99 protein-coding genes and 6 pseudogenes (1 of these 105 running past the window's edge) are annotated in these 115,343 nt (G+C 53.5%); 36 read left to right on the top strand and 69 right to left on the bottom strand.

All coding sequences use genetic code 11. The features are described from left to right. Nucleotides 1–216 precede the first annotated feature (216 nt). From NAZ64_RS15640 to xapA, 4 genes are read right to left on the bottom strand one after another with little or no spacing between them, the layout of a single operon-like run. Nucleotides 217–1,101, bottom strand: coding sequence for a LysR family transcriptional regulator (locus NAZ64_RS15640; protein ID WP_000438884.1), 885 nt, complete (start codon nucleotides 1,099–1,101; stop codon nucleotides 217–219). A 51-nt stretch (nucleotides 1,102–1,152) separates the two neighbouring features. Next, nucleotides 1,153–1,311, bottom strand: a complete 159-nt coding sequence (locus NAZ64_RS15645) for a XapX domain-containing protein (protein ID WP_000658727.1) — start codon at nucleotides 1,309–1,311, stop codon at nucleotides 1,153–1,155. A 58-nt stretch (nucleotides 1,312–1,369) separates the two neighbouring features. Next, nucleotides 1,370–2,626 carry a nucleoside permease gene (locus tag NAZ64_RS15650; RefSeq protein ID WP_220569742.1) on the bottom strand — a complete coding sequence of 419 codons (1,257 nt, stop codon included), beginning with the start codon at nucleotides 2,624–2,626 and terminating at the stop codon, nucleotides 1,370–1,372. A gap of 54 nt (nucleotides 2,627–2,680) precedes the next feature. Next, nucleotides 2,681–3,514, bottom strand: coding sequence for a xanthosine phosphorylase (gene xapA / locus NAZ64_RS15655; protein ID WP_001119755.1), 834 nt, complete (start codon nucleotides 3,512–3,514; stop codon nucleotides 2,681–2,683). A gap of 255 nt (nucleotides 3,515–3,769) precedes the next feature. On the opposite strand from xapA, the gene NAZ64_RS15660 reads away from it, so the two are divergent. Next, nucleotides 3,770–4,531 carry an outer membrane protein gene (locus NAZ64_RS15660; RefSeq protein ID WP_000722926.1) on the top strand — a complete coding sequence of 254 codons (762 nt, stop codon included), beginning with the start codon at nucleotides 3,770–3,772 and terminating at the stop codon, nucleotides 4,529–4,531. 61 nt (nucleotides 4,532–4,592) lie between these two features. Here the strand turns inward: NAZ64_RS15660 and NAZ64_RS15665 are convergent, their stop codons facing one another. Next, nucleotides 4,593–5,519 (bottom strand): LysR family transcriptional regulator, encoded by a 927-nt coding sequence (locus NAZ64_RS15665; protein ID WP_001109835.1) that lies wholly within the window; start codon nucleotides 5,517–5,519, stop codon nucleotides 4,593–4,595. Between the two features lie 89 nt (nucleotides 5,520–5,608). Here NAZ64_RS15665 and NAZ64_RS15670 point away from each other — a divergent pair, with 89 nt between their 5' ends. Next, nucleotides 5,609–6,607, top strand: coding sequence for a bile acid:sodium symporter family protein (locus NAZ64_RS15670; protein ID WP_220569741.1), 999 nt, complete (start codon nucleotides 5,609–5,611; stop codon nucleotides 6,605–6,607). Here NAZ64_RS15670 and NAZ64_RS15675 read toward each other — a convergent pair. From NAZ64_RS15675 to zipA, 3 genes are all read right to left on the bottom strand, one after another. Further along, entirely contained in the window at nucleotides 6,604–6,822 is a 219-nt protein-coding gene (locus tag NAZ64_RS15675) for a DUF3820 family protein (protein ID WP_001519708.1), read from the bottom strand. The two genes, NAZ64_RS15670 and NAZ64_RS15675, sit on opposite strands and share 4 nt — an antisense overlap. A 1-nt stretch (nucleotide 6,823) precedes the next feature. Then, nucleotides 6,824–8,839 carry an NAD-dependent DNA ligase LigA gene (gene ligA / locus NAZ64_RS15680; protein WP_023197978.1) on the bottom strand — a complete coding sequence of 672 codons (2,016 nt, stop codon included), beginning with the start codon at nucleotides 8,837–8,839 and terminating at the stop codon, nucleotides 6,824–6,826. Between the two features lie 71 nt (nucleotides 8,840–8,910). Beyond that, nucleotides 8,911–9,897 carry a cell division protein ZipA gene (gene zipA, locus NAZ64_RS15685; protein WP_000983114.1) on the bottom strand — a complete coding sequence of 329 codons (987 nt, stop codon included), beginning with the start codon at nucleotides 9,895–9,897 and terminating at the stop codon, nucleotides 8,911–8,913. Between the two features lie 231 nt (nucleotides 9,898–10,128). On the opposite strand from zipA, the gene cysZ reads away from it, so the two are divergent. The 5 genes from cysZ to crr all read left to right on the top strand — a co-directional run bounded on the left by cysZ (nucleotide 10,129) and on the right by crr (nucleotide 15,201). Next, nucleotides 10,129–10,890 (top strand): sulfate transporter CysZ, encoded by a 762-nt coding sequence (gene cysZ / locus NAZ64_RS15690; protein WP_000255004.1) that lies wholly within the window; start codon nucleotides 10,129–10,131, stop codon nucleotides 10,888–10,890. Between the two features lie 372 nt (nucleotides 10,891–11,262). Beyond that, nucleotides 11,263–12,234 carry a cysteine synthase A gene (gene cysK, locus NAZ64_RS15695; RefSeq protein WP_220569740.1) on the top strand — a complete coding sequence of 324 codons (972 nt, stop codon included), beginning with the start codon at nucleotides 11,263–11,265 and terminating at the stop codon, nucleotides 12,232–12,234. Between the two features lie 383 nt (nucleotides 12,235–12,617). Then, the gene (ptsH, locus tag NAZ64_RS15700; RefSeq protein WP_000487600.1) at nucleotides 12,618–12,875 is read left to right on the top strand and encodes a phosphocarrier protein Hpr; all 258 of its coding nucleotides are present in this window, start codon (nucleotides 12,618–12,620) and stop codon (nucleotides 12,873–12,875) included. A gap of 48 nt (nucleotides 12,876–12,923) precedes the next feature. Beyond that, nucleotides 12,924–14,651 carry a phosphoenolpyruvate-protein phosphotransferase PtsI gene (gene ptsI / locus NAZ64_RS15705; protein WP_000623114.1) on the top strand — a complete coding sequence of 576 codons (1,728 nt, stop codon included), beginning with the start codon at nucleotides 12,924–12,926 and terminating at the stop codon, nucleotides 14,649–14,651. A gap of 40 nt (nucleotides 14,652–14,691) precedes the next feature. Then, nucleotides 14,692–15,201, top strand: coding sequence for a PTS glucose transporter subunit IIA (gene crr, locus NAZ64_RS15710; protein WP_000522253.1), 510 nt, complete (start codon nucleotides 14,692–14,694; stop codon nucleotides 15,199–15,201). A gap of 149 nt (nucleotides 15,202–15,350) precedes the next feature. On the opposite strand, the gene NAZ64_RS15715 is transcribed toward crr, so the two are convergent. After that, nucleotides 15,351–15,590, bottom strand: coding sequence for a hypothetical protein (locus NAZ64_RS15715; RefSeq protein ID WP_000844543.1), 240 nt, complete (start codon nucleotides 15,588–15,590; stop codon nucleotides 15,351–15,353). After that, nucleotides 15,587–16,453 carry a pyridoxine/pyridoxal/pyridoxamine kinase gene (gene pdxK / locus NAZ64_RS15720; protein ID WP_000529613.1) on the bottom strand — a complete coding sequence of 289 codons (867 nt, stop codon included), beginning with the start codon at nucleotides 16,451–16,453 and terminating at the stop codon, nucleotides 15,587–15,589. Before pdxK ends, NAZ64_RS15715 begins: the two co-directional genes overlap by 4 nt. Before the next feature lie 82 nt (nucleotides 16,454–16,535). On the opposite strand from pdxK, the gene ptsJ reads away from it, so the two are divergent. Genes ptsJ through NAZ64_RS15735 form a run of 3 tightly spaced genes read left to right on the top strand, consistent with a single transcriptional unit; the run spans nucleotide 16,536 to nucleotide 18,998 of the window. Then, the gene (gene ptsJ, locus NAZ64_RS15725) at nucleotides 16,536–17,828 is read left to right on the top strand and encodes a MocR-like B6 salvage transcription factor PtsJ (protein WP_080203410.1); all 1,293 of its coding nucleotides are present in this window, start codon (nucleotides 16,536–16,538) and stop codon (nucleotides 17,826–17,828) included. Nucleotides 17,829–17,842: 14 nt separating this feature from the next. Beyond that, the gene (locus tag NAZ64_RS15730) at nucleotides 17,843–18,562 is read left to right on the top strand and encodes a type 1 glutamine amidotransferase (protein ID WP_220569738.1); all 720 of its coding nucleotides are present in this window, start codon (nucleotides 17,843–17,845) and stop codon (nucleotides 18,560–18,562) included. Nucleotides 18,563–18,620: 58 nt separating this feature from the next. Continuing rightward, nucleotides 18,621–18,998, top strand: coding sequence for a YfeK family protein (locus NAZ64_RS15735; protein ID WP_220569737.1), 378 nt, complete (start codon nucleotides 18,621–18,623; stop codon nucleotides 18,996–18,998). 32 nt (nucleotides 18,999–19,030) lie between these two features. Here NAZ64_RS15735 and cysM read toward each other — a convergent pair whose 3' ends face one another. From cysM to NAZ64_RS15785, 10 genes are all read right to left on the bottom strand, one after another. Next, nucleotides 19,031–19,942 (bottom strand): cysteine synthase CysM, encoded by a 912-nt coding sequence (gene cysM / locus NAZ64_RS15740; RefSeq protein ID WP_001093874.1) that lies wholly within the window; start codon nucleotides 19,940–19,942, stop codon nucleotides 19,031–19,033. Nucleotides 19,943–20,062: 120 nt separating this feature from the next. After that, nucleotides 20,063–21,160, bottom strand: coding sequence for a sulfate/thiosulfate ABC transporter ATP-binding protein CysA (gene cysA / locus NAZ64_RS15745; protein ID WP_000021076.1), 1,098 nt, complete (start codon nucleotides 21,158–21,160; stop codon nucleotides 20,063–20,065). After that, on the bottom strand, nucleotides 21,150–22,025 hold the full coding sequence (gene cysW, locus NAZ64_RS15750) for a sulfate/thiosulfate ABC transporter permease CysW (protein ID WP_000852705.1): 876 nt from the start codon (nucleotides 22,023–22,025) through the stop codon (nucleotides 21,150–21,152). The genes cysA and cysW overlap by 11 nt, the downstream gene beginning before the upstream one ends. Continuing rightward, the gene (cysT, locus tag NAZ64_RS15755) at nucleotides 22,025–22,858 is read right to left on the bottom strand and encodes a sulfate/thiosulfate ABC transporter permease CysT (protein WP_000881746.1); all 834 of its coding nucleotides are present in this window, start codon (nucleotides 22,856–22,858) and stop codon (nucleotides 22,025–22,027) included. Before cysT ends, cysW begins: the two co-directional genes overlap by 1 nt. Then, nucleotides 22,858–23,874, bottom strand: coding sequence for a thiosulfate/sulfate ABC transporter substrate-binding protein CysP (cysP, locus tag NAZ64_RS15760; RefSeq protein ID WP_483640984.1), 1,017 nt, complete (start codon nucleotides 23,872–23,874; stop codon nucleotides 22,858–22,860). Before cysP ends, cysT begins: the two co-directional genes overlap by 1 nt. 157 nt (nucleotides 23,875–24,031) lie before the next feature. Then, a complete protein-coding gene (ucpA, locus tag NAZ64_RS15765; protein WP_000517461.1) occupies nucleotides 24,032–24,829 on the bottom strand; it encodes an SDR family oxidoreductase UcpA in 798 nt (265 codons plus the stop codon). Nucleotides 24,830–25,066: 237 nt separating this feature from the next. Then, a complete protein-coding gene (gene yfeX / locus NAZ64_RS15770) occupies nucleotides 25,067–25,966 on the bottom strand; it encodes a porphyrinogen peroxidase (protein WP_000084583.1) in 900 nt (299 codons plus the stop codon). Between the two features lie 94 nt (nucleotides 25,967–26,060). Next, complete coding sequence (locus NAZ64_RS15775) at nucleotides 26,061–26,636, bottom strand: RpoE-regulated lipoprotein (protein ID WP_220569736.1); 576 nt, start codon at nucleotides 26,634–26,636, stop codon at nucleotides 26,061–26,063. A 61-nt stretch (nucleotides 26,637–26,697) separates the two neighbouring features. Next, nucleotides 26,698–27,147 (bottom strand): DUF2919 domain-containing protein, encoded by a 450-nt coding sequence (locus NAZ64_RS15780; RefSeq protein ID WP_483640985.1) that lies wholly within the window; start codon nucleotides 27,145–27,147, stop codon nucleotides 26,698–26,700. Beyond that, a complete protein-coding gene (locus NAZ64_RS15785) occupies nucleotides 27,134–27,559 on the bottom strand; it encodes a GNAT family acetyltransferase (RefSeq protein ID WP_220569734.1) in 426 nt (141 codons plus the stop codon). Before NAZ64_RS15785 ends, NAZ64_RS15780 begins: the two co-directional genes overlap by 14 nt. Before the next feature lie 212 nt (nucleotides 27,560–27,771). On the opposite strand from NAZ64_RS15785, the gene amiA reads away from it, so the two are divergent. Beyond that, on the top strand, nucleotides 27,772–28,641 hold the full coding sequence (amiA, locus tag NAZ64_RS15790; RefSeq protein ID WP_000102880.1) for an N-acetylmuramoyl-L-alanine amidase AmiA: 870 nt from the start codon (nucleotides 27,772–27,774) through the stop codon (nucleotides 28,639–28,641). A 2-nt stretch (nucleotides 28,642–28,643) separates the two neighbouring features. After that, nucleotides 28,644–29,543, top strand: a complete 900-nt coding sequence (gene hemF / locus NAZ64_RS15795; protein WP_000801340.1) for an oxygen-dependent coproporphyrinogen oxidase — start codon at nucleotides 28,644–28,646, stop codon at nucleotides 29,541–29,543. A gap of 99 nt (nucleotides 29,544–29,642) precedes the next feature. On the opposite strand, the gene eutR is transcribed toward hemF, so the two are convergent. The 18 genes from eutR to maeB all read right to left on the bottom strand — a co-directional run bounded on the left by eutR (nucleotide 29,643) and on the right by maeB (nucleotide 47,129). After that, complete coding sequence (gene eutR, locus NAZ64_RS15800) at nucleotides 29,643–30,695, bottom strand: HTH-type transcriptional regulator EutR (protein WP_000753665.1); 1,053 nt, start codon at nucleotides 30,693–30,695, stop codon at nucleotides 29,643–29,645. Nucleotides 30,696–30,742: 47 nt separating this feature from the next. After that, on the bottom strand, nucleotides 30,743–31,237 hold the full coding sequence (eutK, locus tag NAZ64_RS15805; RefSeq protein WP_000606266.1) for an ethanolamine utilization microcompartment protein EutK: 495 nt from the start codon (nucleotides 31,235–31,237) through the stop codon (nucleotides 30,743–30,745). Nucleotides 31,238–31,249: 12 nt separating this feature from the next. Further along, nucleotides 31,250–31,909: an ethanolamine utilization microcompartment protein EutL gene (gene eutL / locus NAZ64_RS15810; RefSeq protein ID WP_220569733.1), complete on the bottom strand. Its 660-nt coding sequence runs from the start codon at nucleotides 31,907–31,909 to the stop codon at nucleotides 31,250–31,252. A 9-nt stretch (nucleotides 31,910–31,918) separates the two neighbouring features. Then, on the bottom strand, nucleotides 31,919–32,815 hold the full coding sequence (gene eutC / locus NAZ64_RS15815; RefSeq protein ID WP_000372354.1) for an ethanolamine ammonia-lyase subunit EutC: 897 nt from the start codon (nucleotides 32,813–32,815) through the stop codon (nucleotides 31,919–31,921). Between the two features lie 18 nt (nucleotides 32,816–32,833). Then, on the bottom strand, nucleotides 32,834–34,195 hold the full coding sequence (eutB, locus tag NAZ64_RS15820) for an ethanolamine ammonia-lyase subunit alpha (protein ID WP_000769990.1): 1,362 nt from the start codon (nucleotides 34,193–34,195) through the stop codon (nucleotides 32,834–32,836). Nucleotides 34,196–34,206: 11 nt separating this feature from the next. Next, complete coding sequence (gene eutA, locus NAZ64_RS15825) at nucleotides 34,207–35,610, bottom strand: ethanolamine ammonia-lyase reactivating factor EutA (protein ID WP_023223672.1); 1,404 nt, start codon at nucleotides 35,608–35,610, stop codon at nucleotides 34,207–34,209. Further along, nucleotides 35,607–36,833, bottom strand: a complete 1,227-nt coding sequence (eutH, locus tag NAZ64_RS15830; RefSeq protein ID WP_000512356.1) for an ethanolamine utilization protein EutH — start codon at nucleotides 36,831–36,833, stop codon at nucleotides 35,607–35,609. The genes eutA and eutH overlap by 4 nt, the downstream gene beginning before the upstream one ends. A 119-nt stretch (nucleotides 36,834–36,952) precedes the next feature. Further along, a complete protein-coding gene (eutG, locus tag NAZ64_RS15835; protein ID WP_001147505.1) occupies nucleotides 36,953–38,140 on the bottom strand; it encodes an ethanolamine utilization ethanol dehydrogenase EutG in 1,188 nt (395 codons plus the stop codon). Continuing rightward, nucleotides 38,130–38,969 carry an ethanolamine utilization protein EutJ gene (gene eutJ / locus NAZ64_RS15840; protein ID WP_131046782.1) on the bottom strand — a complete coding sequence of 280 codons (840 nt, stop codon included), beginning with the start codon at nucleotides 38,967–38,969 and terminating at the stop codon, nucleotides 38,130–38,132. Before eutJ ends, eutG begins: the two co-directional genes overlap by 11 nt. 10 nt (nucleotides 38,970–38,979) lie before the next feature. Further along, on the bottom strand, nucleotides 38,980–40,383 hold the full coding sequence (locus NAZ64_RS15845; RefSeq protein WP_131046783.1) for an aldehyde dehydrogenase family protein: 1,404 nt from the start codon (nucleotides 40,381–40,383) through the stop codon (nucleotides 38,980–38,982). Between the two features lie 11 nt (nucleotides 40,384–40,394). Beyond that, nucleotides 40,395–40,682 carry an ethanolamine utilization microcompartment protein EutN gene (eutN, locus tag NAZ64_RS15850; RefSeq protein WP_001522340.1) on the bottom strand — a complete coding sequence of 96 codons (288 nt, stop codon included), beginning with the start codon at nucleotides 40,680–40,682 and terminating at the stop codon, nucleotides 40,395–40,397. Between the two features lie 112 nt (nucleotides 40,683–40,794). Then, nucleotides 40,795–41,085 carry an ethanolamine utilization microcompartment protein EutM gene (gene eutM / locus NAZ64_RS15855; protein ID WP_000387716.1) on the bottom strand — a complete coding sequence of 97 codons (291 nt, stop codon included), beginning with the start codon at nucleotides 41,083–41,085 and terminating at the stop codon, nucleotides 40,795–40,797. A gap of 40 nt (nucleotides 41,086–41,125) precedes the next feature. Beyond that, nucleotides 41,126–42,142, bottom strand: a complete 1,017-nt coding sequence (pta, locus tag NAZ64_RS15860) for a phosphate acetyltransferase (protein ID WP_000582915.1) — start codon at nucleotides 42,140–42,142, stop codon at nucleotides 41,126–41,128. Next, the gene (gene eutT / locus NAZ64_RS15865; protein WP_220569732.1) at nucleotides 42,139–42,942 is read right to left on the bottom strand and encodes an ethanolamine utilization cob(I)yrinic acid a,c-diamide adenosyltransferase EutT; all 804 of its coding nucleotides are present in this window, start codon (nucleotides 42,940–42,942) and stop codon (nucleotides 42,139–42,141) included. Before eutT ends, pta begins: the two co-directional genes overlap by 4 nt. Continuing rightward, nucleotides 42,939–43,628: an ethanolamine utilization acetate kinase EutQ gene (gene eutQ, locus NAZ64_RS15870; RefSeq protein WP_000733861.1), complete on the bottom strand. Its 690-nt coding sequence runs from the start codon at nucleotides 43,626–43,628 to the stop codon at nucleotides 42,939–42,941. The genes eutT and eutQ overlap by 4 nt, the downstream gene beginning before the upstream one ends. Further along, nucleotides 43,606–44,085: an ethanolamine utilization acetate kinase EutP gene (gene eutP, locus NAZ64_RS15875; protein ID WP_000820754.1), complete on the bottom strand. Its 480-nt coding sequence runs from the start codon at nucleotides 44,083–44,085 to the stop codon at nucleotides 43,606–43,608. Before eutP ends, eutQ begins: the two co-directional genes overlap by 23 nt. A gap of 12 nt (nucleotides 44,086–44,097) precedes the next feature. Next, nucleotides 44,098–44,433: an ethanolamine utilization microcompartment protein EutS gene (gene eutS / locus NAZ64_RS15880; RefSeq protein ID WP_001031445.1), complete on the bottom strand. Its 336-nt coding sequence runs from the start codon at nucleotides 44,431–44,433 to the stop codon at nucleotides 44,098–44,100. A 416-nt stretch (nucleotides 44,434–44,849) separates the two neighbouring features. Then, complete coding sequence (maeB, locus tag NAZ64_RS15885; RefSeq protein ID WP_000344299.1) at nucleotides 44,850–47,129, bottom strand: NADP-dependent oxaloacetate-decarboxylating malate dehydrogenase; 2,280 nt, start codon at nucleotides 47,127–47,129, stop codon at nucleotides 44,850–44,852. Nucleotides 47,130–47,400: 271 nt separating this feature from the next. Between maeB and tal the strand changes: the two genes are divergently transcribed. Together tal and tkt are read left to right on the top strand one after the other, a co-directional pair. Continuing rightward, nucleotides 47,401–48,351 (top strand): transaldolase, encoded by a 951-nt coding sequence (gene tal, locus NAZ64_RS15890; protein ID WP_076934968.1) that lies wholly within the window; start codon nucleotides 47,401–47,403, stop codon nucleotides 48,349–48,351. A gap of 19 nt (nucleotides 48,352–48,370) precedes the next feature. After that, nucleotides 48,371–50,371, top strand: coding sequence for a transketolase (tkt, locus tag NAZ64_RS15895; protein ID WP_000087325.1), 2,001 nt, complete (start codon nucleotides 48,371–48,373; stop codon nucleotides 50,369–50,371). Between the two features lie 62 nt (nucleotides 50,372–50,433). On the opposite strand, the gene NAZ64_RS15900 is transcribed toward tkt, so the two are convergent. From NAZ64_RS15900 to nudK, 3 genes are all read right to left on the bottom strand, one after another. Continuing rightward, a complete protein-coding gene (locus NAZ64_RS15900; protein WP_000700635.1) occupies nucleotides 50,434–50,664 on the bottom strand; it encodes a hypothetical protein in 231 nt (76 codons plus the stop codon). A gap of 127 nt (nucleotides 50,665–50,791) precedes the next feature. Next, nucleotides 50,792–51,835: a DUF1176 domain-containing protein gene (locus NAZ64_RS15905; protein ID WP_001270671.1), complete on the bottom strand. Its 1,044-nt coding sequence runs from the start codon at nucleotides 51,833–51,835 to the stop codon at nucleotides 50,792–50,794. Nucleotides 51,836–51,959: 124 nt separating this feature from the next. Continuing rightward, nucleotides 51,960–52,535: a GDP-mannose pyrophosphatase NudK gene (nudK, locus tag NAZ64_RS15910; RefSeq protein ID WP_000084033.1), complete on the bottom strand. Its 576-nt coding sequence runs from the start codon at nucleotides 52,533–52,535 to the stop codon at nucleotides 51,960–51,962. Between the two features lie 203 nt (nucleotides 52,536–52,738). Between nudK and pbp4b the strand changes: the two genes are divergently transcribed. After that, the gene (gene pbp4b, locus NAZ64_RS15915) at nucleotides 52,739–54,037 is read left to right on the top strand and encodes a penicillin binding protein PBP4B (protein ID WP_001630205.1); all 1,299 of its coding nucleotides are present in this window, start codon (nucleotides 52,739–52,741) and stop codon (nucleotides 54,035–54,037) included. 448 nt (nucleotides 54,038–54,485) lie between these two features. Here pbp4b and aegA read toward each other — a convergent pair whose 3' ends face one another. Then, complete coding sequence (gene aegA / locus NAZ64_RS15920; RefSeq protein ID WP_483640986.1) at nucleotides 54,486–56,447, bottom strand: formate-dependent uric acid utilization protein AegA; 1,962 nt, start codon at nucleotides 56,445–56,447, stop codon at nucleotides 54,486–54,488. Between the two features lie 185 nt (nucleotides 56,448–56,632). On the opposite strand from aegA, the gene narQ reads away from it, so the two are divergent. Further along, nucleotides 56,633–58,333 (top strand): nitrate/nitrite two-component system sensor histidine kinase NarQ, encoded by a 1,701-nt coding sequence (gene narQ, locus NAZ64_RS15925; RefSeq protein WP_000216814.1) that lies wholly within the window; start codon nucleotides 56,633–56,635, stop codon nucleotides 58,331–58,333. Nucleotides 58,334–58,517: 184 nt separating this feature from the next. Then, nucleotides 58,518–61,631 carry a multidrug efflux RND transporter permease AcrD gene (acrD, locus tag NAZ64_RS15930; RefSeq protein ID WP_220569730.1) on the top strand — a complete coding sequence of 1,038 codons (3,114 nt, stop codon included), beginning with the start codon at nucleotides 58,518–58,520 and terminating at the stop codon, nucleotides 61,629–61,631. A gap of 101 nt (nucleotides 61,632–61,732) precedes the next feature. Here acrD and ypfM read toward each other — a convergent pair whose 3' ends face one another. Next, a complete protein-coding gene (gene ypfM / locus NAZ64_RS15935) occupies nucleotides 61,733–61,792 on the bottom strand; it encodes a protein YpfM (RefSeq protein ID WP_001386977.1) in 60 nt (19 codons plus the stop codon). Between the two features lie 412 nt (nucleotides 61,793–62,204). On the opposite strand from ypfM, the gene NAZ64_RS15940 reads away from it, so the two are divergent. From NAZ64_RS15940 to NAZ64_RS15950, 3 genes are read left to right on the top strand one after another with little or no spacing between them, the layout of a single operon-like run. Next, nucleotides 62,205–62,561: an ArsC family reductase gene (locus NAZ64_RS15940; protein ID WP_000631923.1), complete on the top strand. Its 357-nt coding sequence runs from the start codon at nucleotides 62,205–62,207 to the stop codon at nucleotides 62,559–62,561. A gap of 3 nt (nucleotides 62,562–62,564) precedes the next feature. Next, entirely contained in the window at nucleotides 62,565–63,692 is a 1,128-nt protein-coding gene (gene dapE, locus NAZ64_RS15945; protein ID WP_001277822.1) for a succinyl-diaminopimelate desuccinylase, read from the top strand. Nucleotides 63,693–63,719: 27 nt separating this feature from the next. Further along, on the top strand, nucleotides 63,720–63,920 hold the full coding sequence (locus NAZ64_RS15950; protein WP_220569728.1) for a YpfN family protein: 201 nt from the start codon (nucleotides 63,720–63,722) through the stop codon (nucleotides 63,918–63,920). A 26-nt stretch (nucleotides 63,921–63,946) separates the two neighbouring features. On the opposite strand, the gene tmcA is transcribed toward NAZ64_RS15950, so the two are convergent. From tmcA to dapA, 5 genes are all read right to left on the bottom strand, one after another. Then, on the bottom strand, nucleotides 63,947–65,965 hold the full coding sequence (tmcA, locus tag NAZ64_RS15955; RefSeq protein ID WP_220569727.1) for a tRNA cytosine(34) acetyltransferase TmcA: 2,019 nt from the start codon (nucleotides 65,963–65,965) through the stop codon (nucleotides 63,947–63,949). A gap of 15 nt (nucleotides 65,966–65,980) precedes the next feature. Beyond that, nucleotides 65,981–66,844: a KPN_02809 family neutral zinc metallopeptidase gene (gene ypfJ, locus NAZ64_RS15960; RefSeq protein ID WP_001267523.1), complete on the bottom strand. Its 864-nt coding sequence runs from the start codon at nucleotides 66,842–66,844 to the stop codon at nucleotides 65,981–65,983. Between the two features lie 130 nt (nucleotides 66,845–66,974). Then, a complete protein-coding gene (gene purC, locus NAZ64_RS15965) occupies nucleotides 66,975–67,688 on the bottom strand; it encodes a phosphoribosylaminoimidazolesuccinocarboxamide synthase (protein ID WP_001171630.1) in 714 nt (237 codons plus the stop codon). A 174-nt stretch (nucleotides 67,689–67,862) separates the two neighbouring features. Next, complete coding sequence (bamC, locus tag NAZ64_RS15970) at nucleotides 67,863–68,897, bottom strand: outer membrane protein assembly factor BamC (RefSeq protein WP_000331877.1); 1,035 nt, start codon at nucleotides 68,895–68,897, stop codon at nucleotides 67,863–67,865. Nucleotides 68,898–68,913: 16 nt separating this feature from the next. Further along, the gene (gene dapA, locus NAZ64_RS15975; protein ID WP_000494020.1) at nucleotides 68,914–69,792 is read right to left on the bottom strand and encodes a 4-hydroxy-tetrahydrodipicolinate synthase; all 879 of its coding nucleotides are present in this window, start codon (nucleotides 69,790–69,792) and stop codon (nucleotides 68,914–68,916) included. A 145-nt stretch (nucleotides 69,793–69,937) separates the two neighbouring features. Here dapA and NAZ64_RS15980 point away from each other — a divergent pair, with 145 nt between their 5' ends. Together NAZ64_RS15980 and bcp are read left to right on the top strand one after the other, a co-directional pair. After that, a complete protein-coding gene (locus NAZ64_RS15980) occupies nucleotides 69,938–70,510 on the top strand; it encodes a glycine cleavage system transcriptional repressor (protein ID WP_000189061.1) in 573 nt (190 codons plus the stop codon). Beyond that, the gene (gene bcp / locus NAZ64_RS15985; RefSeq protein ID WP_001068686.1) at nucleotides 70,510–70,980 is read left to right on the top strand and encodes a thioredoxin-dependent thiol peroxidase; all 471 of its coding nucleotides are present in this window, start codon (nucleotides 70,510–70,512) and stop codon (nucleotides 70,978–70,980) included. The genes NAZ64_RS15980 and bcp overlap by 1 nt, the downstream gene beginning before the upstream one ends. A 46-nt stretch (nucleotides 70,981–71,026) precedes the next feature. On the opposite strand, the gene NAZ64_RS15990 is transcribed toward bcp, so the two are convergent. The 4 genes from NAZ64_RS15990 to NAZ64_RS16005 form a co-directional block, all read right to left on the bottom strand. Further along, nucleotides 71,027–72,166, bottom strand: coding sequence for a glycerate kinase (locus NAZ64_RS15990; RefSeq protein ID WP_023202076.1), 1,140 nt, complete (start codon nucleotides 72,164–72,166; stop codon nucleotides 71,027–71,029). Between the two features lie 5 nt (nucleotides 72,167–72,171). Beyond that, entirely contained in the window at nucleotides 72,172–73,440 is a 1,269-nt protein-coding gene (locus tag NAZ64_RS15995; RefSeq protein ID WP_000200859.1) for a GntP family permease, read from the bottom strand. Nucleotides 73,441–73,507: 67 nt separating this feature from the next. Further along, a complete protein-coding gene (locus NAZ64_RS16000) occupies nucleotides 73,508–74,695 on the bottom strand; it encodes a sugar diacid recognition domain-containing protein (protein ID WP_001533732.1) in 1,188 nt (395 codons plus the stop codon). A 276-nt stretch (nucleotides 74,696–74,971) separates the two neighbouring features. Continuing rightward, a complete protein-coding gene (locus NAZ64_RS16005; protein WP_000892056.1) occupies nucleotides 74,972–76,039 on the bottom strand; it encodes an AI-2E family transporter in 1,068 nt (355 codons plus the stop codon). Nucleotides 76,040–76,246: 207 nt separating this feature from the next. Here NAZ64_RS16005 and bepA point away from each other — a divergent pair, with 207 nt between their 5' ends. Next, nucleotides 76,247–77,710, top strand: a complete 1,464-nt coding sequence (bepA, locus tag NAZ64_RS16010) for a beta-barrel assembly-enhancing protease (RefSeq protein ID WP_000489631.1) — start codon at nucleotides 76,247–76,249, stop codon at nucleotides 77,708–77,710. Nucleotides 77,711–77,749: 39 nt separating this feature from the next. Next, nucleotides 77,750–78,109 carry an arsenate reductase (glutaredoxin) gene (arsC, locus tag NAZ64_RS16015; RefSeq protein WP_000132650.1) on the top strand — a complete coding sequence of 120 codons (360 nt, stop codon included), beginning with the start codon at nucleotides 77,750–77,752 and terminating at the stop codon, nucleotides 78,107–78,109. 26 nt (nucleotides 78,110–78,135) lie between these two features. Here the strand turns inward: arsC and NAZ64_RS16020 are convergent, their stop codons facing one another. The 3 genes from NAZ64_RS16020 to upp all read right to left on the bottom strand — a co-directional run bounded on the left by NAZ64_RS16020 (nucleotide 78,136) and on the right by upp (nucleotide 80,935). Beyond that, a complete protein-coding gene (locus NAZ64_RS16020) occupies nucleotides 78,136–78,837 on the bottom strand; it encodes a DnaA inactivator Hda (RefSeq protein ID WP_061835882.1) in 702 nt (233 codons plus the stop codon). Nucleotides 78,838–78,931: 94 nt separating this feature from the next. Beyond that, a complete protein-coding gene (gene uraA / locus NAZ64_RS16025) occupies nucleotides 78,932–80,221 on the bottom strand; it encodes a uracil permease (protein ID WP_000198344.1) in 1,290 nt (429 codons plus the stop codon). A gap of 87 nt (nucleotides 80,222–80,308) precedes the next feature. Next, nucleotides 80,309–80,935, bottom strand: a complete 627-nt coding sequence (gene upp / locus NAZ64_RS16030) for a uracil phosphoribosyltransferase (protein ID WP_000706208.1) — start codon at nucleotides 80,933–80,935, stop codon at nucleotides 80,309–80,311. Nucleotides 80,936–81,348: 413 nt separating this feature from the next. On the opposite strand from upp, the gene purM reads away from it, so the two are divergent. From purM to ppx, 4 genes are all read left to right on the top strand, one after another. Next, nucleotides 81,349–82,386 carry a phosphoribosylformylglycinamidine cyclo-ligase gene (gene purM / locus NAZ64_RS16035; RefSeq protein WP_000130477.1) on the top strand — a complete coding sequence of 346 codons (1,038 nt, stop codon included), beginning with the start codon at nucleotides 81,349–81,351 and terminating at the stop codon, nucleotides 82,384–82,386. Continuing rightward, nucleotides 82,386–83,024 (top strand): phosphoribosylglycinamide formyltransferase, encoded by a 639-nt coding sequence (gene purN, locus NAZ64_RS16040; RefSeq protein WP_001028589.1) that lies wholly within the window; start codon nucleotides 82,386–82,388, stop codon nucleotides 83,022–83,024. The genes purM and purN overlap by 1 nt, the downstream gene beginning before the upstream one ends. Before the next feature lie 188 nt (nucleotides 83,025–83,212). Beyond that, the gene (gene ppk1 / locus NAZ64_RS16045) at nucleotides 83,213–85,279 is read left to right on the top strand and encodes a polyphosphate kinase 1 (RefSeq protein ID WP_000529555.1); all 2,067 of its coding nucleotides are present in this window, start codon (nucleotides 83,213–83,215) and stop codon (nucleotides 85,277–85,279) included. Nucleotides 85,280–85,283: 4 nt separating this feature from the next. After that, nucleotides 85,284–86,825 (top strand): exopolyphosphatase, encoded by a 1,542-nt coding sequence (gene ppx, locus NAZ64_RS16050; protein WP_001123335.1) that lies wholly within the window; start codon nucleotides 85,284–85,286, stop codon nucleotides 86,823–86,825. Nucleotides 86,826–86,860: 35 nt separating this feature from the next. Here ppx and NAZ64_RS16055 read toward each other — a convergent pair whose 3' ends face one another. Both NAZ64_RS16055 and NAZ64_RS16060 read right to left on the bottom strand, forming a co-directional pair. Beyond that, entirely contained in the window at nucleotides 86,861–89,074 is a 2,214-nt protein-coding gene (locus NAZ64_RS16055) for a bifunctional diguanylate cyclase/phosphodiesterase (protein ID WP_079841118.1), read from the bottom strand. 96 nt (nucleotides 89,075–89,170) lie between these two features. Next, nucleotides 89,171–89,308 (bottom strand): hypothetical protein, encoded by a 138-nt coding sequence (locus NAZ64_RS16060; RefSeq protein ID WP_001581698.1) that lies wholly within the window; start codon nucleotides 89,306–89,308, stop codon nucleotides 89,171–89,173. A gap of 178 nt (nucleotides 89,309–89,486) precedes the next feature. Here NAZ64_RS16060 and NAZ64_RS16065 point away from each other — a divergent pair, with 178 nt between their 5' ends. The 3 genes from NAZ64_RS16065 to NAZ64_RS16075 all read left to right on the top strand — a co-directional run bounded on the left by NAZ64_RS16065 (nucleotide 89,487) and on the right by NAZ64_RS16075 (nucleotide 90,977). Next, nucleotides 89,487–89,678 carry a YfgG family protein gene (locus tag NAZ64_RS16065; protein ID WP_000075924.1) on the top strand — a complete coding sequence of 64 codons (192 nt, stop codon included), beginning with the start codon at nucleotides 89,487–89,489 and terminating at the stop codon, nucleotides 89,676–89,678. A 225-nt stretch (nucleotides 89,679–89,903) separates the two neighbouring features. Beyond that, entirely contained in the window at nucleotides 89,904–90,422 is a 519-nt protein-coding gene (locus NAZ64_RS16070) for a glycine zipper 2TM domain-containing protein (protein WP_023212327.1), read from the top strand. A 15-nt stretch (nucleotides 90,423–90,437) separates the two neighbouring features. Further along, nucleotides 90,438–90,977, top strand: a complete 540-nt coding sequence (locus NAZ64_RS16075) for a DUF5384 family protein (RefSeq protein ID WP_001645527.1) — start codon at nucleotides 90,438–90,440, stop codon at nucleotides 90,975–90,977. Between the two features lie 166 nt (nucleotides 90,978–91,143). Here NAZ64_RS16075 and NAZ64_RS16080 read toward each other — a convergent pair. Beyond that, nucleotides 91,144–91,287 (bottom strand): annotated as a pseudogene (locus NAZ64_RS16080) (hypothetical protein); the annotation flags it as partial. Nucleotides 91,288–91,554: 267 nt separating this feature from the next. Between NAZ64_RS16080 and NAZ64_RS16085 the strand changes: the two are divergent. Together NAZ64_RS16085 and NAZ64_RS16090 are read left to right on the top strand one after the other, a co-directional pair. Further along, a pseudogene (locus NAZ64_RS16085) lies at nucleotides 91,555–91,777 on the top strand (STM2901 family protein); the annotation flags it as partial. Then, nucleotides 91,762–92,091 carry a DUF1493 family protein gene (locus NAZ64_RS16090; RefSeq protein ID WP_220569725.1) on the top strand — a complete coding sequence of 110 codons (330 nt, stop codon included), beginning with the start codon at nucleotides 91,762–91,764 and terminating at the stop codon, nucleotides 92,089–92,091. The pseudogene NAZ64_RS16085 and the gene NAZ64_RS16090, both read left to right, overlap by 16 nt. An 80-nt stretch (nucleotides 92,092–92,171) precedes the next feature. Here NAZ64_RS16090 and NAZ64_RS16095 read toward each other — a convergent pair. The 3 genes and pseudogenes from NAZ64_RS16095 to NAZ64_RS16105 all read right to left on the bottom strand — a co-directional run. Further along, a pseudogene (locus NAZ64_RS16095) lies at nucleotides 92,172–92,498 on the bottom strand (DDE-type integrase/transposase/recombinase); the annotation flags it as partial. Nucleotides 92,499–92,824: 326 nt separating this feature from the next. After that, nucleotides 92,825–92,992 (bottom strand): annotated as a pseudogene (locus tag NAZ64_RS16100) (type II toxin-antitoxin system RelE/ParE family toxin); the annotation flags it as partial. Nucleotides 92,993–93,187: 195 nt separating this feature from the next. Next, nucleotides 93,188–93,421, bottom strand: coding sequence for a type II toxin-antitoxin system Phd/YefM family antitoxin (locus NAZ64_RS16105; RefSeq protein ID WP_000862030.1), 234 nt, complete (start codon nucleotides 93,419–93,421; stop codon nucleotides 93,188–93,190). 157 nt (nucleotides 93,422–93,578) lie between these two features. Here NAZ64_RS16105 and NAZ64_RS16110 point away from each other — a divergent pair. Beyond that, nucleotides 93,579–94,678 (top strand): IS3 family transposase gene (locus tag NAZ64_RS16110; protein WP_094882049.1). Its coding sequence is split into 2 segments (ribosomal slippage): nucleotides 93,579–93,834 and nucleotides 93,834–94,678, totalling 1,101 coding nucleotides; the frame shifts between segments, so codons are not numbered across the junction. A gap of 42 nt (nucleotides 94,679–94,720) precedes the next feature. Next, a pseudogene (locus NAZ64_RS16115) lies at nucleotides 94,721–94,966 on the top strand (integrase domain-containing protein); the annotation flags it as partial. Between the two features lie 80 nt (nucleotides 94,967–95,046). On the opposite strand, the gene NAZ64_RS16120 reads toward NAZ64_RS16115, so the two are convergent. From NAZ64_RS16120 to guaB, 5 genes are all read right to left on the bottom strand, one after another. Then, nucleotides 95,047–96,180, bottom strand: coding sequence for a beta family protein (locus NAZ64_RS16120; protein ID WP_080176969.1), 1,134 nt, complete (start codon nucleotides 96,178–96,180; stop codon nucleotides 95,047–95,049). Nucleotides 96,181–96,191: 11 nt separating this feature from the next. Beyond that, nucleotides 96,192–97,421: an ImmA/IrrE family metallo-endopeptidase gene (locus tag NAZ64_RS16125; RefSeq protein WP_483640987.1), complete on the bottom strand. Its 1,230-nt coding sequence runs from the start codon at nucleotides 97,419–97,421 to the stop codon at nucleotides 96,192–96,194. A 539-nt stretch (nucleotides 97,422–97,960) separates the two neighbouring features. After that, nucleotides 97,961–99,214, bottom strand: coding sequence for a tyrosine-type recombinase/integrase (locus tag NAZ64_RS16130; protein ID WP_220569723.1), 1,254 nt, complete (start codon nucleotides 99,212–99,214; stop codon nucleotides 97,961–97,963). A gap of 213 nt (nucleotides 99,215–99,427) precedes the next feature. After that, entirely contained in the window at nucleotides 99,428–101,005 is a 1,578-nt protein-coding gene (guaA, locus tag NAZ64_RS16135; protein WP_000138293.1) for a glutamine-hydrolyzing GMP synthase, read from the bottom strand. 69 nt (nucleotides 101,006–101,074) lie between these two features. Next, nucleotides 101,075–102,541 (bottom strand): IMP dehydrogenase, encoded by a 1,467-nt coding sequence (gene guaB, locus NAZ64_RS16140; protein WP_000944174.1) that lies wholly within the window; start codon nucleotides 102,539–102,541, stop codon nucleotides 101,075–101,077. A 160-nt stretch (nucleotides 102,542–102,701) separates the two neighbouring features. Here guaB and xseA point away from each other — a divergent pair, with 160 nt between their 5' ends. Then, nucleotides 102,702–104,051, top strand: a complete 1,350-nt coding sequence (gene xseA / locus NAZ64_RS16145; protein WP_000953169.1) for an exodeoxyribonuclease VII large subunit — start codon at nucleotides 102,702–102,704, stop codon at nucleotides 104,049–104,051. Between the two features lie 163 nt (nucleotides 104,052–104,214). Here xseA and shdA read toward each other — a convergent pair whose 3' ends face one another. From shdA to ratB, 3 genes and pseudogenes are all read right to left on the bottom strand, one after another. Further along, entirely contained in the window at nucleotides 104,215–109,581 is a 5,367-nt protein-coding gene (shdA, locus tag NAZ64_RS16150) for a fibronectin-binding autotransporter adhesin ShdA (protein WP_220569722.1), read from the bottom strand. A 533-nt stretch (nucleotides 109,582–110,114) separates the two neighbouring features. After that, nucleotides 110,115–110,215 (bottom strand): annotated as a pseudogene (locus tag NAZ64_RS16155) (IS1 family transposase); the annotation flags it as partial. Continuing rightward, on the bottom strand, nucleotides 110,216–115,343 hold the 3' portion of the coding sequence (ratB, locus tag NAZ64_RS16160) for a DUF823/DUF824 repeat adhesin RatB (RefSeq protein WP_483640988.1). The gene runs 2,189 nt beyond the window's last position; the window shows 5,128 of its 7,317 coding nt (coding positions 2,190–7,317); its start codon lies beyond the right edge, outside the window — the gene reads right to left on this strand; its stop codon occupies nucleotides 110,216–110,218. It abuts the pseudogene before it with no gap.

Consider the following 115,343-nt stretch of genomic DNA (forward strand, 5'->3'; position numbering starts at 1 on the left):
GGTCGTTAGCTCAGTTGGTAGAGCAGTTGACTTTTAATCAATTGGTCGCAGGTTCGAATCCTGCACGACCCACCAATGTAAAAAAGCGCCCTAAAGGCGCTTTTTTGCTATCTGCGATATGTTCGGGTCTTGCCTGATGCGCTGCGCTTATCAGGCCTACAGACGACACCGCACACGTAGGCCGGATAAGACGTTAGTCGCCATCCGGCACAGACATCATACCGTCAACGCCGCCACCAGTTTCTCCAGTGCTGGCGTTGCCTGCTGCTGGTCATACACAATATACAAATCCGCCGGAATACGTTCCTCTAACGGACGGAACACCACACCCGGCCAGCTCATTTGCGCATAGCCATCAGCCATCAACGTAATCCCGATCCCCATACTGATCATCGCCAACACCGTTTGCGGCTCAACCACTTCCCGAATAATCATTGGCGAGAAACCCGCCTGTTGGCATACACGTTGTAAAAATCCCCAATCAGAATGTACGGAAGGCAACGTAACAAAATATTCATTGCGCAACGCCGCCAACGGCACAGAATCTCTGGATGCCAGATCGTGATCTTCCGGAACTGCAACCATGAATGCAGATTCATGCAAACGTATGCTGGTAAAACCGACTGCTGGTTCGATAGCCATACGCCAGATCCCTGCATCAAGTTCCCGACGCTCTAACAACGCCATTTGCATACCGGGAGACTTTTCGCGAAAAAGTACTTCAACATTGGGATTTGCTTTCAAAAAGTGACGCATCGCAGGACGCATTCTTCCCCACAGCGCCGTACCAACCACACCCAGTTCAATGCGCCCCGCTTCACCGCGACCAATCTGCTCCACTCGCGCCAGCGCCTGATTTGCATTGGCTAACAAGCGACGTGACTCCTCCATTAAAACTTTCCCGGCATGGGTTAATGCAACGCTGCGGGAATGACGAATAAACAACAATGTACCCAGTTGCTGTTCAAGTTCTTTGATATGGATACTCAAGGGAGGTTGTGACATATTTAACCGGGCAGCAGCCCGGCCAAAATGCAATTCTTCTGCAACAGCGAGGAAATAACGTAATAGCTTTAGATCAATACGATGGGCTCGTTCCATCACTATCGCACTCCAGGAATAAGGGATAACGTCTGGAATTTACCATATTACCTAGTAAAAAATAGATTTAACGACAAGATACCCAATATACATAAATACAATAGATAACACCCCGGGTAAAACATTTGGTGCAGGAATAGGTATACGGCATAAAGTAAAAAATGCGCCAATACCAAATCCAATACCGGAGGAGAGAATAATTTCTTTCATGCTGTGTCCTTGTTCATAAAAATGGACTGGCGAACATCCTCTCGCCAGTCAAATAAAATTAATGTGCTAATGATTTGGTCGACAATTTTTCTGGATGGTGTTGATATTTAAAGAACAATGCAAAAATAACGGCCAATGTCAGAGCGTAGGCGGCAAAAACCAGCCAGATGGTTTGCCAATCTTTTACGCCATCAATAGAAAAATAATCCACGGCCATACCGCTTAAAAGAGACCCAATCCACGCCCCCACGCCGTTAACCATGGTCATAAACAGCCCCTGCGCGCTGGCGCGAATACTTGAGTCCACCTCCTGCTCTACAAATACTGACCCTGAGATGTTGAAGAAATCAAATGCGCAGCCATAAACAATCATCGACAGCAGCAGTAGCACAAAGCCAAACGGGGATGGATCGCCAAAGGCAAAAAAGCCGAAACGCAGCGTCCACGCCAGCATGCTCATCAGCATTACCGTTTTAATACCAAAGCGTTTAAGGAAGAACGGAATGGTGAGGATAAAGCCCACTTCCGCCATCTGCGAAACTGAAAGCAAGATAGAGGGATACTTCACCACAAAACTATCGGCAAACTCAGGATTACGGGCAAAATCATGCAGGAACGGATTACCGAAGACATTGGTAATTTGCAGCACCGCCCCCAACATCATCGCAAACAAAAAGAAGATTGCCATGCGTGGATTTTTAAACAGAACAAAAGCATCCAGTCCGAGCTTACTGGCAAGCGTGGTGTTCGCCTTCTTCTCGGCTACCGGAATTTTCGGTAACGTCAGTGCATACAGGGCCAGCAATAACGATGCGCCAGAAGCGATGTATAATTGCGCACTGCTCAGTTCCAGCCCCATCAGGCTCACCGTCCACATCGCAACAATAAAACCTATTGTGCCGAAAACGCGCACAGGCGGAAATGACGTTACCGGATCCTGACCTGCTTTCGCCAGACAGGAGTACGAAACGCTATTGGATAATGCAATCGTTGGCATATACGCCATCGCATTAACCAACATCACCCAGAACATCGTCTGGGGATCGGTAACGGTGGTGGCGTACAATAACGCCCCCGCGCAAACCAGATGGCAAAGCATATAGGCTCGCTCAGCGCGCAGCCATTTATCAGCAATGATCCCCATAATGCCCGGCATGATAATCGCTGCCAGCCCTTTTGAGCTGTAGACCATACCAACATTCGCGCCGGTAAAATCCAGTGTATTGATCATGTAAGAGCCCAGGGTAACCAGCCAGCTCCCCCAGATAAAATATTGCAAGAACGACATGACTTTTAAGCGGGACGTAATACCCATTTTTTATTCCTTGCCGTGAGATAAAGCCCCAATACGGGGCCGTAGTCATTGTGTTTAGGCCAGCTTACGTAAAAAGCCGCAAATCAGATTTATAAAGTTCTGCCGAGAAAGTTCAGCCGCAGCCAGCGTTTGCGCATGGGAGAGTTTTACATCGCCCAGCCCTTCCGCCAGATTGGTGATCGCTGAGACAGCAACAACTTTGAGACCACAATGACGTGCGCTAATCACCTCAGGGACAACGGACATTCCGACCACATCGCCGCCAATAATCTGCATCATGCGGATTTCTGCCGCCGTTTCGAAGTTCGGACCCGGATAAGAAACAAATACGCCTTCAGTGAGGGGGAATCCCTCCTCTGCCGCAACGGACTGAAGCATGGCGCGATAATCTGCGTCATAAGCATTAGCCAGCGAGAAGAAGCGATCGCCATAACGATCATCGTTTGGCCCCACCATCGGCGTACCGGGCATCGTATTAATGTGATCACTAAGCGCAACCAGGCTACCCGGCCCCACTTCCGGACGCAGAGATCCTGCCGCATTGGTGCAGAACAACACTTCACAGCCCAGTAATTTCAACGTGCGAATGGCATCGGTCATCACCGCCATTCCACGCCCTTCATAAAAATGCCCGCGGCCTTTCATACAGGCCACCGGAACCCCCGCCAGATGGCCGAGCACCAGTTCACCAGCATGGCCGTGTACGGTGCTGACGGGAAATCCCGGCAATTTCTCGTAAGAAATGGCTACCGCATCTTCGATTTGATCCGCCAGAGCACCCAACCCGGAGCCTAAAATAAACGCGACGCGCGGGGTAAATGCCGGTTTATGTGCATGAATAATATCAACACAATACTCAGGATTATGAGAAAAAAGAGCGTGAGGCATAAGTTTCCTTGTTCTATCGGATTTAATTTGACTCCTTTTTATAACGACCATCGCCCCTTGCTGACCAATACACTTTTCACGTGTCATCAATAGCCATTTAATATCGATAGATTTAGATCGCTTCTGTATTAATACAGAGGGAAAACAGTATTGGTTTTTGCTTGCACTTCATATTAACAATATGCCGCTTTCATATTTATAAATTGCCTCTTTTTAATTAACCCATTAATAATTATCGGCATAGGGAAATATGCTATGAAAAAAATTCTTACTCTGACGCTTTCTTCTTTACTCATTATTCCCGCACTCACCCATGCGGAATTTAAAGGCGGGTTCGCCGATATCGGCCTCCATTACCTCGACTGGACATCAGACACCACGGAAAAAACCAGTAAAAAATCCCATAAAGATGATTTTGGGTACCTGGAACTGGAAGGCGGAGCGAATTTTAGCTGGGGAGAAATGTACGGGTTCTTCGACTGGGAAAATTTTTACAATGGCCGCCACGCTAAACCAGGCAGCGAACAGCGTTACACCTTTAAAAATACCAACCGTATTTATCTGGGCGATACAGGATTAAACCTCTATCTCCATGCCTACGGGACGTACGGTTCACCTCATCGCGCTAATTTCCATGATGACATGTTTCTCTATGGTTTAGGCTATAACTTCACAGGTAACGGTTACTGGTTTAAACCCTTCTTTGCCAAACGTTATACCGATCAGACCTACTACACAGGCGATAATGGTTATGTGCTGGGTTGGGTTGCCGGCTATAGCTTCTCGTTGGGTAGTGAGAAATTCAGCGTAACGAACTGGAATGAGTACGAGTTTGACCGCGATGCGTCCTACGCTGCGGGCAATGGCGGGAAAGATGGCATTAATGGCGCAGTAGCGCTGTGGTGGAATGCGACTCCTCACCTGACCGCAGGAGTACAATATCGTTACGCTGATAATAAGTTAGGAGAATCCTTCCTGCAGGATGGCATTATTTATTCCATCAAATACCTGTTTTAACACACTGCCCTGTCAAAAATGGCAGGGCAAGACCGCACCTCACGCACGGACAGATAGATATTTATAGCTGATACAGCGGATCTTTCGCCCTCGCGGCGGTTAATTCGCTGGCCTGGGTACGCACCACGTCCCACAACGCCTGCGCCGCCGTGGAGAGCGATCGGTTTTTTCGCCGCGCCAGCATGAGCTGCCTTTCAACTACGGGCGTCAGCCGTTTAACCTGTAAGTGGCTGCCCTGCGGGAGCGGTAACGCCAGCGCGGGCAGCACGCTGATGCCGATTCCCGCTTCCACCATTGGAAAAAGCGTGGCCGGGTGACCAATCTCCTGAACAATATTGGCATCAATCGAAAAGTGGGCCAGCGCCGCATCAATCAGCGGTCGACTGCCGGAAGCATAATCCTGTAAGACCAGCGACGCCTGTTTAAGATCCTGCCAGCTTACCCATTCCTGATGCGCCAGCGGATGATCCTGGCGACACAACAGTAAAAAAGGCTCTGATAAGATGGCTTCACACTGTAAATCCACCGCTGCGCCAGGATCGATAACGATGCCAAAATCCACTTCTCCCTGGCGGATACTCTCCAGCACCCACTGCTGCGGACGATCGTGCAATACAAAATCAATAGCGGGATAAAGTGAATTACTTTGGGCAATGCATTGCGGAATAAGATGCGCAGAAATGGTTTGGCTCGCGGCAACGCGCACGGTGCCGGTTAATTGTGTCCCTACTCTGCCTGCATCGCGCAGTATGCTGTTCAGTTCATCAAGCACCCGCTCCAGACGCGTCGCCAGTTGTTGCCCCGCCTCGGTCAGCACCACCTCACGCGTAGTGCGATCCAGCAGTCTGACGCCGGTTTGCCGCTCCAGCTCTTTTACGCTATGACTGACCGCAGACTGGCTCAGTCCAATCCTGTCCCCTGCCCGACTGAAACTTTTGGCTTGGGCGACGGTAATAAAAATACGCAGCTGACGCAGTGAATAATTCATCGACTAGATTCATATATAGATGCAATAAATCAATTTTATTTCTCAAAGCGAAAAACGCAAAATAGCTGCACCGACTTTCAGGAGTTTTTATGAAACTTTTTCGTATCCTTGACCCTTTCACGCTGACACTTATCACCGTGGTACTACTGGCCTCTTTTTTCCCGGCGGAAGGCAGCTTTGTGCCTGTCGTTGAAGGCATTACGACAGCGGCCATCGCTCTGCTGTTTTTTATGCATGGCGCGAAGCTTTCGCGTGAAGCGATCATCGCTGGCGGCAGCCACTGGCGGTTGCATCTGTGGGTCATGTGCAGCACTTTTGTGCTCTTTCCTGTCCTCGGCGTACTGTTTGCCTGGTGGGCGCCTATCAATGTCGACCCTATGCTCTACAGCGGCTTTCTGTATCTGTGCATTTTGCCCGCCACCGTGCAGTCTGCGATTGCGTTTACTTCACTCGCGGGCGGTAACGTCGCGGCCGCGGTGTGCTCAGCATCTGCGTCCAGTCTGCTGGGCATTTTCCTGTCGCCGCTGCTGGTCGGTCTGGTAATGAATATTCATGGCGCGCAGGGCAGTCTGGAAGAGGTGGGCAAAATTATGCTGCAACTGCTGCTGCCTTTTGTGCTGGGACACCTGTCTCGCCCGTGGATCGGCAACTGGGTCGCGCGCAACAAAAAGTGGATCGCGAAAACGGATCAGACCTCTATTCTGCTGGTGGTCTACTCGGCGTTCAGCGAAGCGGTGGTCAACGGCATCTGGCACAAAGTCGGCTGGGGATCGCTGCTGTTTATCGTCGTGGTCAGTCTCATACTGTTGGCGATCGTCATCGCTATTAACGTCTTTGTCGCCCGTAAATGCGGCTTCAATAAAGCCGACGAAATCACTATTGTTTTCTGCGGTTCGAAAAAAAGCCTGGCCAACGGGATCCCGATGGCCAATATTCTGTTTCCGACGTCAGTGCTGGGTATGATGGTATTACCGCTGATGATCTTCCACCAGATCCAACTGATGGTCTGCGCAGGGCTGGCGCGGCGCTACAAACGCCAGACCGAGAAGTTACAGGCGCAGCAGGAAAGCCGCGCCGCGAAAGCTTAAAGCGGGCGTTTCAGGGGCTGCACCAGTTGCGTCAGCCCCTCGGTTTTAATCAGCAGCGTGATTTGCATCAATTCCCCCAGTTTACCCGCCGGAAATTGATCTTTACGGGCAAACCACAGCAAATACTCTTCCGGAAGGTCGATCAATCGACGTCCCTGATATTTGCCGAACGGCATCACGGTGTTGGCGATTTCAACCAACTGCTCTTTTTCCATCTCAGGCACCCAGTAAGCGGATCATTTCCGCTTCATCAATGACATTGATGCCCAGTTCCTGCGCTTTGGCCAGTTTCGAACCCGCCGCTTCACCGGCAATCACCAGATCGGTTTTCTTCGATACGCTGCCTGCTACTTTCGCGCCCAGCGCCACTAAACGCGCTTTAGCGTCATCGCGGGACATCTGGCTCAGGCTACCGGTTAGTACCACGGTTTTACCGGCAAACGGGCTATCGATCTCTTGCACATTAATGACTACCGGCGCGGGCCAGTGAACCCCTTCCGCCAGTAGCTGCCCAATCACGTCACGATTACTCTCTTCGGCAAAAAAGTTAAAGACGTGCGTAGCGACCACAATCCCCACGTCAGGTACTTTCTGCAACTCGTCAATCGTGGCGGCCTGCAGCGCCTCCAGCGTGCCGAAATAAGCTGCCAGCCCCGCCGCCGTCGCCTCACCCACTTCACGGATGCCCAGCGCATAGAGAAAACGCGCAAAGGTCGTCGCTTTGGCTTTTTCCAGCGCGTTAACAACATTTTGCGCGGACTTTGGCCCCATTCGGTCCAGGCCGGTCAGTTTACCCGCCGTCAGACGGAACAGATCCGCTGGCGTATGGACATACTCCCTTTCCACCAGTTGGTCGATGATCTTATCGCCCATCCCGTCTACATCCATCGCCCGGCGCGACACAAAATGTTTCAGCGACTCTTTACGCTGCGCGCCGCAAATCAGCCCGCCGGTACAACGGGTAACGGCTTCGCCTTCGACGCGCTCTACGTCCGATCCGCACACCGGACAGTGCGTTGGAAACACAATCGGACGCGTCTCTTCAGGGCGTTCGGACAGAACCACGTTGACCACCTGAGGGATCACATCGCCTGCCCGACGGATAACCACCTTATCGCCAATGCGCAAGCCAAGTCGCTCAATTTCATCGGCATTATGCAACGTGGCATTGCTGACCAGCACACCAGCCACCTGAACCGGTTCCAGACGCGCCACCGGCGTAATCGCCCCGGTGCGCCCGACCTGAAACTCAACATCGCGCACAAAAGTCATCTGCTCCTGAGCAGGAAATTTAAACGCCACCGCCCAGCGCGGCGCGCGGGCCACAAAGCCCAATTGTTCCTGCAAAGCCAGCGAGTTGACCTTAATCACCACGCCGTCGATATCAAAACCGAGCGTGGGGCGATCTTTTTCGACGTTGTGATAAAAATCCAGTACCGCCTGGGGAGAATCGCACAGCGTCACGCGATCGCTGACCGGTAACCCCCACGCTTTAAATTGCAGCAAACGTCCCAGATGCGTATCCGGCAACTCGCCGCCTTCCAGAATACCGACGCCGTAGCAGAAAAATGTTAGCGGTCGCTTCGCCGTAATACGCGGATCGAGCTGACGCAGCGAGCCCGCCGCCGCGTTACGCGGGTTAGCAAACACTTTGCCGCCAGTGCGGCGCGCGTCTTCATTGATCTTTTCAAACCCGGCCTGCGGTAAAAATACCTCTCCGCGAACTTCAAGACGCGCCGGAATATTATCGCCGTGCAGCTTTAACGGAATGGCGCGAATCGTGCGCACGTTTGAAGTGATATCTTCACCGGTGGTGCCGTCGCCACGCGTCGCAGCGCTCACCAGCACGCCGTTTTCATACAGAATGCTGACCGCCAGGCCATCCAGTTTTAGCTCGCAGCACCAGATGACATTTTCCGTGCTTTTTAGACGATCCTGCACTCGCTTGTTAAACGCCAGGAAGCTTTCTTCATCAAATACGTTATCGAGCGACAGCATCGGTACTTCATGGCGAATCTGGTTGAATGCCGTCAGCGGCGCCGCGCCAACGCGCTGCGTGGGCGAATCCGGCGTGATAAGGTCCGGACGTTGCGCCTCCAGCTCTCGCAGCTCCCGCATCAGGCGGTCATATTCGGCGTCGGGAATCTCTGGCGCATCCATCACATGATACAGATATTCATGATGGCGAAGCGTGGTTCGCAGTTCTGTCAGTTGTTGTTCTATTGGTTCCATATCACACCATCAATGATAAAAAACCCCCGACAGGCGGGGGTTACGTTAAAAATGTCACACCTGCGTTAACCTCAGGCGTTAGCGTCCATCACCTCGCGGATGCGGTCCTGATATTCGCGCAGTTTCTGCGGCGTCATCATCCGACGCTGGTCATCCAGCACGACGCCGCCGACCTCATCAGCGATATGCTGCGCGGATTGCAGCATCAGCTTGAAGTTCTGCAGCGCATCGCCGTAAGACGGTACCTGCATAAAGATAGTGACGCCAGGCGTAGTGAAGTCCGTCATTTCAGGATCGAACGTTCCCGGATTGACCATATTCGCGAGACTGAACAAGGCCGGGCCGCTGCCGTCCGGGCTCAAATGACGATGGAAAATATTCATATCGCCAAATTTAAAGCCTGACTGCTGAATACTGTTCAGTAACACTTCACCATTAAGCTCGCTGCCATGATGGGCCGCGACGTTCATAATGATGACCGCCTCTTTACGCTGCGGTTTTTCCACAACCGGCGCTTCTTCCACTACCGGTTCTGCCTCAACCACAGGTTCCGCAGGCTGGAAGGTTTGCGCTGATGGCGGCGGCGCGGGCTGCGCAACAGGCTGCGGCGCTTGCGACGGCGGTGCAGGCTGCTGTTGCGGCGGCTGTACCGGCGGCGCAGATGGCTGAACCTGCTGAGGCTGCGGCGCAGGTTGGACCGGTTGCTGAACCGGCTGTTGCATCGGCGCTTGCGGCTGCGGCGGCGCCGCTGGACGCGGTTGCGCAGACGCATAAGGCGGCTGGTACTGGTGTTGCGGCGACTGACGAGGGGCATCATGCTCCTGCGGCTGGCCGGGGGCATGATTCACGCGGTGAACACGAACTTCACCCACGCCTTCGTCTTCTTCGACATCGTCGTCATACGAGTCGTCGTCGCGTTTCGATTTCATGCGTTTCAGTGGACGATCGCGGAACATAGAAGATCGTTCTTTACGGCTGGTCCAGAAACCATGTACCAGTAAAGCGATTATGGCGATCGCGCCAACAATGATTAATATCAGACGCAAATCCTGCATCATTATATTCTCTGTTGTTCTAACACCTTGCCACCACGGCAAACATTTACTCACTAAGAGTATTTGCCGATTACGTCAAGTGCAAGTGTACTGTTGGCTTTCGCAGCATAAAGATGAAGGAAAATGTGCTTTTTGCTGTTTTTTCGAACATTTCCGAACTATCCACCATCTGATAACCGGGTAAGATATCCCACGTTTACCCAGGGCTTTAAGAAAAAGGAGTATGTCCTGCATATGGTTTCATCATCCACAACCGTACCACATAGCGGCGTCTATTATTTCTCGCAAGGATGGAAGTTAGTCACCCTACCGGGAATCCGCCGCTTTGTTATTTTACCTTTGCTGGTCAACATTGTGCTGATGGGCGGCGCATTTTGGTGGCTGTTTACGCAGCTTGACGCCTGGATACCTTCGTTGATGAGTCATGTGCCGGACTGGCTGCAATGGCTGAGCTATCTGCTGTGGCCGATTGCGGTTATTTCTGTTCTGCTGGTCTTTGGCTATTTTTTCTCTACCCTCGCCAACTGGATCGCCGCGCCGTTTAACGGCCTTTTAGCCGAACAGCTTGAGGCGCGGTTAACCGGCGCCACGCCGCCAGATACCGGCATACTCGGCATCATGAAAGATGTACCGCGCATTATGAAACGTGAATGGCAAAAGCTGGCGTGGTATCTGCCGCGTGCTATTGTGCTGCTGGTTCTCTATTTTATTCCTGGCATTGGCCAAACCATCGCGCCGGTGCTGTGGTTTTTGTTCAGCGCCTGGATGCTGGCGATCCAGTATTGCGACTACCCGTTTGATAACCACAAAGTGCCGTTTAAAACGATGCGCGCCGCGTTGCGCACGCAGAAGGTCGCGAATATGCAATTTGGCGCGCTCACCAGCCTCTTTACGATGATTCCGGTGCTTAACCTTTTCATTATGCCTGTTGCCGTCTGTGGCGCGACGGCAATGTGGGTTGATTGCTGGCGTGCTAAACACGCGTTATGGAAATAACGTAAAAATGTATAAATAAGAGATGGCTTAGAACCTATCCCACCAGGCGTTATTGGCGCAGCCAGTTTGGACACGGACAGCGCGCAAAAACCGGAGCGTACACGTAGTACGTGAGGTTTGACTCGCTACGCTCGCCCTTCGGGCCGCCGCAAGCGGCGTTCAAAACGCTAACGCGTTTTGGCGAGCACTGCCCAGGACCAAAATGGCAAGTAAAATAGCCCTAATGGGATAGGTTCTTATGCTGTCTCTTATTCCATACTGATAACCATTATTCCCCATCAGCATATAGATATGCGAAATCCTTACTTCCCCATATCTGGCTGAAAGGTATGCTGGGAAGGTATCCCAATTTCATACAGTTAAGGACAGGCCATGAGTAAGATTTATGAAGATAACTCGCTGACTATCGGTCATACGCCGCTGGTTCGACTGAACCGTATCGGTAATGGACGCATTCTGGCGAAGGTGGAGTCGCGCAACCCGAGCTTCAGCGTCAAGTGCCGTATCGGCGCCAATATGATTTGGGATGCCGAAAAGCGTGGCGTACTGAAACCTGGCGTGGAACTGGTGGAGCCGACCAGTGGCAACACCGGTATTGCGCTGGCGTATGTCGCCGCCGCGCGCGGTTACAAACTCACCCTGACCATGCCGGAGACCATGAGCATTGAACGCCGCAAGCTACTCAAAGCATTAGGCGCGAATCTGGTGCTGACCGAAGGGGCGAAAGGGATGAAAGGCGCTATTCAGAAAGCCGAAGAAATTGTCGCCAGCGATCCGCAAAAATATCTCCTGCTCCAGCAGTTCAGCAACCCTGCCAACCCGGAAATCCATGAAAAAACCACCGGCCCGGAAATCTGGGAAGACACCGATGGTCAGGTGGATGTGTTTATCTCCGGCGTCGGCACTGGCGGTACGTTAACTGGCGTCACGCGTTATATCAAAGGGACGAAGGGTAAAACCGATCTTATCACCGTTGCGGTAGAACCCACTGACTCCCCGGTTATCGCCCAGGCGCTGGCTGGTGAAGAGATCAAACCAGGCCCGCATAAAATTCAGGGCATCGGCGCAGGCTTCATCCCGGGCAACCTGGATCTGAAACTGATTGATAAAGTGGTTGGCATCACCAATAAAGAAGCCATTTCTACCGCGCGCCGTCTGATGGAAGAGGAAGGTATTCTGGCGGGAATTTCTTCCGGCGCCGCGGTTGCTGCAGCGCTTAAGCTGCAGGAAGATGAAAGCTTTACCAATAAGAATATTGTGGTTATCCTACCTTCATCAGGTGAGCGTTATCTGAGCACCGCGTTGTTCGCCGATCTCTTTACTGAGAAAGAACTGCAACAGTGATGCCAGCATGTTAAAAACGCGTAAAAAAGCACCTTTTTGGGTGCTTTTTTGTGGCCTGCTTCAAACTTTCACCTCACCTGGCATTGATTCACCCTGCCGGAACTGGTATTTAACCAGACTAATTATTTTGATGCGCGAAATTAATCGTTACAGGAAAAGCGTTAGCTGAATCGATTTTATGATTTGGTTCAAATCTTCCTTTCGCGGCATAATGTTTAATGACGAGCGAAACGTCAGCGGCCATAAGTTGCCAGCAACGGATTGCGTAGAACACCTTTTGTGTCGCGTCCCGTTTACGCCGGCGCTAACAATACAGGCTAAAGTTGAGCCGCCAGGCTAGACTTTAGTTCCACAACACTAAACCTATAAGTTGGGGAAATACAATGTTCCAGCAAGAAGTTACCATTACCGCTCCGAACGGTCTGCACACCCGCCCTGCTGCTCAGTTTGTTAAAGAAGCAAAAGGCTTCACTTCTGAGATTACTGTGACTTCCAACGGCAAAAGCGCCAGCGCGAAAAGCCTGTTTAAACTGCAGACTCTGGGCCTGACTCAAGGCACCGTCGTCACCATCTCCGCAGAAGGTGAAGATGAGCAGAAAGCGGTTGAACATCTGGTCAAACTGATGGCGGAACTCGAGTAAGTTTTTTTCCGGGTTCTTTTAAAAATCAGTCACAAGTAAGGTAGGGTTATGATTTCAGGCATTTTAGCATCCCCGGGTATCGCTTTCGGCAAAGCACTGCTGCTGAAAGAAGACGAAATCGTCATTGACCGGAAAAAAATTTCTGCCGACAAGGTTGATCAGGAAGTTGAACGTTTTCTGAGCGGTCGTGCCAAGGCATCTGCGCAACTGGAAGCGATCAAGACAAAAGCTGGTGAAACGTTCGGTGAAGAAAAAGAAGCCATCTTTGAAGGGCATATTATGCTGCTCGAAGATGAGGAGCTGGAGCAGGAAATCATAGCCCTGATTAAAGATAAGCACATGACGGCTGACGCAGCCGCACATGAAGTTATCGAAGGTCAGGCCACTGCCCTGGAAGAACTGGATGACGAATACCTGAAAGAGCGTGCGGCTGACGTACGTGATATTGGTAAGCGCCTGCTGCGCAACATCCTGGGTCTGGCCATTATCGATCTGAGCGCGATTCAGGAAGAAGTTATCCTGGTTGCCGCTGACCTGACGCCGTCAGAAACTGCACAGCTGAACCTGCAGAAAGTGCTGGGCTTCATCACCGACGCGGGCGGACGCACGTCTCATACCTCCATCATGGCGCGTTCTCTGGAACTGCCAGCGATCGTAGGTACCGGTAGCGTCACCGCTCAGGTGAAAAACGGCGACTATCTGATTCTGGATGCCGTAAACAACCAGGTTTACGTCAACCCGACCAACGATGTTATTGAGCAACTGCGCGCCGTCCAGGAGCAGGTTGCGACCGAGAAAGCGGAACTCGCAAAACTGAAAGATCTGCCGGCAATCACGCTGGATGGACATCAGGTTGAAGTTTGCGCCAACATCGGTACCGTTCGCGACGTTGAAGGCGCTGAGCGTAACGGCGCGGAAGGCGTTGGTCTGTATCGTACTGAATTCCTGTTCATGGATCGCGACGCGCTGCCGACGGAAGAAGAGCAGTTTGCCGCCTATAAAGCGGTCGCTGAAGCGTGCGGCTCGCAGGCGGTTATCGTCCGTACCATGGACATTGGCGGCGACAAAGAGCTGCCGTACATGAACTTCCCGAAAGAAGAGAACCCGTTCCTGGGCTGGCGCGCCGTGCGTATCGCCATGGATCGCAAAGAGATCCTGCGTGACCAGGTTCGCGCGATTCTGCGTGCCTCCGCTTTCGGTAAATTGCGCATTATGTTCCCGATGATCATCTCTGTTGAAGAAGTTCGCGCGCTGCGCAAAGAGATTGAAATCTACAAACAGGAACTGCGTGACGAAGGTAAAGCATTTGACGAAAGCATTGAGATTGGCGTGATGGTGGAAACACCGGCTGCGGCGACAATTGCGCGTCATTTAGCCAAAGAAGTTGATTTCTTTAGTATCGGCACCAATGATTTAACGCAGTACACCCTGGCAGTTGACCGTGGTAATGATATGATTTCACACCTTTACCAGCCAATGTCACCGTCCGTACTGAACTTGATCAAGCAAGTTATTGATGCTTCTCATGCAGAAGGTAAATGGACTGGCATGTGTGGTGAGCTTGCAGGCGACGAACGTGCTACACTTCTGTTGCTGGGGATGGGTCTGGACGAATTCTCTATGAGCGCCATTTCTATCCCGCGCATTAAGAAGATTATCCGTAACACGAACTTCGAAGATGCGAAGGTGTTAGCAGAGCAGGCTCTTGCTCAACCGACAACGGACGAGTTAATGACGCTGGTTAACAAGTTCATTGAAGAAAAAACAATCTGCTAATCCACGAGATGCGGCCCAATTTACTGCTTAGGAGAAGATCATGGGTTTGTTCGATAAACTAAAATCTCTGGTTTCTGATGATAAGAAAGACACCGGAACTATTGAGATTGTTGCCCCGCTCTCTGGCGAGATCGTCAACATCGAAGACGTGCCGGATGTAGTTTTTGCTGAAAAAATCGTTGGTGATGGCATCGCTATCAAACCAACCGGTAACAAAATGGTCGCCCCTGTTGACGGTACCATCGGCAAAATCTTTGAAACCAACCATGCGTTCTCTATCGAATCCGATAGCGGCATTGAGCTGTTCGTTCACTTCGGTATCGACACCGTTGAGCTGAAAGGCGAAGGCTTCAAGCGTATTGCTGAAGAAGGTCAGCGCGTGAAAGTTGGCGATCCGGTCATCGAGTTCGATCTGCCGTTGCTGGAAGAAAAAGCCAAGTCTACCCTGACTCCGGTTGTTATCTCCAACATGGATGAAATCAAAGAACTGATCAAACTGTCCGGTAGCGTGACCGTGGGTGAAACTCCGGTTATCCGCATTAAGAAGTAATTCTTGCCGCAGTGAAGAATGGCGCCTTTGGGCGCCATTTTTTTTGCCTGTACTTGCGCCGCCATCCGGCGATGGTGCGGCGCACTGCCTGATGGCGCTACGCTTATCAGGCCTACAAGGTTGCGAACATTTCAGCGCCAATCCACAGGTTACAACTGCGAGGTCACCGGGCGAAAGCACTTCTCGCGCATCAGGATCTTCATCCCATTCGGGCCACTCTCCAGCATCCTGCGTTCGGAATCGGACACTTGCAACTCGCACTGATAGCCGCCAGTGATGCCAAACATCGCCCGCGCTACGCAAATATCTTCCAGCGCGTCCAGCCCGCTCGTTTCAAAATGCCCCACGATACGTCCCTGCTGGCGAACCACCAGCCGATAACTCTTCATCGCGCCTCCCCTGCCGGCGGCAGAATTAACTCATCACAGCCACACTGCTGTGTCCAGGTCATCACCTCCAGCACGCGCTGCGCCGCATCTTTTGCCGCGGTCGTCAGTTTTTTTCCCTGCACAATACCGCTGACCAGCTCGGCGCAGAAGAGATCTCCCGTCCCTTTTAACTCCGTCGCCACCCGCGGATGAGCAAAGACCTCCACGACCTGCGCGGTAACGACGGCAACCGTTATGGTCTCCAGAGATTCGCCCGGCGCGCTGGTGATAACCACCCATTTCAGCGTATCGGAAAGCAGCGATTGCGCCGCCGCCACCGCCTCTTCCAGCGTGCGACACGGTTTACCACTCAGCATCTCCAGCTCAAATACGTTCGGCGTTAGCCCCTGCGCCTGCGGCAACAAATGTGTGCGATAAGCCTGCGGAATTTCCGCCTGCACATACATTCCACTGTCGGTATCGCCAATGACCGGATCAACAAGAATACACACCTCCGGATGCGAAGCCCGGATCGCCATTAGCCACTTCGAAAGCAAGACAATTTGGTCTGCGCTGCCCATGTAACCGGTGGTAATCGCTTTTAATTCACGTAGCGCATCGCGCTCATTCAACGCCGTAAGGTAGCCTGCAAACCACTCGGCGGGAATAATGCCGCCATAAAAGGTTTTATAGTGCGGCGTATTGCTGAACAGCACCGTCGGGACCGCCGTCACGCGTAATCCCTGCGCTTTAATGGCCGGAACAGCGATACTGTTGCCTACGCTGCCGTACACGACCTGTGACTGGACGGCGACGATATCGGTCTGTAACGCCCGATGGTTGTCGTCGAAGAGCACTGACTGAATATCACTCTCTTGTCCCATAAAATTTTCCTCTCGCTGGACAGCAGGCTACCGCCTCATTATCATTGTCATATGCTAAAATTCATTTTGTCATAGGTCAATAATGATCGACGGAAAAACCGCTAACGAAATTTTTGACAGTATCCGTCAACACATTATCGCCGGCACGTTACGGGCGGAGGATTCGCTCCCGCCGGTACGGGAGCTGGCAAGCGAATTAAAGGTGAACCGCAATACCGTCGCAGCGGCGTATAAACGGCTGATAACGGCGGGACTGGCGCAAAGTTTAGGCCGCAATGGGACGGTGATTAAAGGCAGTCCGTCTCCCGTAGCGCTGGAAGGCGGCGATCCGCATACGCCTCTGCACGACCTTTCCGGCGGCAATCCCGATCCGCAGCGTCTGCCTGACCTTAGCCGTTATTTTGCCCGTCTCAGCCGCACGCCGCATCTCTACGGCGATGCGCCCATTTCCCCTGAACTACACGCCTGGGCGGCGCGCTGGCTACGGGATGCCACCCCCGTCGCAGGCGAAATTGATATCACCAGCGGAGCTATCGACGCTATCGAAAGACTGCTTTGCGCGCATCTGCTGCCGGGCGACAGCGTCGCGGTGGAAGATCCCTGTTTTTTAAGCAGTATCAATATGCTGCGCTATGCCGGTTTTAGCGCCAGCCCGGTCAGTGTGGATAGCGAAGGAATGCAGCCTGAAAAGCTGGAACAGGCGCTAAACCAGGGCGCGCGGGCAGTGATCTTAACGCCGCGCGCACACAACCCTACCGGCTGTAGCCTGAGCGCTCGCCGTGCCGCTGCGCTGCAAAATATACTGGCGCGTTACCCTCAGGTAGTGGTCATTATCGACGATCACTTCGCCCTGCTTTCTTCGTCGCCCTGGCAGCCGGTTATTGCGCAGACAACGCAACACTGGGCGGTGATACGCTCCGTTTCCAAAGCCCTCGGCCCCGATTTACGTCTTGCTATTGTCGCCAGCGACAGCGCGACCTCGGCAAAACTTCGGCTGCGGCTAAATGCCGGTAGTCAGTGGGTCAGCCATCTGTTACAGGATCTGGTCTACGCCTGCCTGACCGACCCTGAGTATCAGCACAGGCTGGCGCAAACGCGGCTGTTTTACGCCGCCCGGCAACAAAAACTGGCCCGCGCCCTACAGCAATATGGCATCGCCATTTCTCCCGGCGACGGCGTGAATGCCTGGCTCCCGCTGGACACCCATAGCCAGGCTACCGCGTTTACGCTGGCAAAATCCGGCTGGCTGGTACGTGAAGGAGAAGCCTTTGGCGTAAGCGCGCCGTCTCACGGTCTACGTATCACGCTGTCGACATTAAATGACAGCGAGATCAACACGCTGGCGGCTGATATCCATCAGGCGCTAAATCGCTAACAGGAGAAAATAACGTGCGAGTTCATTTTGTTGTCCATGAGTCGTTTGAATCCGCTGGCGCTTATCTGAAATGGGCTGAAGATCGCGGTTATACCATTTCATGGTCGCGCGTCTATGCCGGAGAAGCGCTACCGCCCAATGCCGATGAGTTCGATATGCTCGTGGTATTTGGCGGTCCGCAGTCGCCGCGCACCACCCGCGAAGAGTGCCCATACTTTGACTCTCGCGCCGAACAGCACTTAATTAATCAGGCGATTACGGCCCGGCGAATGGTTATCGGCATTTGTCTTGGTTCACAGCTCATTGGCGAGGCGCTGAGCGCCGCTGTGTGCCAAAGTCCGGAAAAAGAGATTGGCCACTACCCTATTACGCTCACTGAAGCCGGTCTGCGGCATCCGCTTATCGCCCACTTTGGCTCCCCGTTAACCGTCGGCCACTGGCACAACGATATGCCAGGACTCACCGATCAGGCGACCGTGCTGGCCGAAAGTGCCGGCTGTCCACGTCAGATAGTGCAGTACGGCAATTTTGTCTACGGCTTCCAGTGTCATATGGAATTTACCGTCGAGGCGGTTGAAGGATTAATCCAACATTCGCAGCAGGAGCTGGCCGATGCGCAAGGGAAGCGTTTTATCCGCTCGGTTGCCGAGATGCGCGCATGGAATTACCAGCAAATGAATGAAAAGCTGTGGCGTTTTCTGGATGAACTCACGCTGGCGCACTCACAGAAATAACCACACCAGGAGTGCAACTTATTACCCGGCTAACGGTCTGAGGTGCAGTGATTATCGCATGAAAAAGGATTTTACCATGAAGAAAATTGTCTGCGCCGTCGTTGCGCTCCTGCTGACCCTACCCGCCTGGGCGAAGCTAAACGCCCACGAAGAAGCGCGCATTAACGCCATGCTTAATGCGCTGGCGCAGAAACAGGATCTGACATTCGTTCGTAACGGTGATGCGCATAACTGCGAGGAAGCCGTATCGCACCTGCGCTTAAAACTGGGCAACACGCGCAATCGTATCGACCCCGCCGAACAGTTTATCGATAAAGTCGCGTCGTCGTCGTCCATCACCGGAAAACCCTATATCGTTAAAATTCCCGGTAAAAGCGATGAAAACGCGCAGCCTTATTTACATGCGCTTATTGCCGAAACGGATAAAACGCTATAACACACGGGTGCCATACGACGATGGCACCTCGTTTAAATCCCCGCCCCCTGGCTGAAATGCTCTTCACCAAACACGCCGGTAGACAAGTAACGGTCGCCGCGATCGCAGATAATCGCCACCACTATCGCGCCGGGCGTGGCTCGTGCGACGCGTAACGCGCCCGCTACCGCGCCGCCGGAACTCACGCCGCAGAAAATGCCTTCACGAACGGCCAGTTCACGCATGGTGTTTTCGGCATCATTCTGATGAATATCCAGCACCTCATCTACCAGCGAGGCGTTAAAAATGCCCGGCATATATTCCGCAGGCCAGCGTCGAATGCCCGGAATACTGCTGCCCTCTTCCGGCTGCAGGCCAACGATGGTGACCGGTTTTTCCTGCTCGCGCAGAAAACGCGACACGCCGGTAATGGTGCCGGTCGTGCCCATGCTGGAGACAAAATGGGTGATGCGACCTGACGTTTGCCGCCAGATTTCCGGGCCGGTGGTCGTGTAGTGGGCGTAGGGATTATCAGGATTATTAAACTGATCGAGCAGTTTGCCCTCGCCTCGTTCAGACATAGCGAGCGCTAAATCGCGCGCCCCTTCCATTCCCTGCTCTTTAGTGACCAGAATCAGTTCCGCGCCATAGGCCCGCATTGCCGCCCGACGCTCCTGGCTCATGTTGTCCGGCATCAACAGCTTCATGCGATAACCTTTCAGCGCGGCGATCATCGCCAGCGCAATGCCAGTGTTGCCACTGGTCGCTTCAATCAGGACATCGCCCGGTTTAATTTCCCCGCGCTTTTCCGCCTCGACAATCATCGATAGCGCCGCGCGATCTTTCACCGATCCTGCCGGATTATTGCCTTCCAGCTTGACCCAGATTTCACTGCCGTTATCCGGCGCCAGACGTTGTAATTTGACCAGCGGCGTATTGCCGATGGTTTGTTCTAATGTATTCACGTTTTCAGCTCAATAAAAATGCCGGGTGGCGCTGTGCTTACCCGGCCAACAAAATCACGATATAAGCTGTAGGCCCGGTAAGCGTAGCGCCACCGGGCGATAACTATACAAATTAACCTATCAGGCCGATTGCGCCAGAGCAAGTTCCTCTTCACGCGTTTCAATACGCTGGTCGCCGTTATACAGACGCGCTTTTTGCAGTCCAACAAACAAACGCTCGCCGCGAACCGGAACATCCTCACCCGCCATCACCACCGTCAGCGGATCGTGATACCACCCCAGCGGCTGCACCACTAGCTGTGTATAGTGACCTTTCGGGCTGGCCTCAATGACCTGTACTGGTAGCGGAGAATCCAGGCTGGTGCGGCGGCTAATATCCACCTCCCACGGACGCAGGAACAGATCGACCGGCCCCTGGTATGCGGGCGTATAACCCAGCGGCCAGCGATGCGCGCCAACGTGAAACTGCCCGCCGCGGACGGTGCCTGTCAGGCGGTTCACCTCGCCCATAAACTCCAGTACGAAGCGGGTTGCCGGTTCACGCCACACTCGATCCGGCGCATCAGCCTGTTCGATATTGCCCTGACTCATCACCACCACCCGATCCGCCACTTCCGTCGCTTCTTCCTGATCGTGGGTGACAAAGACGCTGGTGAATTTCAGTTCTTCATGTAGCTGGCGCAACCAACGACGTAACTCTTTACGTACCTGGGCATCCAGCGCGCCAAAGGGTTCATCCAGCAGTAGAATTTGCGGTTCTACGGCAAGCGCGCGCGCCAGCGCCACGCGCTGTTTTTGTCCGCCGGAAAGCTGGGCGGGGAAGCGATCCGCGAGGTGCGCCAGTTGCACCATCTCCAGCAATTGCGTCACTTTCGTTTTAATCGCCGCCGCAGTTGGGCGGTCGCGTCGCGGCAGCACCGTCAGGCCAAAAGCGATGTTGTCAAACACCGTCATATGGCGAAACAGCGCATAGTGCTGAAACACAAAACCGACTTTACGCTCACGCGCGTGCAGACGGCTAACGTCCGTACCGTGGAAACGAATATGGCCGCTGGACTGATGTTCCAGCCCGGCAATAATGCGCAGCAGCGTCGTTTTGCCGGAACCTGACGGCCCCAACAAGGCAACCATCTGGCCGGAAGGAATATCCAGCGAGATATCATTCAGTACCTGAGTGCGACCAAACGATTTCTTAATTCTGGCGATCTCAATGCTCATGATTTTCCTCCTGTTGCGCGCGTTTTTCCTGATTCTCCAGACGCCATTGCAACATGCTCTTCAAAAACAGGGTAATAATCGCCATTAGCGTCAACAATGCGGCGGCGGTAAAGGAGCCGACGGTGTTGTAGTCCTGCTCCAGTAATTCAATCTGTAACGGTAGCGATAACGTTTCGCCGCGAATCGAGCCGGACACCACCGACACCGCGCCAAACTCGCCAATCGCGCGGGCGTTGGTTAACACCACGCCGTAAAGTAGCGCCCAGCGAATATTCGGCAACGTCACGCGGCGAAACATTTGCCAGCCGGATGCGCCCAGTAAAATCGCCGCCTCATCTTCCTGACTGCCCTGGCTGAGCATCACTGGCACCAGTTCGCGCACCACAAACGGACAGGTGACAAAAATAGTGACCAGTACCATCCCCGGCCAGGAGAACATCATTTGCAAATTATGTTCATCCAGCCAGCCGCCCAACGGGCCGTTGGAGCCATAAAACAGCAGATAAACCAGACCGGCCACCACCGGCGAGACGGCAAAGGGAATATCCAGCAGGGTCAGCAGTAGCTGACGTCCGGGGAAGTTAAAGCGCGTCACCAGCCACGCCAGCAGAATACCGAACACCAGATTCACCGGCACTGCGATCAAGGCAATCAACACCGTCAGCCAGATGGCGTGCAGCATGTCCGGATCGGCCAGATTTTGCAGTACCGGCATTAACCCTTTGCTGAACGCCTGCACGAAGATGTAAATCATCGGCACCAGCAGGATAAACGCCGAAACCAGCATCCCGACGCCAATCAAAAACCATTTTCCCCAGTTAATGCGGGGGACGTCGTATCGCTTCAATTGAGTCACTTCCGCCATTAATGACCTACCACACGTCGACCAAAGCGACTTTGCAAGGTATTGATAGAGAACAGCAGCAGCAAGGATGCCGCAAGGATCACCGAGGCAATAGCGCTGGCGGCGGGGTAATCAAACTCCTGCAAACGCACAAAAATCATCAGCGAGGTCACTTCTGTTTTCCAGGCGATATTTCCAGCGATAAAAATCACCGCGCCAAACTCGCCCAGGCTACGGGTAAAAGAGAGCGCCACGCCGGCAATCAGCGCAGGCGACAGCTCAGGCAGCACGACTTTGCGAAAACTTTGCAGGCGGGTGGCCCCCAGCGTTTGTGCCGCTTCTTCATATTCCGGCCCCAGCTCTTCCAGTACCGGCTGGACGGTGCGCACCACAAATGGAATGCTGGTAAAGGCCATCGCCACCGCAATGCCGAGCCAGGTATAGGTCACTTTGATATCAAACTGCGCAAGAAACTGACCGTAGAAACCGTTCACAGAGAACAGCGAGGCCAGCGTTAACCCCGCTACCGCTGTCGGCAGCGCAAACGGCAGATCCATCAGCGCATCCAGCAACGTGCGCCCAGGAAAACGGTAGCGGGTTAAAATCCACGCCATCAGCAGGCCAAACACGCCATTAAAAATCGATGCCACAAATGCCGCCAGTAGCGTCACTTTATAGGCAGCCACCACCTGTGGGTTGGTCACGACATCCCAGTATTGCGACCAGCTCATCTGTGAGAGCTGCATCACCAGCGCGCTCAACGGCAACAGCAGGATCAGGCAGACAAACAGCAAACTGGTGCCGAGGCTTAACGTAAAGCCGGGCAGCACGCGTCGGGAAGAAACGGCAAGCATTACTTACGCCCCGCCGCCAACAGTTTGTCCAGCTCGCCGCCGCTGGCAAAGTGCGTTTTCATCACTTCCGGCCACGTGCCAAACTTGTCTTCCACGCGGAACAGTTCGGTCTGCGGGAATTTATCTGCTTGCTTGCCCATGATTTCCGGGTTATTCACGCGGTAGTAGTAATGGGTAATGATGGTCTGCGCCTGCGGGCTATACAGCCAGTTCAGGTAAGCTTTGGCGGCTTTTTCTGTGCCGTTGGCCTGCACGTTTTTATCCACCCAGGCAACCGGGAATTCAGCAAGAATGTTCGTTTTCGGGATCACCACTTCAAATCCCTGGGCTTCATATTGTTTGCGGATGTTGTTCACTTCCGATTCAAAACTAATCAGCACATCGCCCAGACCACGCTCGGCAAAGGTAGTCGTAGCGCCGCGACCGCCGGTATCAAACACTTCGACGTTTTTCAGGAACTGGGTCATAAACTGTTCGGTTTTGGCTTTATCGCCGCCGTCCGCGTTATCCGCTGCGCCCCATGCCGCCAGATACGTGTAACGGGCGTTGCCGGAGGTTTTCGGGTTAGGGAAAATCAGCTTCACGTCGGAACGTACAAGATCGCTCCAGTCGTGAATATTTTTAGGGTTCCCCTTGCGCACCAGGAAGCCCATCGTGGAATAGAATGGCGAACTGTTGTTCGGCAGACGGCTTTGCCAGTCGGCAGGGAGCAGTTTACCTTTATCATGAAGAATCTGTACGTCGGTCACCTGATTGTAGGTCACGACGTCTGCCTTCAGTCCCTGCAAAATCGCCAGCGCCTGTTTTGATGACCCGGCATGAGACTGCTTAATCGTCAGCTTATCGCCGCCGTTATCCTTCGCCCATTGTTGCTCAAACGGCGGGTTAAGGGCGGCAAACAGCTCGCGGGAGACATCGTATGAGCTGTTCAGCAGCTCCGTTGCCTGCGCCTGCCCTGCCAGTAACAGCATTGCTGCCAGCGTCAGGGGTCTCTTTTTCAGTAAGTTAACGGCCATTGCGCACCCTTATAAATTTAATGACTTTCTTATGGCCATCATATTTATAACCAGCGCTAAAGGAGTAACGGTTTTATATACCGTTTGATGATTTGAAAGTTGAAAAGGGAATAAGAGAATCCCTCCCCACGCGGCGCGGGGAGGAGACCGGCATCAATCAGACGCCTACGCTTACGCTTACGCTTTCAGGCAGGGTACTGCCGCCATCAATGACGTTTTGCGTTCCGGTAAGATAGCTGGACTCATCGGAAGCCAGAAATGCCGCCAGTTCCCCTACTTCCAGCGGATCGGCAAGACGGCGTAGCGGAATAGCTTTTGCCATTTCCGTTAATACCGATTCCGGATCGTCAGGGTTAGACTGACGGGCAATGCTTTCCGCCATCGGCGTTCTTACATAACCGGGGCAAATGGCATTCACACGAATACCGGACTGCGCATACTCTACCGCCAGCGATTTGGTTAAACCGACAATGGCGGCTTTTGACAGCGCATAGGCCGTTTCACCCGGGTCCGCCACCATATCTCCCGTGACGGAAGACATCATCACAATGCGGCCATCTTTACGTTTAATCATCTCCGGCAGGACGGCTTTGGTGACGTTCCAGACACCTTTAATATTAATATCAATGTGGAAATCGCGATCTTCTTCACTCATATCGAGGAAGTTGCCCAGACGGCACACGCCAGCGTTATTCACCAAAATATCAATTCTACCTTCAGTCTCTTTGGCGCGCGCAACCGCCGCCTGCACCGAAGCAAAATCTCTGACGTCGGCTTTAACGGCAGTACAACGATGTCCGCGCCCGCCTAGCTCATCCGCCAGCTTTTCAATCTCATCGGAGATATCCAGCAAGATTAAGTTCGCGCCGTGGCGTGCGAATACGCGAGCGATCCCTTCGCCAATGCCCTGCGATGCGCCCGTAATCAATGCTGTCTTGCCCGTGAGTTTACCCATTTTCAATGTCTCCTTTTGAATATGGAGTCTTACACTCCATTAACACTGAAAATACAGTAATAACAAATAAGTGCTGAGGAATAGCTCACTAATTCAGGTAAATATTAGGTAAAAAAATCCCCGCGGAGGCGGGGATGGGCATTTTTATGCTGTTCTGCCTGATGGCGCTGCGCTGATCAGGCCTACCAATCGTAGGTCGAATAAAGCGTTCGCGCTGCCATCCGACAGGGTTTTACCTTATAGCGCTAACAGGCGATCCAGCGACGGCGCAAAATAGTAGCCGCCAGTCACCGGCTTGGTGAAGCGCAGCATCGCGTCGCGTTTACCGTCGGTATCGCCGAACATACTCAGAAGCTGCTGTTCGATATTGTGCAGCCGTGCGCAGTAAGCGCAGAAATAGAGACCATGAGTACCGCTGGCGGTGCCGTATGGCAGGCTCTGGCGCACAATCTTCAGCCCTTTGCCATCTTCTTTGAGATCCACGCGGCTCAGGTGAGACGTTGCCGGACGCGCATCGCCGTCAATCTCTTCATTGGCTTCTTTGGTACGCCCGATCATCATCTCCTGATCGTGAATACTCATCCGGTTAAGTTGCTTGAGATTGTGTTCCCAACGCTGCACGAACACATAACTGCCGCCGGCATCCACGCCATCTTTGATCACCGCCACTTCACGACGCGTCTCTTCGCCTGCCGGATTCTCTGTCCCGTCGACAAAGCCGCTCAGATCGCGTTCTTCCACCCAACGGAAGCCGTGAACTTCTTCTTTCACGTCGATACAGTCGCCGAAGGCTTCCATCGCCGCCTGGGCAACAGAAAAATTCACATCGTGGCGCAGAGAAAGGATATGGATCAGCACGTCATACTGCGTGGCCGGCGCCAGCCCTTTACCATAAGGAATAAAATCTTTCAGTTCTTCCGCCCCGACGCCGCCGCTCAGGGCACGCCAGGTATTGTTGCCAAACGCCACAACGGCCCCAAGATGGGCGTCCGGAAATTTGACTTCGAAGGTCGCCAGTTTATCGGCAAATGTTCTGCTGGCCGCGCGCAGGGCGTCCAGGTCGCCTTTTACATTGGCTTCAATCCAAATTGCCGCACGGCAATGTTCCGGCAAAATGCCACTTTGAACCTGAGACATGATTCCTCCTGAAAATGAGAATGCCACGCAGTCGTGGCATTAATGGAGGCTATTTTACCTTGTTTTTAAGCGAAGCGGTTTGTTCAGGCGCAAATTAACGACGCCAGATAATTTTGCGCACGTCCCAGTTTTTTAAGACGTCATCAGGAGGCATTAAGCCTTCCGGTCCGCTCCACTCGCCGGAGAAAACATAGCTAATATGCTGACTTCCCTCAGCTTTACATTCGACGCTGGTATGGCTATCGCTGGAAACCGGCTCGCAGTGACCAAACGCTTTGCTGTAAAGGTCGCTAAACGGCATACCGATTTTGCCCCCCGCGGCGGTTGGGATATCGCTGTCCAGCACATCAATACGGCTCACGGTTCCCTGCTCGCCGTTGATCACCATCGCGACGCTGTCGCCCTTCATCGCTTCGAAAAAGCGCACCACGTTACCGTTATCGGTTTTCATACCGCTACGCAGGCGATAATCGCCATCTAATGCCTCTGCAATAGCCGGCTCTTCCAGCGGCGTGGCGGCGGTCAGCGCTCCCACGCCTTGCTCAGTAACTTCTGTCGAGGAACCAAACCAGTTCCATGGATTTGCGGCAGACCAGTTGACCGAGGAGAGCGTTGAGCAGCCGGTCAGCGCCAGCGGCAGTGCGAGTAAAGTCAAACGCAGCGATTTCATCTCACTTCCTTTCTTTTATTAATTAACGTTGGTTGGAGTGCGGGTTCGCCAAAAAGTGCCGTTATTCTTTCTCAAGGGAAAAACAGACACGCAAACGTTGATTGGTTAACAGCCAGATCAGCGCGACGATGTCCGCCAGCAGCAGCGCCAGCCCGACGCCGTTGACCGGGTCGCCACCCAGCCACATCACCGGCAGCCAGCACAACGACACCAGTTGAGCAAGGATCAGGAGTCCGTGCAGCCAGCGCCACACACCAGGAACCGCTTCACGCCGCCCGCTGAGTAAAAATGCCACTACCGCCGGAACGCCGGGCAACAGCCCCAGCCAAAAATTGTCATGGTCGGGATAAAAAAAGTTTAACAAAGTATTACCCTGTCCACGGGATGAACCGGCAATGACAAAGAGTACCCAAGCGCGCGCCTGAAGTAGCAGTACGCACCAGAACAGAAACGGCAGGCGTAAACGTCCGTGTACATCATAATCGGCTGGATGAAACTCAGTACTCTTCATCTTCAATCAGGCGTTTACCCAAACTTAGGGCGTCAGAATGCTCATACCCCAGACGTTCATACATGCCCAGCACAACGTCGTTATCATCACGCACCATAATTTGGATTTTCGGACACCCGCGGGCGATGAGTTTTTTTTCCAGCCGGTTAAGCAACGCATTCGCAATGCCGCGCCCGCGGAACTCCGGGTGAACGCCCAGGTAATACGCCGTGCCGCGATGCCCGTCATAACCGCCCATTACCGTACCGACGACTTCGCCGCTAACTTCCGCAACGAGGAACAAGCTGACATCGTGATTCACCTTGCGTTCAATATCCATTTCAGGATCGTTCCATGGACGCAGCAGGTCGCAACGCTCCCAGAGGGTAATCACCTCTTCGAAATCTTCCTGGCGAAAAACGCGTATTTCCATGGTATTCGTTGCCTTTTCGGGTGGAAAAACCAAGATTATGGCGCAAACATCTGATTCAGCCAATATCTGACGCGATGTAGCGGAAAAAATGGCATAATGGCGATGTGTCACGTATTGAAATGAAAAGTAAAACAATTCTCATCACCAACCGTCGTAACGGATTACGCGATACGATATAACATCTTGAACTTAATTTTCACAACTCAGGCCGTATGAGCACTTTTAAACTCCTAAAAACTCTCACATCGCGCCGCCAGGTACTCAAAACAGGTCTGGCGGCCCTGACGCTGTCAGGTATGTCGCACGCAATAGCCAAAGAAGAAACGCTAAAAACCAGTAATGGTCACAGCAAACCCAAAACCAAAAAAACCGGCAGTAAACGGCTGGTGATGCTCGACCCCGGACACGGCGGCATCGATACCGGCGCGATTGGCCGCAACGGTTCTCAGGAAAAACACGTCGTGCTGGCAATTGCCAAAAACGTACGCGCTATTTTGCGAAATCACGGAATCGATGCGCGTTTAACCCGGACAGGGGATACCTTTATTCCGCTGTACGATCGGGTGGAAATCGCCCATAAGCACGGCGCGGATCTGTTTATGTCCATTCATGCCGATGGTTTTACCAACCCGAAAGCGGCGGGCGCTTCCGTTTTTGCGCTTTCCAACCGCGGGGCCAGTAGCGCCATGGCGAAGTATCTCTCCGAGCGTGAAAACCGCGCGGACGAAGTGGCGGGTAAAAAAGCCACTGACCGGGATCATCTATTACAACAAGTTTTGTTTGATCTGGTGCAAACCGATACGATTAAAAACAGTCTGACGCTGGGTTCGCATATTCTCAAGAAAATCAAACCTATACATAAATTACACAGCCGCACTACCGAACAAGCGGCTTTCGTGGTGCTAAAATCACCGTCAATTCCGTCGGTACTGGTCGAAACCTCGTTTATTACCAATCCGGAAGAAGAACGCCTGCTGGGCACGACGGCGTTTCGCCAGAAAATCGCTACGGCGATCGCCAACGGCATCATCAGTTATTTTCACTGGTTTGATAATCAGAAAGCACACACGAAGAAACGGTAATCATGAAACCCGATGCACATCACGTAAAACAGTTTCTGCTACGCCTGCAGGATGATATTTGCCAAACGTTATCCGCTGTGGATGGCGCAAACTTTGTCGAAGATAGCTGGCGACGCGAAGCGGGCGGCGGCGGACGCAGCCGGGTATTACGCAACGGCGGGATTTTCGAACAGGCGGGCGTTAATTTCTCTCACGTTCACGGCGATGCAATGCCCGCGTCCGCCACCGCACATCGGCCAGAACTGGCCGGGCGTAGTTTTGAAGCAATGGGCGTATCGCTGGTGGTGCATCCGCACAATCCGTATATTCCCACCAGCCATGCTAACGTGCGCTTTTTTATTGCCGAAAAACCGGGCGCCGATCCGGTGTGGTGGTTTGGCGGCGGGTTCGATTTAACGCCCTACTACGGCTTTGAAGAGGATGCCGTTCACTGGCACCGCACCGCCCGCGACCTGTGTCAGCCGTTTGGCGACGATGTGTATCCGCGCTATAAAAAGTGGTGCGACGACTACTTTTTCCTCAAGCATCGTAACGAGCAGCGCGGTATCGGCGGCCTGTTTTTTGACGATTTGAATACGCCGGATTTCGACCACTGTTTTGCTTTTATGCAGGCGGTCGGTAACGGCTACACCGAGGCGTATTTACCGATTGTCGAACGACGCAAAGCGATGGTCTGGGGAGAGCGGGAGCGTAATTTTCAACTTTATCGCCGCGGTCGCTACGTGGAGTTCAATCTGGTATGGGACAGAGGCACCCTGTTTGGTCTGCAAACCGGCGGGCGCACTGAATCTATCCTGATGTCGATGCCGCCGCTGGTGCGCTGGGAGTACGACTGGCAGCCAGAAGCGGGTAGCCCGGAAGCGGCGCTGAGCGAGTTTATTCAGGTACGCGACTGGGTGTAATTGCCTTATAGCGCTACGCTTATCAGGCCTACAACCACAACGGCACCGCCCCGTAGGCCGGATAAGACGCAAAGCGTCGCATCCGGCACAAGAATGCCATCAAGCCCATTGCCGCATCCGTTGATGCAGCGTCAACGACGGTTTTTCGGCAAATAATTGCTGATAATCGGTGGCAAATTGCCCCAGATGCCAGAATCCCCACTGCATCGCGGCATCTTTGACCGTGGCGCTCTGCGACCACGGGCTAATCAGTTCCCGGCGTACTGCGTTTAAGCGAATACGTTTCAGCCACGCATTGGGGCCAATGCCCAAAATGGCGTGAAACGCATTTTGCAGCGTGCGACGGCTTACGTGTAGCTGGTTACATAAGTCAAGCACCGTCAGCGGCTCCGACATATTTTCCAGCACATATTCCCGCGCCCGCGACAGTAGCCTACGATATCCCTGATGGCTGATGCTCTCGGCGCTATGAATCGGCTTCGCCTCTTCCAGCATCGTGCCCATCGCCAGCAATAAATTATCACTCAAGACCTTACGCACCGCAGGTTGATGCAGGGTTTCAGGACTCTCGCTGAAGGTGGCCAGCGCCTGCTGCACAAAGCCCCACAGCGCCGCTTTATGCTGCTCTTTTACCTCCAGCGCTAACTGGTTACGCAGCATATGCAGCACCCTTTCCGGGTTATGCAAAAACGTGGCCTGACGGGAAATAACATCTTCCGAGATAACGACGCCCAGAATGGTGTAATCATCCGGCGTGCTCAGTTCAAACTCGGTGCCTCCCGGTCGGGTGGCAATCTCGGCGCTGCCGAGCCCCTGCGCGCCGATAAATCCCTGTTCGCCGCGCGTCGCCGGAATACCAAACCAGAAAGAGTTTGGCCAAACCAGACACGACTGACGCAGCGCCAGGCCGGTGTATTCACGGAACACCTGAATCTCATCAAGCAGGATTTCCGTGAACTCGCCATGAAATTTACCCGGGTGTAACTGATCGTAGATCTGCTGCCAGGCGGTGATAGTCAGAGCATGTTCATAGACATCCGTCGTCCGTCGCTGATGAACATTGTCCACCTCGACTCTGGGCGTAAGTTTAACGTCTTCGGGTAACGCTTCATGATAAAGATGGTGCAAATTCGCTGTACGGGTCTTTTTCATGATCTTCTATGCCGGACGCCCGCCAGGACGCCCGGCCCTCCGACAGATTAATTTTTGATGCGATAGCGACTACTGCGTTTACGCAACGCTCCGTCAGAAAAGAGTTGTTCCAGCACGTTTCTGGCCTGCTCCAGCGGCCAGCCAAAATGCGCGGCAACCTCTCCCGCCGTCATTCCCTGGCGTACTGATGCCAGCAGCGCCAGTAACGCTTCAGCGAACTCAGGCGTTGCGGGTACCTGGGGCGCTTTCTCAGTCGGCGTTGTCGCACGCGCAAACCCGCCAATCAGCCACTGGGTGTCCTCTTCCGGACGACCAATTTCTTTGCGGCTAATCACACGGCCTGTGCGCTGCGCGGCGGCGCTTCCGGCATCCAGCGCCGCACGACACGCCGCCAGATCGCCCTCCACCACCAGCGTTAACCTGCCAGGGTCGAGCACTTGATGACTGAGCAAACGCACGTTGGCCGCTTTCAGCATGGCATCCGCCGCATCGACGGCGGCGACCATTCCGTCCACTTCCAGTAATCCCAGGGCATTGATCATTGGCAGCCTCCGTTACGCACGCTGGACAGGGTTACGGGCGATATCCAGCACGGCGTCGGTAAAGGCGTTGCAGGCGGCTTTACACGCGGCCTGGCTTCCCGTTAAGAACGCGGCCGAATAGTTGGTTTCCGACGGCGGCGGCACGTAAGTCACCAGCTGAACGTCAGCGGCTTTCATCGCCGCGTCAATGCCGAATGTCGCTTCCAGCGGCGGCGCCACCAGATAGGCCATCGGATCGCCCAGCGCGATACCTGCGGTAGACGAGAGGTACGAGCCGGTACGCGAAACCACATGCACCAGGAACGCGGTATTTTCCGCATCGTTCGCCCACTGGAACGCCGCGCCGTTTTCAATACTGGCAACCATCGCATCCAGACCGGCGCGCACTTCCGCTGGGTTCGGTCCGCCCAGCATAATCAACACCTCACCGGCGGTCGGCGACGGCCCGTGAGCCGCCCCGGCATAGAGGGAGCGGCCATAGACCACTTCCACCATCGCCTGTTTGGTCGCTTCATCAGCGGCAATATAGGTCACATCATCAGAATCTGCCGTGATGAGTCCGAGGCTACGGATATGTGGCGGTAATTTAAGTTCCCGCGCAAAGCCGTCATTCACGGAGGCAATCACGCGCATGGCAGTCACTGAAGGTCGAATCAAATCTAATGCAGGCATGATGTCTCCTTAACGGGTCATGTTGATGCCGGACGCTTTCTGCTCCAGCATCCGTTTGGCCAAATCCACAATCACGGCGGCGGCTTCTACTGGCGGCGTCCCCCCCTGATGAATGTTTGAAATACAGGTTCTGTCGGCCTCGACGGTGGTCGCCACGCGCGGGGAATAGACGGCGTAGCAGGAAAGACTTTCCGACTGCCCCAGCCCCGGACGTTCGCCCACCAGCAGGATGACGACCTTCGCGCCGAGAATTTCGCCAATCTGATCTTCAATCTTCACGCGGCCATAGCGCACAAAGAAAGGCGTGCCGACGTTCAGCCCGGCCTGCTTCAGACCGGCAAGCAACGGCGGCAGGATCTCTTCATAGTTGGCGGTGATCGCATCCGTAGAGAGGCCATCGGAGACCACTACCTGCACATCCGGGTTCATCACGCACTGCGACTTCAGCGCGTCAATGGCTTCCGGGCTCAGGCGACGCCCCATATCCGGGCGCGTCAGGTACAGGTTTTTGTCGCTGATCTCCGAACGCACTTCCAGCAGCCCTTGCGCTTTTACCCACTCTTCCGGCACTTCTTTGAGCACGGTGTCTTTCGAACGGGAGTGATCCGCCAGGAAGCGCAACAGCGCCTGGGTACGTGGACGCGGCCCGGCACGCCCCGTACAGACGCGTGCCGCAGTACTGCGACGCAGTTCGGTCAGCACGTCCGCACGATGCGGGTTCTCGACGCCAATCCAGGCTTTTGCCTCTGCGGAACCTAAATCCAGCGCGCAGCTTTCGGTCACCGTCGGCGCGGCGCACTGCGGCTTTGCGCCTTCCTGCGTTGACGGCGCGACGGGCTGCGGTACGTCCTGTCCCATTGACGCCATCACGCTACGTACAATTTCTTCAATCTGTTTTTGATCCATGGTGTTATCCCCGCGTCATCAGAAGAACAGTGACGGATCGCCCGCCCGTTTGGTCAGACGACCGTTTGCCATAATGCCCATCGTTTCTAGCCAGCGTTCAAACTCCGGCGACGGCCGTAAATTCAGCAACTGACGGACGGTGGCGGTATCGTGGAAAGCGGTGGTCTGGTAGTTGAGCATGATGTCGTCGCCGAGCGGCATCCCCATGATGTAGTTACAGCCGGCAGTGGCGAGCAGAATCATCAGGTTTTCGTTAAGGTTCTGGTCGGCGTCGGCATGGTTGGTATAGCAGCAGTCGCAGCCCATCGAGATGCCGCTCAGCTTGCCCATAAAGTGATCTTCGAGACCGGCGCGGATAATCTGCCTGTCGTTGTAGAGATACTCCGGCCCGATAAAGCCCACCACGGTGTTCACCAGGAACGGATCGTAGTGGCGCGCCAGCCCGTAGTTACGCGCTTCCATCGTCACCTGGTCGGCACCAAAGTTCGCACCAGCCGACAGCGCCGAGCCCTGCCCGGTTTCAAAGTACAGGCAGTTTTCCCCGGCGATGCGGTTGAACTCCGCCCCCACGGCCCGCGCTTCGTCGAGCATCGCCAGTTCCACGCCGAACTCTTTTAAGCCCTTCTCGCTGCCGCAAATGCTCTGGAAAATCAGTCCGCCCGGCGCGCCGCGACGAATCGCTTCGATCTGGGTGGTGACATGCGCCAGCACGCAGCCCTGGGTCGGAATATTGAATTTATCGATAACGCCGTAAACGGTGTCGAGCACGCGGGTCAGGTTCTCCACGTCATCGGTCACCGGGTTAACGCCGATCACCGCATCGCCTGCGCCGAAAGAAAGCCCTTCGTAGATTTGCGCGGCGATACTCTGCACATCGTCACGGGTATCGTTCGGCTGCAAACGGCAGCTAAAGGTGCCCGGAATACCGATGGTGGTATTGGCTTTTTTGATCACCGGCATTTTCTTGCCGCCGTAGATCAGGTCAGCGTTGGAGCAGATTTTCGCTACTGCCGCCACCACTTCGGAGGTCAGCCCTTTGCGGGTAAACGCGATGTCGTCCACGGAGGTTTCATCGCTCAGCACGTATTCACGCAGTTCGCTGATGCTCCAGTTTTTAATCCGGTTATAGGCCGTTTCGTTGACGTCGTCCTGAATCAGGCGCGTCACGCAGTCCTCTTCATAGGCAATCACCGGATTGTTGCGGATATCCGCCACCGTCATTTCCGACAGTACCTGTTTTGCCGCTACGCGCTCCTGCGAACTTGCCGCGGCAACCCCGGCCAGCACATCCCCCGAACGCAGTTCGTTGGCTTTAGCCAGTACCTCTTTTACATCCTTAAACTGATAAACATTGCCGAACAATGTGGTCTTTAGTTTCATAAGTCGTTCCCTCAGGAAGGAAATGCGAGTGATTTCACCGTCACCGGCACAACCGATCCGCCAAAAAGAGGCGTACCAATGTCGATATAGTCTCCCGCCCGCACGACCACCTCATCGATGACCGCCAGCGGAAGTTGCGGTAACTGTGGGCGCAATAACATGCCCAGCGCTTTACCAAAATCCTGCTCGGCCACCACCAGCAGGGGATGTGGATTGGGATAACGCGCGACAAAAGCCGTCAGCGCGTTGATGACCGTGAGTAATGCGGCGTAACGCACCGGGAGCGTGGCGGGAAGCGCCAGCACGTAAGCGTCGGTTTGCGGGTCGAGATCAAGCTGGAGAAGCGCCTGCCGCCAGGCGTTCACCAGATCGGCGTCATCCTGCGGGATCGCCACCGGCAGGTTGCGCAGCGGCAGTTGGACGTCTTCCAGCCAGATAGTACTGCCGGAAAGCGAGAGCGTATGGGCCCCCGCGCCAATCACCGTGGCGCGCACGGTTTGCGCCGGAAACTGCACGTTCATCTCGCGCAGACGCGGGTGCTCATGCAGCGCGGTCGCCAACAGCGGCCCGATATCAGAAAAGCAGAACGGATCGGCAGGTTGGTTGCGGTAGCATTCACCTACCCCACCGGAAAGGGTGATCACCTCCGGCGTAATATCGGCGGGCAGCAGCCCGGTTTGCATCAGCGATTGCGCCAGCGGCGAGAGCGCGCCAGTGATAACCTCGACGATGAGATCCGCCATCCGCCGCGCCACCTGCCCCAACTGTGCGGCAGCTAAGGCGCGAGCATCAGTACCCGAACCGAATACCTCATCGATAATCATCTGCCCCGGTTGATGGGCATAAACCACGCGCCCCTGAGCGTCGGTTTCCAGCAGGCGACCACCGACGTTAAGGCAGGCGGTGCCGCTGACTTTTCCCGCGTCAAACAGCGCGTAGTTAGACGTGCCGCCGCCGATATCAATATTCAGCACCCGACACATCCGCTGCTCAGACAAGCTTTGCGCTCCGGCGCCGTGACCGGCAATGACTGATTCCAGATGCGGCCCGGCGCTGGCGACCACAAAGTCGCCCAGCGACTGCGAGAGCGCCATGACCGCCGGACGGGCGTTGCGGGTTTTGGCGCTTTCGCCGGTAATAATGATAGCCCCGGAGTCCACCGATTCAGGCGCGATGCCTGCGGCCTGATACTGGGCAAGGATCAACGCTTTAAGTTCTGCCTCTTTCAGACCGCCCTGCTTATCCACGGGCGTAAAGAAGACCGGGCTTTGCCAGCTAATGTCGCGTTTGATGAATTCGTAGCGCGGCACCTGCGACACCGCCGCACGGTTAACCAACTCCAGGTGCGAGAAGATCACCTGCGTGGTGGTGGTGCCGATATCGATACCGACGCTCAGTAGCTGGCGAGTGTTCACGATTGCGCCTCCGCTTCGGTTTTCACCTGGGCGGCGTCATCTTTCGGCACCAGCATCATCGCCACGCCAATCGCCGTCACACCGCCGATCAGCTTGCCGACGATCATCGGGAAGATCATGGCGTTCATATTCGCGGCGGCGAAGCCTAAATGGTCGCCCAGAGCGAATGCCGCAGAGACGGCAAATGCGCAGTTAATCACTTTGCCGCGGGTATCCATCTGCTTCATCATGCCGAACATGGGGATATTGTTCGCCAGGGTCGCCACCATGCCTGCCGCCGCAATATTATTTACGTTCAGCAGTTTACCGACATTCATCAACGGTTTTTCAAACCAGCGGGTCAGTAACAGCACCATCGGATACGCGCCGAGCAGCACGCAGGAGATAGAGCCGATCACTTCAATGGCGCGCATCACTTCGCCGGGTTTGTCGCCTGGCGCCATAAAGATCGGGTCGAGCCCCGGAATCAACTCCCAGCCCAACAGGAATTTAACCACCGCAGCCGCCAGACCGATGGTGATCAGCGCCACCAGAAATTTGGCGAAAATCTGGAAACCGTTGATCATTTTTTCCGGGATGAACTTCAGCCCCAGCGCTACCAGCACCGCGACAATCAATACCGGGATCATGTTCATCAGGATCAGCGCGAAGGTAAACTCCACTGGCTGACCATTGATCTGCACGCCTGAGTACATGGCGATCAGTCCCCCCGCAATGCAGCCAATGGGAATGGTGACGATACCCGCCAGTACGCCAAGCGCCAGGTAGCGGCGGTCAGACGGTTCGATAATGCCGAGCGCCACCGGAATGGAGAACACAATGGTCGGCCCCATCATCGACCCAAGTATTAACCCTGAGTATAGCCACGCCGCGATATCACCGCCGGCCAGCTCTTTGGCGAGGAAGAACCCGCCCATATCACAAGCCAGTAGCGTACCCGCGAACATGGATGGGTTCGCGCCCAGCATTTCGTATACCGGGATAATAACCGGCCCCAGTACATGCGCCAGCACCGGCGCCAGCGCGGTCATACCGACCATCGCCAGTCCCAGCGCGCCCATCGCCATAAAGCCCTCTTCAAACTGGCCGCCAGACCCCTCGATACTCTTGCCGAATTTACCGAGGAAGCGCGCCGACCCGCCGAACTGCGACAGGATTCTGTCCACGGCGGCAATCAGCATAAAGAACATCATGATGTACATGATGATTTCGTTAATTCCCATAGCCCTTACTCCCTGCCATTTATGATTTGTAGGCCGGATAAGACGTTTACGTCGCCTCCGGCATTAACGCCGTGTTATTGCCGGATGGCGGTGCGAGCACCTTATCCGGCCTACAGGCATTACCCGGCAGCCGCGTACAGGTCGATAATCTGTGCCTGTGTGGCGGTGCGTGGGTTACTGCGCAGACAAATATCCTCCAGCGCGGCTTGCGCCCATGCGCTGTAGTGTTCGGGTTTGGCGCCAGCGTCAGCCAGCCGTTTGCTCTGCCCCACTTCGGCAATCAGCTCGCTCACCGCCGCAATCGCATCGCGATCGTCCGATTTCTTATTGGTTAACGCCCGACCGATTTGACTGAAGCGTTCGCGGCATACCATCCGGTTAAAGCCCATGACCGTTGGCAGCAGCATGGCGTTGGCCTGGCCGTGCGGAATATGCAGCGCCGCCCCTGGCTGGTGCGCCATCGCATGACACAGCCCCAGACCAGCGCTGGAAAAGGCCATTCCCGCCATACAGGAGGCCAGTAACATATTTTCACGCGCCGCCAGATCGTGGCCGTAACCCACGGCTTTCGGCAGCGATTTGCCAATCATCGCTATCGCGCCAATCGCCAGGCTGTCGGTAAACGGCGTGGCGTTGAGCGCACTGTAGGCCTCAATCGCATGCGTCAACGCATCGATACCGGTCATCGCCGTCACGTTTGGCGGAACGCCTTCGGTCACGGCAGCATCAAGAATCGCCACATCCGGCATTAGTGACGCGTGTGCCAGCACCTGCTTGCGCCCGCTGACCGCGTCGATAATCACCGTCACGTTGGTGGTTTCAGAACCGGTTCCGGCGGTGGTCGGCACCGCAATCAGCGGCAGACGCGGGCGTAATGTACTGCGCTCGGTCATGGCGCTCAGCGTCTGGTCAGGGTTAGTCACCAGCAGGGCGACCGCTTTCGCCGCGTCCAGCACCGAACCGCCGCCAAAGGCCACTACGCCGTCGCACGCCGCCTCACGCAGTTGCGCCACCGCCGCGCAGACATCGGTGATGCACGGCTCGCCTGGCGGACACGGCCAGACCGTCATCGCCACGCCCTTCATCGCCAGGCTGCGTGCCAGCGGCGCGGTCATTCCCGCCTGATGCAGGAAGCTGTCGACCATCACAAACAGATGGCTTACGCCTCGCGCTTGCGCTTCCTGGCCGCAGGCGCCGAGCGCCCCAAGTCCGCACAGCGTGACCGGCGGTACGCTGAACGTTTTCACCCGTTGCAGATTCAGGGTGTCGAATGCCTGAAACAGCGCCGTCTGTAGTTCAGCTTGCATAGAGTCCCTCCGCTTTCGCTCTCCCGCTGTTGGCTATCGCCAGCGGGGTCATAAACAGGCTGTGCTGCGGTAAATGCACCTGTAACTCCGGGAAACGCTGGCGAAATAACGCCTCCACGCCCGGCTGCATACAGGAACCGCCCGCCAGCCATAAATCAGCAATTCCTTGCCCTTCAATGTGGCGAGCAACGATCTCCGCCATCTTTTCGTACACCGGCTTCACTACCGGCCAAATCTCCTGCGCATTGCTGCGCTTGTACTGTTCCGCCTCTTCCAGGGGAATACGGCGGTTGCCCGCCAGCGTCAGGGAGATATGGTGCCCGCCAGTGGCTTCATCGGCGGAGTAAGTCACCTTGCCCTGTTTGACGATGGCAATGCCGGTAGTGCCGCCGCCAATATCCACCACGCCTGCATTATCAAGCGCCAGCAGATCCGCCACCGCCGTCGGTTCATCCAGTACGTGGTTGACTTCTAACCCGGCAGACTCCAGCACGTTGATCGAAATACGCGGGTCGGTGCCCGGCGGGAACGAGGTCGCCGCGTGGGTAAAGCGGCAGCCGAGCTGCTGTTCAAGGGTGTCGAGATGGCGGCGCACGAGGGTGACGGCGCCGAAGAAATCCCAGACGATGCCATCACGCACAACGTCGGCCCAGTCAAGGCACACCGCCACCGGCTGGGCGTTGCCGTCGACCACCATCGACACCACGTCGCAGGTGCCCAAATCGACGCCCAGCCACAGCGGCGCGTCGCTGGCGGCGGGCGTCTGGTTACACAGGGCCGCCGCTTTTTGCAGTCTTGGGGTGAGCCAGAGTTGTTCGTCGTGCGCCATGAGTCATCCCTTATACAATGCGAAACGCATCCACCAGCACGCATCGACGCAGCCGCACAAAGGTACGCGCGCTGGTCACGCCTTCGCCGGTTGGCGTGGTGATAGTCATGGTGGTCCAGCCTTCTCCGCCCAATCCAAGCCCGGCAATGCACGGCCCGTTTTTGACGAAAATGCTGGTGTCGATGGCGTTCGCCATCTGGTTCATGTTGTCGATATTGCGCGAGTGCATCGCCGCCGTATGGTGGCAACCGCCTTCAAGTTGTACCGCCAGGGCGATGGCTTCTTCGACGTTGGCGACCCGTACCACCGGCAGTACCGGCATCATCATTTCAGTGACGGCAAACGGATGGTTAGCGGGCGTTTCCACAAACAGCAGGCGCGTTTGATCCGGGACGTTCAGGCCGATGGCTGCGGCGATCTTGCCCGCGTCACGACCGACCCAGTCACGGCTGACGGTGCCTTTACCGCGTTCATCGATATTCTTCAGTAGCACCGGCTGGAGCTGTTCGGCCTGAGCGGCGGTCAGTTTCACCGCGTGCTGACCTTCCATCAGACGCATCAGCTCGTCGGCGACGCTATCCACCACAATCAGCACTTTTTCGTCGGCGCAGATGATGTTGTTATCAAACGACGCGCCTTTGACGATGGATTGTGCAGCGCGCGGCAGGTCGGCGGTCTCATCCACCACCACCGGGGGATTGCCGGCACCAGCGGCGATCAGGCGTTTATTAGTATGTTTACGCGCCGCGTCCACCACCGCTTCGCCGCCAGTCACCACCAGCAGGCCAATACCGGGGTACTTGAACAGCCGCTGGGCAGTTTCGATATCCGGGTTCGCCACGGTGACCAGCAAATTTTCCGGGCCACCGGCGGCGACCACCGCCTGATTGAGGAGGGTGATTGCCCGCTGAGAGACCTTTTTCGCCGCCGGATGCGGAGCAAACACAACGCTGTTGCCTGCGGCAATCAGGCTGATGGCGTTATTAATCACCGTCGCTGCCGGATTGGTGGACGGCGTGACCGAGGCCACCACGCCCCACGGCGCATTTTCAATCAGCGTCAGGCCGTTATCGCCGGTCAGCACCTGCGGAGATAAACACTCGACGCCCGGCGTGCCGCGCGCCTGCGCCACGTTTTTGGCAAATTTATCGTCAACGCGTCCCATGCCGGTTTCGCTGACGGCAAGTTCCGCTAATTCTCGGGCGTGTTTTTCGCCCGCCTCGCGAATGGCATGAATGGCAAGCTGGCGCATCGCCACGCTCTTCAGCCCCTGCTGGGCCCGTTTTGCTGCCGCCACTGCGTCATCCAGGGAGGCAAAAACGCCCATCTCATGAACAGTGCTGGCCGGCTGGCTGCAGTCTTTCATTTTCAGCAGTACCGCTTTCACCACCTGTTCAATATCCTGTTGATTCATGATGTTCAGTCCTATTTATGGAAAACCACTTTCCCGCCAGCCACCACTTCATCGACGATGCCAATGACGCACAGATCGACCGGTGATAATTCGCTGCGATGCGCCTGACGCGCGGAACTGCCGCTGACCAGCAGTACCCACTCTCCGGTTCCCGCCCCGATACTGTCGATAGCGACGGCACACTGCCCGTCGGGGTTGCCCTGGGCATCGATCATTTCCACCATCAGCAATTTGTCATGCGCCAGTCCCTGATGGCGGACGGTACATACGATTTGTCCTGTGACGACTGCCAGTTTCATATCCGCCTCCATGGATTGCCCGTTGGGTCGTAGGCCTTGAATCTGCGCACCATCAGGCAATGGCGCGCATTCATGCCGGATGGCGACGCTGCGCGTCTTATCCGGCCTACCATCAAATGTTGCTGTCGCCTTTGAAGCTGATCGGGAACACTTCTTCCAGATCGCCGTGCGGGCGTGGAATCACGTGTACAGAGACCAGCTCGCCAATGCGCTGCGCCGCAGCGGCGCCAGCATCGGTTGCGGCTTTGCACGCCGCCACGTCGCCACGCACCATGGCCGTACACAGGCCACCGCCAATCTGCTTCACGCCGACCAGCTTCACGCGTGCGGCTTTTACCATCGCATCTGAGGCCTCAATCAGCGCAACCAGGCCCCGGGTTTCAATCATTCCTAATGCTTCCATCGTGTTTTCCTCTCATTAAAGGGGTCCAGAACGGGACCGTTCATTCAACCAGTGTGTGTAAGCTGCGTTCGCGGCTCACGTCAGCCTGGCGCGGCACGGCTGCCACCAACGCCAGTTCGATAATTTCCTGCACGCTACAGCCTCGGGAGAGGTCGTGAAGCGGCGCGGCAAGCCCCTGAATTAGCGGCCCAACAGCGCGATAGCCTCCCAGACGCTGAGCGATTTTGTAGCCAATATTGCCCGCCTCCAGCGACGGGAAAATCATCACGTTGGCGCGGCCTTGCAGCGGGCTGTCAGGCGCTTTTTGCGCGGCGACCTCCGGTACGAAAGCGGCGTCAAACTGCAATTCACCGTCCACAAGCAGTTGCGGCGCACGTTCGCGAACGAGCTCTGTCGCCTGCTGCACGTTGGCAACATTGGGGTGACGGGCGCTGCCGTTGCTTGAAAATGACAGCATCGCCACGCGCGGCTCTTCGCCGGTAATGGCCCGCCAGGTGTCGGCACTGGCGAGAGCGATATCCGCCAGCTGCGCCGCCGTCGGCTGCGGCACTACGCTGCAATCGGCGAACCCTAATGCCGGACCGGCATACTGCGGCAGCATCAGGAAAATAGACGACAATGTTTTGCACCCGGGTTGCAGGCCAATCACCCGCAGCCCTGCGCGCAGCACATTCGCCGTTGACGACAGGTTGCCTGCGATACACACATCAGCCTCACCGGCGCTCACCATGGCGGCAGCGAACATTAGCGGGTCGCTAAGCTTTTCCACTGCGTCCGGCGGCGTTTTTTCTCCGGCACGGGCAAGCCAGCGTTGCGCAAAACGCTGGCGCATACTCAGGTTGCTGTGTGGATCGATGACCTGAATGCCATCCATCGCCATACGATGACTCAGGGCAAACTGACGCAGCGCAAACGGACTGGCGACCAGAACGGGGCGAGCCAGACCGCACTGTTGCAGGTAATGCGCCGCTTTCAGCACGCGTTCGTCCAGCGCATCGGGAAAGACGACTCTGGCGGGGGCGCGTACCGCCAGTTCGCGGGCGCGTTCAATGATCATGGCTTCTCTCCCAACCGTTGTTGAATTTGGGCGACCGTCAGCGGATGTTTCGCCACGCTCAAAATCATCATCACGTAAACCGTGCTGGAGAGACGGTTCAGCGCCTGTAAAATGTCCGGGCGCAAGACCTCAAAACTACGGGTAATAAACACTTGTGCGGCGAGGGTTTCCGTTTCGCGGACTTTGGTTCGCAGGAGATTAAGCAGCGCCGCATCGCGACCGTGGCTGGCCTCCGGCACCAGGTGATCGTGGTCGAGATAGCGCAGCGGCTGGTGGGAAAGGCGATGCAGCTCATCCTCGTTCAGCCCGACGATAGACTGCGCCGCCAGCGGTTCATCTATAGCGTCGGCGCGCATAATGTTGCCCAGCCGCGAGCGGATATCGAAAAGCCACGGCTGCCAGGGTTCCGTCAGTTCGATTTGTAGCCACACGGTCAGCGCGATGGCGCTGTCGAGCGCGGCGCGAAAGCCGAGGCGCGGGTCACTTTTGGCGACCATTTTGTCCGCCGTCAGATGGGTCAGCGTATCGGGCTTTTTCACCACCGGCTGGCGGCACAGTTCACAGCAGGCCTGTGGGTGCGTATCGCTACTGGTTAAGCCATGTACCGGCTGCGGCTGCTGTTCGTCATCATCGACAAACAGCCTGCCTTGCGGATCCAGAAACTTAATGCGCAGGCGGCGGCTTTCCAGCAGTTCCCGGGCCGAGGGCGTCAGTCGTGCATCAGCGGGCAGATGGATCTCCGATCCTTCGCTGAGCGTATGATTCGCTCTGAGCCACGTTTCGGTGATGAAATCGTTCATACGGATTGCCAGTTTGCAGGCCAGGCGACGTACAGAAAGCGCACGGACGTTGGCGTGCCAAATTCAATGCTGGAGCCTTTAGGGATGAACATGACATCTCCGGCTTTGGCAATCATGGTTTCGCCTTCATGGCGTACGTGCAATTCGCCCTCCAGCACCATGTCGATTTCGTCGTAGTTCAGCGTCCACGGGAAAAAGGCGTTGTCCCACTGCATAAACCCGGCGGCCATGCTGCTGCCGTCCTGCTCTGTAACCAGATCGGTTAAGCCGACGCAGTGCGGTTCGGCGCCGTCGAAGCGGCCAAATTTCACGCTGCTGCCGTCAATGACTTTCACGCCGCCTTTACCCGTGACGGAGGTAAAGCTCGGCTGCATCGTCCCCAGTTCCAGCGACTGCTTTTCCTTCAGCACTTTTTCCATCAACTGCGCCACCAGGCTTTCAGTAAACTGCCCTTCCGGGAGCTGCGCGATGATGGCTTCCCGAATGCGCTGGCTTTCGCTTTTACACGCCTGCGCCGATGTGGATGCCGGGACGGGCTCGTCGCATTCGGTAATCGTGAAGCCCAGTAGTTCCGCCACTTCGCGAGCCTCCGGGGTAATAATGCTGGCACGCAGTACTACCGACATCGCCTGTTCGCCGCGGGCGTGGGCCGCACGAATATCGTTAGCTGTGATAAGTTTTTTCACCTGCCTCTTCCTCCTGTTCACTGAGAGCCGCCAGATAATCCACCAACTGCCGCACGCTTTGCGGGTCGTGGCCGTTGAGCTCGAAAATCGGCTCCCGGAATCCAGTCTCGCAAAGTAACTGCCGCGTAGCGGCGACGTCGGCATCCGGCATGTCCGTTTTGCTGATAACGGCGATATGTCGTTTACGGGTTCCAACATCCAATAACCCGGCAGGTAAGCGACTTTCTTTATCGTTTGCCGCGTGGACATAAATCAGCGTGTCCACATCCTGCAACGTGGTAATTAAGGCGTGATACCAACGGGGATGGCTAAAATATTCACCCGGCGTATCTATATCGCCATGATCATTAAATTCCACGGCCTGCGTTTTTCTGGCGAGGGAATAATTTCCCCGTAACGCGTTAAAAAGCGTTGTCTTTCCGGCACCGACCGCGCCGACAAAAGCAATACGTTTCATTACCGCCACCAATTAACTTTTTGTTAACTCACACAGGGTAAAGTTTAATAATCGCCCCAGCCCGCTGACCGTCTGTAATAGCGCTTCTTCTACTGCACCGACGGTGCCATAAATCACCAGCGCGCCGCTAAATCTGTCGAGAAAACCGATGTGTACATCCGCAGCCTTCATCGCTAAATCGCCAGCAATCATGGCCGTTTCCCCCGGCGTTAAGGTCATAATGCCAATCGCGCCAGCATCGGGAACGCCGATCTTTTTCGCCAGTTCTTCACCAGGGTGCGCAATGAGATGCGCCAGCGTGACCTGTTTGCCCGGCACAAATTCCTGAATAATGCGTTCTTTATTCATTGCTCACCGTCTCCACTGAAACTGCCGCCATCGTGGCAATTTTTTGTCGGAGTAAATAACAAAATTCGGCAAGGTGATGTAAAAAGTGAGGTAGATCACTAAGAGAAAGAAAATAAAAGGGACTTCTGTCGAAGGTGTTAACGATAAATATCGTGGTGCATCACATTTTCAGGCGTCATTCTGAATTTAAGCTTGTTCCTCAATAAATACCCACCGGCTATTCTTTGTATTACTATTATTGATAAAAATAATGCGTATCACTCGATTTGTGCATAGTACAGATTCAGTGAAATAAGTAGGGGTAACGCAATAGGTTCCAGAATATCCCCACCCGAGCCTTTCATGCCATGGCGAAGCCCAGCGGCGCATAAAAAAAGCGCAGGAGAACCTGCGCCAGAAGAGAGAGTAATGCGTTATTAAAGCGGCGTGGTTTGCGCTTCAACTACCGCTAACGCCACCATATTCACGATACGGCGTACAGAGGCGATCGGCGTTAATACATGTACCGGTTTAGACACGCCCATCAGGACCGGGCCGACCGTGACGCCTTCGGAACTGGAGACGCGGAGTAAGTTGTAACTAATGCGGGCGGCTTCCATATTCGGCATCACCAGAATATTGGCGGCACCCTTCAGCGGGCTATCCGGCATCCGGTCATTACGAATACTTTCCACCAACGCCGCATCACCGTGCATCTCACCGTCAATCATCAGATCGGGCGCTCGTTCGCGTACCCGCTCAAGGGTTTCGCGCATTTTGCTGGCGGACAGCGAATTTGAGGAACCAAAGTTAGAGTGCGACAACAGCGCGACTTTCGGCTCAATACCAAAGCGGCGAACGGTTTCCGCCGCCATTACGGCGATCTCCGCCAACTGTTCCGGCGTGGGATCTTCGTTAACATAAGTATCGGCAATAAAAGTGTTGCCGCTTGGCAGCAGTAAGGCGTTCATCGCCCCTGCCGTATGCACGCCGTCACGGTAGCCAAAGACGGCTTTCACGACGCTGAAATGCTCATGGTAGTCGCCGATGGTGCCGCAGATCATCGCATCCGCTTCCCCACGCTGCACCATGATCGCGCCAATGGCCGTATGGTTGCCGATCATCGCACGCTGCGCCTGTTCCTGAGTTACCCCGCGACGCTTCATGATCTGGTAATACTCGCTCCAGTACTCTTTGAAGCGCGGATCGGATTCATTATTCACGATCTCGAAATCAACGCCCGCTTTGATCTGTAACCCCAGTTTCTGGATACGCATTTCGATCACGCTCGGACGTCCGATCAGGATGGGCTTCGCCAGCCCCAGGGTTATCAACTCCTGGGTTGCGTGCAGCACGCGCGCCTCTTCCCCTTCCGGCAGCACTACGCGCTTCGGATCTTTGCGTGCCTGCGAGAAGATCGGCTTCATGAACAGGTTGGTTTTGTAGACAAACTCGGTCAGTTTATCGATATAGGCATCAAAGTCAGCAATCGGGCGCGTCGCCACGCCGGAATCCATTGCCGCTTTCGCGACCGCCGGAGCGATTTTGACAATCAGACGCGGGTCAAACGGTTTCGGAATAATGTATTCCGGCCCAAAGCTCAGGTCCTGATCGCCATAGGCCGAGGCCACCACTTCGCTCTGTTCGGCGTGCGCCAGCTCGGCAATCGCACGGACCGCCGCCAGTTTCATCTCTTCGTTGATCGCCGTCGCGCCGACGTCCAGTGCGCCGCGGAAGATAAACGGGAAGCACAATACGTTGTTCACCTGGTTCGGATAGTCGGAACGACCGGTACAGATAATGGCGTCCGGACGCACTTCTTTCGCCAGCGGCGGCAGAATTTCCGGTTCCGGGTTAGCCAGCGCCAGAATCATTGGCGCGCGGGCCATTTTCTTCACCATCTCCTGAGTCAGCACTTTCGGGCCTGAACAGCCGAGGAAAATATCCGCGCCGTCAATGACCTCATCCAGCGTGCGCTTGCCGCTGTCGTCTACCGCATAGGCCGCTTTGGTCTCCGCCATATTCGGCTCACGGCCTTTGTAAATAACGCCCTTAGAGTCGCACACCACGATGTTGTGCTTTTGCATCCCCAACGCGACCAGCAGGTTCATACAAGCGATTGCCGCCGCCCCTGCGCCGGAGACGACCATCCGCACGTCGGAAATATTTTTCTCTACGACTCGCAGGCCATTAAGAATGGCGGCCGTACTGATGATCGCCGTTCCGTGCTGATCGTCATGGAAAACCGGGATGTTCATGCGCTCGCGCAGTTTCTGTTCAATATAGAAACATTCCGGCGCTTTAATGTCTTCGAGGTTAATGCCGCCAAAGGTCGGCTCCAGCGCCGCGACCACGTTGATAAATTTGTCCGGGTCAAGCTCATCGACTTCAATGTCAAACACATCGATGCCGGCGAATTTTTTAAACAGAACGCCTTTGCCTTCCATGACCGGCTTGCCGGCCAGCGCGCCAATGTTGCCTAACCCCAGCACCGCTGTACCGTTGGAAATGACCGCGACAAGGTTGCCGCGCGCGGTGTATTTGTAGGCTGCCAGCGGATCTTTTTCGATTTCCAGGCAGGGCGCCGCCACGCCTGGCGAGTAAGCCAACGCCAGATCGCGTTGGGTGGCAAGGGGCTTAGTCGGAGAAACCTGAATTTTACCGGGTACCGGAAATTCGTGGAAATCAAGGGCGCTTTGTTTTAACTGCTCATCCATCTTGTTGTTCCTTTCACGTATCGTTCAAAAAGTGACGCGGCCTGGTGCGCCGCACATTATCACCGTACTGCGCAACACAAACTTTGAAGGTCTGCAAACTATCACGACGCGGCGCAAGAGTTTGTTATCAACTTATAACGGCCATGTTACCTGCTTATACCAGCAATACCATGCCTGTCTGCTATGCTTTTTGGTTATGTAGTGTATCAATCTTTCAGAAGTGTGAATCAACACACTCATCTAACACTTTACTTTTCAAGGAGTATTTCCTATGAACCAGCTAGACGGCATCAAACAATTCACTACCGTCGTCGCCGACAGCGGCGACATCGAGTCCATCCGCCACTACCAGCCGCAGGATGCCACGACAAATCCCTCTTTACTGCTGAAAGCCGCCGGGCTTGAGCAGTATGGTCATTTGATTGAGGATGCGATTGGCTGGGGGAAAAAACACGGCGGTACGCAGGAACAGCAGGTTGCAGTAGCCAGCGATAAACTGGCGGTCAATTTTGGCGCGGAAATACTGAAAAGTATTCCCGGTCGCGTCTCCACTGAAGTCGACGCGCGGTTATCATTCGATAAAGAAAAAAGTATCGAGAAAGCGCGCCATCTGGTGGATCTCTACCAGCAGCAGGGTATTGATAAATCACGCATTCTGATCAAGCTCGCCGCAACCTGGGAAGGTATCCGCGCCGCCGGGCAGCTCGAAAAAGAGGGTATTAATTGCAACCTGACGTTGTTGTTCTCTTTTGCCCAGGCGCGCGCCTGCGCCGAAGCGGGCGTCTATTTGATCTCTCCGTTCGTGGGCCGAATTTACGACTGGTATCAGGCGCGTAGTCCACTGGAGCCGTATGTCGTGGAGGAAGATCCCGGCGTGAAATCGGTACGCAATATCTACGATTACTTTAAACAGCATCGCTATGAAACCATCGTGATGGGGGCAAGTTTCCGCCGTACTGAGCAAATCCTCGCGCTAACCGGCTGCGATCGACTGACTATCTCCCCTAACCTGCTTAAAGAGCTGAAAGAAAAAGAAGAACCGGTGATCCGTAAACTGGTGCCTTCCTCGCAGATGTTCCACCGTCCTACGCCAATGACGGAAGCGGAGTTCCGCTGGGAACATAATCAGGACGCGATGGCCGTAGAGAAGCTGTCGGAAGGTATCCGTCTTTTTGCCGTTGACCAGCGCAAACTGGAAGACCTGCTTGCCGCCAAACTATAAACCTTGCATGGAGTGATTTATGTCCCGTAAAGACCTTGCCAATGCGATTCGTGCGCTGAGCATGGATGCCGTTCAAAAAGCCAATTCCGGGCACCCCGGCGCGCCGATGGGGATGGCGGATATCGCTGAAGTGCTATGGAACGATTTTCTTAAACATAACCCCACCGATCCGACCTGGTATGACCGTGACCGTTTTATCCTTTCCAACGGTCACGCCTCCATGCTGCTCTATAGTCTGCTGCATTTAACCGGCTATGACCTGCCGCTGGAGGAGTTAAAAAACTTCCGTCAACTGCACTCTAAAACGCCAGGTCACCCGGAGATTGGCTATACGCCCGGCGTTGAAACCACCACCGGGCCGCTGGGCCAGGGGCTGGCGAATGCCGTCGGGCTGGCGATTGCTGAGCGTACGTTAGGCGCACAGTTCAACCGGCCGGACCATGAGATTGTCGACCACTACACCTATGTCTTTATGGGCGACGGCTGTCTGATGGAGGGGATCTCGCATGAGGTGTGTTCGCTGGCTGGTACGCTGGGACTGGGCAAACTGATCGGCTTTTACGATCACAACGGCATCTCCATTGATGGCGAAACCGAAGGCTGGTTTACCGACGATACCGCCAAACGCTTTGAAGCCTACCACTGGCATGTCGTGCATGACATTGACGGGCACGATCCGGAAGCGGTGAAAAAAGCCATTCTCGAAGCCCAGAGCGTAAAAGATAAACCTTCGCTAATTATCTGTCGGACGGTGATAGGTTTTGGCTCACCGAATAAAGCCGGGAAGGAGGAGTCGCACGGCGCGGCGCTGGGCGAAGAAGAGGTGGCGCTGACCCGCCAGAAGCTGGGATGGCATCATCCGGCGTTTGAGATCCCAAAAGAGATTTACCGCGCGTGGGATGGCCGTGAAAAAGGTGAGAAAGCGCAGCAGCAGTGGCAGGAAAAGTTTGCTGCTTATGAGAAGGCTTATCCTGAGCTGGCCGCAGAGTTTACCCGCCGGATGAGCGGCGGATTGCCGGAGGCATGGGAATCCGCCACGCAAAAATTTATTAACGACTTGCAGGCTAATCCGGCCAAAATCGCCACCCGTAAAGCATCGCAAAATACGCTCAATGCCTACGGTCCCCTGTTGCCGGAACTGTTGGGCGGATCGGCGGATCTGGCGCCGAGCAACCTGACTATCTGGAAAGGTTCGACCTCGTTGAAAGAGGATCCGGCAGGTAATTATATCCACTATGGCGTGCGCGAATTCGGCATGACCGCCATTGCTAACGGCATCGCCCACCACGGCGGCTTTGTACCGTATACCGCCACGTTTCTGATGTTTGTCGAATATGCGCGTAACGCGGCGCGTATGGCGGCCTTAATGAAAGCCCGGCAGATTATGGTCTATACCCACGACTCCATCGGTTTGGGCGAAGATGGCCCGACGCACCAGGCCGTGGAACAACTGGCGAGCCTGCGCTTAACGCCAAACTTCAGCACCTGGCGTCCCTGCGATCAGGTTGAGGCGGCTGTCGGCTGGAAGCTGGCCATTGAACGTCACCACGGGCCGACGGCGTTGATTCTCTCGCGGCAGAATCTGGCGCAGGTGGAACGCACGCCGGAACAGGTGAAAGCAATTGCTCGCGGCGGTTATATTCTCAAAGATAGCGGCGGCAAGCCGGATATCATTCTGATCGCTACCGGATCGGAAATGGAAATTACCCTCCAGGCGGCGGAAAAATTGACTGGCGAGGGGCATAACGTTCGCGTGGTGTCGTTGCCTTCAACGGATATTTTCGATGCGCAGGACGAGGCATATCGCGAATCAGTGCTACCGGCGCACGTGACCGCCCGCGTCGCAGTGGAGGCCGGTATAGCCGACTACTGGTATAAATATGTTGGCCTAAAAGGCGCAATTATCGGCATGACGGGATACGGTGAATCCGCCCCGGCTGACAAACTGTTCCCGTATTTTGGCTTTACCGTGGAAAATATTGTAGAAAAAGCCCGCCGGGTGCTGAACATCAAAGGCTAAGACGAGCGTTAGCAACACAGACTTTGCACAGTCTGCAGACCTGTTCTGTAGGCTGTGCAAAATTACTTCGTAGACTCAGGCGCATCTGACTGCCCGATGACGACCTCATCAATGGATTTATGGCACATCAGGCAAAAGGCCTTTTTTTTATGCGCCTGTAATGTTGAATCCCACGCCGCTGATCCGCCTTCTTTATTCACTTTTTCTCTTATCGCCGCCAGCCGATCTATTTCATAATAAGCGCTCAGGCAGCCACAATGGGGGCATAATACGGGGCCATTATTTATTTTCATACTATTTCCTGCTGTGGTGAGGCTATCGGGTAAAGTAACAATCCTACCGTAACGTAGCAATCTCTATACCATAAATGAAACCTCAATAGGTGTATCCTTATTCTGAAAAGGGGATAACAACCAGGATTCAACGCGTGATCCACAGCGTAGGCCAGGCATCCGGCCCGTGCCAGCTATCGCAGCTCGGTTCTTCGGCATAACGTACCAGACGAAAACGATCGCCATCATAGCGCCAGCGCGTCTGGATACCACAGTCGGTTAACCCCCGCCCTTTCGCCAACGTCACCAGTTCGCGCGTTTTCTCGTCAAAGAAGGCGTTCATCAACTCCATGTCATTACTTTCGACGCCGCGATTAAACGGCAGCCGCAAACGTACGGCGCGCGAGACGAGCGTTTTTTTGCGTGAAACTACCCAGGCGAGATCAATAGTGTTATAGGCGCCGGCTTCGCAGTTAACAATCAATAACGCTTTATCATCCGTCAACGCGCTAACCTGCGTCTCACGACGCAGCGGGTCAAGCGAACAACGAATGCCGTTTACCCGCCATGCTGCGTAGTCCAGCAGATCGTCGCGTTCTTCCTCACTCAGCGGTACGGGCGTTGGATTAATAACGGCGATCCCCTTTAATGCCGGCGCCGGGGGCACGCTGAGCGGCGGTTCGTTTCCTTTTTCAATCCAGGCGGTTTCGCTACCCACACGTTTTTGTTGCGCGTCGATAAACAGTAATGCCGCTTTTAATCCCGCCAGCGAAAGCGTCTGAACGCCGTTTTTTAAGGTGATGGCCTGCGCATCCTGAATCGTCTGTAAAAATGCGGTGATGGTGGCAGGATCGCCGGTCATGAGATGCCAGGGCGACACGCGCCAGTGTGGACTGTTGAACGAAAGCGGTTTGCCATCCAGCAATAAGCGAGGCGCAATTGCGGCTTCTTTAGCGTCGGGCGGCGCCAAACCGCCGCGGTCGATACGCAGTACCGCATCGGTACGCGCCCCGGCGCTGCGGCTTAATGTCATCACCAGCCCATGATGTTCGCCAGTATTGCGCGCTACGCAAAAATTTTGGTTATTGCAGGTGACCTGCCAGTCGGAAAAAGTCCGTTGCGCTGGCGCAGCCCACAGTAGCTGGACCGGCAACAGGCCAAACAGACAAAAAAGAATAACGCGGTAGCGCATGAACGGAACAACCCCAGATTCAGAACAACACAGCTAAGGCGGTATCTTCCTTGCGCGCCTCAGGGTTCTCAATCAGATTTATCGGATTGGTCTTTTTTGTGTAAAGAAATATATTTCTTTTTTTTCAGTCCATTAGATGAGACGTCTGTAAATAGTTAAGCAATAACACGGTCTTACCGTCCCGAATCTCACCTGAGCGCACCATTTCCAGCGCCCGGGAAAACGGCAGTTCAAGCACCTCAATCTCTTCGTCCTCCACGCCGCCGCCGATGCTGGCACGCTCGCTATCATGATATTCGGCAATGAAGAAATGAATCAGCTCCGTGACGCCGCCTGGCGACATATAAAGCTCAAATATCTTGCGTACCTCACCAACGTCATACCCTGTCTCTTCAATGGCCTCTTTACGGATACAGACCTCCGGCTCGTCGTTATCAAGCAGGCCAGCGCAGGTTTCAATTAACATACCGTCTTGATTACCGTTGACCCATGTCGCCACGCGAAACTGACGAACCAGAAGCACGGTTTTTTTAGTTGAGTTGTAAAGCAGAATGGTTGCGCCATTCCCGCGATCGTAAACCTCACGCTTGTGACGGATAACCTCGCCATTACGACGGGTCAGGTCATAGGTAATGTTGCGCAGAGTGAAATAATTATCAGAAAGAATTTTATCCTTAATAAGCGTAATGGTTTGCGACATGCTGGCTCCAGGGTGTAAAAAGAGCATTAATATTACGCCGTGAGGCCGGTTTTGTCTGCTGAAGGGTTAATCCTTAATGCCAACTGAACGGACGTACAGCCATATTTTTCTGTCACTGCCATGACCATATTCTGCTTCTCCGGGCCGCAGAGTCCATGCTCGCGATATGATTTGACGGCCGGAGTGAGACTGAGGGAATCATCATGAAATTTACTCTCGTTGCGACGGTTCTACTGACGTTTTCCCTTTCAGCTTTTGCCGTTGAGTATCCGGTATTGACCACCGCGAGTCCTGATCAGGTGGGGTTTGATAGCCAAAAACTTCACCGACTTGATGGCTGGATTCAAAATCAAATTGATGCCGGATATCCCAGTATTAATCTTCTGGTGATAAAAGATAATCATATTGTTCTACAAAAAGCCTGGGGCTATGCCAAAAAATATGACGGTTCCACGCTGTTAGCCCATCCTATTCGGGCGACCACTAACACGATGTATGACCTGGCTTCAAACACAAAAATGTATGCCACTAACTTTGCATTGCAAAAACTGGTGTATGAAGGAAAAATAGATGTCAATGATTTGGTATCAAAATACATCCCCGGCTTTAAGGATATGCCTGGGGATAAAATAAAAGGCAAAGATAAACTCCGCATTATTGATATTCTTCATCACGTCGCGGGCTTTCCTGCCGACCCACAATATCCTAATAAAAACGTCGCCGGTAAATTATTTTCACAGAGTAAAAGCACTACTCTGGAGATGATTAAAAAGACGCCGCTGGAATATCAACCTGGGTCAAAGCATATCTACAGCGACGTGGATTATATGATTCTTGGTTTTATCGTTGAATCGATAACGGCAATGCCATTAGATCGCTACGTCGAAACCACCATTTATAAACCGCTCGGATTAAAACATACCGTCTTTAACCCGCTGATGAAAGGCTTCACGCCGCCGCAAATCGCCGCAACGGAACTACACGGCAATACGCGTGACGGCGTGATTCATTTCCCCAATATTCGCACCAATACACTATGGGGCCAGGTGCATGATGAAAAAGCCTGGTACTCAATGGGCGGCGTTTCAGGACACGCCGGACTGTTTTCTGACACCCATGATATGGCTGTGTTAATGCAAGTCATGCTCAATGGGGGCGGCTACGGTAACGTGAAGCTATTCGACGACAAAACGGTTGCGCAGTTTACTCGCCGCTCGCCAGAAGACGCTACCTTTGGTCTGGGGTGGCGCGTTAACGGCAACGCCTCAATGACCCCCACGTTCGGGGTATTAGCCAGTCCGCAAACGTATGGACATACCGGATGGACCGGAACGCTGACGTCTATCGATCCGGTTAATCATATGGCGATTGTGATTTTAGGTAACAGGCCGCACTCTCCGGTAGCAAATCCTAAAGTGAATCCGAATGTTTTTGTCAGTGGATTATTACCTGCGGCGACGTATGGCTGGATTGTTGACCAGATATATGGTTCCTTAAAATAAAAATTAAGAGCCTTTCCCACCAGGCGTTATTGGCGCAGCCAGTTTGGACACGGACAGCGCGCAAAAACCGGAGCGTACACGTAGTACGTGAGGTTTGACTCGCTACGCTCGCCCTTCGGGCCGCCGCAAGCGGCGTTCAAAACGCTAATGCGTTTTGGCGAGCACTGCCCAGGTCCAAAATGGCAAGTAAAATAGCCCTAATGGGATAGGCTCTAAGAAGGGATTCTGATAGCGTCCCTTCCTTCAATTTACACTCTATTTTCAATACTAAGATTGGCCTCATCAGGCCTGTTAAACGTCGACCCGACGGGAAAATGTTTATCGCAGGGCGTTCAGCCCTGCGAGCGTCAACATTTCTGCAAACGGAGTAAGGTTAGCCAATAAGTTTAAGATTTTTTATCACTCAATCATTTAACCGTTCCAGGCCTTAACCGGCCTACAAATACGCTTATTTAGCTAACCAGTCGAGTATCCCCTGCGCGGCATGTCGGCCTTCTGCCATCGCCGTCACCACCAGATCGGCGCCGCGCACCGCATCGCCGCCGGCGAAAATTTTCGGGTTGGACGTCTGGTAACGAAACTCGCTCTCGACGCTGGCGGCAATACGTCCCCAGTTATCCACCTTCACGCCATGCGATTCCAGCCACGACATACCATGCGGATGAAAACCAAACGCCATAATGACCGCATCCGCCGGCATCACGAACTCGCTGTCCGGTACAGGTACCGGACGGCGTCGCCCCTGACCATCCGGTTCGCCAAGCCGCGTACGCAAAAAGCGAATACCGCTGACGCGCCCGTGCGTATCCAGCACCAACTCAACCGGCTGAACGTTAAATTCAAAGTTCGCGCCCTCTTCCCGCGCGTTTTTCACCTCTTTTTTCGACCCCGGCATATTGGCCTCATCACGGCGATAAGCGCAGGTGACGTTGGCAGCGCCATGACGCAGCGCCGTACGTACGCAGTCCATTGCGGTGTCACCGCCGCCCAGCACAACCACGTTAAGGCCCGCAGTATCAATAAACGGCTCGTCAGGCAACGCCGGAAGCCCCATCACCTGTTTGGTATTAGCGATAAGGAATGGCAACGCATCATATACCCCCGGCGCGTCTTCATTCGGTAAATCAGCCTTCATGGAACGATAGGTTCCTACCCCGACAAAGACGGCGTCATAACTCTCCAGCAGCGTCTCCAGAGAAATATCTTTCCCTACTTCGCAGTTAAGCTCGAAACGAATCCCCATCGCGCTGAAGATTTCCCGACGGCGCGCCAGCAGAGATTTATCCAGTTTGAAAGCCGGAATACCAAAGGTGAGCAAACCGCCGATTTCCGGATGGCGATCGTAGACGGTGGCGCTTACGCCATGGCGCGCCAGCACGTCAGCGCAGGCAAGACCTGCCGGCCCCGCGCCGATAATCGCCACGCGCTTATCGCTCTTCTGTACGTCCGACAGGTCGGGACGCCAGCCTTTGCTCAGAGCGCGATCGGAGATATAGCGCTCAATGTTGCCGATGGTAACCGCGCCATACTCATCGCGGAGTGTACACGCGCCTTCGCATAGCCGGTCCTGCGGACAGACGCGCCCGGTAATTTCCGGCAGGCAGTTGGTCTGGTGGGAAAGCTCTACCGCCGCATCAATATCGCCAGCTTTCACCAGTTCGATCCACTGGGGAATATGGTTATGCAGCGGACAGGTCCATTCGCAGATACTGTGTTCCCCGCATGTGAGGCAGCGGGTCGCTTCACGCTCCGCCTGCGCGGCGCGAAACGGCAGATAAATTTCCTCAAAGGTGGTTTTACGCGCTTCAATCGCCAGTTTATCCGGTTCGCCGCGCGGCGGCGTCGCCTGCATACGCTCGGCTTTGCTGCTTGCTGCCCCACTGTGTTGTGTATCCACGGTATGCCAGGGGCGAATCTCCTGCCGGGCGGTACGCAGCCGTCGCGTTTTAGCCAGACGGGTCAACGAGTCTTCGGTGACCAGTTGCAGCGCATCCGCCGGGCAATTTTCCACACAGGCCGGACCCTGTTCACGTCCCTGACACAGATCGCATTTATGCGCGCTGGCTTTGAACTGGTTTGGCGCGACGGGCGTCAATACCATCTGCATGGTGCCGAATGGGCAGGCGACGACGCAGGATTTACAGCCGATGCACTTCTGCGCATTGACCTGCACGCTGTCGTTAATATGCGCGATCGCGCCGTTCGGACAGCTACGGGCGCAGGGCGCATCTTCGCAATGGTGACATGTGACCGCGCTGCGCTGGTGCTGATGTTTGATGACAGTAATTCGGGGCTGATAGCACTGTGACGTCAGGACATGGCGCTCATCATTGTGAGCCATTACGCAGGCGACCTCGCAGGCATGGCAGCCCAGACACTGCTGGCTATTGGCCATAATAAAACGATTCATGGCATCCTTCTGTTTTGGTTGTAAAAACCTTATTCTTTATATGAGCATTGTTATTAACTGACGAAGGCGGGGTCGGCAATGTTCATCTGCCCAGGAAGCACAACTATCTGTCCAGAACCTGTGGCAGATCAATTTATTTCAAAGCAAATGCAATTGCGATTCAGCTAAATGCGGGGAGTGCCAGCGTGACGGTTAAACGCCCGGTCTCAGCCAGTCTGGCTAAGGCTTTTTTCTATATTGTGCTGTTGTCTATTCTGTCCACCGGCAGCGCATTACTGACGCTGACCAGCAGTTTACGGGATGCCGAAGCGATCAATATCGCCGGTTCGCTACGAATGCAGAGCTATCGGCTGGGTTACGATCTGCAAAGCCGTAGCCCGCAGATTAATGCGCATCGTCAACTTTTCCAGCACGCGCTCAACTCGCCGGTACTGCAAAATCTCAACGCCTGGTATGTGCCGCAGGCGGTGAAAACTCGCTACGCGCGCCTGCACGCCAACTGGCTGGAGATGAATAGCCGCCTACAGGACGGCGACATTGCCTGGTATCAGACCAATATCAACAATTACGTCGATCAAATTGATCTCTTCGTTCTGGCGTTACAGCATTACGCCGAGCGTAAAGTCATGCTGGTCGTCGCCATATCGCTGGCGGGCGGTATCGGCATATTTACGCTGGTCTTTTTTACCCTACGGCGTATTCGCCAGCAGGTCGTTCGTCCGCTGAATCAACTGGTCACCGCCAGTCAGCGTATTGAACATGGTCAGTTCGCCCCGCTGCCGCTGGATACCAGCTTACCCAATGAGCTGGGATTGTTGGCGAAAACGTTTAGTCAGATGTCGAGCGAGCTGCATAAACTTTATCGTTCGCTGGAAGCCTCGGTGGAAGAAAAAACGCACGATCTGCACGAAGCGCATCGCCGCCTGGAGGTGTTATACCAGTGCTCTCAGGCGCTGAATACCAGCCAAATCGATGTCCACTGTTTTCGCCATATTTTGCAAATTGTCCGTGAACATGACGCCGCCTGGTATCTGGAGTTAACCGTGGGCGATAACTGGCGGATTAGCGAAGGCACGCAAAGCCCCGACTTGCCGATGCAAATGCTGCCAGTGACGATGCAGGACACGGTCTATGGCGAACTCCACTGGCAAAGCCCCAACGTTAATGCCTCTACGCCGCTGCTGAACAGCGTCTCCACGATGCTGGGGCGTGGTTTGTACTTTAATCAGGCGCAAAAACACTTCCAGCAACTTTTGTTAATGGAAGAGCGCGCGACGATTGCCCGTGAGCTACACGATTCGCTGGCGCAGGTACTTTCTTATTTACGTATTCAGTTAACGCTTTTGAAGCGCGCTATTCCTGAGGATAACGCCGGCGCGCAAAGCATCATGGCGGATTTTTCCAGAGCGCTGAACGACGCCTACCGTCAGCTTCGCGAGCTACTCACCACGTTCCGTCTGACGTTACAGCAGGCCGATTTACCCTCCGCATTGCATGAGATGCTGGAAGATTTACAGAGTCAGACCCCGGCCAAACTCACGTTGGATTGCCGTTTACCCACGCTGGCGCTGGATGCGCAAATGCAGGTGCATTTGTTGCAAATTGTGCGTGAAGCGGTCCTGAACGCCATTAAACACGCCAACGCGAGCGAAATCGCCGTGAGCTGCGTTACCGCGCCTGACGGCGATCATACTGTTTATATTCGCGATAATGGCATTGGTATCGGCGAACCGCATGAGCCTGCCGGACACTATGGTCTGAATATAATGCGTGAGCGCGCGGAGCGCCTTGGCGGCACGCTGAATTTTTCGCAACCCTCCGGCGGCGGCACACTGGTCAGTATCAGTTTTCGCTCCTCCAACAAGGAAGAGAGTCAGTTAACGTAAAGAACGGCAAATCGCCGGAAGGCCAGATGTCAGGCTTTCCGGCGTTGGCACAAAAAGTATGCTGTAAAAGCGCATGATAATTTACATTATCTCCTTTATTTCTCCACGTTTGGCTCGTAGCTTGCCGCTACAGTGAAGCAGTTCAAATCTATAACGATATGTAGAAACACGAGGTTTCCCTTTAATGGCGAATTTTTTTATCGATCGCCCCATTTTTGCCTGGGTGCTGGCTATCCTGTTGTGTCTGACAGGGGCGTTAGCCATTTTCTCTTTACCTGTTGAACAATATCCCGATCTGGCGCCGCCCAACGTACGTATTACTGCGAATTATCCGGGAGCGTCGGCGCAAACGCTGGAAAATACCGTAACCCAGGTTATTGAGCAGAATATGACGGGCCTCGATAATCTGATGTACATGTCATCACAAAGTAGCGGCACCGGACAGGCGACCATCACCCTGAGCTTTATTGCGGGAACCGATCCTGATGAGGCGGTTCAGCAGGTGCAAAACCAGTTACAGTCCGCGATGCGTAAACTGCCGCAGGCGGTACAGGATCAAGGCGTCACGGTACGCAAAACGGGCGATACCAATATTTTGACCATCGCTTTCGTCTCTACCGACGGCTCTATGGACAAGCAGGATATCGCCGACTACGTCGCCAGTAATATTCAGGACCCGCTCAGCCGCGTCAACGGCGTCGGCGATATTGACGCTTATGGTTCACAGTACTCTATGCGTATCTGGCTCGATCCGGCCAAATTGAATAGTTTTCAGATGACCACGAAAGACGTGACCGATGCGATTGAGTCGCAGAATGCGCAAATCGCCGTCGGGCAGCTTGGCGGTACGCCTTCGGTCGACAAGCAGGCGCTGAACGCCACCATTAATGCGCAGTCATTGCTGCAAACGCCGCAACAATTTCGCGATATCACCCTGCGCGTTAATCAGGACGGTTCCGAGGTCAAACTGGGCGATGTCGCCACCGTGGAGCTGGGGGCGGAAAAGTATGACTACCTCAGCCGTTTTAACGGCAATCCGGCTTCCGGTCTTGGCGTTAAGCTGGCCTCCGGCGCGAATGAAATGGCGACCGCGAAGCTGGTGCTGGATCGCCTCAACGAGCTGGCGCAGTACTTTCCCCACGGCCTGGAATACAAGATCGCGTATGAAACCACCTCCTTTGTCAAAGCCTCGATTATCGATGTGGTCAAAACGTTGCTGGAGGCTATCGCTCTGGTTTTCCTGGTGATGTACCTGTTCCTGCAAAACTTTCGCGCCACGCTGATTCCGACGATCGCCGTGCCGGTAGTATTAATGGGCACCTTCTCCGTGCTTTACGCGTTCGGCTACAGTATTAACACATTAACCATGTTCGCGATGGTGCTGGCAATCGGGCTCCTGGTCGACGATGCCATCGTGGTGGTGGAAAACGTCGAACGTATCATGAGCGAAGAAGGGCTCACGCCGCGTGAAGCGACGCGCAAATCCATGGGACAAATCCAGGGGGCGCTGGTCGGTATCGCGATGGTGCTGTCTGCGGTATTCGTGCCGATGGCGTTCTTTGGCGGTACCACCGGGGCGATTTATCGTCAGTTTTCTATCACCATTGTCTCGGCAATGGTGCTGTCGGTGCTGGTCGCCATGATCCTGACACCGGCGCTGTGCGCAACGTTATTAAAACCGCTGCACAAAGGCGAACAGCACGGGCAACGCGGATTTTTCGGCTGGTTTAACCGTACCTTCAATCGTAATGCCGAACGTTATGAGAAAGGCGTAGCGAAAATTTTGCATCGCAGCCTGCGCTGGATTCTGATTTATGTTCTGTTGCTTGGCGGCATGGTGTTCCTGTTTCTGCGCCTCCCCACCTCCTTTCTGCCGCAAGAAGATCGGGGCATGTTCACTACGTCTATCCAGCTACCGAGCGGTTCTACGCAACAGCAGACCCTGAAAGTCGTTGAAAAAGTTGAAAACTATTACTTCACCCATGAGAAAGACAACATTATGTCGGTCTTCTCGACGGTAGGTTCCGGCCCTGGCGGGAATGGGCAAAACGTCGCGCGCATGTTTGTTCGCTTGAAAGACTGGGACGCGCGCGATCCCACCACCGGCTCCTCGTTCGCCATTATTGAGCGGGCGACAAAAGCGTTTAACCAGATTAAAGAAGCTCGCGTCTTCGCCAGCAGCCCGCCGGCAATTAGCGGTCTGGGCAGCTCCGCCGGTTTTGATATGGAATTACAGGATCACGCCGGAGCAGGCCATGACGCGCTGATGGCCGCACGAGATCAACTCATTGAGCTGGCCGGGAAAAACAGTTTCTTGACCCGCGTGCGCCACAACGGCCTGGACGACAGCCCGCAACTGCAAATTGATATTGACCAACGGAAAGCGCAGGCGCTGGGCGTATCGATTGACGATATCAACGACACACTGCAAACAGCCTGGGGATCGAGCTACGTCAACGACTTTATGGACCGGGGCCGCGTGAAGAAGGTCTATGTTCAGGCCGCAGCGAAATATCGTATGTTGCCGGATGATATTAATCTTTGGTATGTCCGTAACAAAGACGGCGGCATGGTCCCCTTCTCCGCCTTCGCCACCTCGCGCTGGGAAACCGGATCGCCGCGTCTGGAACGCTATAACGGCTATTCGGCGGTAGAAATTGTCGGAGAGGCCGCGCCGGGGGTCAGTACCGGGACGGCGATGGATGTCATGGAGTCGTTGGTGCATCAGCTACCGGGAGGTTTTGGCCTGGAATGGACAGCCATGTCTTACCAGGAACGGCTCTCCGGCGCGCAGGCGCCCGCGCTGTACGCTATTTCGCTATTAGTCGTCTTCCTGTGTCTGGCGGCATTGTATGAAAGCTGGTCGGTGCCCTTCTCGGTGATGCTGGTTGTGCCGCTCGGCGTCATTGGCGCGCTACTCGCTACCTGGATGCGCGGGCTGGAAAACGATGTTTACTTCCAGGTGGGGCTGTTGACCGTTATCGGCCTCTCGGCGAAAAACGCGATTCTGATTGTGGAATTCGCTAACGAAATGAATCAGAAGGGACACGCGCTGTTAGACGCCACGCTGTACGCCAGCCGCCAGCGCCTGCGACCGATACTGATGACTTCGCTGGCGTTTATCTTTGGCGTATTGCCGATGGCCACCAGCACCGGGGCAGGCTCGGGTAGCCAGCATGCTGTCGGAACCGGCGTGATGGGGGGAATGATCTCAGCAACCATTCTGGCTATCTTCTTTGTACCCCTGTTTTTCGTGCTGATACGTCGCCGCTTCCCGCTGAAGCCGCGCCCGGAATAAGCTCCCGGCCAGCCTGATACAGGGTGTCGGGCACAAAAAAGGCGACTTTCGTTGAGTCGCCTTTTCTTATCCCCTATGGGAGCGCGGTGCCTTCCAGGCATTTATTTACGAAGCATGACTTCGATAAAATCTTTCCAGTTCCCCAGTTCACGTTCAATCATAATAGCCTCTCTTATTATTATGGGTATTCTACGTAGTTAGCGGTATAGAGAGAAGTTCATTTAACCGATTGTTGCGATATCCTCTGGTTATGCTGTCTATGATATTACTATGGCGCTGTAGCCGTAAATTTTATGTGACTTACTGCAATATTTAGCAACATTAATACCTTTTCTACTACTTTATCAAATCGGGTTAAAAAACAATCAATTGCATATACGCAAAATAGGATTTGTCCCGCGAATTATAAACAAGCCACATCTGGAACGTTTTGGAATCATTATTCACATTCACTCAACAATGTTATATTGATTGCCGATCAGCGCTGGATAAATAACCATTAACAGCCACACTTATTATCCCGCAGACGATACTATTGATTATTTATTCGAATTTCGCGTTAAAGGATTCAATATGATTACCCTCTATGGCATTAAGAATTGCGACACGATCAAAAAAGCGCGCCGTTGGCTGGAGGAGCATGGCATTGATTATCGTTTTCACGATTACCGTGTGGATGGCATAGACCTCCCTCTTCTTAATACCTTTATTGCCGAACTCGGCTGGCAGCCTTTACTGAATACGCGCGGCACAACATGGCGCAAACTGGATGAAGGCGATCGCAGCGGGATTACCGATGCCGACTCCGCCGCTGCTCTCATGGTTGAACAGCCGGCAATCATCAAACGCCCATTGCTCTGCGCGCCCGGGAAGCCTATGCTGCTTGGTTTCAGTGAATCCCGTTATCAGCAGTTTTTTGATGAGGTGTAGTCTATGTCGTGCCCGGTTATTGAGCTGACACAGCAACTTATTCGTCGCCCCTCCCTGAGTCCGGATGACGCAGGCTGTCAGGCATTAATGATTGAACGCCTGCGTAAAATCGGTTTTACCATTGAGCATATGGATTTTGGCGACACGCAAAATTTTTGGGCATGGCGTGGGCGTGGCGAAACGCTGGCGTTCGCCGGGCATACTGACGTCGTACCGGCTGGCGATGTCGATCGCTGGATCAATCCGCCGTTTGAGCCTACGATTCGCGACGGAATGTTGTTCGGTCGCGGCGCGGCGGATATGAAAGGTTCACTGGCGGCCATGGTGGTGGCTGCTGAACGTTTTGTTGCGCAGCATCCTCATCACCGGGGCCGCCTCGCGTTTTTGATTACCTCTGATGAGGAAGCCAGCGCAAAAAATGGCACCGTCAAGGTGGTTGAAGCGCTGATGGCCCGTCACGAGCGGCTGGATTACTGTCTGGTCGGCGAACCTTCCAGTACTGAAATTGTGGGTGATGTCGTCAAAAACGGGCGTCGCGGTTCCCTCACCTGTAACCTCACTATTCATGGCGTTCAGGGGCACGTCGCCTATCCGCATCTGGCGGATAACCCTGTTCATCGCGCCGCGCCTTTTCTTAATGAACTGGTCGCTATCGAGTGGGATCGGGGCAATGACTTTTTCCCGGCCACCAGTATGCAGGTAGCCAATATCCAGGCAGGCACCGGCAGCAATAATGTCATTCCCGGTGAACTGTTCGTGCAGTTTAACTTCCGTTTCAGCACGGAACTGACCGATGAGATGATCAAAGAGCGGGTACATGCGCTGCTTGAGAAGCATCAGCTACGCTATACCGTAGACTGGTGGCTTTCCGGCCAGCCGTTCCTGACCGCACGCGGCAAGCTGGTGGACGCGGTGGTAAACGCCATTGAGCACTATAATGAAATTAAACCGCAATTACTGACGACGGGCGGTACGTCCGACGGACGTTTTATCGCCCGTATGGGAGCGCAGGTGGTAGAACTGGGGCCGGTGAACGCCACCATTCATAAAATTAATGAATGTGTGAATGCCGCCGATCTCCAGCTACTGGCCCGTATGTATCAACGCATTATGGAACAGCTCGTCGCCTGATGAGCGTTCCGGTAAGAGGAAATAAGCATGGACTGGCTGGCAAAATATTGGTGGATTCTGGTATTGGTGTTTCTGGTAGGCGTACTGCTGAATGTGATCAAAGATCTCAAACGCATCGACCATAAGAAATTCCTTGCCAATAAACCTGAGCTGCCCCCGCATCGCGATTTTAACGATAAGTGGGACGATGAAGACGACTGGCCGAAGAAAGATCAGCTGAAAAAGTAACCGGATAACATGCCGGACAGGTATCGCTATCCGGCATGGTCCCCACCGCCGGGCATTACGTCGCGTAAACGCTGCGTTCGTCCGGCATCCAGCGCAATCAGCGCCTGCGCCGCCTGCGCACGCTGCAACGCCAGCAGAGCTTTACGGCCTGAAATGCGTAGCCGGGCGCACAGTTCGGCATCGCTGGCTTTTTCTTCCAGCCGCCCTCTCAGCGCCGGTAATGGCAATGCGCTGTATTGCAGTAAACGATGCAGGCAACCTAACGATGTCAGTAGCGGGCGGTGCGCGAACGCAAAACCGACCAGCTCACGCCAGTCTTCATCATTAAGCGCCTGTTCATCTAACGCCGCCAGCGGTATCGCCTCGCCGTTCCACTGCGTCAGGATATCCGCATCGCGGCGCAAACGTCGGTGTTCCTGCTGCGCCAGCCGTTTTCCCGCGTCGCTCAGCGGCAATAACGCCATCGCCGTATAGCAACCGCTGCTCGCCTCCCGATGGTTGCCCATCCGTACCAGTACAAAGCCGCAGCGTTGCCAGAAACGCCACAGCTCCGGCGTATAGCCGAAGCTGACGGAAAGATAATCACACTGCGCCGCCTGCATGCACGCGCAGGCAATCAACTGCTGACCGATGCCTTCGCGCTGGCGGGCGGGGTGCACCGCGATACGGCTTACGCGACGCCCGACCAGCGTCGCGGCTAAAGGGTCGCTACCGTGCGCCGCCAGCGACTGCGCCACCAGATTTCCACGCGGACGCCGGAAACCGGCCCATACAGCCTGACTGAGTTCTGCGGATAGCCCGCCCTCTTCGACCAGCCAGAGGGCGCCCGCCACACGGTTATTCGCCGTAGCCTGCAAAAAATGCTGCCCTGGCGCATCCATCATTCGGCGCAGATCCAGCGGCGAAGTACGATAGTGCGCCCCCGACAGTAACTGATACACAGCCCTCGGCAACGCGGGCGTCTCCCTCCAGGCCTGTTGGTAAAACGCCGAGATTGCTATCGCGCCATGTGGCGCCTGCGCAAACGCTTCATCGTCGAATATCAGCGCCTCGCTGACGATATTTTCCAGCGGGCATTCTGACGCCCAGCGGACAGGCTGACGAAGCGTGAAGCGGTGAAGCTGCGGAAAACGGGCGCAAAACTTAAGTAAAAAACCGCGTCCGGTGCCTTCGTAGCCCTGAACGGTGGTGGTGAGTAGTATGCGGGGAAAGCGCGAAACCAGTTGCAGCAGCAGCGGCGCGGGGATTGCCGCCGCCTCGTCAACTACCAGCCAGTCGGCTCTTGCCCCGCTCGCCAGCAGCGCATCCGGCGCCATAAAGCAGAACCGCTCACCGGCAAACGCTGCCAGGATATCCGTTGCCGTTTTCGCCGGTGCGGTCACGATAGCCGTGCCCGCCATCCGGGAGATGAATTGCCCGGCCAGCGCCGATTTGCCGCGCCCACGGGGGGCAATCACCGTCGCCACGCCGGGCGGCATTTCACGTAAACGCGATAAGATAGCCGCCTGCTCCGGCTGCGGCTCGCCAGTGGCGGGTCGCCAGCATTCACGGGAAGGATAAGATGGCCAGCAAAACGGCTGGCGCTGTCGCCAAAGCAGCGTTTGCGGATCGCGGGAGAAAGTCCGTTTAAGATACTGTGCAAACTGCGGTGTAGGGATAGGCTGCGCGCAGTCGCTCCAGCGCAGTGAATCGGTATCAGGCCTGCTTTCCCACGTCTCATACGGCGGCATCAGCAGAAGCAGCCAGCTTCCGGCCTGCAAGGTCCCGCTCAGGGCGGCAAACGCTGCGGCGTCAAAGCCCTGCCAGGCATCAAATATCGCATGACGGAATTCACGGCCCAGCAGCGTTTGTAACGCCTGTGGCGTACAGCACGGCTGGGCGGGCGCGTCAGGCGCGACCCACAGCCAGTCACCGGGCAATGCAGCGCGTATCGCCTCGGCCCGCTCCCGGCACCACGCCGCATCGCCGCTGATGACCAGTAAACGGCGAATGCCTTCCTGTGTCATTTGCGACGTTAACGCCTGTAGCGCATCGATATCAGACATCCCTGCCCCGGTTTATCAAAAGTTTTTGCCAAACGTATTACATTGCGCCGGGTCGCCGCTGTCAAATCCACGCTTAAACCAGCTGTAGCGCTGTTCTGAGGTGCCGTGGGTAAAACTATCCGGCACGACGCGCCCCTGCCCCTGTTGCTGTAAGCGATCGTCGCCGATAGCCTGTGCGGCATTGAGCGCCTCTTCCAGATCGCCCGCCTCCAGTACGCCTTGCTGCTGCATACTGTGTCCCCACACGCCGGCAAAGCAATCCGCCTGTAGCTCCATGCGCACCGAAAGGCGATTCACCTCCGTTTGCGACGCGTTTTGCTGCAACTGGCGTACTTTCGGCTCAATACCTAACAGTTTTTGTACGTGGTGGCCGACTTCGTGGGCGATGACATAACCCTGAGCAAAATCACCGTCCGCGCCCAGCTTATTTTTCATATCATCGTAAAATGAGAGATCGATATAAACGGTGCCGTCCGCCGGGCAGTAAAACGGCCCCATCACGGACTGACCCGCACCACAGCCGGTGCGCGTCATACCACGGTACATCACCAGTTTTGGCTGCTGATAGCCGCGCCCCATTTTTTGAAAGAGTTGCCCCCAGGTATCTTCGGTCGTCGCCAGAATCACCGAGGTAAATTTTGCCGCTTCATCATCATTGGGGCTTATCGAACGCGTCGACTGCTGCTGCGAAACCGGCTGACCGGTCAACAGACCGGTTAAATCCACCCCATAGTACCCTGCGACCAACACCACCACCAACAGAATGATGCCGCCTTTCCCGCGCGGAAGACGAAAGCCTGGGCCACCCAGCGAGGGGCCGCCTGGCCGATTACGTCTGTCCTCTACATTGTTGCTTTCACGACGCCCTTGCCAGCGCATAATCACCTCATTCTCTCTTTGTTATACAGATGATCGTAGGCGGTCAGGCGCAGGATTACCACAGGTAAACGCTATCAGAATGAGGAAAGGATGATACCGGAGAGCGGTTGCCCCCCGGTCAGAAGCGGAATTAATCTAATTTCACGCCCAGGCGATGCGCGACGGCTTCATAGGCTTCAATCAGACCGCCCAGACTCTGGCGGAAGCGGTCTTTGTCCATTTTGTCCAGCGTCTCTTTATCCCACAGGCGGCTGCCGTCCGGCGAAAACTCATCGCCCAGCACCACTTCGCCTTTATACAGGCCAAACTCCAGTTTGAAATCCACCAGGATAAGACCCGCGTCATCAAACAGTTTTTTCAGTACGTCGTTGGCTTTGTAGGTTAGCTCTTTCATACGCGCCAGATTTTCCTGACTTACCCAACCGAACGTTTCACAGTAGGAACTATTCACCATCGGGTCGTGCAGCGCGTCGTTTTTCAGGAACAGATCGAATATCGGCGGGTTAAGCTCCATGCCTTCTTCCACGCCCAGACGCTTGACCAGCGACCCAGCCGCACGGTTGCGCACCACACATTCAACCGGCACCATCTCCAGCTTCTTCACCAGACACTCGGTATCAGACAGCAAACGTTCCATCTGGGTCGGGATGCCCGCCTCGGCCAGTTTGGTCATAATGAAATGGTTGAATTTGTTATTTACCATGCCTTTGCGATCAAACTGTTCAATGCGCGCGCCATCCCCTGCTGACGTATCATTGCGGAATTCGAGCACCAACAGGTCCGGGTTTTCCGTGCTGTATACGGTTTTCGCTTTACCACGATACAACTCAGCTTGCTTTTGCATCTTTAACACTCCTGGGTGTGAATTAACGATAAGTATTCATTTCCTGCTACGCCTGCCGGAGACGTCGGCCTGTAATTGTGGTGCGAAATAGCGGTTAAATCGCGTTTTTGTACCGACGCACACGTTTGCGTATCTTATCAGAAAAAAGGGCCGGATTACTCCAGCCCTGTTAAATTACTTGTTGAACGCTGCCTGGAAGACGGCAACCAGCGCGTCGTTCTGGCTTTGCGTCAGAGTATGCCCCTTAGGATCGATAAACTGCAAGCTGCTGCGGTTATCTAAATCGCCGACCTGCAATTTATAGTCTCCGGATGCCAGGCCCGGGTCGCTAGCGCCCAGATCCCGCCAGTCGCTGTCAGACAACGGTTTGTACGTTACCGCCATGCTGCCCTGAGAGCGAGTGCTGTCGGTGACTTTCATGCCTACTTTTTCCAGCGCGGCCGGGAGGCGTTGCCACACGAGGTTGAACGGACCGCGAACGACCAGCATAGGTAAACCGGTATCATCAGCGGCGCTCTGCACATCCATCGTTGCGGCGGAACGGTTCTGCGCGGCATTTGCCGCATCCGTAGCGGTCTTATCCAGACCGGCGGAAATGACGTTCATCATTTCCGTGCTATAGCGCTGCAGCGACGCCGCGTCAGCGACCGGCTTGCCAGCCTGTTCCAGATTAACCAGTTTTACCGTTACCGCCTGCTGATAGCCCTGCGGCTTCACCGAGATTTGATAACGTCCACGATACTGTTCGTCTTCATCCAGGCGGTTCCAGTTCACCCAATCGGTCGTCAGGGTCTGGCTGGCATCGTCACGTTTTTCAATCGGATAATTTTTCGCCTGAATCACGCTGACGACTTGCGGCCACAGCGTGCTGCTACGACCATTTTCCACCAATAGCGTAGCGGTATCGCCAGAGAACTGGGTACGCGCGCCGCTCACTAACGCTAACGGCTGCGCTGGCGGACGGATATCCAACGCCTTACCAACCGCGCCGCTCCCCTTCGTGACCGGAATAACGTAGTCGCCGGTCGTTATCGGCAGGATCATTCCTGCCGGGGCGTGAAGTTCAGCAAGCGGCGCGGCATCCAGATAGGATTCATCGCCGCTTACCTGGCGCTTGTAGCGCGAATCGGAACTACAGGCAGCGAGCAGCAAAACAAGCGAAACACCCGCAACCTTCGCCAGGCGCGACTTTTGTACTGAGTAAGCCATCAAATCTCCCTAAACTTTACAGCAGGCCAGCATGCTGAAGCGCTGCTTTGACGATGTCACGACCATGGTCCGTGATAGGCGTCATTGGCAGGCGCAGCGTGTCGGTCGCCACAAGACCCAATGCCTTACATGCCCATTTCACCGGGATAGGATTGGGTTCGACAAATAGTTTGTTGTGTAACGGCATCAGACGCTGGTTGATAGCGCGCGCCTCGGCAAATTGCCCTTCCGCCGCCAGTTTGCACATGTCAGCCATCTCGCGCGCCGCTACGTTAGCCGTAACGGAAATCACGCCATGACCACCCAGTTGCATAAAGTCCAGCGCAGACGCGTCATCGCCGCTAAGCAGAATAAAATCGTCTGAAACCAGCTCTTTGATCTGGTGAACGCGGGTTAAGTTCCCTGTCGCCTCTTTGATAGCGATAATATTTTTTATTTCCGCCAGACGACCCACGGTTTCCGGCAACATGTCGCAACCGGTACGGGACGGCACATTATACAGAATTTGCGGCAAGTCAGTGTGTTCCGCGATGGCTTTGAAATGCTGGAACAAACCTTCCTGCGTCGGGCGATTGTAGTACGGCGTTACCGTCAGGCAGCCAACAATGCCGCTATCGTTAAAACGCTGCGTCAGGCTAATCGCTTCCGCGGTCGCGTTTGCGCCCGTGCCGGCGATAACCGGAATACGTCCGTCAGCCAGTTCCAGCGTCATCATCACGACATCGCCATGTTCATCATGGCTTAGCGTGGCAGACTCGCCGGTAGTGCCAACCGAAACAATCGCCGAGGTACCGTTGGCGACATGATAATCAATGAGTTTTTTCAGGCAAGACCTACTGACGTTACCTTTCTCATCCATCGGCGTAACAAGCGCGACAATACTTCCCGTGAACATGGGCCATCCTCTGTGCAAACAAGTCTCTCAATGGTACGTTTGGTATGGCAATAAAAGCAAGCGACCAAAGCCGTTCTGATTGTTGTATGCAGGTTTTTTTTATGGTTTCCTTAAGATTACCTCACCGCTCAAAGGAATAACTGGTTTGACACCGTCATCACAACACTATTTGGTTATCACTGCGCTGGGCGCCGACAGGCCCGGTATTGTGAATACCATTACTCGCCATGTCAGCAGTTGCGGCTGTAATATCGAAGACAGCCGACTGGCGATGCTGGGCGATGAATTCACGTTTATTATGCTGTTGTCCGGCACGTGGAACGCGATTACCTTGATTGAATCGACATTGCCGTTAAAAGGCGCGGAGCTGGATCTGCTGATTGTGATGAAACGGACGTCCGACCGCCCCCGCCCGGCAATGCCCGCGACGGTATGGGTTCAGGTTGAGGTCGCCGACTCCCCGCATTTAATTGAGCGATTCACCGCGCTGTTTAATAGTCATGAAATGAATATTGCGGAGCTGGTCTCCCGCACGCAGCCGGCTGAAGGTGATAAAGCTGCGCAATTATTTATTCAAATCACCGCACATAGCCCGGCGTCGCAAAATTCCGCAAATATTGAGCAAGCCTTTAAAGCACTATGTACAGAACTCAATGCGCAAGGCAGTATAAACGTCGTCAATTACTCACAACATGATGAACAGGATGGAGTTAAGTAATGAATCCACTGAAAGCCGGTGATATCGCACCGAAATTTAGCTTGCCGGATCAAGACGGGGAACAAGTAAATTTGACCGACTTCCAGGGACAGCGCGTTCTGGTTTATTTCTACCCAAAAGCCATGACACCCGGCTGTACCGTGCAGGCCTGCGGCTTACGCGATAACATGGACGAGCTCAAAAAAGCAGGCGTGGACGTGCTGGGCATCAGCACCGATAAACCTGAAAAACTCTCCCGTTTCGCTGAAAAAGAGCTGCTGAACTTTACCCTTTTGTCCGATGAAAACCATCAGGTGTGTGAACAGTTCGGCGTCTGGGGCGAAAAGTCGTTTATGGGCAAAACGTATGACGGCATTCACCGCATCAGCTTTTTGATTGACGCTGATGGTAAGATTGAACACGTCTTTAATGATTTTAAAACCAGCAATCACCATGATGTGGTGCTGAACTGGCTGAAAGAAAACGCGTAAAAGCCTCAGGCCGCGCTGATGTGCGGCCTGGAAAGGGAATGCGCCGTCAGACTTGCCGCGCCAGACGCCATATCGCCGCCACATTGCGCGCCGACAGGCTCAGGTTATATTCCGCCTCGTGTAAGGCTTCCGGCAGCGTAACGATATGCGACAAAATCGATAGCGCCGCATCGATACCCTGCTGATACACAACGTGATGATCGTGTTGCAGCCCACCGGCGAGCGCGATAACCGGTTTATGATACCGCTTCGCCACTCTGGCGACGCCAATCGGCGTCTTGCCGCAAATACTTTGGCTGTCCAGCCGCCCTTCTCCGGTAATCACCAGATCGGCATCTTTAACCGCCTGCTCAAGCTGTAGCGTTTCCACGACAATCTCTACGCCGGCGCGTAATTCCGCATTGAGCAACCCCAAAAGCGCGGCGCCCATTCCACCTGCCGCGCCCGCGCCGGGAGCGTTAATCACCTCACGTCCCGTAGCCTGATAAATATGCCGGCCCCAGTTTTCCAGCGCCGCGTCCAGGGTGTTCACCATTTCCGCTGTCGCCCCTTTTTGTGGGCCAAAAATGGCCGATGCGCCCTGGGGACCACACAGCGGATTGTTGACATCGCACGCCACGGTTATCGATACCTTACGCAGCAATGGGTGACAACCGGACAGATCGATAGAGGCCAGCGCCGCCAGCGCCTCGCCGCCCGGAGAAAGCGAGCGCCCCTGTTTATCGCGCAATATAACGCCAAGCGCCTGCATCATCCCCGCGCCGCCGTCATTCGTCGCGCTGCCGCCAATTCCCAGAATAATACGCTTTACGCCACGCTCCAGCGCCGCGACGATTAACTCGCCGGTGCCGTAGCTGGTGGTATTAAGCGGGTTGCGCAATTCAGGCGAAACGTGATGCAGCCCGGATGCCGCCGCCATTTCAATCACGGCGGTATCGCTATCGCCCAGCATTCCCCAGCGCGCGGCCACCGGTTGCCCAAGCGGGCCTTGTACCCACTGGTCGACATAACGCCCGCCGCTGGCTTCCACCATTGATTGTACGGTTCCTTCCCCGCCATCCGCCATGGGCACTTTAACGTAGTCGGCGTCAGGATAAATTTCGCGGAACCCCTTTTCTATCGCCTCAGCGACCGCCATTGCGGACAAACTTTCTTTAAATGAATCAGGAGCAATAACAATTTTCATAGGGATTATCCTGCAAAACCAAAGAAACCGAACATCAGAGTAGAAATAAAGGTAATGGCTAACCCCACCAGCGTTTCATACGGCATTAGCTTTAAACGTTCATGAATTTGCATATTGACGCTGCCGCCCGTCGCGTGGAAAAAGCTGCCGTGCGGCAGATGGTCCAGCACCGTGGCGCCCGCATGGATCATAGCGGCTCCCGCCAGGGCGGAAACGCCAAGTTCAAGTAACGTGGGAGAGAAAACGCCGGACGCCACCGCCGTTCCCGCCGTGGTTGAGGCCGTCGCCATTGACATCATGGCGCCAGACACGGGCGCCAGCAGCCAGGATGGCAATCCCGAAGCGGTGAGGCCATGAATCAGGACATCTTTAAGTTCGGAATTAGCGATAATGCCGGCCAGCGTACCGGTTCCCAGCAACATAATAGCGACAGGCGCCATACGCATCAGACCGGCGACCATGTACTGGTTACAGTGGCGCGCGCGTCCCATCAACAGCAGACCGACCAATCCCCCTACGGGCAGGGCAATTAACGGGTCAATGGAAATGCCGGCAAACGGACGGAGAGAAAGCAGGAAAATAGCGACCAGCGGCGCGCTAATCGCCACCAGAAAACCGGGTCTGGCGACGGAGTCATCATGGTGAGTCACTTCATGATCGGCGACGCCCGCGCCTTTATTATTCAGCCGTTTCGCTAACAGATAGGCGATAATAAGCCCAACGATGCCCGGAACCACGCCCGCCAGCATAATAGAGGTAAGAGGAACATGAAACGCATCGGAGGCGGCAATAGCGTTCGGGTTGGGTGACATCACGTTACCCGCTTTGCCGCCGCCGACCATCGCCAGCAGAATAGCGCTTTTTGACAGCCCTGCATTACGCGCAATCGACAGCGCAATCGGCGCGACGGTAATCACCGCCACATCAATAAATACGCCGACAGCGGTCAAACATAGTGTGGCAATGGCTAATGCCAATAATGCCCGGGTTTCCCCCACTTTGCGGACAATCGTCTCAGCAATCGTATTCGCCGCCCCGGACTCAATTAATACGCCCGCCAGTACGCCTGCGGCCAGAATACGCAATACGGCATTAACGATGCCCTGCGCGCCTGACACCATCAACGACACGGTTTGCAGAAGATCGGCGCCGCCAATCAAACCGCCGACCAGCGCGCCCGCCATCATGCCGTAGGCTGGCGACACTTTTCTTAAAATTAATACGATGGCCACAACCAATGCGGCAATGGCTCCCAGGGTGGATATCGACGTCATATACTGCGCCTCCTTTAACATGGAGCGCGCAGTATGGAAAAACCCGCCTAAAAATCCGCTGGAGCTTTCAACAAATTTCGATTCGACCTGGCAGCGGTAACTTGTCGGACGGTACAGATTCGGCCTGGAGCTCCATACCGATATAAAGCCAAAGCGTACTTTTTAACTCATTGATTTTTATGTGCGTAATATCCTCACAGCGCTGTAAGCGATAGCGCAATGTATTCACATGAATATGCAATGCTTTGGCCGTTTGCGTCAGGTCACAATTATGTTCAAACCAGGTCCGCAGCGTCTGTTGCAATACGCCTTTCGCGTCATGTTGCGCCAGTTGCAGCCACAGACGCGATAACTCCTGCACTTGCCAACTTTCAGACAGCCCGCTTAGCAGCGCGGGAAGCGCGTGGTCATGATAAAAAATGTACTGGCTGCGCAGCTTTTGTCTTTTCGCCATCGCCTGCGTGGCTCTCGCAGTGAGCAAAGATCGGTGCAATCCCGTCTCGCCGGCAAAATAGCCCCCAACCAAAATACGGCTAAAGCCCGATGATGCAGCCCATGATTTAAAAATCTGCAATTCACCCATTTCCTGGCGGGTATTCCACTTTCCCTCTTTTAACGTGATAGGCTTAATAATGATTAATTCATTAAATTCGGTAAACGTCACCAAATGGTTGCGCGCGTGATTCTCGAAATAATCCATTACATTGCGCAACGCTTCGCGATCCGGCTGGGAAAGTTCAATAATCAGCACCACTCTGGGAACCGCCAGATCAATGCCCAGATAGGCCGCCATAGAGCGCAACGACTCTGTTGAATTTTCTCGCAAAATCAATTGGTTGATCAGCTCTTCGCGATAGCGTTTATCCCACTGTCGCTGTTCGATCAGCACCATATGCTCAATCACCAGCTCCGCCGCCATTTTAACCAGCTCAGCATACGCGCGAACCTCCTCCGGCTCGCCGGTAATGCCGACCACGCCGATAAGCTGTTCATGAAAAGAGATGGGAAGATTAATGCCGGATCGCACACCTTTAAGCTGATTGGCGGTAGCGGAATCAATTTCTACAATACGGTTTTCCTTCAGCGCCAGAATGGCCCCTTCATGACGCTGGCGAAGCCGCGAAGGTTCGCCAGACGCGATAATGACGCCATGTTCATCCATGACGTTTACCGAGTAAGGAATAATTTTCATGGCTCGCTGTACAATTTGCCGCGCGGTATACCCTTTCAAGTAATGTTTTCTCAACACACTCATTCCCTGTTTCGTTATCGCTTCACATTAAAAAAACAATCTCGCATCAATGATGTCACTTATTAACGAATTTCTCAGAAGAATGCTTAGGCTAAGTCACCAAATTTTGGCGGCTTTACAGCGAGAATTTTGTAGGTTCCGACAATAAAAATGCCGCAACACGGTGCGGCATTAAAAAAAAGAGCGGCTTTCTAAGCGCTTGTCCCTCATCAGGCGTGCGCAAAATGGCGGCAGGGCACTATGATGTCGTTCACGCTTTACAACTTTTGTACAGGCCGCTCAGGATGAGGCATCCGTCACCTGACCATCCGGCCAGGCATGGACAACGGCTTTAATCAGCGTCGCCAATGGAATGGCGAAAAACACTCCCCAGAAACCCCACAGACCGCCGAAAATCACCACTGACAGAATAATCACCAGCGGATGCAAATTCACCGCTTCGGAGAAAAGTACCGGTACCAGCAGATTGCCATCCAGCGCCTGAATAATCAGATAAACGGCAAAACAGCTCCAGAATTCCGTCCCCAGGCCAAACTGAAACAGCGCGACGCCCACCACCGGAATTGTCACCACAAAGGCGCCGATATAGGGGATCAGAACCGAAAAGCCCACCAGTACCGCCAGCAGTAGCGAATAGTTGAGGCCAAACAACAAAAAGCCCAGCCAGGTCGCCACGCCCACCACTACCATCTCCAGCACTTTTCCGCGGATATAGTTGGTGATCTGCTGATTCATCTCATTCCACACCTGCCCCGCCAGCCCGCGATTACGCGGCAGCACGCGACGCACGGCATTCAACATCTGCTCTTTATCTTTTACCAGGAAAAAGACCATCAGCGGCACCAGCACCAGATATACCGCCAGCGTCAGTAGCCCGACTAACGAAGCCAGCGAATACTTCACCACCGAATCGCCCATGTTAAGCATCCGGGTACGCATGTTTTCCGCCATCGCATCAATAATGCCCGCATCCATCAGCGCCGGATAGCGTCGCGGCAAGGTCGCGGCAAAATCGGACAGTTTATTCAGCATACCGGGCATATCACGAATCAGGTAAATACCCTGCTGCCAGGCAATCGGCATCACCACAAACGCCATTAATAACAGAATGCCGACAAAGAGGATAAGGACAATGGAGGCTGCCCAGCGCCGGGAACAGCCAATCGCCTGCAGGCGCGCCGTCGGCCACTCCAGCAGGTAGGCCAGTACGATAGCGACCAGCAGCGGCGCTAACAGGCCGCTAAAGAAAAAGAGGATGCTAAAACCAGCCACCAGAATGACCAGCAAGGCAATCGCCTCCGGGTCGCTGAAGCGACGGCGATACCATTGCATTAACATTTCGAGCATAAAACCCTTCCCAGAACTCAACTGCGGGATTGTGATGCCGAATTGTATCGAAATGTCACAAAAAAGACTTCGCTTTTTATCGTTGATTCAGGAAACTAAAATAGTGAGTCTGTGCTCATCACAGTTACACTTATGAAGTGTCGGAGCGTGGAACGATATTTCACGACGTTGGTCAAAGGGCTATCTCAAAACAACAGGATAGAGGTTATGTTCAGGCAGTTGAAAAAAAACCTGGTGGCAACCCTCATTGCAGCATTGGCTCTCGGTCAGGTCGCGCCCGCATTTGCCGACCCTGCCGACACGCTGCCCGATATGGGAACCTCGGCAGGAAGCACGCTTTCTATCGGACAAGAGATGCAAATGGGCGACTTTTATGTGCGCCAGCTACGCGGCAGCGCGCCGTTAATCAACGATCCGCTGCTGGTGCAATACATTAACGCGCTGGGTATGCGTCTGGTCTCGCACGCCGACTCCGTCAAAACGCCCTTCCATTTTTTCTTGATCAATAATGACGAAATCAACGCGTTCGCGTTCTTTGGCGGCAATGTGGTGCTGCACTCGGCGCTTTTTCGCTACGCGGATAACGAAAGCCAGCTAGCTTCAGTCATGGCGCATGAAATCTCCCACGTGACGCAGCGCCATCTGGCGCGCGCGATGGAAGATCAAAAGCGCAGCGCGCCGCTTACCTGGGTGGGCGCGCTGGGTTCCATTTTGCTGGCCATGGCCAGCCCACAGGCCGGTATGGCGGCGCTAACCGGTACTCTGGCGGGAACGCGCCAGGGAATGATAAGTTTCACCCAGCAAAATGAGCAAGAAGCCGACCGTATTGGTATTCAGGTACTGCAACGCGCCGGATTTGACCCACAGGCGATGCCCTCTTTCCTCGAAAAACTGCTCGACCAGGCGCGTTACTCCACGCGTCCGCCTGAAATTTTGCTCACTCACCCCTTACCGGAAAGCCGCCTTGCGGATGCCCGCAACCGTGCCAACCAGATGCGCCCGGTCGTGGTGCAATCTTCCGCCGACTTCTATCTCGCCAAAGCGCGCGCCCTGGGAATGTACAATTCCGGACGTAACCAGCTTACCAGCGACCTGCTGGATCAGTGGTCTAAAGGCAACGTGCGTCAGCAACATGCGGCGCAATATGGCCGGGCGTTGCAGGCGATGGAAGCGAGCAAGTACGATGAAGCGCGCAAAACGTTGCAGCCGTTGTTAAGCGCGGAACCGAACAATGCCTGGTATCTTGACCTCGCCACCGATATTGACCTGGGGCAGAAAAGAGCCAACGACGCGATTAATCGCCTGAAAAATGCCCGCGATCTGCGCGTTAATCCTGTGCTGCAGTTAAACCTCGCCAATGCGTACCTCCAGGGAGGCCAGCCGAAAGCGGCGGAAACCATTCTGAATCGCTACACCTTTAGCCATAAAGATGACGGTAACGGCTGGGATCTGCTTGCTCAGGCCGAAGCCGCGCTGAACAACCGCGATCAGGAGCTGGCGGCGCGCGCTGAAAGTTATGCGCTGGCGGGACGACTGGATCAGGCAATTTCACTGCTCAGTAGCGCCAGCGCCCAGGCAAAACTGGGTAGCCAGCAACAGGCGCGTTACGATGCGCGTATCGACCAGTTGCGCCAGTTACAGGAACGCTTCAAGCCATACACGAAAATGTAATCGCCGTTTATTAGCCGGATGGCGTCACAAGGAGAACTCATGACCGACACGATTAAAATCTACCATAACCCGCGCTGCTCGAAGAGCCGCGACACGCTGAACCTGCTGAAATCTAACGGCGTGGAACCGGAAGTGGTGCTTTATCTGGATACGCCCGCCGATGCCGCCACCGTGCGGGAACTGCTGCGTATGTTGGGCATGTCCAGCGCGCGCGAACTGATGCGCCAGAAAGAAGATCTCTATAAAACGCTTCACCTGGCGGATAGCCAGCTAAGTGAAGAGGCGTTAATCCAGGCGCTGGTTGAACACCCTAAACTGATGGAGCGCCCCATTGTGGTAGCAAATGGTCAGGCGCGCATTGGCCGACCGCCTGAGCAGGTGCTGGACATCCTCGGTTAACCGTTGAACGCCGCCGTCGCGGCGTATTACAGTTTCAGGATCTCTTTGACAAACGGGATCGTCAGTTTTCGCTGGGCAGTGATCGACGCATGATCGAGCTGATCCAGCGTCATAAACAGCGTGCGCATTTCGCGATCAAGACGTTTGAGTAAAAACCGCCCGACATCTTCCGGCAGTTCAAACCCCCGTAACCGGGCGCGCAACTGTAGCGCCTGAAGTTTGTCTTCATCGGAAAGAGGCTGGAGTTTATAGATTTGCCCCCAGTCCAGACGGGAAGCGAGATCGGGCAAGCCCAGATTTAACTGTCTTGGCGGACGATCGCCGGTGATCAATAACCGCGTCTTACCGGACTCCAGAATGCGGTTATAGAGATCAAAGATCGCCATCTCCCACAGTTCATCGCCAGCGACACACTCAATGTTATCAATACACACCAGCGAGAGGTGTTCCATACCGTCGAGCACTTCCGGCACGAACCAGGTACGTTTATCGAGCGGGACGTAGCCTACCGCATCTCCACGCTGCGACAATTCAGCGCAGGCGGCGTGCAGCAAATGGCTGCGGCCCGCGCCTTCACGCGCCCAAAGGTAGATATATCCACTATGTTCCTGGCGCAACACGTTTTGTAACGCGGCCAGTAGAGAGGCGTTATCCCCCGGCCAGAAACTTGCGAAAGTTTCGTCGTCAGGAAGATAAAGTGGCAAAGAGAGCTGTGCCGGTGTGTTCAGAGATACCTCAACCCAGGATGACATAAAATCGCGCTGAGTTTACCACATAATTCCCTTGAGATAGAACCGGGCAGCATCGCTGCCCGGCAACCCGTTACTGATGCGGAGACTCCGCATCATTTGCCTCCAGTACCACTTCTTCCGGACGCAACAGGCTAATCAGTTTAAAAATCAGGCTCAGGCAAATCCCGACGATGGTCGCCAGCGCCATCCCTTTCAATTCTGCCGCGCCGATATGCACTTTCGCGCCGCTCACGCCGATGATCAAAATCACCGAGGTGAGGATCAAGTTTTGCGCTTTGTTGTAGTCGACTTTTGATTCGATCAATACGCGAATCCCCGACGCGCCGATAACGCCGTACAACAGCAGCGAGACGCCGCCCATCACGGGTAACGGGATAATCTGAATCGCCGCCGCCAGTTTGCCGACGCAGGAAAGCAGAATGGCGAAAATCGCCGCGCCGCCGATAACCCAGGTACTGTAGACGCGGGTGATCGCCATGACGCCAATATTTTCCCCATAGGTGGTATTCGGCGTGGAGCCGAAGAAGCCGGAGACGATCGTTGACAGTCCGTTAGCGAACATCGAGCGGTGCAAACCGGGATCGCGCACTAAATCTTTTTTGACGATATTCGCCGTCACCACCAGATGACCGACATGCTCGGCGATCACGACCAACGCCGCGGGCAGAATCGTCAGGATCGCGAACCATTCAAAACGCGGCGTATAGAAGGTCGGCAGCGCAAACCAGTGCGCCTGGGCAATCGGCGTGGTATCGACCACTCCCAGCGCGAATGACAGCGCATAGCCCGCCAGCACGCCGATCAAAATCGGAATGATCGCCAGGAAACCGCGAAACAGTACGGAGCCGAACACCGTCACCGCCAGCGTGACCATGGAGATGATAATTGTTTTCGTGTCCGGCGACTGCCCTTGCGCAGGCAGCAATCCGGCCATCCCCGCCGCGACGCCAGCCAGCTCCAGACCGATGACGGCAACGATTGCGCCCATTGCCGCAGGCGGGAACATCACATCCAGCCAGCCGGTGCCCGCTTTTTTAACGATGAAAGAGACCAGACAGAACAGCACGCCGCACATAATAAAACCGCCCAGCGCCACTTCATAACCCAGCGGCAACAGCAGTAGTACCGGGGAAATAAAGGCAAAGCTCGATCCGAGGTAGGCCGGAATTTTACCTTTGCAGATAAAGAGATACAGCAACGTTCCGATACCGTTAAACAGCAGAACCGTCGCGGGGTTGATATGAAACAGAACTGGCACCAGCACGGTCGCGCCAAACATGGCGAAAAGGTGCTGTAAACTAAGCGGGATTGTCTGTAAAAGCGGCGGTCTTTCACTCACCCCGATAGCACGGCGCGTCATAGTGTTTTCCTCTAAGTGTGTTTGTTATGAGTTGTTTTATTCAAAAAAAAGCCGACTCTTAAAGTCGGCTTTTAATTATTTATTCACTTATTTGGTACCAAAAATCTTATCGCCGGCATCGCCAAGCCCCGGAATAATGTATCCGTGCTCGTTAAGCCCCTGATCGATAGAGGCGGTGTACAGTTCAACGTCCGGGTGCGCTTTTTCCAGCGCCGCAATGCCTTCCGGCGCGGCGACCAGCACCAGCACCTTAATGCTGCTACAGCCTGCTTTTTTCAGCAGGTCGATGGTCGCGATGACAGAACCGCCGGTCGCCAGCATCGGGTCGACGATCAGCGCCATGCGCTCATCAATGTTCGATACCAGTTTCTGGAAATAAGGTACTGGCTCAAGCGTCTCTTCGTTACGGTACATCCCGACTACGCTGATACGCGCGCTCGGTACATTTTCCAGAACGCCTTCCATCATGCCCAGACCCGCGCGCAGAATCGGCACAACGGTAATTTTTTTACCTTTGATCTGGTCGATTTCCACCGGGCCATTCCAGCCTTCGATGGTGACTTTTTCCGTTTCCAGGTCGGCTGTCGCTTCATACGTCAGCAGGCTGCCTACTTCTGAGGCGAGTTCACGAAAGCGTTTAGTGCTAATGTCGTTTTCACGCATCAGACCCAGCTTGTGTTTGACGAGTGGGTGTTTGACTTCCACGATCTTCATACTCTTCTCCTATCCTCAGATGACTGGCAACCACAAAAAAAATCGCCGGATTATACCGCTTTTCCTCTCTGACGCAACACAATGTATGCTTGACCTGGATCAACCAAAAGCGCTGATAGTGGAAAAGTGAGTATAAATCACTCACGTTGAAACAGGCGATAAAGGCTAACAACCGTTTGAATCTTAGCAATTTTAAGGATGAATGGCCTGTCCCGACCGCCTGTCGTAAACCAAGTGCTGGATATCCTTTTCTTTTTTCCCAACAGAGAAATTTTCAAGCAGCGACCGAAACCATGCCAAAAAAATCGCCCGAATATCCAGGGCGCAGACCACGCTCGCAAACGTTTGCTTTCCCTGTTAGAATTGCGCCGAATTTAACTTTTACCGCAAGAAAAAACGTGGGGAACCAGGCAGTGACCGATAAGACCTCTCTTAGCTATAAAGATGCCGGCGTCGATATTGATGCGGGTAACGCTCTGGTTGATCGAATCAAAGGCGTAGTGAAGAAAACTCGCCGCCCGGAGGTTATGGGCGGTCTGGGCGGTTTCGGTGCGCTGTGCGCGTTGCCGCAAAAATATCGTGAACCGGTACTGGTTTCCGGCACTGACGGCGTAGGCACCAAACTTCGCCTGGCGATGGACTTAAAGCGCCACGACGCTATCGGTATTGATCTGGTGGCAATGTGCGTAAACGATCTGGTCGTTCAGGGCGCGGAACCGCTGTTTTTCCTCGATTACTATGCCACGGGTAAACTGGATGTCGATACCGCCGCCAGCGTGATCAACGGTATTGCCGAAGGCTGCCTGCAATCCGGCTGCGCGCTGGTCGGCGGCGAGACGGCGGAAATGCCGGGCATGTATCACGGCGAAGATTACGATGTGGCGGGTTTCTGCGTCGGCGTAGTCGAAAAATCAGAAATCATCGACGGCTCCCGGGTTGCCGAAGGCGACGTGCTGATTGCACTCGGCTCCAGCGGCCCGCACTCGAATGGATATTCGCTGGTGCGGAAAATTATTGACGTTAGCGGCTGCGACCCACAAACCACTCTGCTGGAAGGGAAGCCGCTGGCCGATCATCTGCTTGAACCGACCCGTATCTACGTAAAATCGGTTCTGGAACTGATTGAAAACGTCGATGTACACGCTATCGCCCACCTCACCGGCGGGGGCTTTTGGGAAAATATTCCGCGCGTTCTGCCGGAGAATACCCAGGCGGTAATTAATGAGTCGTCCTGGCAGTGGCCCGCCATCTTTACCTGGCTGCAAACCGCCGGTAATGTCAGCCGACATGAAATGTACCGTACCTTTAACTGCGGCGTCGGCATGGTGATTGCGCTCTCCGCTCCGGAGGCGGACAAAGCGCTTGCTCTGCTAAACGAGAAAGGTGAAAACGCATGGAAAATCGGTATCATCAAAGCCTCTGATTCCGAACAGCGTGTGGTTATTGAATAATGAATATTGTGGTGCTGATTTCCGGCAATGGAAGCAATTTACAGGCGATTATCGATGCCTGCGAAGCGAAGAAAATTAAAGGCACCCTCAGGGCAGTATTCAGCAATAAGGCCGACGCGTTCGGCCTTGAACGCGCCAGAGAAGCCGGTATTCCGGCGCAAGCGCTGACTGCCGATCGGTTTGACAGCCGCGACGCCTTCGATCGCGAGTTGATTCGCAAGATAGACGCGTATGCGCCCGATGTGGTCGTGCTGGCCGGTTTTATGCGTATTCTGAGTCCGATGTTTGTCGCGCATTACTACGGGCGACTGCTGAACATTCACCCTTCCCTGCTGCCAAAATATCCGGGGTTGCATACCCATCGCCAGGCGCTGGAAAACGGCGATGAGGAGCACGGTACCTCGGTACATTTCGTGACAGACGAACTCGACGGCGGCCCGGTCATTCTCCAGGCGAAGGTGCCGGTTTTTGCCGACGACAGCGAAGATGATATCACCGCACGCGTACAGACTCAGGAACATGCGATTTATCCGCTGGTGATTAGCTGGTTTGCGCAGGGGCGTCTAAAGATGCGCGATAACGCCGCCTGGCTGGACGGGCGTCGTCTGCCGCCGCAAGGTTATGCGTCTGACGAATAATACGTCATCGAACAGGACTGCGTCTGCTTGCCGGATGGCGGCATAAATGCCTATCCGGCCTACTCTTTTCCCTTCCTTTATGCTATCAGTTTATTGTCATATTTTTCTGGCGCAGTTGGACATTAACGCGTAATGCTCGCCATAATCATCAGGCAGTGTCCCGTGAATAAAACGGAGTATAGGTAGTAATGGGTCAGGAAAAGCTATATATCGAGAAAGAACTAAGCTGGTTAGCATTTAACGAACGCGTGTTACAGGAAGCAGCGGATAAATCCAACCCGTTGATTGAGCGGATGCGGTTCCTGGGAATCTATTCTAATAACCTCGACGAGTTCTACAAAGTGCGTTTCGCTGAACTGAAACGACGCATTATTATCAGCGAAGAACAGGGTTCAAATTCTCATTCACGCCATTTGTTAGGCAAAATTCAGTCCCGCGTGTTGAAAGCAGACCAGGAGTTCGACGGCCTGTACAACGAATTACTGCTGGAAATGGCGCGTAATCAAATCTTTCTGATCAACGAGCGTCAGCTCTCGGTGAACCAACAAAGCTGGTTGCGCCACTATTTTAAGCACTATTTGCGCCAGCATATTACCCCGATTCTCATTAACCGGGAGACGGATCTTGTTCAGTTTTTAAAAGATGATTACACCTATCTGGCGGTGGAGATTATCCGCGGCGATACCATAAACTATGCGCTGCTGGAGATACCGTCCGACAAAGTCCCACGCTTCGTTAATCTGCCGCCGGAAACACCGCGCAGACGCAAGCCGATGATTCTTCTGGATAATATTCTGCGCTACTGCCTGGATGACATTTTTAAAGGGTTCTTCGACTATGACGCGCTTAATGCCTATTCGATGAAAATGACCCGCGATGCCGAATATGACCTGGTGCATGAGATGGAATCCAGTCTGATGGAGCTGATGTCTTCCAGCCTGAAGCAGCGCCTGACCGCTGAACCTGTGCGCTTTGTCTATCAACGCGATATGCCCGCCGCGCTGGTCGACGTGCTGCGGGAAAAACTGACGATCTCCCGGTATGACTCAATCGTACCCGGCGGGCGCTACCACAATTTTAAAGACTTTATTAATTTTCCGAATGTCGGTAAAGCCAACCTGGTCAATAAACCGTTACCGCGGTTACGCCATCTTTGGTTTGATAAAGAGAAGTTTCGTAACGGTTTCGACGCGATTCGCGAACGTGATGTGCTGCTCTATTATCCGTACCATACCTTCGAGCATGTACTGGAACTGCTGCGTCAGGCGTCGTTTGACCCAAGCGTGCTGGCGATCAAAATCAATATTTATCGCGTAGCGAAAGACTCGCGCATTATTGACTCGATGATCCATGCCGCCCATAACGGCAAAAAAGTCACCGTGGTGGTGGAGTTGCAGGCGCGCTTCGATGAAGAGGCGAATATTCACTGGGCCAAGCGGTTAACCGAAGCGGGCGTCCATGTTATTTTCTCTGCGCCTGGGCTGAAAATTCACGCCAAACTCTTTCTCATCTCACGAAAAGAGGGCGATGACGTGGTGCGTTATGCGCATATCGGCACCGGTAACTTCAACGAAAAAACAGCGCGGCTGTATACCGATTATTCGCTGCTGACCGCCGATGCGCGCATTACCAATGAAGTGCGTCGGGTCTTTAATTTTATTGAAAACCCCTATCGCCCGGTCACTTTCGATTATTTGATGGTTTCTCCACAAAACTCACGGCGTCTGCTGTATGAGATGATCGATCGTGAAATCGCCAATGCCCAGCAAGGCTTACCGTCAGGGATTACCTTAAAGCTTAACAACCTGGTCGATAAAGGGTTGGTCGACAGGCTATACGCCGCGTCGGGTTCGGGCGTCCAGGTCAATCTGCTGGTGCGCGGTATGTGTTCTCTTATTCCGCAACTGGAAGGCATTAGCGATAATATTCGCGCGATTAGCATCGTGGATCGCTATCTGGAACACGATCGGGTTTATATTTTCGAAAACGGCGGTGATAAGCAAGTTTGGCTCTCTTCAGCTGACTGGATGACGCGTAATATTGACTACCGTATCGAAGTCGCTACGCCTATCCTCGACCCGCGGCTTAAACAACGCGTCCTGGATATCATTGACATTCTGTTTAGCGACACGGTAAAAGCGCGTTTTATCGATAAAGAACTCAGCAACCGCTACGTGCCGCGCGGCAATCGCCGTAAAGTTCAGGCGCAGCTGGCAATTTATGACTACATCAAATCACTCGAGCAACCAGACTAACGCTATGCCAATTTACGATAAATCCCCTCGCCCGCAGGAGTTCGCTGCGGTCGATCTCGGCTCAAACAGCTTTCATATGGTCATTGCCCGCGTGGTTGACGGCGCAATGCAGATTATCGGGCGCTTAAAACAGCGCGTCCATCTGGCGGACGGGCTGGGCGCGGATAACAAACTCAGCGAAGAAGCCATGGAACGAGGGCTTAGCTGTCTGTCGTTGTTTGCTGAACGCTTACAAGGTTTCTCCCCTTCCAGCGTCTGTATCGTAGGCACCCATACGTTACGTCAGGCGCAAAATGCCGCTGATTTTCTCAAACGCGCGGAAAAGGTTATTCCCTACCCGATAGAGATTATTTCCGGTAACGAAGAAGCGCGCCTGATTTTTATGGGCGTAGAACATACGCAGCCGGAAAAAGGCCGCAAGCTGGTGATCGATATCGGCGGCGGGTCAACAGAGCTGGTCATTGGCGAAAACTTCGAACCCAGGCTGGTTGAAAGCCGTCGTATGGGCTGCGTGAGCTTCGCGCAGCTCTACTTTCCCGGCGGCGTTATCAATAAAGAAAACTTCCAGCGCGCTCGAATGGCGGCGGCGCAAAAACTGGAAACCTTAACCTGGCAGTATCGTATTCAGGGTTGGAACGTAGCGATGGGCGCTTCCGGTACGATTAAGGCCGCTCATGAAGTTCTCCTGGCGCTGGGTGAGAAAGATGGCTTCATTACGCCGGAGCGCCTTGATAAACTGAAGTCAGAAGTGTTGAAGCACCGCTCCTTTAATGCGCTCAGCCTGCCGGGTCTGTCTGAAGAACGCAAAACGGTCTTTGTGCCGGGCCTGGCAATTCTGTGCGGCGTTTTTGATGCTCTGGCTATCCGCGAGCTTCGCCTTTCCGACGGCGCGTTGCGCGAAGGCGTGCTGTATGAAATGGAAGGCCGCTTCCGCCATCAGGATGTTCGCAGCCGTACCGCAAAAAGTCTGGCCAATCAATACAACATTGACAGAGAACAGGCCAGACGCGTGCTGGAAACCACCATGCAGATGTACGAGCAGTGGCAGGCCCAGCAGCCAAAACTGGCGCATCCGCAGCTTGAAGCGTTGCTCCGTTGGGCGGCAATGCTGCATGAGGTTGGACTGAATATTAATCACAGCGGTTTACATCGCCATTCAGCTTATATCCTGCAACACAGCGATTTGCCCGGCTTTAATCAGGAGCAGCAAATGATGATGGCGACGCTGGTGCGTTACCATCGTAAAGCCATAAAACTGGATGATATGCCCCGCTTTACGCTGTTTAAGAAAAAACAGTATCTGCCGTTAATTCAGCTACTTCGGCTGGGCGTATTACTGAACAACCAGCGGCAGGCGACCACCACGCCGCCGACGCTGCGGCTAACGACCGATGACAGCCACTGGACGTTATGTTTTCCGCATGACTGGTTCAGCCAGAATGCGCTGGTACTGCTTGATCTGGAAAAAGAACAGCAGTACTGGGAAGCGGTAACTGGCTGGCGTCTCAATATTGAGGAAGAAAGCTCGCCGGAGATCGCCGCGTAAATTGTGGATCAGACGCCGCGACGCGGCGTCTGCCTTTACTGAATCTCAGATAATAGCTGCGGCTCGCCAATTAAATATCCCTGAAGATAGTCGATCCCCAACGAGAGCACGACGCTTCGTATTTCTTCGCTCTCGACATACTCCGCGACGACCTGCATATTTTTCATTCGCGCTAAATGACAAATAGAAGCCACAATCTGATAATCGAGACTGTTTGACACTATATTGCGAATAAAACTGCCGTCAATTTTAAGAATATCGGCGTCAACGTTTTTCAGCCGCGCATAGCTGGCGTAGCCAGTACCGAAATCATCAATCGCTATCTGACAGCCAAACTGCTGTAGCTGTCCCAGCGTCAACTGCGCCTGCTCAGCATTGGTGAGAGAGTTGCTTTCCGTTACCTCAAAAACCAGTTGCCAGGGTTCAACCTGATATTGTTTAAGCAACTGCTTAACTTCTGCAGGAAAACGGGCGCGGCATACCGATGTTGGCGACAGATTAATGGCAAAACGATGCGCGGGCATATATTCCCGGCTGGCCGCCATAAACCGCAGCGTGTTTTCAATCACCCAAAGATCGATAGCAGAAGACAAACCAAACTCATGCGCCACGGGTAAAAAATTGTCCGGGTTGATAACGTCGCCGTTGTCATCCCTGAGTCGCAGTAAAATTTCATGGTAAACGTCCCCACGTACACCGAAAATAGGCTGCGCCATCAGGAAAAAATGATCGTGCTCCAACGCCTGTTGCAGGCGATTCATCATCGCAATTCTGCCCTTCAAATCGCGCTGCAGGTGCATTGCGCCGCGCCGCTGTAAATCCTCCGGCGCGTTAGTCGTCAACGAAAGATCGGAACTGGTGCTTAATTCGCCCAGCAGAAGATAAAGGTGGCTAACCGGAGAACGCACGCAGCAGTAGCTCACGCCGACAGGCGGCTGTAGCGGCAGTCCATCCCAGATAAACCGAAACTGCTTAATATGTTTATCCAGCGCTTCAATACGCTGCTGATGCGACTCTGTATTAAGACGCAGCACCAGGTCGTGCCCTGACATCTGGTAGACGCACTCATTGGAGGCCAACATCGGCGTAATCCAGTGAGAGAGCTTTTGCTTATACTGGATGCGTAGCATGACGCCATAATTTTTACCCAATAGCTCCAGACCTGGCACGTGTAAAAAACAGATCGTAGACCAGGGCGCATTTTGGAGCGCGCGGTTTAACGCACGTAAATTGGGAAGATGTACCACCGGGTCAAGATAGGCCAGCCGCCGTGCGCGACCACTCACTACGCGCTGGCGCGTGGCCAGTACAGACATATAATTAACAATAAAAGAAAAAACCAGATAGCTCGAAGAGGTAATCGCTAATTGCGTATCATAACCTGAATACCAGGGCATATAACGCTGATAATAATGAATTGACGTAATTAGCACGACGGCCCAGATAATTGAAATAAACTTATAGCCATAGCGCATCGCGCCCCACAGCATGACCGGCAATAATAACGAAAGCGTATAGTTGGTACTAAATATTGAACTATTATCAGTCAATGGCATACACAGTATAAACATTAGTGTAGTCAATACGGCCAGCCAAATAACGATCTCTTTTTTAGTGGCCTTGCTATCAATCTGTAGCTTTAATTGCTGATAATACCCGCGCAGGTGCAGCGGATTGCGGAGAGTACGAATAATAAAATAGCACAATGGCACGCCGATAAGGTTACCGACCAGTAACGCCTGGTAATTAATCAGCGTGTTGATATTAAAGGGCATTACCCCCATCAGGCTGGCTTTACTTTCGTACATGCCAACAAAAGCGGCAAACTGGTAGATGACCAGAAATAATGTTGCTGAACAAAATACCTGCCAGAACATTCGTTGAAACAACAGGTGGGCGTCGCCGTGGGAAACATTATTTCGCCGGGGGGAAAAGACACGATAGCCGCCCCAACTTAGCACGATAGTAATGATAAAGTGCATCGTCACAGAAAGGGTTTCATACAGCCCTGTCTGCGGGTATCTGCGCCAGAAGATAGCAAGCACAATACCCGGCAGTGCTGCCCAGCCGAAAAAGAGCATCAGACTAAGCATAAAAGCTAACGGCAGGTAAAAAAGAACCACATTTCCAGTGCTGGTAAGCGCATAAGTATTTGCGCTACTTAAAACAGGTAGTAAAATCGAAGGGAGAATGAGCGGTAGTCCCCACCATTTATCTCTGATATTTATATAAGTTTTATTTAGTTTCATAGATGCTCAGCAGAACCCCCCAATCCCAAAGGGGCGTTAACAGACAGGCATCCCACCTGACTTTAAATTGATGATGCGATATACATCACACGATAGTCATCGATTGTAATTATTAAACAAAAGTAACATTTGATTTAAGTCAATTATTACCTTTCTCCTGCAGCCTTTATTCGTCTTTTTATTCTTTGTTATCATTAATTTATTATTAATGTAAATACTAAAATTATCTTCCATAACAATATAAGATAAATCAACTGACGCAATTTTACATTAAGAGGAATTGACCATCGGTTCGCAGTATGCCTTAATGTAGAGTGAACGCAGGCTTGCTACGTTCTTCGCCTTGATAATACCCTTGAAGAACCCAGCCTGATCCCGCCCATACCGCTGGGCCAACGTTAAGGAACCCTTTGTGAGTCAGGCCAACAGTATGCGAAAACGACATCGATTTAACACTCGCATGACCCGTATCGTACTGCTTATCAGTTTTCTCTTCTTCTTTGGACGTTTCGTCTACTCTTCTATCGGCGCCTGGCAGCACCATCAGGATAAAAAAGAAGCGCAACAATCATCGCTTTCTGTCACCACGCCGGGACAACGTTAAGCTGTTGTCCGTTGGCGATATTATCGTCACAGGCTTACTGTGTTATCCAGAACTCTGTTTTCCCTTCCCTGGCTTAGCATGAACCGATAAAAACAAAGCATCGTACTATCTAATGCTTTGTTTTTTAGTCTAAAAAAACAATCAACTACAAGAAACGATAGTTTACTTTTTTTAAGATTAGTCTTAAATACATTCCTTTTTGCGTTATTACCTAAACAAGGAATTGTGATGAATTTTAAAAAAAATGCTTTGCCTCTGGTTTTGTTTGCCTCTTTTTCTCTTGCCGGATGCCAGTCCAATGCGGATGACTATGCCGCAGATGTTTACCAAACCGGGCAGTTAAACGCGAAGCAAGAAACAAAGACCGTCAATATTATCTCTGTTTTGCCAGCGAAAGTTGCCGTAGATAACACCGCCAATAAAAAAACCGCTCAGACCTTCGGCGCAATTCTTGGGGCTGTAGCGGGCGGCGTTACTGGTCATAACATGGGTTCAGGTAGCGGTTTGGGTACTACTGCCGGCGCGGTTGGCGGCGGAGCCGTTGGCGCAGCGGCGGGTTCATTAGTTAAAGATAAAACGTTAGTTGAAGCTGTATCTTTGACTTACAAAGAAGGAACGAAGGTTTATACCTCCACCCAGGTGGGAAAAACGTGCCAATTTACCACCGGTCTGGCGATGGTGATATCGACCAAAGATAACGAAACGCGAATTCAACCCAATACGAAATGTCCTGAGAAAAGCTAACTATCGGGAGATTTTATGAAGAAAGTTATTTTCGGCGCTGTTTTATTCACCCTAAGCGGCTCGGTTTTATCTTCTTCTTTGCAGGATCAGCTTGCGGCGGTAGCCCAGGCTGAACAGCAAGGAAAAAATGAAGAAAACAGACAACGTGATGCTCTGCAAGCCAAACGAGATCAAGAGGCTCAACAGGAAAGACAAAGGCAAGCCAATGCGGCAGCGGTTGCTAAGCAGCGAGCAAAAGCGGCAGAAGCTGAACGGAAAGCACGGCAAGCAAAATTGGCAGCGGAAGCCGCGCAAGATAAAGCGCGCGATCAAAGCTACGAAGATGAGCTTCGTCGTTTAGAAATTCAGAAACAAAAACTGGCGCTGGCCAGGGAAGAGGCCCGGGTAAAAAGAGAAAATGAATTCATCGATCAAGAGCTGAAAAGTAAAGCTGCCCAGACAGATGTTATTCAATCTCATGCTGATGCAAACAGAAATCTATCTGAAGGTGGTCGCGATCTGCTGCAAAGCGAAGGTAAAGCCCGTGAGGAAAAGGCAAGCGGCTGGTTTAACTGATTTCGCTAATCATTTATGACCAGTAAAAAACCTCTGCGTAAGCGGAGGTTTCTGTCTGGTCGCACAGTATTTTCGCAGTTCAGGACGGGTCACCCTACATAAAAAAGCCCGCGCAAGAAAAAGAAGCTTTAGCGTTAACGCAAAAAGACAATCCCACTCAATGGGTTCAGGCCATGATCAGACACTTAAAGAGCAACCGCGGGATATCCTGCCTGGGTGATAAGATCATATACGCGGTTACTAAGATTCCCTCGACCGAATACAAAATCCGATAGCCTTCAGCGTGGTTAAACTCCCGGTAGCTGGCACAAGTTCAGGGCAAATCTGGCATCCCAGCGGGCACTGGCGTACGGTACTCTCAAACTGTGTAAGTATCTCTGCGATAGCCGGATGCGGCTCAACCTCAACGCGCTTCAGGAAACCCGCTATTGTGTCGATGCAGTGCTTTACCGTAAACGTATACTCAAAGGTCACCTGCGGTTCCGCCCTATCCGCCAGAGTCAATGCGAAATCAGGAAGATAACCATCGTGGGAGGAGAATAAGGTGACCAGTCCCATACGTCAGAATTTGTTTTGTAAAGAGCCATCTGGGATCAGATTACCAACGTTGACAGGCAAAACCATCAACTCATTACAGCTAAGCTCAACGAATAATTTAGGTCGTTTCGTTGGTCGTAATGTAACCCTGGCTCGGTTGGGTTATGACATTCACTACGATTTATGATATCCAGCGTGATATTAAAGATACATTTAATCGTGTAGCGGTTCCTAAAGATCGCATTCAGTGGATGTACTTCTAATGAGAGATATTGAGAAAGAAATTATCGATTTTATCGATCAGGAATATAACACTAAAAAGTACTTTCTCTGTGGATCAAAGCGAACCATCACGCTTGATACCAGTATTAGGGATGATCTAAAACTCGTTTTTGAAGATAGTGAAGAACTTCTACAAGAGTACTTCAAGCGTTGGAATGTAGATTCAGAAGGATTTGACATACTCAACTATCTGAATCCAGGGTACTTTGGAAGTAAAGAGCCTGATCCGTGTAAGCCACTAACAGTTGGTATGCTCGTTGAAAGTGCTAAAGCTGGACGTTGGTTATATAGTTGAAGAATAAGTTATTATATTTTAAATACCCCCCTTATTTGGGCTGAATCGCCACGGATAACCTGGATACTTCTGAGTCGTTGGTAGATCTTTTTCTTTATCCGTTCACGCTTCAGTAGCTGGAAAAAGCTTTCTGCAACCGCATTGTCATGACAGTTGCCACGACGGCTCATACTGCCCTCCAGTCCGTGCGATTTCAGGAACGACTGCCATTCATAGCGGGTGTACTGACTACCCTGATCAGACTGAACCAGCACCTGTTTTTGGGGATGACGTCGCCACACAGCCATCAGAAGCGCATTCAGGACAATATCTTTTGTCATTCGTGGTTGCATTGACCAACCGATAACTTTGCGCGAGAACAAATCAACGACCACGGCAAGATACAGCCAACCTTCGTGGGTTCGTAATTACGTCAAATTTGCCGTCAGGAGCTGTGCGCTACACAGAAAATGCATCTATGCACATAAATAAAAACCCTCTGCAAAAACAGAGGGTTAAATTCACTTTTACCTGTTCATGAAAACACAGGAAGGGTTATCGGCTTCCCACTCAATGGTTTAGGAACCATCCAACATCTTATTATCACGGAATTTTATGACAACCATTTCCAGACGATACTGTAATAAATACCGTCAAAATGATGAAATTTGTGATATTAATCATGTTGTTATGATGGTTTACAGACACGCTCTTTAGATTTGTATTATTGCCGTACAACACGCATTTAGGGTTATCAGGCCATGATCAGACGCTTAAACAGCAGTTGCTGCACGTCCTGCCGATGTGCCAGGATCGCATGCGCGGTCACTAACGTTCCGTCTACTGAATACAAAACCCGGTAGCCTTCAGCGTGGTTAAACTCCCGGTATTTGGCGCAGCCAATTTTCAGCAATTCGGGGCAAATCTGGCAGCCCAAGGGAAACTGGCCTACGGTACTCTCAAACTGTGTGAGAATATCTGCGATAACCGGGCGTGGCTCAACATCAACACGCTTCAGAAAGCCCGCTATTGTGTCGATGCAGTGCTTTACCGTAAGTGTGTACTCAAAAGTTACCTGCTGTTCCATGGAAATCCCTTAACGTTGAGCGCGCTGCATTTAATCCGCAAGGCTATCCAGCAACTGGTCTTTCGAGAACACGCGCCCTTCCGCTTTATCTTTCTCTGACAGGGTCAGCAATTTCAGCAAAGCAATGGCGTTTTCCCGTTCCTGCTGCTGGTCATAGGACTCTATAACATAAGCAGGCACACCATTTTGTGTGACCAGGATGGGTTCTGACAGATCAAGCGTTGCTGCGTTCTTTTTAACGTAGCTGATTGTCTCTACTTTCATGTTGGTCCGCCTAATGGTCATGTCTCGGTTTTAATATAGACTATATTCAGACCACCAACAAGGCCTCATGCCCCCCTGTGACCTTCCCCCTGTAAACAGTGCCAGTCTAAACTGAAGTCTCTGGTCTTTCTTCCATCTCACAGAGAGGCGCATTGTCATGAAAAAGACCCGTTATACCGAAGAACAGATTGCATTTGCCCTGGAACAGGCTGAAACCGGCACCCGCGTCGGGGAAGTCTGCAGAAAGATGGGAATTTCTGAGGCCACATTTTACAACTGGAAGAAAAAATTTGCCGGGCCGGGCGTGACCGAACTGCGGCGTCTGCGGCAACTGGAGGATGAGAATCAGCGGCTGAAGAAGCTGGTCGCTGAGCTGAGTCTGGACAAGGAGATGCTGCAGGAGGTACTGAAGCAAAAGTTCTGAGGCCGGCTCAGAAGCGCCAGGCGGTGACATTTTTGCGGGAGGCTTACCGTATCAGCGTCCGGCGGGGATGCGGGTTGCTGATGCAGAGCAGAACCGTTTACCACTGGCAGAGCCGGCGTGACGATCGGGCGATAACCCTGCGTATCCGGGAAATAGCGGAAACCCGGATACGCTACGGTTGCCCGCGTATTCATATTCAGTTGCGCCGGGAGGGATGGCCTGTTAACCACAAGAAAACCCACCGGATTTATTGTCCGGAAGGCCTGAACCTGCGCAGAAAACGCCCCCGCAGACATGTCAGTGCAGCACGCCGTCAGCAGCGCCCGGTCCTGACGCATGTCGATCAGTGCTGGAGTATGGATTTTGTGTCAGATAATCTGTTTAACGGGCGGCGTTTTCGGGCGCTGACTGTAGTGGATAATTTTAGTCGGGAATGCCTGGCGATCCATGCCGGAAAATCGTTAAAAGGCGAGGATGTGGTCAGAATAATGGAGGCACTGCGGGTGCCGGATAAGCGGCTGCCGGTACGTATCCAGACGGATAACGGCAGCGAGTTTATCTCAAAAAGTCTGGATAAATGGGCGTATGAACACAGCGTCACAATGGACTTCTCACGCCCCGGAAAGCCGACAGATAACCCATTTATTGAATCATTTAGCGGCAGTCTGCGGGATAAATGCCTGAACATTCACTGGTTCCTGTCACTGGAAGATGCGCAGGAAAAAACCGACAACTGGTGCAGGGAATACAATCATGAGAGAACGCATTCATCATTAAATGACATGACTCCGGCTGAATCTATCCGAAGCCTCCGGAAAGACGAAGATCTCTGATTTAGCACTGTACTGAATTTGGGCCAGGGTCAATTTGGCCGGGATCTCAAAAAATGCCTGGAACTAAAACGGGTCTATTTACACAACCATCTCCGCAATGCCGGGCTGACGGGCGAATACTCCCCTCACTCCCTGCGCTATGTCTGGGCGCAGGACGCGATCCGCTATTACGAGGAGCAAGGCCTGAGTAACAAAGAAGCGCTGGCAGTAACATCCACGGATCTAGGGCATGGGGATGGTCGCGGGAGGTATATTGAGCAGGTTTATATTAAAAATGCTCCCTCTTGAAACTCATCGTTATTAACTATAGTAATAACGATGAGCACAATTTTGTAATTTATTGCAATAACAATAAATTTATTACAGGATTAAATTAAAATCTCTCTTGTTTTTTCTTCCACGATTTGCTTCTCAAATTCTTTGACCTCTGCAAGCACGTATGTCATGTGGTGTGAGGTATCAATTGAAACCCAATTTGTGGAGTTTCCCAAAAACTGTTCTTGAGCGCATTCATTTATTTTAAAATCTCCCCAACTAAAAGAAGGCCCCATGTAATGTCCAGAGTTAATCAGACGTCGACATAACCCATACACTTGGGCTCCTTTATCTCCTTGCCTCCGAGAGTAACCTCTAACAACAAAATAGCTATCTTCAATGGTATAACGAATTTTACCATTGGCATCTGGCGCAATTAAATCATCACTTAGCTGTGGATTTGCTATTCCATAATCACCAAATATAAATCTAACATTGGGGTTGAATTTTCTTATGGTCTTCCAAACTTTAAATTCCTTTCTGATAACCACACCATCAGTATTTATTTCAGGAACCATCCCATTAATATCACCTGATACTGAACAACCTGCAATTGATATAAATTTAAAATCATAAGAATCTAAAATATCAATCGCTCGCTGTGTGTTTTCTTGTATATCAAGAATAGACATCTTTGTCACATCATCAAAATCAAGAAGTACAGAGCAATTTTCAACATCTATATCCATAGACGCAAGGACGTCATCTATCGTATCAAAAAATGGCTCTTCTTCGATCATATCGTCAAACGCAAAAGAATCTAATCTAATTACAAATTTATTGATATTTTTTGAAATCTGTCTAAGGACAGTAGCATACTCTTCATCCTCCCAGCGGTCATATCCGATGACAGGAATGACATTGCATCCTTTATTTTTAAGACAACCAATAAAATAGCTTAATACATGTTCACCTGATTCAATAGTTGCATTTGAAGGCCAACGGTGAACATCAACAGAAAAGAATCTGCCTTCCATTATACAACTTAAGTCAGCAGCACACTTCTCGATAAAAGCTGCCACTGGAGAACTAAGCGACTTATATTTTTTACTCGTTCTTTGTTTCTCTGATAATAAAGGCAACTCAAATACAGGAAGCATTTCATTTTTAATGTTTATAGGTAACTGCTTAAAGGTATCAAACTCACCTTTTTTCGCTTTAAGCACTGGCATGTATGTAGGATACATTTTGACCTCTCTTACCAATTTTGATTAGGAAAATGTTTCCTAACTTCACCTTGCCCAATCAAATCTGAGAATTGATTATATTTCCCTGACTCACGCCGAATCCTCCCAGCGATTATTGCTGGATGAATTTTTAACTCTCTTGATAACTTATCAATATTTGCCGAAGTCGGATTTAAATATGCTTCACTACGTTTCCATACAACACGCGGTATTAACGTATCTCTAGCTATTCTATTGGCCTCTGCTTCAATTTTATCTTTACTATCCCTTGGACTCTCTAGATCATCCACAAAGGTGTTATTTGATTCCACATGCTTCCATATATGGACAACTTCATGTAGAAGTGTAAACCAGAAATTATCTAATCTGTCTAATCTTAATGAAAGGGCTATAATAGGCCGCCCACTATTATCTTTTAAAGCTGCACCATCAACAGATGTTCCTGTCAACGCTGGTTCAATAACAACACAGATCCCATGTTTTTCTAAAAACTCCACAGCCAAAAGCGGCCCATATTCAGACCAACTTAACTGTGCTAACTCTTTCAAAAAATCTTTGTTTATAAAGTTATCCTTATAATCACCAATATTTTCTTTTTCACGAGATCGTTGAATAACTCGAGCTATCCAAGCATATAATTTATATTGAGTTGACGGAGAGTATGCATCTCCACTGAGAGTTCGTTTGAACGATGCAGCAACCGAATTCCCTCCCAATTGTTGAATGAAAGACTTAACTTGCTCCTCAGCACTTTTCTTACCTTTAGAAATAACACTATCGATCCAACCACGTGAAATCATTTCCTTAATTGGGAACTTAGACCAATTTACTTCATTCTCTGTAGTATTTACGGTATATTCAGCCTCTGTCTCCAAACCTAACAATGTTTGAGGAGCTATACCTAATCCTACAGAGAGGGCTTTAATCATCGCAACGGTCAATGGACGCTTTCCCGAAAGCACTTCAGATACTCGACTTTTCGTCCCAAAATAAGGTGCCAGATCAACCTGACGTAGCCCCTTTTCCTCCATTCGAAATTTGATGGCGTCTAAAGGGTTAACTGGTGTGATTGCATAATTTGAATTCTCATAATCTTCGATGAGAACTGTTAATAACTCAAGTCGTTCCGATTCTTCAGAACCAGGAGCCAAGTCTAAGGATAGCAACCTCTCCACTTCAGAAAGGTACTGATGGTATTGTTCCTCAGTTCTAATGACTCTCGGACTTTGGAAGGTGTTCATTTATATACCACTTCATTGATCACTGCTATACCCCTATCGAAATGAACTGCTATTTTTATGAGCAAGGAGTCTTTTCCGCAGACCGAAAAAGTATACAAAACTCCATCTGATGACACGGCTTTCGGAAAAGCGTCGAACAATGATTCTTCATCTCGCCAGTTAGCATTACAAAGTTCCGTAACCCATGCTGAAATCCACACACAGATATCCTTATCAGTACTGTCTATGGCCTTAAGCCGAGGTTTTCCGAGCAGTCGCATTTCAGGTTCTCCATTTGGGAACTATGGTAGTTTCAGTCTAAGCATCTGTCAATGAAATTCCCAAATGTAGAACTTAATAGCATCAGGGATAGTAACACTACAAATGTGGTCATTAAGTCTCAAATTCAATATTTTATCGTAAAATATATGAACTAATTGAGCTCAAAACTGTTCTCCACGAATCCAAGTGAAGAATGCTTATCTATTAACAAAGCCATAAAAATCAAAATGATAAAAATAGTTTCGTTCACCGAACTGAAAAAATGCTTAACCAAAATATTACCTTCCCAAACTTAGCCACTCCTCATACTTACTCGGCGAAAACGGTGTAAGCCTCACCAGCGTCCCGGCGCTCCACCCATCAACCATATCCGCCCACTGCTGCAACATGTAAGCACACTGCTGTGCGTATTTCGCTTTGTTGTAAATTGCCCTCACCCCTTTTTGCTCATGCGCGAGGCATTTCTCTATCCAGTCTGATGGATACCCAGCCTCATGCAATAAAGTGCTGGCGGTTCGTCGCATGTCATGGACGGTAAAATGATCCAGCGACTTCCCCTGCGACTGTGCAACTTTTACTGTCGTGGTGATAACACCGTTGAGAGCTGCATTAGACAGTGGTTTGTTGATACTGTAGCGCCCGGCAAGTAAGTAAGGACTTCCTCCAGCACACATTTGCAGTGCCACCAGTAGATCGCAAGCCTGACGGGAAAGATAGACGACATGAGGTCGTCCCCCTTTCATACGGCCTTTGGGTATGGTCCATTCATTAGTGCTGAAATTCACTTCATTCCAGGTCGCCTGAGTAAATTCACTTTTACGCACCAACGTAAGAAAAATCAGTTTCAGGGCCAGTTTGAGCGTGGGCATACCAGCGACGGTATCCAGCGTATTAAAGAAGATAGAAATTTCCGGCAGAGAAAGGGTTCTGTCACGAGGAAAAAATGTGGCTATCGAGCTGGCCTTGATATCCTGAGCGGGATTCTTAAAGTCATGCCCCCGGTTTTTCGCGTATGTATAAACGCTACTGATAATCTCACGCGCCTGTACCGCCGTGGCATTACCGCCACGATCCACGATGCGATCGCATAGGGTTCGAACCATTGACGGCGTAATCTCCGCCATTTGCTTGTTACCCAGAAAAGGAATGATGTCCCGGTCAATAACGGCCTGCTTCATCGATCTCGTGCTGTCCGCAAGGGAGGCACGCTTCATATAGCTGACGGTAAAATTTGCGAAAGTTTCCGCATTTCTGATCTGATTTTTATCGTCACGTTTCTTCACAGCAGGCGACACGCCTGACTTGATCAGCTTTTTGGCGGCAATGAGTTGTTCACGCGCTCCAGCCAGTGAAATACCGTCAGCGCCATACTGTCCAATGGTCAGGGTTTCACGACGGCCATTAATCCGATAATCGTAACGAAATGAGTGAGTTCCGGTGGGCGATACGGCTACATAGAGCCCATCACGATCGGTAACTTTGTAGATTTTTTCCTGCGGTTTAAGTCTTTTAAGCTGGATATCGGTAAGCATACGCCCTCCGGAAATACCGTCAGAATTGACTAATTACTGTACGTATTGACTAATGAGGACTGTCTACTTTTTCGACGATTACGTCAAATTTACCGTCAGGAGCTGTGCGCTACACAGAAAACTCATCTATGCACATAAATAAAAACCCTCTGCAAAAACAGAGGGTTAAATTTCCTTTTACCTGTTCATGAAAACACAGGAAGGGTTATCGGCTTATTCCCACTCAATGGTAGCCGGTGGTTTACCGCTAATGTCATACACCACACGGGAAATCCCGTTGACTTCATTGATAATGCGGTTGGAAACACGACCCAGGAAGTCATACGGCAGATGTGCCCAGTGTGCGGTCATAAAGTCGATGGTTTCGACAGCACGCAGAGAGACCACCCAATCGTACTTACGACCATCGCCCATGACGCCTACGGAACGGACCGGCAGGAAGACGGTAAACGCCTGACTGACTTTGTCGTACAGATCCGCCTTACGCAGTTCTTCAATGAAGATGGCGTCAGCACGGCGCAGCAGGTCGCAGTACTCTTTCTTCACTTCGCCCAGTACGCGTACGCCGAGGCCCGGACCAGGGAACGGATGACGGTACAGCATGTCGTACGGCAAGCCCAGCTCCAGACCAATCTTACGTACTTCGTCTTTGAACAGCTCTTTCAGCGGTTCAACCAGCCCCATCTTCATCTCTTTCGGCAGGCCGCCGACATTGTGGTGAGATTTGATGACGTGCGCTTTACCGGTTGCAGACGCCGCAGATTCGATAACGTCAGGGTAGATGGTGCCCTGCGCCAGCCATTTCACGTCTTCCAGTTTCAGCGCTTCTTCGTCGAACACTTCCACAAAAACGCGACCGATGATCTTACGCTTGGCTTCTGGATCGTTTTCGCCAGCCAGCGCTGACAGGAAGCGATCTTCTGCCGGTACGTGAACAATGTTCAGACCAAAATGGTCGCCAAACATGTCCATCACCTGCTCGGCTTCGTTGAGGCGTAACAGGCCGTTGTCGACGAAAACACAGGTCAGATTTTTACCGATCGCGCGGTGCAGCAGCATTGCGGTTACGGAGGAATCCACGCCGCCGGAGAGACCGAGGATTACTTTGTCGTCGCCCACCTGCTCGCGAATGCGCGCCACGGCGTCGTCGATGATCTTCGCCGGCGTCCACAGGGCTTCACACTGGCAGATATCGCGTACAAAACGCTCCAGCATACGCATACCCTGGCGGGTATGGGTCACTTCCGGGTGGAACTGTACGCCGTAGAAGCGTTTTTCTTCGTTGGCCATAATGGCGAACGGGCAGCTTTCGGTGCTGGCGACGGTCACGAAGTCGGACGGAATCGCCGTCACTTTATCGCCGTGGCTCATCCACACGTCCAGCAGCGGTTTGCCGTCGGCGGTCAGGGAATCTTCAATACCGCGAACCAGCGCGCTGTCGGTCAATACTTCGACCTGCGCGTAACCAAATTCACGCTCATTAGAACCTTCTACATGACCACCAAGCTGCATCGCCATGGTTTGCATCCCGTAGCAGACGCCAAATACCGGCACGCCTGCTTCAAAGACATACTGCGGCGCGCGCGGGCTGTTTTCTTCGGTGGTGCTTTCCGGGCCGCCGGAAAGAATAATGCCGCTTGGGTTGAAGTCACGAATTTGTGCTTCTGTCACATCCCACGCCCATAGTTCGCAGTAAACGCCCAACTCACGAACGCGGCGTGCAACCAGTTGAGTGTACTGAGAACCGAAGTCCAGAATGAGGATGCGATGCTTATGAATGTTTTCCGTCATTGACGCTTATTCCGAGGCAAGTGAAACAGATTAAATAAATCGCCCGACACGAAGGTCGGGCGAAGAAAATCAGGAGCCCAGACGGTAGTTCGGGGACTCTTTGGTGATGGTCACGTCGTGAACGTGGCTTTCCTGGATACCCGCACCGCTGATACGCACAAACTCCGCTTTAGTACGCAGTTCGTCGATGGTAGCACAACCGGTCAGCCCCATACAGGAGCGCAGGCCGCCCATCTGCTGGTGAATGATCTCTTTCAGGCGACCTTTATAGGCTACGCGGCCTTCGATACCTTCCGGCACCAGTTTGTCGGCGGCGTTGTCGCTCTGGAAGTAACGGTCGGAGGAACCTTTGGACATCGCGCCCAGAGAACCCATACCGCGGTAGGATTTGTACGAACGGCCCTGGTAGAGTTCGATTTCGCCCGGGGATTCTTCGGTACCGGCCAGCATAGAGCCCACCATGACAGCGCTCGCGCCTGCGGCGATGGCTTTGGCGATATCGCCGGAGAAACGGATACCGCCGTCAGCGATAACCGGAATCCCGGTGCCTTCCAGCGCTTCAACTGCGTCAGAAACAGCGGTGATTTGCGGAACGCCCACGCCAGTCACGATACGAGTGGTACAGATGGAACCCGGGCCGATACCCACTTTCACCGCGCTGCAACCGGCTTCCGCCAGTGCGCGAGCGCCTGCGCCCGTCGCGACGTTGCCGCCGATGATTTGCAGATCAGGATATTTAGCACGGGTTTCACGGATACGTTGCAACACGCCTTCTGAATGACCGTGAGAGGAGTCGATCAGCAGTACGTCAACGCCTGCCGCCACCAGCGCGTCAACGCGCTCTTCGTTGCCCGCGCCTGCGCCGACCGCCGCGCCGACACGTAAACGGCCCTGCTCATCTTTACAGGAGTTTGGTTTACGTTCCGCTTTCTGGAAATCTTTTACGGTAATCATGCCAAGCAGATGGAAGTTATCATCAACGACCAGCGCTTTTTCTACGCGTTTTTCGTGCATTTTTGCCAGCACGACTTCACGGGCTTCGCCTTCACGAACGGTCACCAGACGCTCTTTCGGCGTCATGTAGACACTCACCGGCTGGTTCAGGTCAGTCACAAAACGCACGTCACGACCGGTGATGATACCCACCAGCTCGTTATCTTCAGTCACCACCGGATAGCCCGCGAAGCCATTACGCTCGGTCAGGGCTTTCACTTCATGCAACGTGGTGGTTGGCAGGACGGTCTGCGGGTCGGTCACTACGCCGGACTCGTGTTTCTTCACGCGGCGAACTTCTTCCGCCTGGCGCTCGATGGACATGTTTTTGTGGATAAAACCAATGCCGCCTTCCTGAGCCAGGGCAATTGCCAGGCGCGCTTCCGTCACGGTGTCCATCGCCGCAGAAAGCATAGGAATATTCAGACGAATGGTTTTCGTCAACTGCGTGCTAAGGTCGGCAGTATTCGGCAGAACGGTGGAGTGAGCGGGAACAAGGAGGACGTCGTCAAACGTCAGGGCTTCTTTAGCGATACGTAGCATGGGCAATATCTCACCTGGGAGGTTAATAAATATTGCCGCGGCATTATACAGAACGTAATCGGTTGCATCTACATTTTTTTGCAAATAGTGCTTGCGATCCCCCGTGAGCAGGTTACTATCGATTGAATAACCTGCTGATTTAGAATTTGATCCCGCTCACATGTTATCCTCTCAAACTTCCTCAATTTTTACCGTAAGCCGCCTTAACCAGACGGTTCGTCTGCTGTTAGAACAGGAGATGGGACAGGTATGGATCAGCGGCGAGATTTCTAATTTCACGCAACCTGCGTCAGGCCACTGGTACTTTACGCTCAAAGACGATACCGCTCAGGTGCGCTGTGCGATGTTCCGTAACAGCAATCGCCGGGTGACGTTCCGTCCGCAGCACGGGCAACAGGTGCTGGTACGCGCCAACATTACGCTGTACGAGCCGCGCGGCGATTATCAAATCATCGCCGAAAGTATGCAGCCAGCGGGCGAAGGCTTGTTGCAGCAGAAATATGAGCAGCTAAAAGCCAAACTCCAGGCCGAAGGCTTGTTCGATCAGCAGCATAAACAACCGCTGCCCTCCCCGGCCCACTGCGTGGGGGTGATCACCTCGAAAACCGGCGCAGCGTTGCACGATATTCTCCATGTGCTGAAGCGTCGTGACCCATCCCTGCCCGTTATTATCTACCCGACTGCAGTCCAGGGCGACGACGCGCCGGGGCAGATCGTTCGTGCTATCGAACTGGCGAACGCGCGGGGCGAGTGTGATGTACTGATCGTCGGGCGCGGCGGCGGTTCGCTGGAAGATTTGTGGAGTTTTAACGACGAACGCGTGGCGCGGGCGATTTTTGCCAGCCGCATTCCGGTGGTCAGTGCCGTCGGTCACGAAACGGACGTCACGATAGCTGATTTTGTCGCCGACCTGCGCGCGCCGACGCCATCAGCAGCGGCAGAAATTGTCAGCCGCAACCAGCAGGAGTTGTTGCGTCAGATCCAGTCCGCCCAGCAGCGTCTGGGCATGGCGATGGACTACTACCTCGCCAACCGCAGCCGTCGTTTCACGCAGATTTTTCACCGTCTGCAACAGCAACATCCGCAACTGCGTCTGGCCCGCCAGCAAACCGCGCTGGAACGTTTACGCCAACGGATGGGATTTGCGCTTGAGGCCAGAATTAAGCAGGCCACTCAGCGCCAACAGCGCGTAAGTCAACGCCTGAGCCAGCAAAATCCGCAGCCGCGAATTCACCGCGCGCAGTCGCGCATCCAACAGCTGGAATATCGTCTGACGGAGAATATCCGCTCACGGTTAAGCGAACAGCGCGAACGCTTTGGCAACGCGGTCACGCATCTGGAGGCGGTCAGCCCGTTAGCCACGCTGGCGCGCGGCTATACGGTTTCGACGACAACGGACGGCAAAGTGCTGAAAAAGATCAAACAGGTCAAAGCAGGCGATATCATGACCACGAGACTGGAGGACGGCTGGCTTGAAAGTGAAGTCAAATCCGTCACGCCGGGCACGTAATCCAACATTCCCCCACCCTTTGCAGCGCGATGTTGGGGTTCGACTTCGCCTCAGCCAACCTACGCGCCACATTGGATAAGGTGTAGCCATAATCTGACGATCAACCGGTTTGTCATTCGCCTCAAAACCGGGCAGAGAATACCTGCCCGGTTTTGTCACTAACTTACCAGTTATAGCGCAGATTGAGGCTACCGTTCAGATCGCCAAAATCATTGCTGCCAGTCTGCCCGGCAACCTGAGCGCGAACGCTCCACTGCTTATCGATATCTGCCTGCAGACCTACTTTCAGCTCCGCACGGTTAGCCGGAAGATCCTGTTTCACCGTAGCATCATCAAACGATACCGACACATCATCGCTGGTGTGCAGCCAGTTAGCTTCAGCAAACGGCTGGATAACCGTACGACTGCCCTTGTACAGCTTGCCGTCAACTCGCAGACCCAGGCGAGTTGTCCAACTGTCACTATCCTGACCGTCGATCCGGGTGCCGTAGTTATCCTTCACGCTATCCGCTGAGTAATTCTGCCAGACAACCTGCGCCTGCGGCGTCAGACTGACGGTATTGCCGTTACTCAGCGCAATATCGTAGCGATAACCGGTTTCCAGCGAGACAGCGTTAGCGGTTGAATCGTAAGATTCAGAACCCGCATCACCGCTCTCTACGCTGTTGTTGTAGAAACCATATTGGTACCAGCTGTCGACATACGCGCCGCTATGCGTTTGGGCATCGGCAAACCAGGTGGCATAGACGCCAAGGTTGTAGCCATCTACGTTGCCGCTACTGGTGAACTGGCTACCGTCTGCGCCACGGTTACCGGTACTGTCGGTATCGGCGTTGATGTAGCTCGCCATGACGCCAACGGTAACGCTCTGCTGGCCGTTGCCCCAGGCCAGAATGTCGCCGCCTAACTGGAACTGGGAGTAGTTGCTGTCCATATCGATATTGCCGCTGACAGCCTCGGATTCCGCTTTACCCGCTTTGAAGCGCGCCCATACGCTGCCATCGGCGTTACGATACTGGCTACCCTCGCGGTCATAGAGGGTCTGCATTTGCAGGTTGCGCGCCATCCACTGGTTGCCCATGTACGCGCCGATATCCGCACGGTACTGCGGTGCGACATCGCCGCCATCGTCCGGAGGCGTGACATTACCGCCATCGTCGCCGTCATCCGAAGGCGTGACATCACTGTCATCATCTGGAGGCGTGACATCACCGCCGCTGTCGTCATCATCAGACTGTGCTTTTGACGCCAGATACCAGTCGTTGTCACTTTCATTCCAGTACAGACGGTAGGTATACAGACTGGCGTTAACTTCATTTTTTAACACAAACGCATCGCTTGTCGATGTGCCGCCAACATCTACCACTTCGATACCGTTAGTGGTCTGCGCCCCATTGCCGATGCCGTTGATGTACAGATCGGTGGTGCCGGAGGCATCGCCGGTAATGACTAACTTATCGGTCGCCGAATCATCGTCGCCCAGGACGGTATTCAGGTAAAGCGAGCCGCCGTTGCCGGTGTAATCGCCATCGACATAAAGCGTATTGCCAGGCGTGCTGGAGCTGCTACCGCTGGTCATTGTCCCCATGTTGATCAGATCGCCATTGAGGGTGAAGATGGCGCCTGTTTCGTCGCTGTCGCCAAAGACCAGAGTCCCTTCGTTGGTCACCTTACCGTTAACGGTAGTACCGTTACTGCCGCCAAAGGTCGCCCCGGCGGCGACGTTCACCGCTTGCTGGCTGCCCATTTCACCGATCGTACCGTCCCCGGACAGCCACAGCGTGCCTTCCTGTACGTTGGTATCGCCGCTATAGGTATTCGCGCCGCTCAGCGTCAGTTTACCCGCGCCCAGTTTGGTCAGCGATTTACCGTCCCAGTCGCCGTTGCCGGTTTTATCGCCCAGTACGCTGGTGACTTCAAAACTGTCGCCTGCGCCCAGGGTAAACGTGCCATGTGCTGGCGTCGCTGACGTGGCGGTCGCATTCCAGCTCAGCCCTTCGGTAAGCAGATATTCTGACGCATCTTCAGGATTGATTGTCCCGGTTACGGTCAGATAGTCCGGCTTGTCAGTAAGGTTCATCGTCAGGCTGGTAAAGTCGCCGCTGATATCGCTGTCCATATCCATCAGTTTAAAGGACTGGAACTCCGCGTCGGAGGCGCGCGCTTGCAGGCTGGCGTCGCTGACGACCAGATCGCCGCCAAGCGTGGCGCTGCCGCCGGTAATCAGCGGTTGCACTGAGTCACTATTCAGCTCAACGTTCAGCGTACTGCCATCTTCCTGAATTAACGCGCTGTCGCCGAGATCCAACGAGGTGCCGAGCGCCAGTTGGGTCGTCGCGCCGCTATGAGTGGTGATGCCGCCCACCGCGCTGACTTCACCGTCTGCGTCCAACACCAGCGTGGCGTTATTGTCGACCAGGCCGGTGCCCAGCGCCGTCGTACTGGCGGCGACCAGCGTACCTTCATTGATGGTGGTGCCGCCGCTGTAGTCGTTGTCGCCGGAGAGGATCAGCGTGCCTGCGCCTTCTTTGGTCAGCGATTTACCGTCCCATGTGCTATTCGGATCAAGCGTGTCGTCAACGTCTGTCAGATTAGCCGCAACGTTAAAGCTGCCGTCAGGGTCGCTAAGGGTAAAGGTACCGTGAGCGTCGGTAGAAGCGTTGTCTCTGTCCGCATACCAAGAGAGGGAGGCCGTCAGATCATAGTGGGTGTTGTCTGCTTCGTCGACTTTTCCGTCGATAGTCAGGAAGTCAACATCTTCTCTGTTCATTCCCGCGACGGTCAGATTGTCGAAATCGCTCGTAATGGCGCTGTCGCTGTCAATCAGCGTGTAGGTGTATGCCTCAGGCGTCCAGCTGTCTGTAACGCTGCCGATGCCGGTGACGTTCAGCGTGCCACCCAGCGTGACTCTGTCGGCGGTAATGGCGCTTTCACCGTTGGCCTTACTGAGGTCAATATTCAGCGTACTATCGGCTTGCTGAGTCAGCGAGTCGACGTTGAGCGTCGTACCTTTGGCCAGCTCAGTCGTTGCTCCAGACTGGGTTGTGACATTCGCAAGGTTGAATTCGCCCTCCGCGTCCAGCTTCAGCGTACCCGCGTTATCGACATCACCGCCGCCCAGCGCGTTAACGTTGGCGGCAATCAGCACACCGTCGTCAATAGTGGTGCCGCCGGAGTAAGTGTTGTCGCCGCTTAACGTCAGCTCGCCCGTACCGGTTTTCACCAACGCGCCGCTGCCGGAAAGCGTATTTTCCAGCTCGCCCTCGCCGACCTGAAGCACGCCGCTGTTAACGATAGCGCCAGTGCCCAGCGAATCCGCATGGTCAGCCGTCAGCGTACCGCCGGTTATGGTGGTGCCGCCGGAGTAAGTGTTATCGCCGGTCACGATCAGCTCATCGTTACCGGTTTTGACAATTTTGCCCCCGCCGGTCACGTTGTTATCCAGCGTGCCCTGGCTCAGCGCAAGCGTTGCGTTTTCTGCAATCGTCACATCGCCAGTGCCGAGCGCGGCGGCATCATTCGCAGACAGCGTACCGCCGTTAATGTTGGTATTGCCATAGTCATTCGCCGTGTTGCTGAGAATGAGCGTGCCATCGCCTTCTTTGGTCAACGTTTCGCCGTCCCAGCCGCCAGGTACGGGGGAAACCTTACTCAGCTCGCTGGTAACTTCAAACGTTTCATTATCACCGAGGGTAAAGGTGCCGCTCGCTTCGCTAATGGAAGTCGCGTTAGCATTCCAACTGAGCTGCTGCTCCAGAACGAAGTTGGTGTTATCGTTAGCGTCAACGTCGACGCCGAAGGTCAGGTAATCTGGCAGTGAGTCGGTGTCGATATTCGTTGTCAGACTGTCAACATTGGTGCTTATTGCGTTATCAGAATCAATCAGGGTAATTGACTTGAACTGTTGATCCGATGTCGGGTCTCCAAAAGCCGCTGTTGAATCGAGATTTAAGGTCAGTGAACCATCAAGTGTGGCGCTAGCGGTGGTGATCGCCGGGGAGTCAGTGGCAGATAGCGTGATGTTCAGTTGGCTATCGTTTTGTAGCGTGAGCGCGTTAGTGATTTGTAATGTTTTTGCCGAAGCGCTACCGTCTCCGAGGGTAATTTCGCCATTGCTGGTCAGGCTTCCAAGCGCCGAACTGCCGCTCATGGTCCACTGGCTGTCGGCGTCAAGTGTTAATGAGCTATAAACGCCGTTGACGCTTCCTTGCAGTGAAGAATTGGTCAGTGACAAGGACGATGCGGTGATTCCCGCGTCAACGTTGCCATCAAGCGTTGTACTGTTAGCCTGTACGGTCACCGCGCTTTCCAGTTTGATGGCGGTCGGACCAGTCAATGTGCTGTTGGTGAGCTCGATAGGGTCGTTAATATTCGTTTTGCTGTCAACGTGCAGCGCGGCGGTTTGGGAGGCGACGTTCGCATTATTGACGGTTAACGCGTTAGTATCGTCATACCAACCGCTTTTTCCCTGGCTTGTCATTAAAATGCCGTCGTCGTCGGCGGTGATGGTTGCTCCGTCAATCTCTACGCTTGAAGCAATGCCTTTCACGCCAACGCCTTTGGAGTTGACGATCATCTGACTCTTATCATCACCGGAAACGTTCAGCGTCGACGCGCTTGATGCCTCAATGGCGGCACCTGTGGCGTTATTGTGCGTGACGGAAGAGTTCTTGATATTGAGAATACCCCGGTTGGCGGCAACAACCGTACTATCCGCGCCCGTAGAACTCACCGTACTATCGCTCACATTCAGGAAGGCGTTGCCGTTCGTGTCGCCAACCACACTCAATTGCCCCCTCGTGAGCGTGATTTTACTCCCGTCCTTGATGTTCAGCGTGCTGCCTTGCTGTAACGATATGTCGCTGCTTGTGTCCGCCGTTGCGGTGACCTCGGTGCCAATCAGGGTGGCTTGTGAATTTTTATAGAGCGTCAAAATGCCGTAATTGCCTTCAACCTCAAGGCTTCCTCCATTCAACGTCAGGTTGCTTTGCTCGTCGAGGTTGATACCTTGGGTATATCTTCCCTTCGTATAAATTTTTGCCTCGGTCAGTTCAAGTGTTGCTCCCCGATAGAGCGAAATCGCTGTAGCCACCGCATCACCGCCACTTGAAAGGGGGGCTCCACCGCCGTCCGTTCCAATCTCGATATTCGTGCCCGTGGCTGAAGTGGGCTGCCAGCCCTGGCCTTGAGTAGGTAAGCCTTCGAGGTACAGCGCGGCGCCTTCATCGGCGCCAGAATAGAACATCGGCGACGTTTCTGCGTTCAGGTCGTGGTCAACTCCGTCAATGTAGGACACCGAATTATCGGCCATGGCCAGCGGGCTGGCGAGCCCAAGCGCGGCAACAATTGCAAAGGTCAGCGCATTGTGTTTTGCACTAATTGTCCATCCTGACTCAGGCTTTTTAATAAAAGGGGAGACTTCATTAGCGTGCGCCTGTATTTTAACTTTGCTGTGGCCTCGCGCCAGTTCTGAAGCCACGATATACATATTTCGCACGGCGCTCCAGACAATACTGTAGGTCCTGTTCAATTTTTAAATTTCCTTTTAATAACGTTCACGAAGCAAGCTTGATTTTGATTGGGCTGTAAATAACGTTTAAATGGTGTATATCAATGAGTTAAATAATAAATAACAAAAACATGGCGCTACGAATGATTGCAACCACCTGTTACAATATATTATCAAAGCCAAATTATTAACCAATTTCAAGGATTATTTCAATGGCAGGTCAATTTCTGTTTGATTTATAATTTATATAAATATATTTATCCATTCTATAAGCATTCACACTGTAAATAACATTTAATGATTACATATATTGGAATAAATAGATTCGCGAGGCAAAAAGGTGTGTTTATCATGCGACACCTGGTGTTATTGTAAATATATTCGTCCTACTTCAAGTTGCATGTGCTGCGGCTGCGTTCCCTCACCCCAGTCACTTACTTTATGTCGCCTTCCTGCAACTCGAATTATTTAGAGTATATGGATAGCGCCAGATGCCGGGTTGCAGAAGGGAGACAGCGCTTTTACACACTCGCGGCAAACGGTGGTGACTCCAGTTAGCAGAACATATACTTTTCAATGAATGCGCCGATTACTTTTTCATGAAGCTCAATGGAACGTGAAAAGCAGATTCTTTTCGTGCCAGACGCTTAATACGTTAATCCACGCACGTCGCATAACCTGCTGAACTTGCTGGCTTAATGGCGCAGTTTTGATTCCTGGTATTTTCATCCACACCGCAATACATGCCGCCGCCCGAGGTTGATTTAGATAAATAGGGGTAGCCCTGCGTCGGCCAGCCTAACGAGCTAATGGAATGATACAGCGTCAACAGGTCGTTATTATCCGGCGCTTTGCTAAGGCTACCGCACTGTTTGGCAATATCCCATTTAGTGTTGTCCACCGTATGCGCCATCGCCCAGTACTCGTTATTTGTATGCACTCCGTTGGTAAATACTGGCGTCACGCCTGACAGCAGCTCAGCCTGAAGCCACGGACGATGCAGCGTTTTTCCGTTAACGGATGTCGTATCCGCCATATTTCCCCAGAACAACGCTTTATCCGTATCCGGACTGGTAAGTACCATAAAAATCACATCCAGTGATGCGTGAAGAGCCGTATTGTCCGTCAGTTTCACCGTGAGTGGCGTTTTCAACCCCAGGCTTTTATCCTGATTAAGCGTAAACGTTGCCGTACCGTCGCTGCCAGTAGTGCCGGTAAAGACAATCCCGGTGGTGGTCATACTTTGGCTGGCGCTTGCGGGAGTCAGCGCTTTAAGCATGAGATCGTCTGCTCCGGCATCCGCTGCCACGTCGCCATCCGTTACCACCGTACCTGCCCGATTTTTCGAATCGCCACGCGACAACGTAAAACCGACGTTGGCGACCGGGTTACCGCTGCTATCTTTTACCGTCACCGTTAACGGCATCGCGCTTCCCTTCTCCACTACCGCCGCGTTTTTCGCGCTGTCCATCGCCGTTGAGGTCAGCGTAATACTGGCAGGAGTAGAAGTATGCGGCTCGACCCGGCATACCTGAGCACCGGTGGCAGTCGATGAACTGGCGGTACCTTTACCGCCGCTATTCAGGTTTATAAATTGGTAATATCCGGTATTCGGCGCACGATCCGCCGCCCACCAGGATTTGTTCCCCGCCACCGGCCAGCCGTAGTTTGTGCCGATTGCGCCGTTGGGATTGTCGCCATACAACGTTTGTAGATCGCCTGACAACGGCTGGTATTCCGCATCACAGCCGGTTGCGCCCGCTTTTTCAGTGTTCGCTGCGGTAACTAAGGGCCATTTTTCATTGTTAACCAGGTAAGTACCGCTATTCGACGTCATCTCCACCGCCAGCAGCGGACGCCGGAACTTCACGCCCGCGCTGTTGGTAACGATTTCCGGCATATGTCCCCAGTATTTGGCTTTATCGCTGTCCGGACTGGTAATGACGGTGAATATCGCGTCCATATCGCTGACCGTCGGCGGATTGTCAGGAAGCATCGCCTCCAGCCGTGTTTTCAGGCCGGGAGTGTTATCCTGCGTCAGTTCAAACTGCACCCTACCGCTCTCATCCGTGGTGCCGTACCAATACCAGAGTTGCTCGCCGGAATAATGATAGGCAAATACTTTGGCATCCGCTGGCGGCGCAATTGGTGTTAGCAGCATGTCGCTGTTGCTGCCGTTTTCATCGCCGCCCGCCCGGTTTTGCGAATAGTTCCCTCGCCCCAGACGAATGGGGACATTGGGCTGCGGCGTACCGTCGCCGTCGGTGACGGTCACCGTAAGCGGAATTTTTTCTCCTTTCTTCGCCAGCGCCGCGGATTTTTCGGCGCTCATGGCGCTGGAAGTCAGCGCTATCGACAGCACCCTGCGCTTCGTCAGGCAGAGTTGCGCCGTCGCAGTATTGGTGCTTGTCGTTGTCGTCTCGCCAGTATTTAGCCTGATGTACTGGAAATTATTCGCCGAGAGCGTATCGTTGACTTTCGAATCCCCCGCTCCCCAGTATTTCCCCGCAGCCACCGGTAGCCCAAAGGCCGCCGTTAGCCCGCCCTGCGGATAGTCGCTATATAGCGTTTTTAAATCATCCATCGTCGGCAACCCCAGGCGATCACACGGACTGGCGGAATCCTGATACAGGTTTGGATAACGGCTCCATGTATACCAGGTTTCGCCATTTGCCGAATAACCAGAAGTATCCGTGGTTGAAGAAAGCTCGGCGCGCAGCAGCGGCCGGGCAAACTCCACCCCTTTACTGTTGGTAAAGGTTTCCGGCATATGACCCCAGTATGTGGCCTTGTCGGTATCCGGGCTGGTGATAACGGTAAAGATAGCGTCTTTGCTGTCCGTCAGGTTGCTGCCGTCCATCGTGGCAGCGCTGATAGTGGTCTTTAAACCGGAGGTACTGTCCTGAGCAAGGGTAAATGTCACCTGTCCCTGGGCATCGGTTTGCGCATACAGATATTTCGCCGAGGTATCCAGCAGGTATGCCGCAAGGCCGGACGGCATCACATTACGTAACGTAATATCGTCTGTGGCGCCTGAAGCCGATGTGGCGCTGTTGGCGCGCGAGTAGGAAACTCCCCGGCTGATTTTCACCATCACGTTTTTCATCGGCTGGCCTGCGGCGTCTTTCACGTCGATGGTGGCGGCCATCTGCTCACCCTTCTTCGCCTTTGCGATTCCGGTGGTTTCATCCTGACCTGCCAGCGTCAGCGTCAGGCTGGCGGCGACGCGGCGCGGCGAGGCAAGACAGGTCTGCATGTAGTAAGTCGAGGTGCTGGTCGTCGTTTTGACATCATTGCCGTCGTTAAACAGGTTGGCCGCCGCGTAGAGCGACTGCGCGCCGTCTGACGATATCACGTAATCCCCCGCCCACCAGTAGCGGCTAACGTTGCTATTGCCAGCACTGGTCATTGGCCAACCATTGCTGCTACGCATAGCGTTATCGGGCCAGGTACGGTACAACGTCTGAAGATTGCTAACGGTAGGCAGATAATCGCGTCCGCAGCCGCCTCCAGAGCCGTTCCAGGCTTTATCGACGGTTATCATGCCCCAGGTTTCGCCTTTGTCGTAACTACCGTTGGCGATAGTCAGCGTTTTACCGGGTGTAGCGCTGAACTCGCTGGACAACAACGGGCGCTTGTACACCACGCCGCTGCTGTCGGTTAACGTTTCCGCCATATGGCCCCAGTAGTTGGCCTTCGGCGTGTCCGGGCTGGTAACCACAGTGAAAATAACCGGCAGCGGCGCGGTCGTTGCGACGTTGCTGTGCTCTATCGACGCCGTCAGAGGCGTTTTAAAGCCAGCGCCCCCATCCTGGCTGATATCCAGCGTCAACGTACCGTCGGCGCCAGTGGCGGTATAATATTTAACGCCGCTGTTACGCCCGTCACTGTGGTTTATCTGTATCTCCGCCGCCACCGAGCTATTCACCTCCTGATTCGCGCGCCCAATACTGTCGCCGCGCATAAAGATAACCGGCGTATCGGCCACCGGGTTGCCCTGGGCATCCAGCGTGGTGATAGTAAGCGGAATCGTCTCGCCGACCTTCGCGTTAGCGAAACCGTCGCTGTCGTTATACCGCGGCGAGGTCAGCGTTATCTGCGTCGCCGCCGGATGGGCGTTTTGCAGGCAAACAAAATAGAGCTTTTCATTCCACAGCAGCGAACCAATGCCGCCATCGCGCAGATTAATCGACTTAACGTAGCGGTTTTCCGTACTTCTGCTCAAATCGGCGGTGCTGTCCTGGTAGTTTTTACCGTCCAGCGGCCAGCCCTGCTGGGTATTGATTGCGCCGCCAGGCCAGGTGTCGTACAGCGACTGGAGATCGGCAAGCGTGGGCACAAATCCCGCGCCGCAGGCATCTTTCGCCACCTCAAAATCGACGCTGCCCCAAGTTTCGTTGTTTTCCGTATTGTCGCCGTGGGTAACGCCGCTGGCGATTTCAGCCGATAACAGCGGGCGCTTAAACACCACGCCATTGGCCGCCGTCACCGTTTCCGGCATATGGCCCCACATTTTGGCTTTGTCGCTATTGGGGCTGGTGACCACGGTAAAAATGGTGTCGATACTGGCCGTCGCGCTGGCGTTATCGTACAGCGCCGCCGTAATCGCGACCTTCGTACCGTGGGTATCCGGTCGGGTGACGTTGATAATCTTGCTACCGTCCTCGCCGGTCAGACCGCCGATTTTGGTGGCGGTGTCGTTGAGCGAATCACCGTCGATCACTACCGCCGAGACAATGCCATCGCCACTGCCAGCGATGTGTTTTTCATTTTGGCGGGTATAGCCGTCGCCGCGGCTTAACACGAACGGCGCTTGCGGCAGCGGATTGCCGCTGGCGTCTTTTACCGTGACTTTAAGCTGGAGCGTATCGCCCTTTTTCACCTTCACCGCGTGTTCGCTGTTTGCGTCATACCACAATGCCGCATCCACTGGCTCAATAGTGATAGACGCCGCCGTCGGATTTTTGCTGACCAGACAGCTCACGTAGTCCGACGCGTCGCCGGAGGCGGTATAGCCGCCCGCCGCCAGTGATACCGCCTGCCATGTAGCGGCGCTGGCAAAGGTGGATGACCAGTAGTCATACGTCGTCGGCCAGCCGGATACGGTATGGATTTTATTGCCGTCGCGGGAGGCGTACAGCGCGGCAAGCTGATCGGCACGCGGCAAATGGCTGGCCTCACAGCCCCCGGCGTCGGGGTTATTCAGCGCGTCGGCGTGGCTGACGCGCGCCCAGGTTTCGTTATCCTGCTCCTGGATACGGGTGGCGGCAGTCGCTTCCGCCGCCAGCTTTGGCCGCTGGAATTCCATATCACCCACGGTGAGCGTGTCCGCCATATGGCCCCACATCTGCGCATCCGGCGTATCGGGGCTGGTGGGGACGGTAAATTTCACGCTGCGGTTGACGGGCGTGGTAATCAGTGAGTTGACCGGCAGGACGCTCAGCGGCATCAGTAAGCCCACGCCCTGCGGCTGTTCAATCACCAGCGTGGCGTTGCCCTCATTGTCGGTCATGCCCTGGTACGTCATTGACGCCTGGGAAGAGCCAAACGGCGTCCCGCCCATCACCAGCGTTCCGTCGCTGGGATCGGTAAAGCCCGTCGTGGCGTTGTGGCGATTTTTGCCGTGTGCCAGGGTGACGGTAAAGCGGGCGTTGGGCACGCTTAACCCATTCAGCGCATTGACGGAATGGACATTCATTGTGATTTGTTCGCCGACTTTGGCTACCGCATTGCGTAACGACTCATCGCCATTAAAGTAAACGTCCAGGCTGGTCACTAACTCA

It is taken from the genome of Salmonella sp. A1325 (genome assembly GCF_056991255.1).

Bases quoted from the DNA above. Each gene is read 5' to 3' on its own strand.
- NAZ64_RS16000 (WP_001533732.1), bottom strand. From the start codon at position 74,695: ATGAGTGTGTTGAGAAAACATTACTTGAAAGGGTATACCGCGCGGCAA.
- guaB (WP_000944174.1), bottom strand. From the start codon at position 102,541: ATGCTACGTATCGCTAAAGAAGCCCTGACGTTTGACGACGTCCTCCTT.
- NAZ64_RS16125 (WP_483640987.1), bottom strand. From the start codon at position 97,421: ATGAACACCTTCCAAAGTCCGAGAGTCATTAGAACTGAGGAACAATAC.
- eutB (WP_000769990.1), bottom strand. From the start codon at position 34,195: ATGAAACTAAAGACCACATTGTTCGGCAATGTTTATCAGTTTAAGGAT.
- xseA (WP_000953169.1), top strand. From the start codon at position 102,702: ATGTTATCCTCTCAAACTTCCTCAATTTTTACCGTAAGCCGCCTTAAC.
- eutT (WP_220569732.1), bottom strand. From the start codon at position 42,942: ATGAACGATTTCATCACCGAAACGTGGCTCAGAGCGAATCATACGCTC.
- NAZ64_RS16005 (WP_000892056.1), bottom strand. From the start codon at position 76,039: ATGCTCGAAATGTTAATGCAATGGTATCGCCGTCGCTTCAGCGACCCG.
- ppk1 (WP_000529555.1), top strand. From the start codon at position 83,213: ATGGGTCAGGAAAAGCTATATATCGAGAAAGAACTAAGCTGGTTAGCA.
- eutS (WP_001031445.1), bottom strand. From the start codon at position 44,433: ATGAATAAAGAACGCATTATTCAGGAATTTGTGCCGGGCAAACAGGTC.
- cysW (WP_000852705.1), bottom strand. From the start codon at position 22,025: ATGGCGGAAGTGACTCAATTGAAGCGATACGACGTCCCCCGCATTAAC.
- NAZ64_RS16055 (WP_079841118.1), bottom strand. From the start codon at position 89,074: ATGAAACTAAATAAAACTTATATAAATATCAGAGATAAATGGTGGGGA.
- hemF (WP_000801340.1), top strand. From the start codon at position 28,644: ATGAAACCCGATGCACATCACGTAAAACAGTTTCTGCTACGCCTGCAG.
- crr (WP_000522253.1), top strand. From the start codon at position 14,692: ATGGGTTTGTTCGATAAACTAAAATCTCTGGTTTCTGATGATAAGAAA.
- cysK (WP_220569740.1), top strand. From the start codon at position 11,263: ATGAGTAAGATTTATGAAGATAACTCGCTGACTATCGGTCATACGCCG.
- bcp (WP_001068686.1), top strand. From the start codon at position 70,510: ATGAATCCACTGAAAGCCGGTGATATCGCACCGAAATTTAGCTTGCCG.
- xapA (WP_001119755.1), bottom strand. From the start codon at position 3,514: ATGCCTCACGCTCTTTTTTCTCATAATCCTGAGTATTGTGTTGATATT.
- tmcA (WP_220569727.1), bottom strand. From the start codon at position 65,965: ATGTCTGATATCGATGCGCTACAGGCGTTAACGTCGCAAATGACACAG.
- ucpA (WP_000517461.1), bottom strand. From the start codon at position 24,829: ATGGGTAAACTCACGGGCAAGACAGCATTGATTACGGGCGCATCGCAG.
- arsC (WP_000132650.1), top strand. From the start codon at position 77,750: ATGACCGACACGATTAAAATCTACCATAACCCGCGCTGCTCGAAGAGC.
- NAZ64_RS15950 (WP_220569728.1), top strand. From the start codon at position 63,720: ATGGACTGGCTGGCAAAATATTGGTGGATTCTGGTATTGGTGTTTCTG.
- zipA (WP_000983114.1), bottom strand. From the start codon at position 9,897: ATGATGCAGGATTTGCGTCTGATATTAATCATTGTTGGCGCGATCGCC.
- cysP (WP_483640984.1), bottom strand. From the start codon at position 23,874: ATGGCCGTTAACTTACTGAAAAAGAGACCCCTGACGCTGGCAGCAATG.
- tkt (WP_000087325.1), top strand. From the start codon at position 48,371: ATGTCCCGTAAAGACCTTGCCAATGCGATTCGTGCGCTGAGCATGGAT.
- eutC (WP_000372354.1), bottom strand. From the start codon at position 32,815: ATGGATCAAAAACAGATTGAAGAAATTGTACGTAGCGTGATGGCGTCA.
- ptsJ (WP_080203410.1), top strand. From the start codon at position 16,536: ATGATCGACGGAAAAACCGCTAACGAAATTTTTGACAGTATCCGTCAA.
- NAZ64_RS15905 (WP_001270671.1), bottom strand. From the start codon at position 51,835: ATGCGCTACCGCGTTATTCTTTTTTGTCTGTTTGGCCTGTTGCCGGTC.
- nudK (WP_000084033.1), bottom strand. From the start codon at position 52,535: ATGTCGCAAACCATTACGCTTATTAAGGATAAAATTCTTTCTGATAAT.
- dapA (WP_000494020.1), bottom strand. From the start codon at position 69,792: ATGTTCACGGGAAGTATTGTCGCGCTTGTTACGCCGATGGATGAGAAA.
- NAZ64_RS16060 (WP_001581698.1), bottom strand. From the start codon at position 89,308: ATGGAAGATAATTTTAGTATTTACATTAATAATAAATTAATGATAACA.
- ypfJ (WP_001267523.1), bottom strand. From the start codon at position 66,844: ATGCGCTGGCAAGGGCGTCGTGAAAGCAACAATGTAGAGGACAGACGT.
- pbp4b (WP_001630205.1), top strand. From the start codon at position 52,739: ATGAAATTTACTCTCGTTGCGACGGTTCTACTGACGTTTTCCCTTTCA.
- NAZ64_RS15990 (WP_023202076.1), bottom strand. From the start codon at position 72,166: ATGAAAATTGTTATTGCTCCTGATTCATTTAAAGAAAGTTTGTCCGCA.
- NAZ64_RS15900 (WP_000700635.1), bottom strand. From the start codon at position 50,664: ATGAAAATAAATAATGGCCCCGTATTATGCCCCCATTGTGGCTGCCTG.
- pdxK (WP_000529613.1), bottom strand. From the start codon at position 16,453: ATGGGACAAGAGAGTGATATTCAGTCAGTGCTCTTCGACGACAACCAT.
- acrD (WP_220569730.1), top strand. From the start codon at position 58,518: ATGGCGAATTTTTTTATCGATCGCCCCATTTTTGCCTGGGTGCTGGCT.
- eutN (WP_001522340.1), bottom strand. From the start codon at position 40,682: ATGAAACTGGCAGTCGTCACAGGACAAATCGTATGTACCGTCCGCCAT.
- purC (WP_001171630.1), bottom strand. From the start codon at position 67,688: ATGCAAAAGCAAGCTGAGTTGTATCGTGGTAAAGCGAAAACCGTATAC.
- eutP (WP_000820754.1), bottom strand. From the start codon at position 44,085: ATGAAACGTATTGCTTTTGTCGGCGCGGTCGGTGCCGGAAAGACAACG.
- purN (WP_001028589.1), top strand. From the start codon at position 82,386: ATGAATATTGTGGTGCTGATTTCCGGCAATGGAAGCAATTTACAGGCG.
- NAZ64_RS15645 (WP_000658727.1), bottom strand. From the start codon at position 1,311: ATGAAAGAAATTATTCTCTCCTCCGGTATTGGATTTGGTATTGGCGCA.
- ptsI (WP_000623114.1), top strand. From the start codon at position 12,924: ATGATTTCAGGCATTTTAGCATCCCCGGGTATCGCTTTCGGCAAAGCA.
- NAZ64_RS15650 (WP_220569742.1), bottom strand. From the start codon at position 2,626: ATGGGTATTACGTCCCGCTTAAAAGTCATGTCGTTCTTGCAATATTTT.
- amiA (WP_000102880.1), top strand. From the start codon at position 27,772: ATGAGCACTTTTAAACTCCTAAAAACTCTCACATCGCGCCGCCAGGTA.
- NAZ64_RS15780 (WP_483640985.1), bottom strand. From the start codon at position 27,147: ATGAAGAGTACTGAGTTTCATCCAGCCGATTATGATGTACACGGACGT.
- cysA (WP_000021076.1), bottom strand. From the start codon at position 21,160: ATGAGCATTGAGATCGCCAGAATTAAGAAATCGTTTGGTCGCACTCAG.
- ppx (WP_001123335.1), top strand. From the start codon at position 85,284: ATGCCAATTTACGATAAATCCCCTCGCCCGCAGGAGTTCGCTGCGGTC.
- eutH (WP_000512356.1), bottom strand. From the start codon at position 36,833: ATGGGAATTAACGAAATCATCATGTACATCATGATGTTCTTTATGCTG.
- eutR (WP_000753665.1), bottom strand. From the start codon at position 30,695: ATGAAAAAGACCCGTACAGCGAATTTGCACCATCTTTATCATGAAGCG.
- NAZ64_RS15845 (WP_131046783.1), bottom strand. From the start codon at position 40,383: ATGAATCAACAGGATATTGAACAGGTGGTGAAAGCGGTACTGCTGAAA.
- NAZ64_RS16130 (WP_220569723.1), bottom strand. From the start codon at position 99,214: ATGCTTACCGATATCCAGCTTAAAAGACTTAAACCGCAGGAAAAAATC.
- tal (WP_076934968.1), top strand. From the start codon at position 47,401: ATGAACCAGCTAGACGGCATCAAACAATTCACTACCGTCGTCGCCGAC.
- NAZ64_RS15785 (WP_220569734.1), bottom strand. From the start codon at position 27,559: ATGGAAATACGCGTTTTTCGCCAGGAAGATTTCGAAGAGGTGATTACC.
- maeB (WP_000344299.1), bottom strand. From the start codon at position 47,129: ATGGATGAGCAGTTAAAACAAAGCGCCCTTGATTTCCACGAATTTCCG.
- NAZ64_RS15940 (WP_000631923.1), top strand. From the start codon at position 62,205: ATGATTACCCTCTATGGCATTAAGAATTGCGACACGATCAAAAAAGCG.
- NAZ64_RS16105 (WP_000862030.1), bottom strand. From the start codon at position 93,421: ATGAAAGTAGAGACAATCAGCTACGTTAAAAAGAACGCAGCAACGCTT.
- cysT (WP_000881746.1), bottom strand. From the start codon at position 22,858: ATGCTTGCCGTTTCTTCCCGACGCGTGCTGCCCGGCTTTACGTTAAGC.
- NAZ64_RS15735 (WP_220569737.1), top strand. From the start codon at position 18,621: ATGAAAAAGGATTTTACCATGAAGAAAATTGTCTGCGCCGTCGTTGCG.
- dapE (WP_001277822.1), top strand. From the start codon at position 62,565: ATGTCGTGCCCGGTTATTGAGCTGACACAGCAACTTATTCGTCGCCCC.
- NAZ64_RS15640 (WP_000438884.1), bottom strand. From the start codon at position 1,101: ATGGAACGAGCCCATCGTATTGATCTAAAGCTATTACGTTATTTCCTC.
- NAZ64_RS15665 (WP_001109835.1), bottom strand. From the start codon at position 5,519: ATGAATTATTCACTGCGTCAGCTGCGTATTTTTATTACCGTCGCCCAA.
- cysZ (WP_000255004.1), top strand. From the start codon at position 10,129: ATGGTTTCATCATCCACAACCGTACCACATAGCGGCGTCTATTATTTC.
- eutG (WP_001147505.1), bottom strand. From the start codon at position 38,140: ATGCAAGCTGAACTACAGACGGCGCTGTTTCAGGCATTCGACACCCTG.
- ligA (WP_023197978.1), bottom strand. From the start codon at position 8,839: ATGGAACCAATAGAACAACAACTGACAGAACTGCGAACCACGCTTCGC.
- uraA (WP_000198344.1), bottom strand. From the start codon at position 80,221: ATGACGCGCCGTGCTATCGGGGTGAGTGAAAGACCGCCGCTTTTACAG.
- NAZ64_RS15675 (WP_001519708.1), bottom strand. From the start codon at position 6,822: ATGGAAAAAGAGCAGTTGGTTGAAATCGCCAACACCGTGATGCCGTTC.
- NAZ64_RS16120 (WP_080176969.1), bottom strand. From the start codon at position 96,180: ATGTATCCTACATACATGCCAGTGCTTAAAGCGAAAAAAGGTGAGTTT.
- eutM (WP_000387716.1), bottom strand. From the start codon at position 41,085: ATGGAAGCATTAGGAATGATTGAAACCCGGGGCCTGGTTGCGCTGATT.
- eutK (WP_000606266.1), bottom strand. From the start codon at position 31,237: ATGATCAATGCCCTGGGATTACTGGAAGTGGACGGAATGGTCGCCGCC.
- NAZ64_RS15660 (WP_000722926.1), top strand. From the start codon at position 3,770: ATGAAAAAAATTCTTACTCTGACGCTTTCTTCTTTACTCATTATTCCC.
- guaA (WP_000138293.1), bottom strand. From the start codon at position 101,005: ATGACGGAAAACATTCATAAGCATCGCATCCTCATTCTGGACTTCGGT.
- pta (WP_000582915.1), bottom strand. From the start codon at position 42,142: ATGATCATTGAACGCGCCCGCGAACTGGCGGTACGCGCCCCCGCCAGA.
- NAZ64_RS15995 (WP_000200859.1), bottom strand. From the start codon at position 73,440: ATGACGTCGATATCCACCCTGGGAGCCATTGCCGCATTGGTTGTGGCC.
- NAZ64_RS16075 (WP_001645527.1), top strand. From the start codon at position 90,438: ATGAAGAAAGTTATTTTCGGCGCTGTTTTATTCACCCTAAGCGGCTCG.
- NAZ64_RS15775 (WP_220569736.1), bottom strand. From the start codon at position 26,636: ATGAAATCGCTGCGTTTGACTTTACTCGCACTGCCGCTGGCGCTGACC.
- eutJ (WP_131046782.1), bottom strand. From the start codon at position 38,969: ATGGCGCACGACGAACAACTCTGGCTCACCCCAAGACTGCAAAAAGCG.
- ptsH (WP_000487600.1), top strand. From the start codon at position 12,618: ATGTTCCAGCAAGAAGTTACCATTACCGCTCCGAACGGTCTGCACACC.
- bamC (WP_000331877.1), bottom strand. From the start codon at position 68,897: ATGGCTTACTCAGTACAAAAGTCGCGCCTGGCGAAGGTTGCGGGTGTT.
- NAZ64_RS15715 (WP_000844543.1), bottom strand. From the start codon at position 15,590: ATGAAGAGTTATCGGCTGGTGGTTCGCCAGCAGGGACGTATCGTGGGG.
- upp (WP_000706208.1), bottom strand. From the start codon at position 80,935: ATGAAGATCGTGGAAGTCAAACACCCACTCGTCAAACACAAGCTGGGT.
- yfeX (WP_000084583.1), bottom strand. From the start codon at position 25,966: ATGTCTCAGGTTCAAAGTGGCATTTTGCCGGAACATTGCCGTGCGGCA.
- bepA (WP_000489631.1), top strand. From the start codon at position 76,247: ATGTTCAGGCAGTTGAAAAAAAACCTGGTGGCAACCCTCATTGCAGCA.
- eutL (WP_220569733.1), bottom strand. From the start codon at position 31,909: ATGCCTGCATTAGATTTGATTCGACCTTCAGTGACTGCCATGCGCGTG.
- NAZ64_RS15670 (WP_220569741.1), top strand. From the start codon at position 5,609: ATGAAACTTTTTCGTATCCTTGACCCTTTCACGCTGACACTTATCACC.
- aegA (WP_483640986.1), bottom strand. From the start codon at position 56,447: ATGAATCGTTTTATTATGGCCAATAGCCAGCAGTGTCTGGGCTGCCAT.